Annotated in this window: 114 protein-coding genes, 2 tRNA genes and 1 pseudogene (1 of these 117 running past the window's edge); 79 read left to right on the top strand and 38 right to left on the bottom strand. The window is 72.8% G+C overall.

Annotated elements, in window-relative coordinates:
• The first annotated feature begins 2 nt into the window (after nt 1-2).
• The 3 genes from K329_RS0111740 (at nt 3) to K329_RS30880 (ending at nt 3,061) form a co-directional block, all read left to right on the top strand.
• The gene (locus tag K329_RS0111740) at nt 3-980 is read left to right on the top strand and encodes an NAD-dependent epimerase/dehydratase family protein (protein ID WP_028473193.1); all 978 of its coding nucleotides are present in this window, start codon (nt 3-5) and stop codon (nt 978-980) included.
• Nucleotides 981-1,064: 84 nt separating this feature from the next.
• Complete coding sequence (locus K329_RS0111735; RefSeq protein ID WP_028473192.1) at nt 1,065-2,594, top strand: hypothetical protein; 1,530 nt, start codon at nt 1,065-1,067, stop codon at nt 2,592-2,594.
• 104 nt (nt 2,595-2,698) lie between these two features.
• Complete coding sequence (locus K329_RS30880; RefSeq protein WP_028473191.1) at nt 2,699-3,061, top strand: hypothetical protein; 363 nt, start codon at nt 2,699-2,701, stop codon at nt 3,059-3,061.
• Nucleotides 3,062-3,081: 20 nt separating this feature from the next.
• Here the strand turns inward: K329_RS30880 and K329_RS26350 are convergent, their stop codons facing one another.
• Nucleotides 3,082-3,699: a DUF6891 domain-containing protein gene (locus K329_RS26350; protein ID WP_052336777.1), complete on the bottom strand. Its 618-nt coding sequence runs from the start codon at nt 3,697-3,699 to the stop codon at nt 3,082-3,084.
• A gap of 83 nt (nt 3,700-3,782) precedes the next feature.
• Here K329_RS26350 and K329_RS26345 point away from each other — a divergent pair, with 83 nt between their 5' ends.
• Genes K329_RS26345 through K329_RS0111710 form a run of 3 tightly spaced genes read left to right on the top strand, consistent with a single transcriptional unit; the run spans nt 3,783 to nt 5,592 of the window.
• Nucleotides 3,783-4,388: an RNA polymerase sigma factor gene (locus K329_RS26345; RefSeq protein WP_052336776.1), complete on the top strand. Its 606-nt coding sequence runs from the start codon at nt 3,783-3,785 to the stop codon at nt 4,386-4,388.
• Nucleotides 4,385-5,056, top strand: coding sequence for a hypothetical protein (locus K329_RS29555; RefSeq protein WP_052336775.1), 672 nt, complete (start codon nt 4,385-4,387; stop codon nt 5,054-5,056). The genes K329_RS26345 and K329_RS29555 overlap by 4 nt, the downstream gene beginning before the upstream one ends.
• Nucleotides 5,057-5,112: 56 nt before the next feature.
• Complete coding sequence (locus K329_RS0111710; protein ID WP_028473190.1) at nt 5,113-5,592, top strand: hypothetical protein; 480 nt, start codon at nt 5,113-5,115, stop codon at nt 5,590-5,592.
• Nucleotides 5,593-5,706: 114 nt separating this feature from the next.
• Here K329_RS0111710 and K329_RS0111700 read toward each other — a convergent pair whose 3' ends face one another.
• Complete coding sequence (locus K329_RS0111700; protein WP_157571690.1) at nt 5,707-6,183, bottom strand: hypothetical protein; 477 nt, start codon at nt 6,181-6,183, stop codon at nt 5,707-5,709.
• Nucleotides 6,184-6,452: 269 nt separating this feature from the next.
• Here K329_RS0111700 and K329_RS0111695 point away from each other — a divergent pair, with 269 nt between their 5' ends.
• Both K329_RS0111695 and K329_RS0111690 read left to right on the top strand, forming a co-directional pair.
• Complete coding sequence (locus tag K329_RS0111695) at nt 6,453-6,773, top strand: hypothetical protein (RefSeq protein ID WP_028473188.1); 321 nt, start codon at nt 6,453-6,455, stop codon at nt 6,771-6,773.
• Nucleotides 6,774-6,823: 50 nt separating this feature from the next.
• Complete coding sequence (locus K329_RS0111690) at nt 6,824-7,246, top strand: hypothetical protein (protein ID WP_028473187.1); 423 nt, start codon at nt 6,824-6,826, stop codon at nt 7,244-7,246.
• A 10-nt stretch (nt 7,247-7,256) separates the two neighbouring features.
• Here the strand turns inward: K329_RS0111690 and K329_RS0111685 are convergent, their stop codons facing one another.
• Nucleotides 7,257-7,631 carry a sensor histidine kinase gene (locus K329_RS0111685; protein WP_028473186.1) on the bottom strand — a complete coding sequence of 125 codons (375 nt, stop codon included), beginning with the start codon at nt 7,629-7,631 and terminating at the stop codon, nt 7,257-7,259.
• 61 nt (nt 7,632-7,692) lie between these two features.
• Between K329_RS0111685 and K329_RS31265 the strand changes: the two genes are divergently transcribed.
• Nucleotides 7,693-8,073 carry a M15 family metallopeptidase domain-containing protein gene (locus tag K329_RS31265; protein WP_084541227.1) on the top strand — a complete coding sequence of 127 codons (381 nt, stop codon included), beginning with the start codon at nt 7,693-7,695 and terminating at the stop codon, nt 8,071-8,073.
• A gap of 34 nt (nt 8,074-8,107) precedes the next feature.
• Here K329_RS31265 and K329_RS26330 read toward each other — a convergent pair whose 3' ends face one another.
• Nucleotides 8,108-8,935: an endonuclease/exonuclease/phosphatase family protein gene (locus K329_RS26330; RefSeq protein WP_157571687.1), complete on the bottom strand. Its 828-nt coding sequence runs from the start codon at nt 8,933-8,935 to the stop codon at nt 8,108-8,110.
• A 24-nt stretch (nt 8,936-8,959) separates the two neighbouring features.
• Complete coding sequence (locus tag K329_RS0111670) at nt 8,960-9,640, bottom strand: hypothetical protein (protein WP_028473185.1); 681 nt, start codon at nt 9,638-9,640, stop codon at nt 8,960-8,962.
• A gap of 459 nt (nt 9,641-10,099) precedes the next feature.
• Between K329_RS0111670 and K329_RS0111665 the strand changes: the two genes are divergently transcribed.
• Entirely contained in the window at nt 10,100-11,536 is a 1,437-nt protein-coding gene (locus K329_RS0111665) for an HNH endonuclease signature motif containing protein (protein ID WP_028473184.1), read from the top strand.
• 146 nt (nt 11,537-11,682) lie between these two features.
• Here K329_RS0111665 and K329_RS26325 read toward each other — a convergent pair whose 3' ends face one another.
• Together K329_RS26325 and K329_RS26320 are read right to left on the bottom strand one after the other, a co-directional pair.
• The gene (locus K329_RS26325) at nt 11,683-12,285 is read right to left on the bottom strand and encodes a hypothetical protein (RefSeq protein WP_043643061.1); all 603 of its coding nucleotides are present in this window, start codon (nt 12,283-12,285) and stop codon (nt 11,683-11,685) included.
• Complete coding sequence (locus tag K329_RS26320; protein ID WP_043643059.1) at nt 12,282-12,845, bottom strand: RNA polymerase sigma factor; 564 nt, start codon at nt 12,843-12,845, stop codon at nt 12,282-12,284. The genes K329_RS26325 and K329_RS26320 overlap by 4 nt, the downstream gene beginning before the upstream one ends.
• A 77-nt stretch (nt 12,846-12,922) precedes the next feature.
• Here K329_RS26320 and K329_RS0111650 point away from each other — a divergent pair, with 77 nt between their 5' ends.
• Complete coding sequence (locus K329_RS0111650; protein ID WP_028473183.1) at nt 12,923-13,786, top strand: serine hydrolase domain-containing protein; 864 nt, start codon at nt 12,923-12,925, stop codon at nt 13,784-13,786.
• Nucleotides 13,787-13,802: 16 nt separating this feature from the next.
• Here the strand turns inward: K329_RS0111650 and K329_RS0111645 are convergent, their stop codons facing one another.
• Entirely contained in the window at nt 13,803-14,996 is a 1,194-nt protein-coding gene (locus tag K329_RS0111645; RefSeq protein WP_028473182.1) for an NAD(P)/FAD-dependent oxidoreductase, read from the bottom strand.
• 125 nt (nt 14,997-15,121) lie between these two features.
• Between K329_RS0111645 and K329_RS0111640 the strand changes: the two genes are divergently transcribed.
• The gene (locus tag K329_RS0111640) at nt 15,122-16,762 is read left to right on the top strand and encodes an ABC-F family ATP-binding cassette domain-containing protein (RefSeq protein WP_028473181.1); all 1,641 of its coding nucleotides are present in this window, start codon (nt 15,122-15,124) and stop codon (nt 16,760-16,762) included.
• 82 nt (nt 16,763-16,844) lie between these two features.
• Complete coding sequence (locus K329_RS29550; protein WP_028473180.1) at nt 16,845-17,645, top strand: helix-turn-helix transcriptional regulator; 801 nt, start codon at nt 16,845-16,847, stop codon at nt 17,643-17,645.
• Between the two features lie 24 nt (nt 17,646-17,669).
• Here K329_RS29550 and K329_RS0111630 read toward each other — a convergent pair whose 3' ends face one another.
• Entirely contained in the window at nt 17,670-18,326 is a 657-nt protein-coding gene (locus K329_RS0111630) for a hypothetical protein (protein WP_028473179.1), read from the bottom strand.
• Nucleotides 18,327-18,561: 235 nt separating this feature from the next.
• Here K329_RS0111630 and K329_RS0111625 point away from each other — a divergent pair, with 235 nt between their 5' ends.
• From K329_RS0111625 to K329_RS0111600, 6 genes are all read left to right on the top strand, one after another.
• Nucleotides 18,562-19,137, top strand: coding sequence for a DUF6928 family protein (locus K329_RS0111625; RefSeq protein WP_028473178.1), 576 nt, complete (start codon nt 18,562-18,564; stop codon nt 19,135-19,137).
• Nucleotides 19,138-19,226: 89 nt separating this feature from the next.
• Entirely contained in the window at nt 19,227-19,490 is a 264-nt protein-coding gene (locus K329_RS0111620; RefSeq protein ID WP_028473177.1) for a hypothetical protein, read from the top strand.
• Between the two features lie 227 nt (nt 19,491-19,717).
• Nucleotides 19,718-20,665 carry a TerC family protein gene (locus tag K329_RS26310; protein ID WP_043643057.1) on the top strand — a complete coding sequence of 316 codons (948 nt, stop codon included), beginning with the start codon at nt 19,718-19,720 and terminating at the stop codon, nt 20,663-20,665.
• 51 nt (nt 20,666-20,716) lie between these two features.
• Nucleotides 20,717-21,373, top strand: a complete 657-nt coding sequence (locus K329_RS0111610; RefSeq protein ID WP_028473176.1) for an ankyrin repeat domain-containing protein — start codon at nt 20,717-20,719, stop codon at nt 21,371-21,373.
• Nucleotides 21,370-22,671 (top strand): DUF6357 family protein, encoded by a 1,302-nt coding sequence (locus K329_RS0111605; RefSeq protein WP_084541226.1) that lies wholly within the window; start codon nt 21,370-21,372, stop codon nt 22,669-22,671. Before K329_RS0111610 ends, K329_RS0111605 begins: the two co-directional genes overlap by 4 nt.
• The gene (locus K329_RS0111600) at nt 22,671-23,324 is read left to right on the top strand and encodes a Pr6Pr family membrane protein (protein WP_084541225.1); all 654 of its coding nucleotides are present in this window, start codon (nt 22,671-22,673) and stop codon (nt 23,322-23,324) included. The genes K329_RS0111605 and K329_RS0111600 overlap by 1 nt, the downstream gene beginning before the upstream one ends.
• Before the next feature lie 51 nt (nt 23,325-23,375).
• Here K329_RS0111600 and K329_RS0111595 read toward each other — a convergent pair whose 3' ends face one another.
• Complete coding sequence (locus K329_RS0111595; protein WP_028473173.1) at nt 23,376-24,095, bottom strand: SDR family oxidoreductase; 720 nt, start codon at nt 24,093-24,095, stop codon at nt 23,376-23,378.
• Nucleotides 24,096-24,178: 83 nt separating this feature from the next.
• Here K329_RS0111595 and K329_RS0111590 point away from each other — a divergent pair, with 83 nt between their 5' ends.
• A complete protein-coding gene (locus K329_RS0111590; RefSeq protein WP_028473172.1) occupies nt 24,179-24,766 on the top strand; it encodes a TetR/AcrR family transcriptional regulator in 588 nt (195 codons plus the stop codon).
• Between the two features lie 487 nt (nt 24,767-25,253).
• On the opposite strand, the gene K329_RS0111585 is transcribed toward K329_RS0111590, so the two are convergent.
• A complete protein-coding gene (locus K329_RS0111585) occupies nt 25,254-25,694 on the bottom strand; it encodes a hypothetical protein (protein ID WP_157571686.1) in 441 nt (146 codons plus the stop codon).
• A 142-nt stretch (nt 25,695-25,836) separates the two neighbouring features.
• A complete protein-coding gene (locus K329_RS30875; protein WP_157571685.1) occupies nt 25,837-26,304 on the bottom strand; it encodes a hypothetical protein in 468 nt (155 codons plus the stop codon).
• A gap of 333 nt (nt 26,305-26,637) precedes the next feature.
• Between K329_RS30875 and K329_RS30870 the strand changes: the two genes are divergently transcribed.
• The gene (locus K329_RS30870) at nt 26,638-26,850 is read left to right on the top strand and encodes a hypothetical protein (protein ID WP_028473170.1); all 213 of its coding nucleotides are present in this window, start codon (nt 26,638-26,640) and stop codon (nt 26,848-26,850) included.
• A gap of 510 nt (nt 26,851-27,360) precedes the next feature.
• Here K329_RS30870 and K329_RS26300 read toward each other — a convergent pair.
• Nucleotides 27,361-27,699: a MerR family transcriptional regulator gene (locus K329_RS26300; RefSeq protein WP_245596526.1), complete on the bottom strand. Its 339-nt coding sequence runs from the start codon at nt 27,697-27,699 to the stop codon at nt 27,361-27,363.
• Nucleotides 27,700-27,797: 98 nt separating this feature from the next.
• Between K329_RS26300 and K329_RS0111570 the strand changes: the two genes are divergently transcribed.
• Together K329_RS0111570 and K329_RS30865 are read left to right on the top strand one after the other, a co-directional pair.
• Nucleotides 27,798-28,244 carry an Hsp20/alpha crystallin family protein gene (locus tag K329_RS0111570; RefSeq protein WP_028473169.1) on the top strand — a complete coding sequence of 149 codons (447 nt, stop codon included), beginning with the start codon at nt 27,798-27,800 and terminating at the stop codon, nt 28,242-28,244.
• A 191-nt stretch (nt 28,245-28,435) separates the two neighbouring features.
• Nucleotides 28,436-29,152, top strand: a complete 717-nt coding sequence (locus K329_RS30865) for a MerR family transcriptional regulator (RefSeq protein ID WP_157571684.1) — start codon at nt 28,436-28,438, stop codon at nt 29,150-29,152.
• Between the two features lie 47 nt (nt 29,153-29,199).
• Here K329_RS30865 and K329_RS0111560 read toward each other — a convergent pair whose 3' ends face one another.
• Together K329_RS0111560 and K329_RS0111555 are read right to left on the bottom strand one after the other, a co-directional pair.
• Entirely contained in the window at nt 29,200-29,568 is a 369-nt protein-coding gene (locus tag K329_RS0111560) for a hypothetical protein (RefSeq protein ID WP_028473167.1), read from the bottom strand.
• 426 nt (nt 29,569-29,994) lie between these two features.
• Entirely contained in the window at nt 29,995-30,648 is a 654-nt protein-coding gene (locus K329_RS0111555; protein ID WP_157571683.1) for a hypothetical protein, read from the bottom strand.
• Between the two features lie 348 nt (nt 30,649-30,996).
• Here K329_RS0111555 and K329_RS31915 point away from each other — a divergent pair, with 348 nt between their 5' ends.
• A complete protein-coding gene (locus K329_RS31915; RefSeq protein ID WP_281169807.1) occupies nt 30,997-31,128 on the top strand; it encodes a hypothetical protein in 132 nt (43 codons plus the stop codon).
• Between the two features lie 214 nt (nt 31,129-31,342).
• On the opposite strand, the gene K329_RS0111545 is transcribed toward K329_RS31915, so the two are convergent.
• From K329_RS0111545 to K329_RS0111535, 3 genes are all read right to left on the bottom strand, one after another.
• Entirely contained in the window at nt 31,343-32,206 is an 864-nt protein-coding gene (locus tag K329_RS0111545) for an RCC1 domain-containing protein (RefSeq protein WP_028473165.1), read from the bottom strand.
• Nucleotides 32,207-32,388: 182 nt separating this feature from the next.
• Nucleotides 32,389-33,531, bottom strand: coding sequence for a type 2 periplasmic-binding domain-containing protein (locus K329_RS0111540; RefSeq protein ID WP_211225831.1), 1,143 nt, complete (start codon nt 33,529-33,531; stop codon nt 32,389-32,391).
• Nucleotides 33,532-33,786: 255 nt separating this feature from the next.
• Complete coding sequence (locus K329_RS0111535) at nt 33,787-34,386, bottom strand: dTDP-4-dehydrorhamnose 3,5-epimerase family protein (protein WP_028473163.1); 600 nt, start codon at nt 34,384-34,386, stop codon at nt 33,787-33,789.
• Between the two features lie 88 nt (nt 34,387-34,474).
• Between K329_RS0111535 and K329_RS0111530 the strand changes: the two genes are divergently transcribed.
• On the top strand, nt 34,475-37,819 hold the full coding sequence (locus tag K329_RS0111530) for an error-prone DNA polymerase (protein ID WP_028473162.1): 3,345 nt from the start codon (nt 34,475-34,477) through the stop codon (nt 37,817-37,819).
• A 45-nt stretch (nt 37,820-37,864) separates the two neighbouring features.
• On the opposite strand, the gene K329_RS0111525 is transcribed toward K329_RS0111530, so the two are convergent.
• Nucleotides 37,865-38,488: an LOG family protein gene (locus K329_RS0111525; protein WP_028473161.1), complete on the bottom strand. Its 624-nt coding sequence runs from the start codon at nt 38,486-38,488 to the stop codon at nt 37,865-37,867.
• A 28-nt stretch (nt 38,489-38,516) separates the two neighbouring features.
• A complete protein-coding gene (locus K329_RS0111520; RefSeq protein ID WP_028473160.1) occupies nt 38,517-38,807 on the bottom strand; it encodes a DUF4287 domain-containing protein in 291 nt (96 codons plus the stop codon).
• A 166-nt stretch (nt 38,808-38,973) separates the two neighbouring features.
• On the opposite strand from K329_RS0111520, the gene K329_RS0111515 reads away from it, so the two are divergent.
• Nucleotides 38,974-39,047 (top strand) — tRNA-Pro (locus K329_RS0111515).
• 65 nt (nt 39,048-39,112) lie between these two features.
• On the opposite strand, the gene K329_RS26295 is transcribed toward K329_RS0111515, so the two are convergent.
• Nucleotides 39,113-41,494, bottom strand: a complete 2,382-nt coding sequence (locus K329_RS26295; protein WP_043643051.1) for an FdhF/YdeP family oxidoreductase — start codon at nt 41,492-41,494, stop codon at nt 39,113-39,115.
• Between the two features lie 160 nt (nt 41,495-41,654).
• Between K329_RS26295 and K329_RS0111505 the strand changes: the two genes are divergently transcribed.
• The gene (locus tag K329_RS0111505) at nt 41,655-42,041 is read left to right on the top strand and encodes a hypothetical protein (RefSeq protein ID WP_028473159.1); all 387 of its coding nucleotides are present in this window, start codon (nt 41,655-41,657) and stop codon (nt 42,039-42,041) included.
• A gap of 15 nt (nt 42,042-42,056) precedes the next feature.
• Here the strand turns inward: K329_RS0111505 and K329_RS0111500 are convergent, their stop codons facing one another.
• Complete coding sequence (locus tag K329_RS0111500) at nt 42,057-43,001, bottom strand: SDR family oxidoreductase (RefSeq protein WP_028473158.1); 945 nt, start codon at nt 42,999-43,001, stop codon at nt 42,057-42,059.
• Between the two features lie 177 nt (nt 43,002-43,178).
• Between K329_RS0111500 and K329_RS0111495 the strand changes: the two genes are divergently transcribed.
• From K329_RS0111495 to K329_RS26290, 4 genes are all read left to right on the top strand, one after another.
• On the top strand, nt 43,179-44,024 hold the full coding sequence (locus tag K329_RS0111495) for a helix-turn-helix transcriptional regulator (RefSeq protein WP_028473157.1): 846 nt from the start codon (nt 43,179-43,181) through the stop codon (nt 44,022-44,024).
• A 29-nt stretch (nt 44,025-44,053) separates the two neighbouring features.
• Complete coding sequence (locus K329_RS0111490) at nt 44,054-44,995, top strand: hypothetical protein (protein WP_028473156.1); 942 nt, start codon at nt 44,054-44,056, stop codon at nt 44,993-44,995.
• A 214-nt stretch (nt 44,996-45,209) separates the two neighbouring features.
• Nucleotides 45,210-46,211, top strand: a complete 1,002-nt coding sequence (locus K329_RS0111485) for a bile acid:sodium symporter family protein (protein WP_028473155.1) — start codon at nt 45,210-45,212, stop codon at nt 46,209-46,211.
• 58 nt (nt 46,212-46,269) lie between these two features.
• Nucleotides 46,270-47,745 (top strand): VWA domain-containing protein, encoded by a 1,476-nt coding sequence (locus tag K329_RS26290; RefSeq protein WP_052336771.1) that lies wholly within the window; start codon nt 46,270-46,272, stop codon nt 47,743-47,745.
• A gap of 34 nt (nt 47,746-47,779) precedes the next feature.
• Here K329_RS26290 and crcB read toward each other — a convergent pair whose 3' ends face one another.
• The 3 genes from crcB to ilvD are packed head-to-tail and all read right to left on the bottom strand — an operon-like array spanning nt 47,780 to nt 50,494.
• Nucleotides 47,780-48,154: a fluoride efflux transporter CrcB gene (gene crcB, locus K329_RS0111475; RefSeq protein ID WP_028473154.1), complete on the bottom strand. Its 375-nt coding sequence runs from the start codon at nt 48,152-48,154 to the stop codon at nt 47,780-47,782.
• Complete coding sequence (locus K329_RS0111470) at nt 48,151-48,615, bottom strand: fluoride efflux transporter FluC (RefSeq protein ID WP_084541223.1); 465 nt, start codon at nt 48,613-48,615, stop codon at nt 48,151-48,153. Before K329_RS0111470 ends, crcB begins: the two co-directional genes overlap by 4 nt.
• Before the next feature lie 13 nt (nt 48,616-48,628).
• On the bottom strand, nt 48,629-50,494 hold the full coding sequence (gene ilvD, locus K329_RS0111465; protein WP_028473152.1) for a dihydroxy-acid dehydratase: 1,866 nt from the start codon (nt 50,492-50,494) through the stop codon (nt 48,629-48,631).
• A 77-nt stretch (nt 50,495-50,571) separates the two neighbouring features.
• Between ilvD and K329_RS0111460 the strand changes: the two genes are divergently transcribed.
• Nucleotides 50,572-51,408, top strand: a complete 837-nt coding sequence (locus K329_RS0111460; RefSeq protein ID WP_028473151.1) for a helix-turn-helix transcriptional regulator — start codon at nt 50,572-50,574, stop codon at nt 51,406-51,408.
• Nucleotides 51,409-51,451: 43 nt separating this feature from the next.
• Nucleotides 51,452-52,105, top strand: coding sequence for an alpha/beta hydrolase (locus K329_RS26285; RefSeq protein ID WP_052336770.1), 654 nt, complete (start codon nt 51,452-51,454; stop codon nt 52,103-52,105).
• On the opposite strand, the gene K329_RS29545 is transcribed toward K329_RS26285, so the two are convergent.
• Entirely contained in the window at nt 52,099-52,944 is an 846-nt protein-coding gene (locus K329_RS29545) for a hypothetical protein (protein ID WP_169721589.1), read from the bottom strand. The genes K329_RS26285 and K329_RS29545 overlap by 7 nt on opposite strands.
• 156 nt (nt 52,945-53,100) lie before the next feature.
• Here K329_RS29545 and K329_RS31260 point away from each other — a divergent pair, with 156 nt between their 5' ends.
• Complete coding sequence (locus tag K329_RS31260) at nt 53,101-53,751, top strand: TetR/AcrR family transcriptional regulator (protein ID WP_028473150.1); 651 nt, start codon at nt 53,101-53,103, stop codon at nt 53,749-53,751.
• Nucleotides 53,752-53,787: 36 nt separating this feature from the next.
• On the opposite strand, the gene def is transcribed toward K329_RS31260, so the two are convergent.
• Nucleotides 53,788-54,399, bottom strand: coding sequence for a peptide deformylase (gene def / locus K329_RS0111440; protein ID WP_028473149.1), 612 nt, complete (start codon nt 54,397-54,399; stop codon nt 53,788-53,790).
• 108 nt (nt 54,400-54,507) lie between these two features.
• Between def and K329_RS0111435 the strand changes: the two genes are divergently transcribed.
• A complete protein-coding gene (locus K329_RS0111435) occupies nt 54,508-55,872 on the top strand; it encodes an acyl-CoA dehydrogenase family protein (protein WP_028473148.1) in 1,365 nt (454 codons plus the stop codon).
• 46 nt (nt 55,873-55,918) lie between these two features.
• Nucleotides 55,919-57,130 (top strand): acyl-CoA dehydrogenase family protein, encoded by a 1,212-nt coding sequence (locus K329_RS0111430; RefSeq protein WP_028473147.1) that lies wholly within the window; start codon nt 55,919-55,921, stop codon nt 57,128-57,130.
• A 134-nt stretch (nt 57,131-57,264) separates the two neighbouring features.
• Here the strand turns inward: K329_RS0111430 and K329_RS0111425 are convergent, their stop codons facing one another.
• Nucleotides 57,265-57,567, bottom strand: a complete 303-nt coding sequence (locus K329_RS0111425) for a YiaA/YiaB family inner membrane protein (protein WP_028473146.1) — start codon at nt 57,565-57,567, stop codon at nt 57,265-57,267.
• On the opposite strand from K329_RS0111425, the gene K329_RS0111420 reads away from it, so the two are divergent.
• The 19 genes from K329_RS0111420 (at nt 57,566) to K329_RS0111330 (ending at nt 76,021) form a co-directional block, all read left to right on the top strand.
• Nucleotides 57,566-58,489 (top strand): putative protein N(5)-glutamine methyltransferase, encoded by a 924-nt coding sequence (locus K329_RS0111420; RefSeq protein WP_084541219.1) that lies wholly within the window; start codon nt 57,566-57,568, stop codon nt 58,487-58,489. The genes K329_RS0111425 and K329_RS0111420 overlap by 2 nt on opposite strands.
• A 52-nt stretch (nt 58,490-58,541) precedes the next feature.
• Nucleotides 58,542-59,420, top strand: a complete 879-nt coding sequence (locus K329_RS0111415; protein WP_052336768.1) for an MIP/aquaporin family protein — start codon at nt 58,542-58,544, stop codon at nt 59,418-59,420.
• Nucleotides 59,420-60,949, top strand: coding sequence for a glycerol kinase GlpK (gene glpK / locus K329_RS0111410; RefSeq protein WP_028473143.1), 1,530 nt, complete (start codon nt 59,420-59,422; stop codon nt 60,947-60,949). Before K329_RS0111415 ends, glpK begins: the two co-directional genes overlap by 1 nt.
• A gap of 52 nt (nt 60,950-61,001) precedes the next feature.
• Nucleotides 61,002-61,397 (top strand): ankyrin repeat domain-containing protein, encoded by a 396-nt coding sequence (locus K329_RS0111405; RefSeq protein ID WP_028473142.1) that lies wholly within the window; start codon nt 61,002-61,004, stop codon nt 61,395-61,397.
• Nucleotides 61,398-61,443: 46 nt separating this feature from the next.
• Nucleotides 61,444-62,880, top strand: coding sequence for a GuaB1 family IMP dehydrogenase-related protein (locus K329_RS0111400; RefSeq protein WP_028473141.1), 1,437 nt, complete (start codon nt 61,444-61,446; stop codon nt 62,878-62,880).
• A gap of 4 nt (nt 62,881-62,884) precedes the next feature.
• Nucleotides 62,885-63,448 (top strand): nucleosidase, encoded by a 564-nt coding sequence (locus tag K329_RS0111395; RefSeq protein WP_028473140.1) that lies wholly within the window; start codon nt 62,885-62,887, stop codon nt 63,446-63,448.
• A 543-nt stretch (nt 63,449-63,991) separates the two neighbouring features.
• Nucleotides 63,992-64,981, top strand: a complete 990-nt coding sequence (locus tag K329_RS0111390; RefSeq protein ID WP_028473139.1) for a sugar ABC transporter substrate-binding protein — start codon at nt 63,992-63,994, stop codon at nt 64,979-64,981.
• Nucleotides 64,982-65,018: 37 nt separating this feature from the next.
• Nucleotides 65,019-66,548, top strand: coding sequence for a sugar ABC transporter ATP-binding protein (locus K329_RS0111385; protein WP_028473138.1), 1,530 nt, complete (start codon nt 65,019-65,021; stop codon nt 66,546-66,548).
• On the top strand, nt 66,541-67,818 hold the full coding sequence (locus K329_RS26270; RefSeq protein ID WP_084541218.1) for an ABC transporter permease: 1,278 nt from the start codon (nt 66,541-66,543) through the stop codon (nt 67,816-67,818). The genes K329_RS0111385 and K329_RS26270 overlap by 8 nt, the downstream gene beginning before the upstream one ends.
• A complete protein-coding gene (locus tag K329_RS26265; protein ID WP_052336766.1) occupies nt 67,815-68,204 on the top strand; it encodes an L-rhamnose mutarotase in 390 nt (129 codons plus the stop codon). Before K329_RS26270 ends, K329_RS26265 begins: the two co-directional genes overlap by 4 nt.
• Nucleotides 68,201-69,058 carry an amidohydrolase family protein gene (locus K329_RS0111370; protein WP_028473137.1) on the top strand — a complete coding sequence of 286 codons (858 nt, stop codon included), beginning with the start codon at nt 68,201-68,203 and terminating at the stop codon, nt 69,056-69,058. The genes K329_RS26265 and K329_RS0111370 overlap by 4 nt, the downstream gene beginning before the upstream one ends.
• Nucleotides 69,055-70,152 carry a Gfo/Idh/MocA family protein gene (locus K329_RS26260; RefSeq protein ID WP_052336765.1) on the top strand — a complete coding sequence of 366 codons (1,098 nt, stop codon included), beginning with the start codon at nt 69,055-69,057 and terminating at the stop codon, nt 70,150-70,152. Before K329_RS0111370 ends, K329_RS26260 begins: the two co-directional genes overlap by 4 nt.
• Nucleotides 70,149-70,955, top strand: a complete 807-nt coding sequence (locus K329_RS0111360) for an SDR family NAD(P)-dependent oxidoreductase (protein WP_028473136.1) — start codon at nt 70,149-70,151, stop codon at nt 70,953-70,955. Before K329_RS26260 ends, K329_RS0111360 begins: the two co-directional genes overlap by 4 nt.
• A complete protein-coding gene (locus K329_RS26255) occupies nt 70,955-72,337 on the top strand; it encodes a lyase family protein (RefSeq protein WP_211225830.1) in 1,383 nt (460 codons plus the stop codon). Before K329_RS0111360 ends, K329_RS26255 begins: the two co-directional genes overlap by 1 nt.
• Nucleotides 72,334-73,272, top strand: a complete 939-nt coding sequence (locus tag K329_RS0111350) for a thiamine pyrophosphate-dependent dehydrogenase E1 component subunit alpha (RefSeq protein ID WP_043643048.1) — start codon at nt 72,334-72,336, stop codon at nt 73,270-73,272. Before K329_RS26255 ends, K329_RS0111350 begins: the two co-directional genes overlap by 4 nt.
• On the top strand, nt 73,265-74,257 hold the full coding sequence (locus K329_RS0111345; RefSeq protein WP_028473134.1) for an alpha-ketoacid dehydrogenase subunit beta: 993 nt from the start codon (nt 73,265-73,267) through the stop codon (nt 74,255-74,257). The genes K329_RS0111350 and K329_RS0111345 overlap by 8 nt, the downstream gene beginning before the upstream one ends.
• A gap of 5 nt (nt 74,258-74,262) precedes the next feature.
• Nucleotides 74,263-74,724, top strand: coding sequence for a VOC family protein (locus tag K329_RS26250; RefSeq protein ID WP_169721588.1), 462 nt, complete (start codon nt 74,263-74,265; stop codon nt 74,722-74,724).
• Nucleotides 74,725-74,741: 17 nt separating this feature from the next.
• Complete coding sequence (locus K329_RS31255) at nt 74,742-75,728, top strand: LacI family DNA-binding transcriptional regulator (protein ID WP_043643044.1); 987 nt, start codon at nt 74,742-74,744, stop codon at nt 75,726-75,728.
• Nucleotides 75,725-76,021 (top strand): muconolactone Delta-isomerase family protein, encoded by a 297-nt coding sequence (locus K329_RS0111330; RefSeq protein ID WP_028473132.1) that lies wholly within the window; start codon nt 75,725-75,727, stop codon nt 76,019-76,021. Before K329_RS31255 ends, K329_RS0111330 begins: the two co-directional genes overlap by 4 nt.
• Nucleotides 76,022-76,051: 30 nt before the next feature.
• Here K329_RS0111330 and K329_RS26245 read toward each other — a convergent pair whose 3' ends face one another.
• Both K329_RS26245 and K329_RS0111320 read right to left on the bottom strand, forming a co-directional pair.
• On the bottom strand, nt 76,052-77,884 hold the full coding sequence (locus tag K329_RS26245; RefSeq protein ID WP_245596525.1) for a BCCT family transporter: 1,833 nt from the start codon (nt 77,882-77,884) through the stop codon (nt 76,052-76,054).
• A gap of 146 nt (nt 77,885-78,030) precedes the next feature.
• A complete protein-coding gene (locus K329_RS0111320; protein ID WP_043643041.1) occupies nt 78,031-78,627 on the bottom strand; it encodes a LysR substrate-binding domain-containing protein in 597 nt (198 codons plus the stop codon).
• Between the two features lie 92 nt (nt 78,628-78,719).
• Between K329_RS0111320 and K329_RS0111315 the strand changes: the two genes are divergently transcribed.
• From K329_RS0111315 to K329_RS0111305, 3 genes are all read left to right on the top strand, one after another.
• The gene (locus K329_RS0111315) at nt 78,720-79,367 is read left to right on the top strand and encodes a SatD family protein (protein WP_043643039.1); all 648 of its coding nucleotides are present in this window, start codon (nt 78,720-78,722) and stop codon (nt 79,365-79,367) included.
• On the top strand, nt 79,364-80,110 hold the full coding sequence (locus K329_RS26240; protein WP_043643036.1) for a hypothetical protein: 747 nt from the start codon (nt 79,364-79,366) through the stop codon (nt 80,108-80,110). The genes K329_RS0111315 and K329_RS26240 overlap by 4 nt, the downstream gene beginning before the upstream one ends.
• Before the next feature lie 114 nt (nt 80,111-80,224).
• Nucleotides 80,225-80,310, top strand: a tRNA-Leu gene (locus K329_RS0111305).
• 97 nt (nt 80,311-80,407) lie between these two features.
• On the opposite strand, the pseudogene K329_RS32095 reads toward K329_RS0111305, so the two are convergent.
• Nucleotides 80,408-81,553: pseudogene (locus K329_RS32095) on the bottom strand (MFS transporter); the annotation flags it as partial.
• Nucleotides 81,554-81,577: 24 nt separating this feature from the next.
• Between K329_RS32095 and K329_RS0111290 the strand changes: the two are divergent.
• Entirely contained in the window at nt 81,578-82,195 is a 618-nt protein-coding gene (locus K329_RS0111290; RefSeq protein ID WP_028473127.1) for a TetR/AcrR family transcriptional regulator, read from the top strand.
• Between the two features lie 7 nt (nt 82,196-82,202).
• Here K329_RS0111290 and K329_RS0111285 read toward each other — a convergent pair whose 3' ends face one another.
• A complete protein-coding gene (locus K329_RS0111285; protein ID WP_028473126.1) occupies nt 82,203-82,433 on the bottom strand; it encodes a type II toxin-antitoxin system antitoxin in 231 nt (76 codons plus the stop codon).
• A gap of 34 nt (nt 82,434-82,467) precedes the next feature.
• The gene (locus K329_RS0111280) at nt 82,468-83,445 is read right to left on the bottom strand and encodes an SPFH domain-containing protein (RefSeq protein ID WP_028473125.1); all 978 of its coding nucleotides are present in this window, start codon (nt 83,443-83,445) and stop codon (nt 82,468-82,470) included.
• A 103-nt stretch (nt 83,446-83,548) separates the two neighbouring features.
• Here K329_RS0111280 and K329_RS0111275 point away from each other — a divergent pair, with 103 nt between their 5' ends.
• A complete protein-coding gene (locus K329_RS0111275; protein ID WP_028473124.1) occupies nt 83,549-84,880 on the top strand; it encodes a M20/M25/M40 family metallo-hydrolase in 1,332 nt (443 codons plus the stop codon).
• A 69-nt stretch (nt 84,881-84,949) separates the two neighbouring features.
• Here the strand turns inward: K329_RS0111275 and K329_RS0111270 are convergent, their stop codons facing one another.
• Both K329_RS0111270 and K329_RS0111265 read right to left on the bottom strand, forming a co-directional pair.
• Nucleotides 84,950-85,174 (bottom strand): DUF5703 family protein, encoded by a 225-nt coding sequence (locus K329_RS0111270; protein WP_043643034.1) that lies wholly within the window; start codon nt 85,172-85,174, stop codon nt 84,950-84,952.
• 110 nt (nt 85,175-85,284) lie between these two features.
• Nucleotides 85,285-86,244 carry an aldo/keto reductase gene (locus K329_RS0111265; protein WP_028473122.1) on the bottom strand — a complete coding sequence of 320 codons (960 nt, stop codon included), beginning with the start codon at nt 86,242-86,244 and terminating at the stop codon, nt 85,285-85,287.
• A 128-nt stretch (nt 86,245-86,372) separates the two neighbouring features.
• Between K329_RS0111265 and K329_RS0111260 the strand changes: the two genes are divergently transcribed.
• Nucleotides 86,373-87,197, top strand: a complete 825-nt coding sequence (locus tag K329_RS0111260; RefSeq protein ID WP_028473121.1) for an undecaprenyl-diphosphate phosphatase — start codon at nt 86,373-86,375, stop codon at nt 87,195-87,197.
• Nucleotides 87,198-87,256: 59 nt separating this feature from the next.
• Here K329_RS0111260 and K329_RS0111255 read toward each other — a convergent pair whose 3' ends face one another.
• Nucleotides 87,257-88,234 (bottom strand): magnesium and cobalt transport protein CorA, encoded by a 978-nt coding sequence (locus K329_RS0111255; protein ID WP_028473120.1) that lies wholly within the window; start codon nt 88,232-88,234, stop codon nt 87,257-87,259.
• Between the two features lie 73 nt (nt 88,235-88,307).
• Here K329_RS0111255 and K329_RS0111250 point away from each other — a divergent pair, with 73 nt between their 5' ends.
• From K329_RS0111250 to mshC, 4 genes are read left to right on the top strand one after another with little or no spacing between them, the layout of a single operon-like run.
• Complete coding sequence (locus tag K329_RS0111250; RefSeq protein ID WP_028473119.1) at nt 88,308-89,066, top strand: MSMEG_4193 family putative phosphomutase; 759 nt, start codon at nt 88,308-88,310, stop codon at nt 89,064-89,066.
• 10 nt (nt 89,067-89,076) lie between these two features.
• The gene (locus tag K329_RS0111245) at nt 89,077-89,655 is read left to right on the top strand and encodes a DUF3090 family protein (RefSeq protein ID WP_028473118.1); all 579 of its coding nucleotides are present in this window, start codon (nt 89,077-89,079) and stop codon (nt 89,653-89,655) included.
• Nucleotides 89,652-90,443 carry an SCO1664 family protein gene (locus tag K329_RS0111240; RefSeq protein ID WP_245596524.1) on the top strand — a complete coding sequence of 264 codons (792 nt, stop codon included), beginning with the start codon at nt 89,652-89,654 and terminating at the stop codon, nt 90,441-90,443. Before K329_RS0111245 ends, K329_RS0111240 begins: the two co-directional genes overlap by 4 nt.
• Before the next feature lie 47 nt (nt 90,444-90,490).
• The gene (mshC, locus tag K329_RS0111235; RefSeq protein ID WP_028473116.1) at nt 90,491-91,729 is read left to right on the top strand and encodes a cysteine--1-D-myo-inosityl 2-amino-2-deoxy-alpha-D-glucopyranoside ligase; all 1,239 of its coding nucleotides are present in this window, start codon (nt 90,491-90,493) and stop codon (nt 91,727-91,729) included.
• A 44-nt stretch (nt 91,730-91,773) separates the two neighbouring features.
• On the opposite strand, the gene K329_RS0111230 is transcribed toward mshC, so the two are convergent.
• Nucleotides 91,774-92,625: a PAC2 family protein gene (locus tag K329_RS0111230; RefSeq protein ID WP_028473115.1), complete on the bottom strand. Its 852-nt coding sequence runs from the start codon at nt 92,623-92,625 to the stop codon at nt 91,774-91,776.
• A 209-nt stretch (nt 92,626-92,834) separates the two neighbouring features.
• Between K329_RS0111230 and metH the strand changes: the two genes are divergently transcribed.
• From metH to K329_RS0111190, 7 genes are all read left to right on the top strand, one after another.
• Nucleotides 92,835-96,482, top strand: coding sequence for a methionine synthase (gene metH, locus K329_RS0111220; RefSeq protein ID WP_245596536.1), 3,648 nt, complete (start codon nt 92,835-92,837; stop codon nt 96,480-96,482).
• Between the two features lie 2 nt (nt 96,483-96,484).
• Complete coding sequence (locus K329_RS0111215; RefSeq protein ID WP_028473113.1) at nt 96,485-97,162, top strand: HAD family hydrolase; 678 nt, start codon at nt 96,485-96,487, stop codon at nt 97,160-97,162.
• Nucleotides 97,163-97,293: 131 nt separating this feature from the next.
• Complete coding sequence (locus K329_RS0111210) at nt 97,294-98,934, top strand: ABC transporter substrate-binding protein (RefSeq protein ID WP_052336764.1); 1,641 nt, start codon at nt 97,294-97,296, stop codon at nt 98,932-98,934.
• A gap of 67 nt (nt 98,935-99,001) precedes the next feature.
• Nucleotides 99,002-100,006 (top strand): ABC transporter permease, encoded by a 1,005-nt coding sequence (locus tag K329_RS0111205; RefSeq protein ID WP_028473111.1) that lies wholly within the window; start codon nt 99,002-99,004, stop codon nt 100,004-100,006.
• Nucleotides 100,003-100,965 carry an ABC transporter permease gene (locus K329_RS0111200; protein WP_028473110.1) on the top strand — a complete coding sequence of 321 codons (963 nt, stop codon included), beginning with the start codon at nt 100,003-100,005 and terminating at the stop codon, nt 100,963-100,965. The genes K329_RS0111205 and K329_RS0111200 overlap by 4 nt, the downstream gene beginning before the upstream one ends.
• Nucleotides 100,966-100,970: 5 nt before the next feature.
• Nucleotides 100,971-102,035 carry an ABC transporter ATP-binding protein gene (locus K329_RS0111195; protein WP_245596523.1) on the top strand — a complete coding sequence of 355 codons (1,065 nt, stop codon included), beginning with the start codon at nt 100,971-100,973 and terminating at the stop codon, nt 102,033-102,035.
• Nucleotides 102,035-103,135 (top strand): ABC transporter ATP-binding protein, encoded by a 1,101-nt coding sequence (locus K329_RS0111190; RefSeq protein WP_028473108.1) that lies wholly within the window; start codon nt 102,035-102,037, stop codon nt 103,133-103,135. The genes K329_RS0111195 and K329_RS0111190 overlap by 1 nt, the downstream gene beginning before the upstream one ends.
• Here the strand turns inward: K329_RS0111190 and K329_RS26235 are convergent.
• Nucleotides 103,068-104,060, bottom strand: coding sequence for a RecB family exonuclease (locus K329_RS26235; protein ID WP_084541213.1), 993 nt, complete (start codon nt 104,058-104,060; stop codon nt 103,068-103,070). The genes K329_RS0111190 and K329_RS26235 overlap by 68 nt on opposite strands.
• 66 nt (nt 104,061-104,126) lie before the next feature.
• On the opposite strand from K329_RS26235, the gene K329_RS26230 reads away from it, so the two are divergent.
• The 7 genes from K329_RS26230 to prcA form a co-directional block, all read left to right on the top strand.
• On the top strand, nt 104,127-105,314 hold the full coding sequence (locus tag K329_RS26230; RefSeq protein WP_043643028.1) for a site-2 protease family protein: 1,188 nt from the start codon (nt 104,127-104,129) through the stop codon (nt 105,312-105,314).
• A 67-nt stretch (nt 105,315-105,381) separates the two neighbouring features.
• Nucleotides 105,382-106,380 (top strand): tRNA (adenine-N1)-methyltransferase, encoded by a 999-nt coding sequence (locus K329_RS26225; RefSeq protein ID WP_157571681.1) that lies wholly within the window; start codon nt 105,382-105,384, stop codon nt 106,378-106,380.
• Nucleotides 106,381-106,549: 169 nt separating this feature from the next.
• Nucleotides 106,550-108,301, top strand: coding sequence for a proteasome ATPase (gene arc / locus K329_RS0111170; protein ID WP_028473107.1), 1,752 nt, complete (start codon nt 106,550-106,552; stop codon nt 108,299-108,301).
• A 69-nt stretch (nt 108,302-108,370) separates the two neighbouring features.
• Entirely contained in the window at nt 108,371-109,879 is a 1,509-nt protein-coding gene (gene dop / locus K329_RS0111165; RefSeq protein WP_043643027.1) for a depupylase/deamidase Dop, read from the top strand.
• A gap of 52 nt (nt 109,880-109,931) precedes the next feature.
• Entirely contained in the window at nt 109,932-110,129 is a 198-nt protein-coding gene (locus tag K329_RS0111160; RefSeq protein ID WP_028473105.1) for a ubiquitin-like protein Pup, read from the top strand.
• 3 nt (nt 110,130-110,132) lie between these two features.
• Nucleotides 110,133-110,993, top strand: a complete 861-nt coding sequence (gene prcB, locus K329_RS0111155; RefSeq protein WP_043643026.1) for a proteasome subunit beta — start codon at nt 110,133-110,135, stop codon at nt 110,991-110,993.
• Nucleotides 110,990-111,301: the 5' end (the start) of a proteasome subunit alpha gene (gene prcA / locus K329_RS0111150; RefSeq protein ID WP_028473103.1), read on the top strand. Its footprint extends 582 nt past the window's final position; 312 of the gene's 894 nt are visible here — the first part of the coding sequence; it begins with the start codon at nt 110,990-110,992; its stop codon lies off the right edge, out of view. Before prcB ends, prcA begins: the two co-directional genes overlap by 4 nt.

The following is a 111,301-nucleotide window of genomic DNA, read 5'->3' as shown; positions in this document are numbered from 1 at the left end:
TCATGCGACTCCTCGTGCTCGGTGGGACCGTCTTCCTCTCCCACGCCGTCGCAGCGGCGGCGGTGGCGCGCGGCCACGAGGTGGTGTGCGCCGCGCGGGGCGTCTCGGGGCGGGTGCCCGACGGCGCCCGGCTGGAGGTCGTCGACCGTGGGGTCGCACAGGTGCCCGAGGGGCCGTTCGACGCGGTGCTCGACGTCACCGACGAGCCCGAGCACGTACGGCGGGCGCTCGCCGTCCACGGCCGCGAGGCCTCCGACGCCCACTGGGTCTTCGTGTCGACCGTCAGCACGTACGTCGACCAGGCCACCCCCGGCCAGACCCCCGCGACGGGAGCCGTGCACCCCGGCGCCGATCTCCCGGCGGACGACCCCGCGGCGTACGGACCCCGCAAGGTGCTCTGCGAGCAGCTCGTCACGGCAGGCGCGGTGTCGAGCACGGTCGTGCGCCCGGGCCTCGTGGTGGGTCCGGGCGATCCGTCGGGACGGTTCGCCTACTGGCCTTCACGGCTCGACCGCGCCGCGGACGGCGAGCCCGTGCTGGCTCCCGGCGACCCGGCGGACGTGGTGCAGGTGATCGACGTGCGCGACCTGGCGGAGTGGCTGGTCACCCTCGCGGAGACGCGCCGCACGGGCACGTACGACGGGGTGGGCCCGCTGCTGCCGCTCGGCGAGGCGCTGGACCTCGTGGCGGAGGGCTGCGGTGCGCGCCCGACGTGGCGATGGACGGCGTCGGACGACCTCGAGCGCCTCGACGTGCGGCCGTGGAGCGGGCTGCCGTCGCTCCCGCTGTGGCTGCCGCGCCCGGCGTACGACGGCATGCTCGCCCACGACCCGGCCCCCGCGGCGGCCGCGGGCTTGGCGTGCCGACCGCTCGTCGAGACCGTCCGGGACACGCTCGCCTGGCTGCACACCGCCCCGGACGCGGCCGTCACGGGGTTGACGGCGGCCGAGGAGGCCGCGGTGCTGGCGGAGCTGCCGTAGCCGGGACGGGTTCGGCGTTTTCCTCAGCATGGCCGCAGCGGGGCTGGAAGGATCAGCCCTTCGTGGTGAGTGGGAGGGTGCGGGGTGCTGCTGCTGGTGAGGGCCGACCGGGCGGAGGTCGCGGAGACGCTCGACCGTGCCCGGGTGGAGGCGGGCGTGGGCCCGACGGACGACCGGGGCTGGACCGCGGCGTGGTGCGCGCACGGGAGCCTGGCGCTGTTCGCAGGGCGCACCGACGTCATCGGGTTCTGGGACGCCGTCGAGGAGCAGGACACCGACGACCGTCAGGGACGGTGGTGGTCGCGCTGGCGAGGTACGGCGGAGGCCGAGCGCTTAGGGCAGGGCGATGCTCACGAGACCGGCGTCGCAGCGGTGCGTCCGGAGCCGGAGGTGGGCGAGGGATCCGGTGCGGACGAGGCGGTCCACGGGCTCGTCGCCGAGGTCGCCGGCCCGTCGGGGAGCCTCGTGTTCCGGAGCGACGGCAAGCGCACCGAGGGCGATCTACCGGCGTTCGCGGCCGCTCTCGCCGCGCTGTTCCCGCCGGCGACGCAGGCACCCGTGCGCCCGGTCCCGGTGCCCCTCAGTGCGCGGGAGCAGAAGCAGGCCGCGCGCCGGGAGCGGCGTCATCCCGTCCCGGACCGTCCTGACCACCTCCTCGACCCCGAGCGTGCCGTGGTGGTCGCGTTCGAGCGCAGCCGTGGCTGGGTCGACGAGCTGGTCGAGGGCCTCGAGCACGTGCTGGCGCTCCCACGCGTCGGGTCCGCGCCGACAGAGCGCATCGTCGTGCTGCAGCGGGGTGACGAGTCGCTCGCGCGGATGGCCGCCCGGATCGCAGCGAACACCACCGATCCCGTCCGGATGACCCGCCTCGGTGACGGGTGGCACGCCCTCGAGCCCTCGACACCGACGGAGGTCGACGAGCTCTTCACCGCGCTCGCCGGCGTCGTCGCCGCGGCCGGTCCCCGACGCAACCCGGTGGTGGCGCTGTGGAGAGCGCCCGACGGTGCGTGCGGTGTGGACGTCGCGCGCGGCGACACGTGGTTCGGCCGGTCGACGTGGGGCACGGGGTGGCTCGAGGTCGGCCCCCGCGACACCGAGCTCGCCGACGACCTCGCGGCCTTCCTCGCGTTCCAGGTCGCAGGCAAGGAGCGGGATCACGTCGACATGGTCGCGCTCCGGTCGCTCGTCCGGGCCGACGACCGCACCAGGGACCCGCTCGAGGAGCTGAGCGAGGTGCTCAGGCTCCCGCGCCAGGGGGTGGCCCTCCTGGACGGCATCGACCCGCCCGACCACCTGACCGAGGTGGTGACCCCTGCCGGTTTCTTCCGCACCTGGCGCGAGGCCGTGCGGGACGACGCGGGCTACGAACCGCGCCTGCCTCGGCCGGTGCGGGTGGCGGGGGCGTGGCTCACCGTGGCCGCGGCGGTCGTGCTCCTCCTGCTGGCGGGCGTCATGATCGCCACGGTGGCGACCGACGGTGCCTTCGTCGACGAGCCGAGCGCGACGGGGGAGGACTGGGCGTTCACCGCCCTGGCGGTCGTGCTGTTCCTGCTCGCCGCCGGCGCCGCGAGGGGGCGCTTCCGGCGGTTGCGGTCGTCGAGGCCGCAGCCGTGATCAGGGCGCTGGGTTCCCGGACGGGATCCTCCGTCGTGACGGGCGTCCTGTTCGGTGCCTGGACAGGCGTGTCGACGCATCTGTGGCTGGACTCGAGATCGTCCGTGTGGCAGACGGTCGCCCTCACCGTCGGCGCCGGCGCGTTCTTCGGCGCCGGGTGGTACGCCTTCCACCCACGCCTCGTGGCGGAGGTCGAGGCGAAGCAGCGTGGCGTGCCGTACCTCCACAGCCGGGGGTGGATCCGTCTCCAGCTCGTCGTCTTCACGGTGGGTCTGCTGCTGCAGCTGTCGGTCCTGGTCCCCGCCGTGGTCGACGGAGACTCGAGGGCGACGATCCGGTACGGCGCGTTCGCGGCGATGTTCGCGCTCCTCCTGGCGCTCCCGGTCCGCCAGTGGCGCGCCCGTCGTCGCCACGACGCCGGGGCGACGTCGTCCGGGCCGCCCTCGCCGGGTGCTCAGACCTCCTGACCGCTCGCGGCACCGCCCGGTCACCCCGTGGCGAACGGCCACTCCCACCGCAGCGGCACGACGAGGCGCGCCCGCGGGTTGCCGTCCCAGTCCACGGTGAGGCCGGCTGCCGTCAGCACCTCGACCACGGTACCGGCGACCGCGACCGCCTCCTCCTCGAGCCGGCCCGACATGCCGCTGAAGCCGATCGCGAGCTGGTCGGTGAGGACGAGCCGGTCGAGGTCCTGCGTGTGGCTGTAGACGTAGCCGATCGCCCCGTCGAGCCGGAGCGCCTCCTCGTAGCCGAGCTGCGCGCCCTCACCCGCGTCGAAGGCTGCCCCGAAGGAGACGGCCACTCCGCGCGTCGGCAGGGTCGCGAGGGCCTCCACGAGGGCCAGCGCCGCGGGCGACGGGTCCGTCACGACCGCGTCGTGCGCGGCGACGACCCGGTCGAGCAGGGCGACCGCCTCGTCGTACGCGAGCTCCGGCTCGTCGGGGTACAAGCGCGGGAACTCGCCCGTGGCGACGAGGTCGTGCAGCTGGTCGCGGAGGTCCTCGAGGTCGTCGAGGCCGCGGGCGACCTGGAGCATCAGGCTGCCCGCGAACGTGCTGTCGGAGGGCGGGTAGGGCGTCGAGAACGCGGCGTGCCGAGACGTCATGCTCGGCACCGTGTCCCTCGCGGCGCGGGACGAAACGGGGCGGCGACCTGTAACGCTGGGCCTCCGACGCACCAAGGAGGGGCATGACATCGCAGAGACCGGCTGACGTGGCCCTGATCGGTCGCGACCCGGACGCGTTCGAGGTCTTCTACCGCGAGCACGTCGCTGCCGTCGGACGGTTCGTGGCGCGCCGGGTCGACGACCCCCACCTGGCGGCCGACCTCACCGCCGACATCTTCCTCGCTGCGATCGACGCCGCGCACTCCTACCGTCCCGACCGGGGGAGCCCCCTCGGCTGGCTCTACGGGATAGCCCGCAACGTGCTCGCCGACCGGGTGCGGAGGCGGGCGCGCGAGCACCGGGCGGTCCAGCGCGCCGGAGGGCGGCGGCCTCTCGAGGCTGACGCCATCGCTCGGCTCGAGGAACGCATCGACGCCGAGCGCGCGGTCCGCGAGGTCCTCCACGTCCTCGACGCCCTCCCGGACCGCGACCGGCGGCTCTTCGAGCTCGTCGCCCTCGACGGCCTGACCATCGTCGACGCCGCGGCCGTGCTCGGGGTGAGACCGGGGACCGCGCGGGTGCGGCTCCACCGCACCCGCGCCCGCGTCGACCGGATGCTCGCCGGGCCTGCGGCACCACCGGTCACCCCGCCCCCCGCCGCCCCTCACCTCCAGGAGGTCACCCCGTGACCAGCGCTACACACTCCCTCGACAGCTTCGAGCAGGACCTGCTCGCGGAGATGCGGTCGGTCGTCTCCGCTCGCGCCGGCGACGCCGCGGCCCACCGGGAGCCCCCGGCGCGACGTGCACGACCGGCACTGGTCGTAGCGGCCGCCGGTGCCCTCGTGGCGGGGGTCTCCGCCGCCCTGCTGACGGGCGGCAGCCCGGCCTTCGCGGTGGCGACCACGGACGACGGCTCGATCGTGGTCAGCATCAGCGAGCTCACCGACAGCGACGGGCTGGAGGCGGCGCTCGCCGAGCACGGCGTGTCGGCCGAGGTCGTGTACGCCGGGGACGGGTCAGCTGTGGGCATCGACCCGGGCGGCTGGGTCGACGTCGGCACCACCTCGGCCGGCCCCGACATCGCTCCGACGGACCCCACGCGGATGGACCTCACGTGGGCCGGTGGCGACGGCGCGGCCGCCGCGGATCCCGCAGCGTCGTGCGGTGGCAGCGACGGGGCCGCCCCGATCACGCTGGAGCGCGACGGGTCCGGGTACGTCGTCACGCTCGCCGGGCCCACGCTGGGTCAGGACAACGGGCTCCGGCTCTCCACCGTGACGGGCCCGGGAGGCGACTCCCTCTTCGCCTCGTACTCGTACGGAGCGTTCGTCTGCGGCGCCGGCGTGTCGGGCTGAGGACCGGTCGCGGCTCCCGCGACCGCGTGTGCCAGAACCGGCCGTACCCTCGGACGATGGACACCATCGAGTTCGTCGTCGGCCGTTCGCGCGGCGGCATGGCCGTCATCGACCCGGTGGTCAACGGCACCAGCATCGTCGACCGGGTGGTGGCCGCCCACCGCTCGCTCTCCACGTCGTTCGTGCCCATCGAGGCCGGGTACGTCGACGCCCGCCACTTCCTCGACCGGCCGACGGTGGTGATCGAGGAGGTCGGCGCGGACACGGCGCCCGCCGACGACGGCCCGATCGAGGTCGGCGCCCACACGGGGGAGCAGCACGACGGCGTCGCCGTCGCGGGGTGCAGCTGCGGCGGTGGGCCCGGGTGCAGCGGGCTGTTCGTCGACCTCGTGCTCTGGCCCTGGGCGGTGCACTGGGAGCGGGTGACGCTCGGCGACGGCAGCCCGGTGGAGGGCGTCGGGCCGTTCCAGTTCAACCGCGGGCGGTACGACGACGCGATCGAGCGCCTGGAGTCCGACCTCACCCACTGGTCCTAGGCAGGGTGCCCGCCGAGTGCCGGCATGGTCGTCGCGCCCGACGAGATGCCGGCTGTCTCGATCGAGGGCGGCTACGCCGCGCTGGAGGTGCCGGGACGGCGCTGACGGACCCCCTTATCCGGCCGGCTCTGTCGACGTACGGTCGCCGGCGACGAGGGCGACGGCGACCGTCGTGAGCACCACGGCATAGCAGGTGAGCACCGCAGCTCCGGCCGGCAGGCTGAAGAGGACCAGGCCGTCGACCGACACCGGACTACCGGAGCCCAGCAGGCTGGAGGTCGTCGGCTTCACGGTCAACCATCCCTGCGCCATCGCGACCACGCCTGTCACCACCAGGAGCGCTCCTCGCGCCCGCGTCCTCGCCAGGAGCACCTGCAGCGGGACCGCGACGGCGCCGACCGCCAGCACGACGCCTGCGTAGAGCAGCCAGGCGAACAGACTGGGGGTGCCGCCGGTCCGGGGTTCGATCCCGTAGATCTGAGCGGCACGGCCGACCTCCAGCGCTCCGCCGAGCAGGAACGCGGCGACGTGCACCACCAGGACCGTCAGGGCCACGGCGGCGGTCGGCGGAAGACGGGAGAGGGACGCCACCGGGTCAGCCTGGACCCGGGTACGGCGTGCCGGTCTGAGCCCCCGGGCTCAACTCTCGGACGAACTGGTCCAGAGAAAATGCTGAACGTGTTCAAAAGTGCGCCTAGGATCGCCGTACCGTTCGAGCATCGGCGCTCGGAGGTCGATCAGACGCAGGAGACCACGTGCGAACGAGCGAGTCGGATCTGCTGGCACCACCGCACGACACCTCCGTCTGGACTCCGCCGGCCGGGTCGCGGAAGCTCGGCGTCTCCCTCGGTAGCGGAGCGGTGATCGTGCTGATCGGCGCGGCCGCGCTGTCGCTCCACCGGGTCGTCGCCCTGGGCGGCCTCGTCGGTGTGCTGCTCAGCAGCATCCTGATCGCCTCGGCGCTCCCGCGCCCCGTCGCGTGGGGCGTCTCGTGGCTGGCCCTGGCGGGCTTCGTCTGGTCGCTGTTCGGTGGCGCGGGTGGCGTCCTGGCTCCGCTGGTCGCCGGGGTCGTCGTCAGCCTGTTCCTCCTGCTGTGGGCGACGGCCGCCGGCGTCGTGCTCCACCTGATCGGCGATCAGGCCCCCGAGCCGGTCGTCTCCGAGGCCGTCCGGCGGCAGTGACGGGTCGGACCACCGTTTCACCTGGCATACCGAAGGGGATCGTTCGCTCTATGTCCTGGCCTCCCGAGTCCGACTCCGCGGCCACGCCGCCACGACCCGTCGGTCCCGGCGCGGCGTACGGCGTGGAGGCCTACCCCGCCCAGCGCAACGAGGTCATGGACAACGGTGCCGGGTCGGGTGACCTGGCCGGTACGACGGTGGGGCTGGTGCTCGTCGCGATCGCGGACACGATCGGAACGGCCATCGCCGCCGCCCTCGGCCTGGGGTGGCCCGGTGACGGCGGCGACTCGTCCGGTCCAGCCCTCGCTGCGACCCTGACGCTCGTGGCTCCCTGGGTGCTGCTGGCCGCCGCGGTGGCCGGATCGATCGTCCTGCGCCTGCGGCAACGGCCGGCGTTCTGGGCCCCGATCGTCGCGGGCCTCGTCTCGTTGCTCGCGTGGGGCATCGGGATCGCCCTCCTCACCGGCGGCTGACGGGAACCGGTCAGCCTCTCTGCTGGTGCGCGACGGGGAACCGGACCTGCACGACAAGGCCACCGTCCTCCCGGGCGTCCAGGGTCAGCACGGCCCCGTGTGCCCGGGCGATCGAGGCGACGATGGCCAGTCCCAGTCCGCTGCTCGACGGGGCGTGCGCCGACCTCGTGCGGCCGCGGCCCCGGACGAAGGGCTCGGTGAGGGAGTCCAGCACGGCCGGGTCGACGACGTCCCCCGTGTTCTCGATGGTGAGCGACGCGGCGCCGTCGTCGGCGATCGTGGTCACCCAGATGGTGCCGCCCGGCCCCGGCTGGTGCTCGGCGGCGTTGCGCACCAGGTTGCTGACGAGGCGCTCGTCGAGGGTCCGCGAGGGACTTGCCCGCACTGCGCAGACCGTGTCGGGGAGCGACCCCGGGGCCGAGGGCGAGTTCGACGGCTCCGTGCCGGTGGACGCCGACATCCCGGCACTCACCGGTCTGGAACCCGACCCGTACGACGCCCTCCGCGCCGCCGAGGTCGATACGGCCGCCGACGGGGTGGAGATCGGGTCACCAGCGGGTGGCGCAGTCGCGCCTACCAGCAACGCCTCCTCGACCGGGCTGTGGAGAGGTACGGCAGCCGGGAGGAGGTCGAGCGCTGGGTGGCCACCCCCGAGGGACTCCGCCCACGTCACCGGGGACGCCGTCGACATCGGGCCGACCGACGCGGCGTACTGGATGTCGCGGTACGGGGCCGCTCACGGCCTCTGCCAGACCTTCGCCCACGAGATATGGCACTACGAGCTGCGGGGGACGTCCGACGGCACATGTCCGCCGGCATCGTCCTAGGGGCGGGGCAGGGGAGACGTACGCCGCCGCAGCGTCAGACCGGGTCGCCGCGGAGCACCACGCGTACGGCGAGGTGGTCGCTCTCGGCGATGCGCCGGGTCCCGGCGGCGGTGACCGCGAGGGCGTGGTCAGGATCGTCGAGCAGCACGTGGTCGAGCTGCACCCGCGGGCGGGAGGCAGGGTGGGTCGTCGTACGCAGTGCCGACGCCATCCCGGTCGAGCCCGCCGCGATGCGGTGCGGCAGGTTGAGGTCGCCGAGCAGCACCAGGGGCCGGGGCAGGTCGCGGCACCACCGGACCACCTCGCGCAGCTGGGCGCGGGCGCGCAGCGGGCTGAACGACAGGTGGGTCGTCACCACGCAGACGTTCCCCGCCGGGGTCGTGATCACGGCGGCGAGCGCCACCCGGGGCTCGTCCGGCACCCACAGCAGGCGGCTCCCCGCGCCGGGCGGAAGGGGAACGGGCAGCCGCAGCCGCGACGGCTCCATGCGCAGCTCGCGCCATCCGCGCACGGGATGGCGTGAGAGCAGGGCGATGCCGTACGACGGCGCTCCGGGTCGGTCGAGCGGATCGGGGTCGGCCGGTCGGAACGTCGTCGGCGATCCGGGAGTGCCGTGCACGGCCGCCGCGAACCGCGTGTGCCACGACGGACCGTCGCTCCGGAGGCGGTCGGCGAGGACCGTGGTCTGGTCGATGGAGCCGCTGCGGGGGAGCCGGTGGTCGACCTCCTGGACGGCCAGCACGTCGACCTCCAGCGCCGCGGCCGCGTCGGCCCACCGGCTCCATCCCGCGGGGTCGAGCACCCCTCGGTGGTCGCGCCCGCTGGCCGCGTTGGCCGTCGCGACGGCGATCGACGGTGGCATGTCGACCACGGTAGGACCGGGTGGCTAGCCGACCGGGGGCCAGGCGTCGTGGCTCATGACGTCGACCTCGAACGCGAGGCTGCTGCGGTCCTCGAACCCCGGGGTGCTGGGTCGCGCCGAGACGACGATGCCGGTCGCGCGGTCGAGGGCCACGTCGTACGACGACGGGTAGGTGTTGCCGGGCTTGTGGAAGCCAGCCTCGTCGGCCGCCACGCGTGACCACAGCAGGGCGCAGCAGCCGCAGGTCGCCTGGTAGTCGGCGAGCGGTGCGAGACGGGCGGTCCACGTCTCCCGGCCGGACCGGACCTCCGAGCCGACACGGTCGACCGCCACGCCCGACGAGAGCTCCACGGGGTCGAGGAGCGCGACCCAGCTGTAGTTGCGCCAGACCGGGTCGCCGTACGCGATCGACAGATCCTGGGGACGGGCGCTGACGAGCCCGTCCGTACGGCGAACGGGCTCGACCTCGTTCGGCCGTTTCACCGTGAGCTCGGAGGCGGTGCCGCTGAAGGACACGTACGCAACCGAGGGTCGATCCTCCTCGAGGACCTGCTCCTCGCCGGTGGCCGGACGCACCCTCGTCCGCCCGGGACGCTCGACCCAGGCCTCGGCCTCGCCCAGACCACCGCGGTAGCGCAGGTGCGCCGATCGCCACAGCCACGGCGAGCTGCGGGCGAGCGCCTGGAAGTCGTCGGCGGTGGGCATGTCGGGACGATAGCGGCCAGTGGCCGCCGATGGGCTGATGCTGGATGAGGGGCGCTGGGCTCGGGTCGGCGGTGGTTGGTGGACGTGGGGGGCTCGCGTCTGCGGTGGTTGAGGAGGGCCGCTTGGCCCGTCTCGAAACCACGCCCACGGTGGTTGAGGAGGGCCGGGATGCTCGCGCCTGCGGTGGTTGAGGAGGGGCGGGATGCTCGCGCCTGCGGTGGTTGAGGAGGGGCGGGATGCTCGCGCCTGCGGTGGTTGAGGAGGGCGGGGTGCTCTCGCCCGCGGTGGTTGAGGAGGGCCGGGATGCTCTCGCCTGCGGTGGTTGAGGAGGGCCGCTAGGCCCGTCTCGAAACCACGCCCCCTCTCGGCGACTGAAAGCCGCTTGACCTGGTCAAACAGTTATCCCCAGATCGCCTCCAGTGCCTGGCGATCGAACGCCTGATCGAATAGAGTTAAGACATGAGCCAGCCAAGCGCCACCTCCGAGCGCATCGCCTTCCCGGCGGTGCTGCTCGACGGTGCGCGGGCAGCGCTGGCCCGCCAGCGGACAGCTGAGGTCGAGGTCCTCGTCGCGGTCGCGGACTGGGCCGACGCGCACACCGAGGACGGCGTGGTGGCCGACCAGTACGGCCCGTTCGGGCTGCTCCGCCACGATGCCCATCTGCTGCCGGGAGCCGATGTGTTCGGTGAGCTGGGTGGCCCGGGCGCTCCGTTGGTGTCGGAGTTCTGCGTCGTGGAGATCGCGGCCGCACTCGGCCTGTCGACCGACTCCGGTCGCCGGCTGGTCGGTGAGGCGGTCGAGCTGCGCCACCGCCTTCCGCGGCTCTGGAACCGGGTGATCGACGGGGCTCTGCCGGTGTGGAGGGCTCGGAAGATCGCGCAAGAGACCACCCAGCTCACGTTCGAGAGCGCGGACTTCGTCGACCGCCACCTCGCACCCGTGGCGCACAAGACCGGGATGGTCACCGCGCAAAAGCTCGTGGCCGAGGCGGTCGCCCGGTTCGACCCCGAGAAGGCGGAGCTCGACCGCGCCGACTCCGACGCCACCCGGCGCTTCGACATCGACCTCCAAGGGCAGGTCGACCCCGCCCGAGGGGTCGTGGCAGTGTCCGGGACCCTCGACCTCGCCGACGCCCTCGACCTGGAGAACGCCGTGTCGCGCGTGGCCGCTGACCTCGCAGCGGCGGGGTCGCTGGACTCCCTCGATGTACGGCGTGCGTCCGCAGTGGGAGAGATCGCGCGGCGCCAGACGACGCTCGACCTCAGCGGCTGCGCCGATCAGACCGACAACGATGTGGCCGCGTCGGCCGCGTCGGCTGCGACGCGGTCGAAGGCCCGTCAGGTCGTGATCCACGTCCACCTCGCCGAAGCAGCGCTGACCGACCTGGACCCGAACGCCTGCGGCGGCGTCGACCTGGCCCGGGTCGAGAAGACCCGCAGCTTCGTGCACGCCGAGCAGGTCCGCGAGTGGTGCCGCGCCACCTCCACCCAGGTCGTCGTGAAACCGGTCATCGACCTCCGGGACCAGGTCACGGTCGACGCCTACGAGGTGCCCGACCGGATCGCCGAACGCGTCCGCCTCACGAGGCCCACCTGCGTCTTCCCCCACTGCACGAGGCCGGCGCGGGGCTGCGACCTCGACCACGTCGACGAATACGTCACGCCCGACCCGAACCACCCAGGCAACGGCGGACCACCGGGCCAGACCTCCACGACCAACCTCGCCCCGCTGTGTCGCCGACATCACCGCGTGAAGACCCACCCCTCGCTGAGCGGCATCGGCCGAGAACGAAGGTGGCGCTACCGGCGCCTGCCCGACGGATCGTTCGTCTGGACCAGCCCCCACGATCAGCAGTACCTGGTCGATCCGCACGGCACGATCCCGCTGCCCGCCTGACCGCGCCCACCACGTCATACCACCCGATCGCGCACCTCAGCGACGCCACCGTCGCTGGGGTGTGCCGTCATGCCCGGACTGCGTAGACCACCCGGTGCCACCCGGACCGCTGATGCGTCGGGTGCGGAGCCAGACCGAGGGCGGCGTCAGTCGACGACGCGGCACGGCGCGACCGCGCCCTGGACGATCCGAGCGTCGACCCAGCTGCGAGTGCCGCTGGAGGTGCTGAGGCCGTCCTCGTCGGCGGGCTCGTCCGGGAGGTGCTCGACCGAGACGTCGACGACGAGCGTCTCGTCGTCGCGGACGGTGCCGGGCGCGAGGGAGATGACGAAGCGGTCGCTCCCCAGCTCCAGGCTGATCCCGCGGTCCGCCCGGGCGACGCCGTCGAGTCCGTCGCGCTCGCACTGCCCACCGCCCGGTACGTACGTGATCTCCGCCGTGACCCCGACGTCGGCCAGGGCGGCTTCGAGGCCCTCGGCGTCCTCGATGCGGTTGACCTCGACCTCGATCTCGCCGGAGTTGCCCTCCTGCACGGAGTACGCCGGCTCTGCTCCGATGCCGGGGACCACGACGACGACGACGGCGGTCGCCACCGAGGCGACGGCGAGAGCGGTCCAGGCGAGACGGCCCCTGGTACGGCGCGGGCCGAGTCGCTCACCCGTCCTGCCGGTCACAGGGCTCGTCTTCTCGACGTCCTCGCGCAGCTTCGTCAGGAGGCGCGACTCGAAGGTGTCCAGGTGATCGTTCATGGCGTGACCTCACGGCAGGTCGAGATGGGTTCGGTGAGACCGAGGGACGTGCGCGCCCGGTGGTAGCGCACGCGGGCGGCACCCGGCCTGATGCCGAGCGCAGCGGCGGCCTCGACCAGGCTGAGACCGTCGACGGCGACCAGCTCGACGACGTCGCGCTGCGAGGCGGGCAGCCCGGCGATCCGACGCAGGAGGGCTCGCGCCTCCCGCTCGCTGTCGATGCGCTGGGTCAGGCGGAGGATCGCATCGTCGTCGAGGAGTGCATGGCCCTGCAGCCGGGACACCACGCGGGCCGCCTGGGCCCGGGAGCGACGGTGCCCGGCCACGACCCTCCGGGCGATGCCGTAGATCCACGCTCGCGGGTGCGCGGCCTCGCCGCGGTAGCGACGGCTCGCGTCGATGGCAGCGACGAACACGTCCGCCGTGAGGTCGGCCGCGTCCTGCGGGGTGGTGACCCGGCGGGCGACGTACTGCTGCACGGCGTCGACGTGGGCGCGGTAGAAGGCCTCCAGTGCGTCGGGATCCCGACCGATCGCAGCGATGCCCTCGTCGTCTGTCATGCCCGTATGTGGTCCCACGTCCTCTCAGCGTTACACCTCCGCTGCCCGCGCTGAGCGCGTTGCAGCAGACTGACGCCGTGAGCCGCGCGCAGACCGTCCTCGACCGCATCGTCCGCGCAGCGGAGGAGGACGGGTTCGGCGCCCACGCCGCCCACGTCCGCGTCGACGGGCGGACGGCGGTCCGCCACTGGAGCGAGGACGTCCCGCGCGACATCCACTCCGCCGCCAAGGGCGTGTGCGTGCTCGCGGCCGGCATCGCCGCTGACGAGGGCCTCGTCGACGTCGACGCACCCGTGTCGACGTACCTGCCCGACGTCCCTCTCGGGAACGGCGTCGAGGCGGTCAGCATGAGGCACCTGCTCGGCATGACGAGCGGCATCGACCTGCCGTGGTCACCCACCCTGATGACGGACTGGCCTGACCTCGCGCGCGAGTTCCTCGGCCGTCCGACCAGCGGCCGGGCCTTCCAGTACTCGAACGCCAGCACCTACACCGCGATGCGCGCGCTCGGCGCCGTGGTGGGCGACGTCGCCGGGTGGCTCGGTCCGCGGCTGTTCGAGCCGCTCGGGCTCGGGGCGCCGTACTGGGAGCACTGCCCGAACGGCTGGATCGTGGCGGGCGAGGGCCTGCACCTGCGCGCCGAGGAGCTCGCGCGCATCGGCCGGCTGATCGGCGACGGAGGCGTGTGGGAGGGCCGGCGCCTCGTGTCGTCGCGGTGGACCGACGCCCTGCACTCCGACTGGCACGAGCGCGAGGCCGGACCCGGCTACACGCGCTACGCCCTCGCCGGGTGGGGCGGTCCGGGCGACGCGTGGCGCCTGCACGGTGCGTACGGCCAGATGCTGATCTTCCTCGACGACGCGGTCGTGACGATCACGGCCGACGACCACCTCGGGGCCGACCAGATGGCTCGCCGCGTGGTCGAGGCCCTGCGGTCGTGAGGCCGCCTGCTGCCGGTCAGACCTTGCCGCGCAGGATGCGCCGGAAGTAGGTCTGGGGGAGTCCGTAGCGGTCGGCCAACCAGGTCGTCCGACGGGGTCGCGTGAGGTCGACGAAGGGCACCGACGGCGACGGTCGACCGTCGCGGTCGATCTCCACGAGCATCAGCCGGCGACGGTCGAGCGTGATCGGCATGACGGTGTAGCCGTCGTACCGGGGCAGCCGGGCCTCGGGAGTGCCCGGCGCCGCCGTGAGGTGGGCCGCGAGCACCGAGACCTGGTCGCGCAGCGCCCCTCCGGAGGGCCGCGTGCGGAGATCGGCGCAGTCGCCGAGTGCCCAGACGGCCGGGTGGCGACGGTGGCGCATCGTGTGGAGGTCGACGTCGGCCAGCCCGGCTGCCGTCGTGCCCGCCAGACCGGCGTCCTCGATCCAGCGGGGTGCCCGGTAGTGCGGCACGACGTGGGCGAACGCGAGGTCGTCGACCACCTCGGTGCCGGTCGGCGTCGTGACGGTGACGGCACGGTCGCCCAGCTCCGTCACGCTGGCCTCGCGGAGCACGCGCACGCCGTACGACGTGAGCGCCTCCTCGACCCGGCGGTCCGGGACGGGGACGGCCAGGGCCGTGGCGTACGGCAGCACGAGGACCACGTCGAGCCGGTCGAGGACGCCCCGGCGGCGCCAGTGGTCGCACGCCATCAGCAGCGGCTTGAGCGCGGTGGGACCGCAGGGGGCGGGCTCGGGCGGCACGGTGAAGAGCACCCGGCCGGCGGTGAGGTCGCGCAGCGCGGGCCAGACCCGGGACGCGGACTCGCCGACGAAGGTCGAGGCGGCCCACCCCTCGTCGTACGCCCGGGCGAGCCCCGGGGTGGCGTCCCAGTCCTCGTCGAGACCGGGGCAGAGCACCAGGGTGGAGGTGCTCAGGGTCCGCCCGCCGGCGGTCGTGACGGTGGGTCCGTCGGAGGCGCCCGGATCGACCGAGACGACGTGGTCCGGCACGAGCGTGCAGCCGTCGGGCACGAGGCTGCGGGTGGGGCGCTCGACCGCTGACATCGGGGCCAGTCCGGCGCCGACGTAGTTCAGCAGCGGCCGGTAGTGGTGGGTGGTGCGCGGCTCGACGAGCGCGACGTCGTCGACACCCTCGCGCAGCAGCCGGGCCGCGAGGGAGATGCCGGCGTTGCCGCCCCCGACGATGGTCACGGCGTGGTGGTCCATGGTTCCCTCCAGGTGCGGTCGACCGGTCGGGCCTCGGACGGGGTCCGTCGGCGCAAGTGTCCCGTGCGTGTCCAACCACCGCCTCCGCCGTCGGCCGCGCGCCGGCTGGCCCTACGCTTCGGGGCGTGACTGCGACCCTCGTCGCGAAGGAGCTGGCCGGCGGCCACGGCCATCGCGTGCTCTTCGACTCCCTCGACCTCACCGTCGCGCCCGGCGACGTCGTCGGCGTCGTCGGTGCCAACGGGGCCGGCAAGTCGACGCTCCTGCGGCTCCTGGCCGGCGTCGACGAGCCCATGGACGGCCAGGTCCACCTCGCTCCCTCCGACGGCTTCGTCGGCTGGCTGCCCCAGGAGCACGACCGGGTGCCGGGGGAGACCGTCGCCGCGTACGTCGGGCGCCGTACCGGCGCCACGGCCGCGACGGAGGCGATGGAGGCCACCGCCGCCGACCTCGGGTCCGACGTGCCGGGGGCCGACGACGCCTATGCCGCCGCGTTCGACCGCTGGATGGCCAGCGGCGCCGCGGACCTCGAGGACCGCCTGCCGGCCGTCCTCGCCGAGCTCGGCCTCGACGTCGGGGCCGACGCGCTGATGACGTCCCTCTCCGGCGGCCAGGCCGCACGGGCCGCTCTGGCTGCGCTGCTGCTCAGCCGCTTCGACCTGGTGCTGCTCGACGAGCCGACCAACGACCTGGACCTCGACGGGCTGGAGCGTCTCGAGACCTTCGTGCGCGGGCTGCGCAGCGGCGTCGTCCTCGTCTCGCACGACCGCGAGTTCCTCGCCCGCTGCGTCACCCGGATCGTCGAGCTCGACCTGGCCCAGCACCAGGTGGCCGTCTACGACGGCGGCTACGAGGCCTACCTCGAGGCCCGCGCCGTCGCACGGCGCCACGCGCGGGAGGCCTACGAGGAGTACGCCGACAAGCGCGGCGACCTCGTCGCCCGCGCCCGCACGATGCGCGAGTGGAGCTCCCAGGGCGTGCGCAACGCGATGAAGAAGAGCCCCGACAACGACAAGATCCGGCGCCGGGCGCAGACGGAGTCGTCCGAGAAGCAGGGCCAGAAGGTCCGGCAGATGGAGTCCCGCATCGCGCGGATGACCGAGGTGGAGGAGCCCCGCAAGGAGTGGGAGCTGAAGTTCGACATCGCTGCCGCGCCGCGCTCCTCCACGATCGTCGCCACCCTCGACGAGGCGGTCGTCGCGCTCGGCGGGTTCACCCTCGGCCCGGTGTCGTTGCAGGTCGAGGCCGGGGACCGCATCGGCATCACCGGGCCCAACGGTGCGGGCAAGTCGACCCTCCTGCAGCTGCTGCTCGGCCGGCTGGCCCCCGACGCGGGGCGTGCCTCCCAGGGCGTCTCCGTGGCGGTGGGCGAGATCGACCAGGCCCGCACGGGGCTCGCCGACGACCAGCCCCTCGGGACGGCGCTCGAGCTCGCGCTGCCCGACTGGACCCCCGCGGACGTGCGCACCCTGCTCGCCAAGTTCGGTCTCAAGGCCGACCAGGTGGGCTCGCTCGTCGGCCGGCTCTCGCCGGGGGAGCGCACCCGCGCGGCCATGGCGCTGCTGCAGGCGCGCGGCGTCAACCTGCTCGTGCTCGACGAGCCGACCAACCACCTCGACCTGCCGGCGATCGAGCAGCTCGAGCAGGCACTGGCGTCGTACGACGGCGCCCTGCTGCTCGTCTCGCACGACCGCCGGCTGCTCGAGAACGTCGCGCTCGACCAGCGCTGGCACGTCGTCGACGGTCAGGTCCAGCGCCGGTCCTAGGGTCGGCACGCGTCGTGCCCAGCCGACTGGTAGGACTTGGCCAGTCGGATCGGGCCGACGGATCTCGTGGAGAGGCACCTCGTTGTCGCAGCAGCGTCGCAACCCGCCAGGCTCCGCGGGCCTGGGCAACGCCACCGCTCGGGCGCTCCTCCGGCCCGGCGAGCCGCTCGGTCTCGGCCTGACCGACTACGCGGAGTCCCTCGCGTCGCGGTTGACCCTGCAGGCGTACGGCGAGGTGAGCGACACCGACTGGCTGCAGAAGCGGTACGCCGAGATCGTCCCCCTGGTGCTGGTCGACGCGCTGGACGCCGTCGAGCGGGGCGAGCCGATGCCGGAGACCACCCTGGCTGCGGTACGTCGTCACGCGGCGGCGTGCTCCGAGCCGGTGTCGCCGGGCACGGTGTTCCGCGGTGCGCTCCCGGCCCTGCGGGTGTTCGGCGAGGTCCTGCACCTGACGATCCGGGCCGACCCCACGAAGGCGTTCGTCGCGATGGCGCGCGCGTCGGCCGTGGCCGGCGAGCTGGGCTCGTCCTGGGCGGAGGGCTGGGACGAGGTGCGGCACCCCGAGGACGTCGGCACCGCAGGGGCGGCCTCGGTGGGCGACCCGGGGGCGGGCGAGGCGGGCAGCACGATCGTCGCCGTCGACATCGCCGGCCCCGACGCGCAGATGCTGCTGCTCGCGGCGGGCGGCAGCTCCAACGCCGAGATCGCCGAGGAGACGCACTACAGCCGCCAGGCGGTGACCTGGCGGCTGTCGCGCCTCATGAAGCGGTGGAACGCCCGGAACCGGGCAGCGCTCGTCGCGAACGGGTTCTCCCGCGGTGTGCTCGAGGTGCACGAGGAGCCACCCACCCCGGGTGCTGACCCCAGGGCCCCGCGCTAGACGGTGCCGGTCGGGCGCCGTACGTCACGGTGTGGCGCCCGGCGGGAGGTAGACCTCCCAGCCCTCGCCCACCCGGAAGTCGGAGCCGCACGACACGTGGTCCTGTCCCGTGGCGTCCTCCGCACCCTCGACGGGCACCCGGCGGGTGACGTCGGTGATGTAGTGGTACTCGACGGTCGGGAGGTAGCCGTCGCCGCCCTGGTGCTCGTAGGTCCGGACGGGCACCTCGATCTCGCCGTACTGGTCGACGTGGCGCACGCCCTTCGTCGCGTGGTTCTTGTAGCCCGGGTTCGCCACGATCGTGTCGGCGACGGTCACGGTCTCGGTGCGGGACCGGGAGTACTCCGACCCGGCCTCGATCGACACCTTGTCCTTGATGTTGATGCTGATCCGGCCGCCGACCGACCAGGTCTCGGTCACGGACTCGGACATGTCGCGTCGCTGCGTGAGGTCGCCGCGGGCGTCGGGGGCGCAGTTGCTGACCTCCCCGCCGTACGCCCGCCAGATGTTGTACTCCGCGCCCTGCGACTGCGGCTTGAAGGTGCAGTCACCGGCGATCGCGAAGTTGTTCACCGTCTCGCCCGCGCACAGCCGCTCCAGCTCGTCCTGGCTGAAGGTCAGCACGTTGTCGGCCTGCGCCGGGGCGACGGGCATGAACGCCGTCGCCGCTGCGACGGCCACTCCGGCGCCTGCCAGGCGCCGCAGAAGAGTTCCTCGTGACATGGTCGTTCCCTCCCGATCGGGTACGTCGTCGTCGTTGTCTCGCTGCCACCGAACCGCCGGTGACCTGGGACGATCCTGCTCCTGACGGGACGGGGTGGGGGCGGGTCGCGCCGGTCGTTAGACGGACGCCCAACGTTTGCGAGCCGCCGTGGCGGACCGCCGAGGTGGCGGAGGACCGCCCTACGATGCCCGCATGGGACTCAGCTTCTCGTTCCTCGCCTGCTCCGGCGACGGCACCGTCGATCTCGCACGACCGGCGGGGGAGGCCGAGGCCGAGGCGGTGGTACGACGCCTGTTCCCGCGCACGCCGTACGAGCGGGTCGGGTCCCGGCCGCTCCTCGAGACCGCTCTGCCGCCCCGCGGCACGCTCGCGGTGGGGGCGTTCGAGGACGGCGTGCTCATCGCGACCCGCGACGCCCACCTCTACGACCCCGACATCCTGCACGCGAGATACCTCAAGCTCACGGAGTGGCCGGACGTCCGGCTGCTCACCGCGCTGTCGTCGAACGACATGTTCGCGTACGGCCGCTGGGCCTCCGGAACCCCGCAGCGGTGCCTCTCGGTCAACGCCGTGGCCGGCACCTGGCGTGACGACGGCTCCCCGGACGCCTTCGAGGGAGGAGCCGTCACCCCCGACCGGTGGCTCGACCTCTGCAACGGCGCGCTCGCCTCGGTGCTGCGGCTCGAGGGCGACGTCGCGCCGTACGTCGAGCGGGCCGTCGCCTGGGAGGACGTCGCCCTGCACGTTTTCACGCGAGCGCGGAGCTAGCGGCCCGGGCGACCTTCCACCGCCGGGACGGATGCGACACGCTCGACCCGACAACCCCCGACAACCCGTGACGACCCAGAGGAGCCCACGTGTACGCCATCCCCACCCGCCCCATGACCCAGGACGAGCTCGACCTGATCTGCCGTGTCTGGGCCGACGCCGGCAGTGACGACCCGACCGACCGCTGGCTGGAGCTGTGGGACGGCGGCACCGCGGACGACCACGCCGAGGAACGAGACGCCATCGTGGTCGTCGCTGACGCGTGCGGCCTCGAGACCAGGTTGGAGAACGGCGTGCTGAAGCTGCAGAAGACGCAGCAGCTGCACGACGAGATCGGTGCGAGGTGGATCTGACCCCGGGAATCGGACGGCACCCCTGATCCGGTTCGTCACGGCGTCCTCTTGAAAACGGGTCTCGACCCCGGCAAGATCTTCCGCACGAGGGGAGTACCCCAACCTCGGCGCATCGTCATTACGGTCGGCCCAGTCCGATCCGGTGCGTCGGCCGCACGGCTCGGTCCGGCGGCGGGGGAGACCTCCAACGAACGCCCACCTCAGGTGGGCTCGCTGGAGGTAGTCACATGGACGTACCCGTCTGGGCCTGGGCCGCGGTGCTCGGCGTCATCTTCGCGATGCTGGCCGTCGACCTGTTCGCGCACCGCACCGCCCACGTCGTCTCGGTCAAGGAAGCAGCCGTCTGGTCGGCCGTCTGGGTGAGCCTGGGGCTCGCCTTCGGCGGGGTGATCTGGTGGGCGTACGGCGCCCAGGCCGGCGGTGAGTACTACGCCGGCTACCTCATCGAGAAGTCGCTCGCCGTCGACAACGTCTTCGTCTTCGCGCTGATCTTCACCTACTTCGCCGTGCCCCGGGAGTACCAGCACCGGGTGCTGTTCTACGGCGTGCTCGGTGCGCTCGTGTTCCGCGCGATCTTCATCGCCGGTGGCGCCGTGATGATCGAGAACTTCGCCTGGATCCTCTACGTCTTCGGTGCGTTCCTCGTCTACACCGGCTGGAAGATGTTCCGCCAGCGCGACGAGGAGCTCGACCCCGCGGCGAACCCCGTGCTGCGGTGGTTCAAGAGGCGCGTGCCGTCGACGGAGGAGTACCACGGCCAGAAGTTCTGGGTGAAGAAGGCCGGCACGTGGGTCGCGACGCCGCTGTTCTTCGTGCTCGTCATGGTCGAGACGACCGACATCATCTTCGCCGTCGACTCCATCCCCGCGATCTTCGCCGTCACCCAGGAGCCGTTCATCGTCTTCACCAGCAACGCCTTCGCCATCCTGGGCCTGCGCGCCATGTACTTCCTGCTCGCCGACCTGATGCACCGGTTCATCTACCTCAAGGCCGGACTGGCCGCGATCCTCGTGTTCGTCGGCGTCAAGATGCTGCTGCTCGACGTCTACAAGATGCCGATCTGGCTCTCCATGGGTGTCATCGTCACCAGCCTGACGATCGCGGTGGTCGCCAGCCTGCGGGCTACGCGCCGTACGCCGGAAGCGATCACCGACGACGCCCGCGAGGCTCTCTAGGCTAGGTTCCGGCGGACGGCGGGAGCGTCGTACGCAGAGAACGGGGGCAGCATGAAGGTCGTGTTCGAGGAGATCATCGCCGGCGACGTCGACGCGGTCCGGGAGCGGGTGGCGAAGGATGCGCGCGTCGTCGGCGCGGTCGCGGGGGCGGCCCCGAAGAAGTACGCCGCGCAGTCGCCGCTGCAGGTCGCGTACCGCCACGGGGAGTTCGAGATCGCCGCGCTCCTGCTGACGCACGGAGCGGACCCGAACTACATCGAGCACCCCGACCGGGAGCCCTGGGCGATGCCGGTGCTCCACCACGCGATCAAGGCGGCGGTGTCGCGCTCCCGGTGGCTGCGGCCGACGTGGCGCGAGGAGGAACCGTGGCAGCTGCGCAACACCGCCGACCGGGCCGACGCAGCGCACGCCGCGCTCCTGGTGCTCCTCGAGGCCGGGGCCGACGTCCACGCCCTCGACTCCTACGGCAACTCCTCGCTCGGGCGCGCTGCGCTGGACGCGCGGGACGTCCTTCCGCGCTACCGGCACAACGACCCCGACTGGGTCGACCCGAAGCCGCTGAACCCGGAGCTCGTCGAGGACCTCACCCGCGTCTTCCGCGCCCTGAAGGCGCGGGGTGCGGACCCGCATCGCAGCGAGCGGGACCTCGGTGCGTCGCTCCTCGAGTTCTACGGCGCCGAGCCCGTGGCTCGGTTCCTCGACGCATGACCCGACCGACGAACCGATCCGGGCGCGAGACCGTCGTCGTCCGGGCCGGTTGGATCCCTTCGGTGGTGCGGGAGGACGGGGAGCTGCGGGTCGAGCTCGGAGCCGGGGCGGACGCGCTGCACCAGCCGCGGACGTTCTCGTTCCCGATCGCCGAGCGGCACCTGCAGGTGATCCGGGACGACCTGGCGCGGCACCTGCTGCTGTGGTGTGCGGTCCTGCCGCTGTGCGACGCCGCCGGCACCGCCGGGCCGCTCGACGAGGACGCGGCGGTCGCGCTGCTGGACCCGATCCTGCTCGGTCCACCCGCGGAGGTCGACGCGCTGGTGCGTGAGGTCGGCATGCACACCGCCACTCTCGTGGCGCACGGTGCCGACACCCGGCTGCTGGAGCGCGGCCAGGTCCTCGACTCGCTCGGCTCCGCCACGGAGCAGGCCGACTGGGGGCGGGCCCAGGCGTACGAGGCGAACCGTGGACGCGCACGCCGCGGTGTGCACCTCGCCCCGATCGACGAGGCGGTGCTGCGGTACACGGGCCAGTACCTGCACGGGGCGACACGACCGGGCCGCCACCCGGAGGCAGTCGAACCCGAGCTGCTGCCCGTGGTGCTGCGGGTCGTCGCCACCGCCGAGCAGGCGTCCTCCGGGATGCGCATCCGCCGTGACCCGCGGCGCGGCAAGCGTGCCACCGACAAGCGCGACTGGACCCGGATGGGCGCCGCGGTCGGCGACGCCGTACGTCGTGAGCACCCCGCTCTCGTGGACGACGTGGTGCGCTCCGTCGGCTTCCTGGTCTGCTCGGAAGCCGCGGACCGCGCCCAGGACCTGCCCGTCGTGGACGACGCCGAGCCCGAGTCCGACGGTGTCGGGGGTACGGCGACGGCGGCGCTCGTCTTCACCGACGACCGAGGCGCCGAGACGACGTGGCGCCGGGGTGACGCCCGCAGCGCCGGCGCGGAGTTCTGGGAGTTCGTCGCCGACCACGCCGGCTCGGACAACGAGGTCTTCACCATCGAGGACGAGGCGCTGGGCGAGGGGATCCAGCTGCACCTCTACGCCGACTCCATCGCCCGCATCACGACCGTGGCCACGGGCGACGACGGGGCAGATCCGGAGTACCGGGTGGAATACCGCCTGGTCGACGGGATGGACGGATATCGGGTGCTGGTTTCTGCCTTTACCCGCGGTGGCTGCGCTGCGCTCGCGGCCCACGGCCCCTGGACGACGGACCCCGACGAGCTCGAGCGCCTCCGCCGGGAGGCTGCCCGTCGTACGACCTCGCCCCAGGACCGGCAGCCGTGATGCGACCCCACCTCACCTCGAGAAGGGCGACGCTCGGGATCGGGACCGTCCGCATCGTCGTCGCCGCGTTCGTCGTCGGGCTCCTCGTGCAGGGCTACATCGCCCGCATCGCGGTGGGCGACGGCAATCCCTTCGACTACTTCGGGTTCTTCACCAACCAGACCAACCTGCTCATGGGCCTGCTCATGGTCGCGACGGGCGGCTTCATGCTGCTGGACCGACCGATGCCGCGCCGGTGGGCGACCGCGCGCGGCGTCATGACCGCATGTCTGCTCGTCGTCGCCGTGGTCTACAACGGCCTCATCCCCGGGACCGGGACGGCGTCCGCGTGGGTGAGCGCCGTCCTGCACATCCTCTTCCCGCTGTACGTGCTGCTCGACTGGCTGCTCGTCGGCGACCGTCCCCCGTTGCGGTGGAGCAGGCTCTGGATCGTCCTGCCCTATCCGCTCGTGTGGCTGGCCGTCGTCCTCGTCCGCGGGGTGACCGACGGGTGGGTGCCCTACGGATTCCTCCTGCCGGAGCGCGGTGTGGTCTCGCTGCTCGGGTACTGCGCGGCGCTGCTGGTGACCTTCGTCGTCGCCGGTGCGGCGGTCTGGGCCGGCTCGCGAGCACGAGGGGTCCTGCTTCCGAGGGACGCGACGACGAGCGCCTGACGGGTCCGCCGGGTCCGGCGATCCCCGAGCAGGCCCTCGTCGGAACGCCCGTCAGGCGGCGCCGAGCGCGGAGGAGATCTGCGCGTAGCGGTCTGCGGGGTCGAGGGTGAGCCCGGACTTCACGAACTTCGCCCACTCGTCGCCGAGCACCTCCTGGGCCCCCGACTCGATCGCGTCGAGACCCGCACCCGCCAGGTCGGCGGGGCTGATCTTGGGCGCAGGCACCCCCGCGGCCATGTCGGTGTCGACGAGGCCCATGTGCACGCCGACGACGTGGGTGCCCTGGCCGGCGAGCTCGAGCCGGGTGCTGTCGGTCAGCATCCACGCCGCCGCCTTGGACGCGGCATAGGCACCGGCGCCCGGAGCGGTGAACCACGACAAGGCCGAGACGACGTTCAGGATGGCGCCGCCGCCGTTGGCCCGGAGGATCGGGGCGAAGGCGCGCGTCATCAGCAGCGGGCCGTAGAAGTTGGTGTCCATCTCGCGCCGGATGGTCGCCTCGTCACCCGTCACCAGCGCGGTGCCCGTGGAGATGCCGGCGTTGTTGATGAGGACCTGTACGTCGCCCGCGGCCCGGGCCGCTGCCCGGACCTGGGCGGCGTCCGTGACGTCGAGCGCGATCGGCTCCACGCCGTCGGCCTCGACCGAGCCCGCGTCGCGGGCCGCGGCGTAGACCTTGGCGGCCCCGCGCTCCTTGAGCAGCTCGACGAACGCGGCTCCGATGCCGCGGTTGGCTCCCGTGACGAGCACGACCGCACCGTTCAGGTTCATGACGACCTCATTCTGTAGTGATCACTATGGATTGAGGTCGACGGTAGCACATTCCGTAGCGACCACTACGTTATGCTTCCGACATGGCCGGCCGACCGCGGAGCTTCGATCGCGATGCAGCACTCGCCGCTGCTGTCGAGCAGTTCTGGCGAGCGGGGTACGAGGAGACGTCCGTGGCGGCGCTGACGGCAGCCATGGGCGTGTCGCCGCCGAGCCTCTACGCCGCGTTCGGTGACAAGCACCGCCTGTTCGAGGAGGCGTCCGCCACCTACTTCCGGCGCACCTGCGAGGGCATCGACGCCGCCACCTCGCTGCCGACGGCGCACGAGGTCGTCTCGCGCATGTTCGCCGACACCGCCCGCGCCCACACCGATGCGGCCACCCCGCCCGGCTGCCTGATGCTCACCGAGCCGCGACTCACCGCGCAGCGCGAGGAGCTCCACCGACGGCTCCTGGAGCGGCTCGACCGCGGCGTGCGGGACGGCGACCTCCCTCCGGGCACCCGCACCGACGCCCTGGCCTCGTTCCTGGTGGCGGTCCTGCGTGGCATGTCCGGCTGTGCCCGCGACGGCGGGACCAGGGACGACCTCCTGGCGATCGCCGAGACGGCCATGGCCGCTTTCCCTGCGCCATCGGCAGATCAGGGCGTCGCCACCTCCACGGGAGGTTGAGCCGGATCGCGCTCTCGGATCCGGTCGGGGGCGTGGCTGGTCCAGATCGATCCTGGTCGGGGTGGAACGGGATCTGATGTCCATCGCGTTGATCGGGTGACGAGCGTGGTCGGGGGATCGGATGAGGGGGAGCGGTGCGGCGGCAGCACGCCTCGACGACCTCGAGGACTACTCTCGGCCGCTCGCCCTAGGAGGCAGTGGTCGGGCAGGAGATCGTCGACAACCGTCCCAGCCCAGCGGGCAGGCGGCAGTTCACCGGCAACGTCAGCACAGCACGTCGGGAGCGAGGAAGTCGGGTCTCGGGCGGTAGCAGGAACCGGAGACCAGCGACCAGGATGCGCTCGCACTCGACGACACGGGCGCCGAGCACAGATGCGTGAGACGGCTGGCATGCGAACCAGACCGATCGCGCGCCACCGTCACCTGACTGTCTGGCGGCCACCGGGCGGTCTGGTCGACGCACTACCGCGGGCCGTAGCTGGTCAGGCTAGGTGAAGTCGAGACTGAGGAACGGCACCTGCGGGTCCGCCGCTGGAGACAAGGTGCCCAGCAGCACATCAGATGTGGGGGGAACCCTCGTGTAATACCCGAGGAACGGCGTCGTGTGCGACGACCCTGCCGGCACGGTTGCAGTGCAGGTGATGCGGGTCGACGACAGCGAAACAGTCCACGGCCCGAATCCGTAACCGTAGAGCTCGATCGATCCCTGGAACCGGGGGGCCTCGAAGGTGACGTCGACGGGCACCGCTGCGGGGTTGGTGACCGTCAAGTACGTCAATGCTTGGTAGGACCTCACGTAGTCCGCCGTCCACGTCCACGTCAGCTTTTGCGCGCTCGCCGCAAAGGCCGGGGCAGCAACGCTCAGAGCAACGACCGGTGCGCTCCAGGCACCCGCCCGGACCACGCTTCGCCGTGTCACATCTGCCACGGTGAGTGACGGTAGCGAGGCCGAGAACGATGCGCTCGGAAACACTTCTCTCTTTCCCGGATGTGTGGGCGGCGCCAGCCTGATCCCGCAACATCATTGTCCACCGAAGTCAGTTGCCCGGCGAGCGGGTGGTCAGGGCAAGTCAAGTCCGCCGACGAAGTCGGCAATTCTCATGAGTCAGGCTTGTGCATTGATCAGCCAGACTCGATGGGGTCGTCGGGTGCTGCGTTTCATCGCTCCTCCACCACGTCACCGTTCCTGGGTCTGGCAAAGGGAGTGGAGAACCGGAGCTGTAGACCTCCATCGATTCGAGTGAGCCGTCCGACTGGAGAAAGAGGAGCAGACCACCGACGACTTCACCGTCGTGGTCGACGATCGTCCCCTCTACTGGCACGAGGCCGGGAGGGCCCGACTTCACGGTGGCCTCGGTCGCATCGTCGAGGGCGAACGAGATCGTTCCGCATCCGCATCCGCAACCACAGCCCGACCGTGCCCGGACGCTGTCAACCTGCGTGCGTGCTGTGACGGCGCCCTCGAAGTCAAAGCGCAGGAAGCCGTCGAGCAGGTCACGTTCGAGATCACTGAGTGACCTGGCCGGATCGAAACTCATCACCCCAGCCTAGGGACGAGCGACGGATGATTGCTGCCACTGGGCGACTGGCTATCGCGTTGGGTCGCTCGTGGCGCCCGACGCCGGGTGGGAGGTACGGAAGTGATCTCCACCGACGTCGCGAAGACCGCCGGCTTCGGGGATGCAGATCGCTCGCGCAGAGCGGGACAGCCGTTCAGGGCCTAATCTTGCGCTGTGACGGCGGCTGGCTTCCCGTACTTCTACTACCTGGGGGACCGGCTCGATAGACGTCCTATCGGCGCGGTACGAGCCGTCGATCTCCCGACAACCCACGGCCGCTGGGGCAGGCGTCAGAACCGAGACGACTCCTACATGCAGATCGTCGTCGGGGCTCCCTTCGAGACCTCGCTGGTCGAGTTCGAGGAGCAGTATGTGTTCGCTGTCCGCGCCGACGAGCTCGACGGCTTCGAAATCGATCACATCTGGCCCTCCCACGTCGATCGATGGATCGTGCTGCGGGATGCCCCACGCCCCGAACTCCATTCGGCGAGGGCTTGGTTTCAATCATTGCCCCACCCCGACTGAGCGTTCATGATGCCCACGCTCGCCGACCAGCTCGCGGCGCATCGTGCGTCCGTCAACATCTAGGTGATGTCGTCATGACTGCGGGCTGGTGCCACATGTCCGGGAATCGGCTCAGCTCCAGGGACCTCTACCAAACGAGGTCGCCGACACCTCAGGAGAACAACGTGGGAAATCGGCCAGCTCAGTTTCGTGGATGCGTGATGGCGCTTGTCTGTTCAGCGACCATGTTGGTGTCTGCTGCATGCAGCGAATCTGACGACTCTCGCAGAGATCAGCGAGAACCTGTCAGCACCGGTGTCCTGGAGACGACCTTTGACCCTGGCAACGTCCTCAGCGGCTCGGACGGATGCCGATCGAACGGCGTTGCGCCAGAACGCTTGCGCCCGGCGGCAAGGAGTTCCGACAGACGATCCCCTACCGGGACGCTCGCGGCGAGGTAGCGGCGCCACGCAGTACGGGACATCGACCCGTCCGTATGACCCGTTCGGAGCGCGTCCCAGTGGGCGGGGGTTATGCAGTTCGAGATCGCTCGCCTTCAGGCCAGTCGCCAGCAGAGGCCGTCGCAGAGTTCTCACCGGCGGAGCGGTAGGTGGCGAGCTCACGACGCAGCCGCACGTTGTCGTCCTCGAGCGTGAGCACGGTGGCGATGCCGACGAGGTTCAGTCCCTCGGCGAGCAGCTCGACGATGCGCCGCAGCCGAGCGACGTCGTCGGTGCTGTAGACGCGGGTGCCACCGGCGGTCCGCTGCGGCGTGAGCAGGCCGTGGCGCTCGTAGACCCGCAGGTTCTGCACCCGTGTGCCGACCAGATCGGCCGCCACGGAGATTGCGAAGACACCTCGACTCCCCACCCGAACTCCTCCTTGCATGGCTCCACCGACATTGCTATAAAATCTCTATCCGTCAATATAGGCGGTGGTTGGAGAAAGTTCTCACTCGGAGGTGACCCATGTTGATGCGTACCGACCCCTTCCGCGACTTCGACCGGCTCGCCCAGCAGCTCCTCGGCGTCGGCGGGACGACGTCTCGACCGGCGATCATGCCCATGGACGCCTGGCGCGAGGGTGATGCCTTCGTCGTCGAGTTCGACCTCCCCGGCGTGAGGCCCGAGAGCATCGACCTCGATGTCGAGCGCAACGTGCTGACCGTGCGCGCCGAGCGTCCCGCCCGCAACGGCGACTGGGAGCCCATCGCCGCGGAGCGTCCGCGCGGGCTGTTCAGCCGCCAGCTGGTGCTGGGCGACAACCTCGATCTCGACCACGTCGCGGCCGACTACGACGCTGGCGTGCTGCGTCTGCGCATCCCGGTGGCGGAGCGGGCCAAGCCGCGCAAGATCGAGATCCGCAACCTGGCCTCGGGCCCGGCGACCTCCGAGCTGGAGTCGTCGAGCGCGTGAGCGACCGCGCCGGGTAATTGCGCGAACGGGGCGGCTGCGACCACGGGGGAGCAGCCGCCCGTTCGTCTACCGGCCGATGTGGCGCTAGAAGTTCTGCGGGGCGCGTTCGATCGCCGGCCGTGTCGGCCCGCGCTGAACCGGAAGTCCGAGACTGAGCAGATCATGCGGTCGCCGGGGTGAGACTAGGGCGCATGGGCAGCGGAGGAGACGTGGGCGGCACCGGCGGCCGACAGGGCGCCGTGGGCCTGGCCGAGGCGGGCGAGGTGCTCGGGGTGGGCGTGCACGGGGCGCGTCGGCTGGTGCGCACCGGCGACCTGGTCGCCGAGCTCGTCGACGGACGGTGGCTCGTCGACGCCGGCGACCTCGAGCAGCTGCGCGCCGAGCGTGGCCGCTGGGTCACGATCAAGCAGGCCGCCACAGCGCTGGGGTGCACTCGGGGCCGGGTCGAGCGCGCCGTACGCGACGGCACCCTGCAGCGGCGACCAGGTCCGACCCGGGCGGTCCCGTCGATCCCTGCGGCCGACCTCGACAAGCTGCGCGAGCTCGTCGAGGCCGAGCGACAAGCCGAGGCAGAGCGGGTCCGGGTCCGCGAGCTGGCCCGCCAGGCGGCCAGCGAGGCGGCCAGCGAGGCGGGTGACCGGAACCGTCCCCCGGACACCGGGCACGAGTGGTGGACCGTCGCCCACGCCGCGGCGGTGTTCGGGGCGGGCGCAACCGCGTGCGTCAGCTCGTCGAGCAAGGCCGGTTGCCGGCGACCCGTCGACCGGGACGGATCTGGATCCGGCGCGACCACGTTCTCCAGGCCGCCAGCGCGCGGGCGTTCGAGGCCGCCCAGGCCGCAGCAAAGAAGCGCGCCGCCGTGGGATGAAGATGCGCCGCTGGCCGATCAACGATCGGCGCCGCGCTGAGCGGGGAGCCCCGGCCGTGGGTGGCCGGGGCTCCCGTCGCGGCCGGGTCAGCAGCTGTAGTCGACGTACGCCGTCTCGACGTCCGTGATCTTCACCCAGCCCGCCGTGGTCTTGGTGATCGGCCCGATCGAGTTGCCGGGGAAGGTCACCTGGTAGACCGCGCGGCAGCCTGTCTCGACGTAGAAGCCGTCCGCGTCGCGGCTCGTGTCGCTGGTGCGGCCGGCGCTCAGGATCGCCTCGGCGCCCCACGGGTTGCCGAGGTCGTAGGTGATGAACAGGGGCTGCGGTCCGTTGTTCTTGATGGTCCCGCCGTCGAGCGCGTGCGCGGGCGTGGCGATGCCGGACGTGAGTGCGGTGCCCAGCACCGTGCCGAGGCCGGCAGCGGCGAGACCGCGGGCGAGGGATCGTGCGCGCATGGTGGTGCTCCTTCCGAGAGTGGCCGCCTCGCCAGCAGGGCGGGGCGGGGCCCCAGGGGCCACCCCGAGCCAAGACCGTGCGAGCGCCGGGTGCCCCAACCGCAGGTGAACCGCGCGTCAGCGGCCGGTGATCTGACGGGGAGGCTCAGACAGACCCATCGACCCGCTCGACCACGCGCGCCGGGTTGCCGACGCGACGACGCCAGGAGCAGGCCGGTCGCTCAGGTCGCCAGGCGATCGTCGAGCTGTGGTGATCGAAGAGAGGCGTGACGGACCGTCCCGCTTAGCGACGACGCCCCACCGGGACACTCTCCGACCGGGGACTAGCGGTTCGAAATCGGTGGTTTGTGAGCCGGTTTCTGGACAGGCCGGTTCCCGTTGGCGAGATGCCTAGAAACGGTGGGGGTGGGATGGGCGCATCCGCTGTCAGCGGATGTTGTTCGCGCTGTCGTAGAACTGGCGCTGGGACTTCGAGACGGTGCGGGAGTCGACTGTGACCTGACGTGCCAGCACCATGTTGGCTCCCACCGAGAAGGGGGCGGACCACATCTCGTCCGGGAGGCAGGCGCCTGGCAGCGTGATGCCGATGAGGTCGTGGACCCGCGAGTAGGTGACCGACCCGGCCACGTCGCACCGCTCGCTGGTGCCGTCCGCGTGCCGGGTGATGGGGAGTTCCGCGGAGAGAGCGGTCCCGGCCTGATTGGGGCCAGTGCTGACCTCCACTCCCTGGAACGATGCGTAGACACGTTGACCCGCGATGTTGAGGTCGCGGCGATCGCCCGATCGTGCGTACTTTCGTACGTAGACGAAGACGTTCTCGACCTTGACCTCGACCAGGTAGTCGGCACCGACCTGCTTGACGGTGGCCCATTCGACGTCGACGCTGCTCAGCGGTACGGCAGGGGTGAAGCTGGGGCCGTACGCGGCGCCGGCGCCGTAGGCGCCGACAGTGTCGCCGCGCTCGTCGTCGAGGCGGTCGAGGACGACTGCACTGGCCGGAATCGTTGTCACGACGGTGAGGGCGAGCGTGATCGCCGCGCCACCTAAGGTGCCCACGGTCTTTCGGATCCGACCCATCACTTCTCCTTGAGCAGCAGGTGCCCGTCTGGCGCCTTCTCAGCGTCGTCATTGAACCCGAGCTGCGGCCGAGGTGGTAGTCCCAGACTCTCTCGCAGGAGCGCACGGAACCCGGACGAGAAGTTGAGCTCCCTAGCCGACGGGATCTACGAAGCCGCCGCGTGATCGGCCCGGGCCCCGCAGAGGGTCGCCACGCAAGGCAAGCGACCAGTTCGAAATCGTTCGTTTGTGACCCTCTCGCCACCGGACCGTCACCGGCTCAGAAATGCGGGTCAGAACTCGTGGCCAGAATCAACGGCTCACCCGGCGTACCTCTACCGTTTCTGAGCCGCCCGACGCGAAACCGACGTCGTGCTGGACGACGTCATGTACGAGACCGGCACCCGGCTCGGCGGCACAATCGTCGCGCTGTACGACCGAGCGAAGGAGTCCGGCGACGATGCGGGCGCGGGTCACTGGCGCCGCCGGCACCGCGGGATGTAGCGGGAGCGCAACGCGGTGCGGGGCACGGACCGGGAAGCCCAGGTCTCGGCCATCACGGCCTGCCGGGACGAGATGGCCGCGCTGCGCCCCTTCTCCCCAACTCCTGACGAGGGCTCTGGCGCGGGATCCTGCTGACGGTGCGAGGGGGATCGGGTTGCGGCGCAGCGCCGTACTGCTGGACCGGATGGATGGTGTGGTGTGCCTACCCCCGTCGTCACCGGACGCGACCCAGCCGCCAGCCCCCGACGTCGCACTGGCCGTCGTCGTTGTTCCCGACAGCGAGGACCGTCCCGTCCGACCGCAGGCCCAGCGTGTGGGTCGACCCCGCGGCGACGGCTATCACCTCGCGCCACCCTGCGACGTCGCACTGGCCGTGGCTGTCGTCCCCGACCGCCAGCACCCGGCCGTCCTCGAGGGCCGCGACGGTGTGGTGACTGCCGGCCGAGATGGCCGTGACGGAGCGCCACGACGCCATCTCCTCGACACCCGCTCCACGATCCCCGGTCGCGACCACCCGCCCGTCCCGGGTCAGACCGACGGTGTGCAGGTAGCCGGCAGCCACCGCCCGCAGGTCGCGCCAGCCCGCGACGGCGCACTGCCCGCGGCGGTCGTTCCCGGTGGCGACCGCCGTACCGTCCGCTCGGAGACCGACGGTGTGCCAGTCACCCGCCGCGACGGCGACCAGGTCGTTCCAGCCCTCGACGTCGTTGGCTCCCTCGTTCCGTCGGCCGGTCGCCAGGGCGGTCCCGTCGGCACGTACGGCGCAGGTGCGTCGCCAGCCGGCGGCGATGCTCTCGACCTGCGTCCAGCCGTCGACGTCGCACTGCCCGTCGCCGTTCCAGCCGGTCGCCAGCACGGTCCCGTCCGCACGGAGCGCGACGGTGTGGGCGCGGCCGGTGTTCGGGGCCGTGTGCACGCCACCGATAGCGACGGCGACGACGTCGGTCCAGCCCTCCACGCGGCGCTCCTCCGACCGCGGTCGGCCGGCGGTCCGCACGGAGCCGTCCGCCGCGACACCGACGGAGTGCCGGCGTCCCGCCGCGACGAGCGCGCGAGCGGGCTCCCATGCGTGACCCACCTGGTCATGATCGCAGCACGCCGACCGGATCCGAGGTCATCCACCAGCTGCCCGTGCCCTCGGCCGGACCTGCCTCGCAGGGGCCCGGCAGCGGGAGCATCGCGCCGCGGCGCTCCTCAGGTGCTGGCCAGCCGGTCGAGGATGACGGTCGTCGTCGTGGGTCGCTGGTGCAGCAGCTCCCGTCAGGAGGGCCGCTGGGTGCTGAGCACGTCCTGGAGCTCGGCGAAGTAGGCGGTCAGGTCCGGGGTGCCGCGCGAGTACCAGTCGCGGAACCCCGCGTAGTCGACGTCCACGCCTTCGATTCCCAGGTCAGCCACCTCCTGCGACCACGACTCCTCGGCGGCGAGCAGCGACTCGGCGAGATCGCCGTGCTCCCCGCGCACGGTCTCGAGGACGTCGGCGTTGGCGTCGGCGATCGCTGCCTGTGCATCGCCGTCGAGCTCGCTCACGGCACCGTCCGACTCCTCGATGGCGGCCAGTGCGGTCTGGACGTTCTCCCACGTCGCCTCGAAGTTGGCCTGCAGCAGCACGTCGATGCGGTCTTGCAGCAGCTGCTGGGCCGCCAGCGGCAGGGACTCCCAGCGGGACTGTCCGATGGCGATGGAGCCTCCGGGACTTCCCAGGCCCTCCTCCGGGGCGTAGGCGAAGTAGGGGGCCTCGGGGATGAACCCGCCCAGCGACGACGTCGTCAGGCTCGAGGCTGCGCAGTCCACGACGCCGCGCTGGAGGCTCTCGAACATCTCCGAGTACGAGATGGTGGCCGGCGACATGTCCAGTTCTTCCGCCTCGCTGCTCTGGGTGCGGCTCTGTGTCGCGATGGTGCGCCCGGAGAGGTCGGACAGGGCGGTGCCGGGCTCCACGCAGTCCAGGAAGTAGGACCCGCTGCTGAACGCCGGCAGAAGGGCGTGCAGGCCGTTGTCGGCGAACTCCTGCTGCACCTCGTCGCTCTCGACCGCGGTCTGGATCATCGCACCGTGCCACTGGAGGAGGCCCTCCACCGGTTGCTGGGAGCCGATGAACGAGAGGTCTCCCAGTGCGTTGTTGGCCGGGTACTGCTGAGGCTCGAGGGCCACCACCACCGAGCCGATGTCCAGGCGGCCGTCGACCAGGGCGTCATCGACCTCGGCGACCGGTGCGGCGGCGTTCGAGAAGTACAGCTCGAAGGTGATCTTGCCTCCGGACCAGTCCTCGACCGCGGCGGCGTACTCCTCGAACCGGCGTCCGGTCGCCGCGCCCTTGGGAGCCGTGCTCTGCATGGTCAGCGTGATCGGGTCCATGTCGGCCAGCGCATCGACGTACGCCTGCTTGTCGGAACCGGGAGGCACGCTCTGCCCGCCGCCGTTGGACGCGCCTCCGGTCTCTGCGCAGCCACCGGCCAGGAGGGCCGCGGAGGTGAGGAGAGCGACGGCTGCTAGTCGAGTGGTGTCCTGCCGCAAGGCGGTGCCTCCAATGGTCCGGTTATTGATGATAATCATTCATGTGGATATAACCGGGCGTTGTCGTCGCTGTCAAGACACCCGGGTCTGCGGACCGGGGTCGCGGTCGTTCGCGTGCGGGCGGCGGGGTGGGTTGCTGCGTGGCTACGTCCCACTGCGCAGGGCCACCTCGTGGGCGCGCCAGTCGCCGTACGTCGGGAGACGCCCCGCCTTCTTGAGGTCCGCGACCGCCGGCGCCGCGGAGTCGTCGGCCGACAGCGACGGTGCCGGAGCGCCTTCGCCGCTCGGCCACGGGAGGCGCAGGGTCGGGTCGAGGGCGTGGACGCTGCGGTCCTTCTCCGGGCGGTAGGTGCGCGAGCCGAGGTGGGTGAGCACGCTGTCGTCCTCCAGCGCGGTGAAGCCGTGGGCGAGGCCGGGGGTGACCGCGAGGCCGGCCGGTGTGGCGGCGTCGAGCCGTACGGCCTCGTGGCGGCCGAAGGTGGGGGAGCCGGTCCGCAGGTCCGCCACGACCACGAGCACGGCGCCGCGGGAGCAGAACAGGTAGGTCCACTCGGCCGGCGACGGGAGCAGTGAGAAGCGCAGCCCGTGGAGCATGCCGAGCAGCCCCTGGGCGTGGTGCAGGTGGCCGATCTCGAGGTCGCGGCCGAGCGCCGTACGGAAGGAGTCGGGGTCGTAGGGGAGACCCTCGGGGTCGTCCGAGGTGAACTCCCACAGACCGGTGATCGAGAGCTCGCGCGCGTCCATGCAGGTCACGCTACCGATCGCCGCGGGCCTGGGACGGCCTGGGGACGACCACCTGCATGTCGAACAGATGTTCGATAGGATCGGCGGCATGGGCTGGAACAACCCGGACGTGCCGTGGAAGGAGCTGGAGCGCCGACTCTCGGGGCGCCCCGGCGCCGACGACGCGCCCATCTCGCGGCGCAAGCAGCCCGCGGGCGCGAAGGCCGCGGCGGGGGAGCGGGTGGCGAGCGCGACGCCGTACGCAGAGCTGCACTGCCACAGCCACTACAGCTTCCTCGACGGCGCCAGCTCGCCCGACGACCTGGTCGCCGAGGCGCACCGCCTCGGGCTCCACGGGCTGGCGATCACCGACCACGACGGCTTCTACGGCGCGCCCATGGTGGCGGAGGCCGCGCAGCCGCACCCGGGGCTGAAGACGGTGTACGGCGCGGAGCTGTCGCTCGGCCTCTCGGGTCCGCAGAACGGGGTGCCCGACCCCGAGGGCAGCCACCTCCTGCTGCTGGCGCGAGGGGTCGAGGGCTACCACCGGCTCGCTGCGGCGATGACCGCCGCCCACCTGCGGGGCGACGAGAAGGGACGCCCGGTCTACGACCTCGACGAGCTGGCCGAACGCGGCCGCGGCCACTGGGTCGCGCTGACGGGCTGTCGCAAGGGCACGGTGCGTACGGCGCTGCGCGCGGCCGGTCCGGCGGCCGCGGCGAGCGAGGTCGACCGGCTCGTGACGCTGTTCGGCGCCGAGCACGTCGTGGTCGAGCTGACCGACCACGGGCACGCGTCCGACGCGGAGGACAACGGGCTGCTGGCCCGCATCGCGGCCGAGCGCGGGCTGCCCCTGCTCGCCACCAACAACGTCCACCACGCCACGCCCGCCGGGCACCGCCTGGCCGGGGCGATGGCCGCCGTGCGCGCCCGCCGCAGCCTCACCGACATGGACGGCTGGCTGCCGCCGGGCCCCGCGGCGTACCTGCGCAGCGGCGACGAGATGGCCCGCAGGTTCGCGCGCCACCCCGGCGCGGTCGCCCGCAGCGTCGCGCTCGCCGACGAGCTGGCCTTCGACCTGCGCAAGGCGTCGCCGAAGCTGCCCAAGCGCGGCATCCCCGAGGGGCACACGCCGTCGACCTGGCTGCGCGAGCTGACGGAGCAGGGCTTCGCGCAGCGGTACGCCGGCACCCCGCTGGAGGAGCAGGCGCGCTCGCGGGTGGAGTCCGAGCTGGCGGTGATCACGCGCAAGGACTTCGCGGGCTACTTCGTGATCGTGCACGACATCGTCGCGTTCGCCCGGAGAGAAGGGATCCTCTGCCAGGGCCGGGGGTCCGCGGCGAGCTCGGCGGTCTGCTACGCCCTCGGCATCACCGCGATCGACTCCGTCTACTACGACCTCCCGTTCGAGCGGTTCATCTCGTCGCACCGCGACGAGGAGCCCGACATCGACGTCGACTTCGACTCCGACCGGCGCGAGGAGGTGATCCAGTGGGTCTACGACACCTACGGACGCCACAACGCCGCCCAGGTCGCGAACGTCATCTCCTACCGGCCCCGCATGGCGGTGCGCGACGCGGCGAAGGCGCTGGGCCACTCCACCGGGCAGCAGGACGCGTGGAGCAAGCAGATCAACGGCTGGGGGTCGGTGATCGACGGCGAGGGCGCCGACCACGACATCCCCGACCCGGTCGTGGCGCTCGCCGAGCAGCTGCTCGGCGCCCCCCGCCACCTCGGCATCCACTCCGGCGGCATGGTGCTGACGGAGCGGCCCATCGGCGAGGTCGTGCCCATCGAGCGGGCCCGCATGGAGAAGCGCACGGTGCTGCAGTGGGACAAGGACGCCTGCGAGTCGATGGGGCTGGTGAAGTTCGACCTGCTCGGCCTCGGCATGCTCGGCGCGCTCGACCACATGATGCGCATCATCGAGGCCCACCAGGGCGTGCGCTGGCAGCTCGAGACCATCCCGCGCGAGGAGCCGGCGGTCTACGACATGCTCTGCCGCGCCGACTCGATCGGCGTGTTCCAGGTCGAGAGCCGTGCCCAGATCGGCACGCTGCCGCGCCTGCAGCCCCGCAAGTTCTACGACCTCGCCGTCGAGATCGCCCTCATCCGGCCGGGCCCGATCCAGGGCGGGGCGGTGCACCCGTACGTCCGGCGGGCCACCGGCAAGGAGGAGATCGTCTACGACCACCCCGACCTCGAGCCGGTGCTGCGCCGCACGCTCGGCGTGCCGCTGTTCCAGGAGCAGCTGATGGCGATGGCCGTCGCGATCGGCGACTGCTCGGCCGACGACGCCGACCTGCTGCGTCGGGCCATGGGCTCGAAGCGGGGCATCGAGCGCATCGAGAGCGTCAAGGAGAAGCTGTACGCCGGCATGGCCCGCCGCGACATCACCGGCGAGAAGGCCGACTCGATCTACGTCAAGATCCTCTCCTTCGCGAACTTCGGCTTCGCGGAGTCGCACTCCCTGAGCTTCGCGCTGCTCGTCTACGCCTCGTCGTGGTTCAAGCTCCACTACCCGGCGGCGTTCCTGGCCGGACTGCTGCGCAACCAGCCGATGGGCTTCTACTCGCCGCAGTCGCTGGTGGGCGACGCCCGGCGCCACGGTGTGGAGGTACGGCGTCCCGACATCGTCCGGTCGGGTGCCCAGGCCGACCTCGAGCCGCTCGGCACGCCGCCCCTGACCGGCGCCGCCGCCGGTCCGACCGCGGCCCACCGCGACGACGCCGCGTTCGCCGTCCGCATCGGGCTCGACGAGGTCAAGGGCATCGGGCTCGACGTGGCCCGCAGGATCGTCGCGGCGCGCGACGAGGCGCCGTACACCTCGGTCACGGACCTCTCGCGGCGCGCCGACCTCACCACCACCCAGCTCGAGGCGCTGGCGACGGCGGGGGCGTTCGACGGGCTCGGGCTGTCGCGGCGCGAGGCGCTGTGGAGCGCGGGGTACGCCGAGCGCGCCGACCAGCTGCCCGGTACGACGCCCGCCCCGGCCGCGCCGACGCTGCCCGGCATGAGCCAGGTGGAGGAGACGCTCGCCGACCTCTGGGCGACCCGCATCTCGCCCGAGCGCCACCCGATCGAGCACCTGCGCACGATGCTGAGGGAGGCGGGCATCCGCTCGATTGCCGACCTCGACACCACCGAGGCGAACCGGCGGGTGCACGTCGCCGGCCTCATCACCCACCGCCAGCGGCCCGGCACCGCGCAGGGCATCACGTTCCTCAACCTCGAGGACGAGACGGGCATGCTCAACGTCGTCTGCTCGGTGGGTGTCTTCACCGCCCACCGCTACGTGGCGCGCAACAAGGTGGCGGTGGTGATCCGCGGCATCCTCGAGCGCAGCGACGGGGTCATCAACCTCATGGCCGACCGGCTCGAGGCCATCGACGTCGTGGTGCCCGGCGCCGGTGCGGTGCTCCAGGCGCGGCAGAGCTCGCGGGACTTCCGCTGACCGGTACGGCGGCCGCGGCGCCTCCCGCCGAGGTGGGTCAGGAGCTCAGGCCGGCGGCACCTGGACGCGGGGCGCGCCCCACTTGTCGGTCCAGGTCGGCGCGGAGCCGAGGGTGTCGAGCAGGCGGTCGAGGTCGTCGTCGAAGGTGACGATCTCGCCCTGCTCCGCCCGCACGAAGCCGCGCTCGACCATGCGGTCGCGCATCTCGCGCAGGGGCGACCAGAAGCCCTCGACGTCGAGGAAGCCGCTGCGCTTGGCGTGGATCGACAGCTGCGCCCACGTCCACTGCTCGGCGACCTCCTCGAGGGTGCCGGCGCCGCCGGGCAGCGTGAGGAACGCGTCGGCCCGCTCGGCCATGAGCGCCTTGCGCTCGTGCATCGTCTCGACCACCAGCAGCTCGGTGACGCCGGTGTGGCTGAGCTCGCGGGCGTCCAGCGCGCGGGGGATGACCCCGACGACCTGACCGCCGGCCGCGAGGGCGGCGTCCGCCACGGTGCCCATGAGCCCGACGCGGCCCCCGCCGTACACGAGCGTGAGGCCCCGCTCCGCGAGCGTGCGTCCGACGAGCGTCGCGGCCTCGGCGTACGCCGGGGAGTCGCCGAAGCTGGAGCCGCAGAAGACGGCGACGGAGGTGAGCGGGGAGGCGGCGGAGGGGGTCGGGATCGTCACGGGTCAACGCTAGCCACCGCTCGGCGGCTCAGTGCGGCCGGGTGGCCGCCCCGTCGAGCCACAGCTCAGTGCTCTCGTCGCGGTGCGAGCCGGTGCTGCCCACGTGCTTGTCGGAGATGGTCGGGCCCTTGCGGATGACGTGGGCGAGCGCGGTGGCGTGGCCGTGCCCGAGGCCGAGGTCCTCCTTGAGCCACGCGACGATCGGGCCCTGCTTGGTGCCCTCGCCCTCGAAGCCGCGCTCGCGGGCGAGGTCGACGATCTGGCGGGGCGTGAGCCCGGTCTTCGTCTCGGCGGCGTCGAGGTAGGCCTGGAACGACATGGGGTGTCCTCTCGTACGGCGGGTGTCTGCCGGGTCCGACCCCCGAGGGGCTCGGAACTCATCGGCACCGCTCGGCTGGGCCGTCCTTGCGAGCCCGGTTTCGGACCTGCGGAGGCGCTGCGGTAGTGTTCCCTCCGCTTCGTCCGGCGATCCCGGACGAAGCTTTCGGGCTGTGGCGCAGCTTGGTAGCGCACTTGACTGGGGGTCAAGGGGTCGCAGGTTCAAATCCTGTCAGCCCGACCGAAGAACCGGCTCCGATCCGCGGAAACGCGGGTCGGAGCCGGTTCACATTTCGGTGGTGGCGATCAGCTCAGGTGCCGCGGCGCCACGTAGCGCTGACGGTCGTCGCCGTCGTCGGGGGAGTCACCCGTCGCGCTGCCCTCGGGCCGCCCCTGCGCCGGTGCGTCCGGGACCGACGGCACGAGGCGCACCACGATCGACTTGTACGCCGGCTGGTTGCTGCCCTCCGCCTTGGAGTCCAGCGAGACCAGGGCGTTGGTCTCCGGATAGTACGCCGCGGCGCACCCCTTCGGGGTGTCGTAGGAGACGACGCGGAACTGGCGCACCGTGCGGGTCGAGCCGTCCTCCCACTCGCTGTGGATGTCGACGTACTGACCGTCGCGCAGTCCCTGGTCCTCGATGTCGCGCGGGCTCAGCAGCACCACCTGGCGACCGTTCTTGATCCCGCGGTAGCGGTCGTCGAGGCCGTAGATGACGGTGTTGAACTGGTCGTGGGAGCGCATCGTCTGCAGCAGCAGGCGGCCCTCCGGCACCTGGAGCACCTCGGTCGGGCTGACCGTGAAGACGGCACGGTCCACGTCGGTCTCGAAGGTGCGGGTGTCGCGGGGCGGGTGCGGCAGGACGAACCCGCCCGGCTGGTCCACCTTCTCGTCGTAGCCGGCGCACCCGGGCACCATCCGGCCGATCCGACGGCGGATCTGGCCGTAGTCGCTGCGGAAGTCGTCCCACGGGATGCCGTGGCGGTCGCCCAGCGTCGCCATCGCCAGGCTGCAGAGGATGTCGACCTCGGAGCGCAGCTGGTCGGAAGCCGGCTGGAGCGGACCGCGCGAGGCGTGGACCGAGCAGAGGGAGTCCTCGACGGTGACGCGCTGCGGCTGACCGCCGGTCAGGTCCTTCTCGCTGCGGCCCAGCGGCGGCAGGATGAGGGCCTCGCGGCCGTGCACGACGTGCGAGCGGTTCAGCTTGGTCGAGACCTGGACCGTCAGGTCCGCCTTCCGGAGCGCGTCCTCGGTCACCGTCGTGTCCGACATCGCGGCGACGAAGTTGCCGCCCATCCCGAAGAAGACCTTCGCCTCGCCGTCGCGGAACGCCTTCACGGCGGCGACCGCGTCGTACCCGTGCTCGCGGGGCGGCTCGAAGCCGAACTCGTCGCGCAGGGCGTCGAGGAAGTGGGCGGGCGGGCGCTCCCAGATGCCCATCGTGCGGTCGCCCTGCACGTTGGAGTGGCCGCGGACCGGGAACAGCCCGGCGCCGGGCTTGCCGATGTTGCCCTGGAGGAACGCGAGGTTGGAGATCTCCTTGACGTTCGCGACCCCGTTGCGGTGCTGGACGACGCCCATCGCCCAGCAGTAGACCGTCTTGCTCGAGGACGCGATCATCGCCGCCGCCTCCTCGATCTGGTCGCGCGAGAGCCCGGTCGAGGCGAGGACGAGGTCCCAGTCCAGCGCGCGGAGGTGCTCCGCGTACGCCTCGAAGCCGTGGGTGTGCTGCTCGATGAAGTCGTGGTCGAGGGCGTCCTGCTCCAGCAGCAGCGAGGCGATCGCCTGGAAGAGCGCCAGGTCGCCGTTGATGCGCACCGGCAGGTGCAGGTCGGCCATGGCCGTCCCGGCACCGACCATGCCGCGCGGCTTCTGGGGGTTCTTGAACCGCACCAGGCCCGCCTCCTTGAGCGGGTTGATGTCGATGATCCTCGCGCCGTTCTTCTTGGCGATCTCGAGCGCGCTCAGCATCCGGGGGTGGTTGGTGCCCGGGTTCTGCCCGGCGATGACGATCAGCTCGGCCCCGTGCACGTCGTCGAGCGTGACCGAGGCCTTCCCGATGCCGATGACCTCCGCGAGCCCGACGGACGTCGACTCGTGGCACATGTTCGAGCAGTCGGGGAGGTTGTTGGTGCCGAAGGCGCGCACGAAGAGCTGGTAGACGAACGCGGCCTCGTTCGAGACCTTGCCCGAGGTGTAGAAGACGGCCTCGTCCGGCGAGGCGAGGGAGGTGAGGTGCCGCGCGACGAGCGCGAACGCGTCCTCCCACGAGATGGGCTCGTAGTGGGTGCCGCCCTCGCGCAGGACCATCGGCTCGGTGATGCGGCCCTGCTTCCCGAGCCAGTAGTCGGTGCGGTCGTGCAGCTCCTCGATGGGGTGCGCGGCGAAGAACTCGGGACCCGCCAGCTGCAGGACGGCCTCGTCGGTGACGGCCTTGACGCCGTTCTCGCAGAACTCCGCGGTGTGCCGGTGGTCGGGCGACGGGTCGGGCCACGCGCAGCCCTGGCAGTCGAAGCCGTCGGCCTGGTTGAGCTTGAGCAGGGTCTGCGCCGTACGGCGCACGCCCATCCCCTCGACGGCGCGCTTCATGCTGACCGCCACCGCGGTCGGGCCCGCGGCGTGGTCCTCCGGGTGGCTCACCGACAGCTCGGACTCGTCGATGTCGTGGTGCGGTGCCTGACGGCTCATGGAGGTCCCTTTCGTCATCTGCCGGGTACCCGAGGGCGGGGGACCCACCCGCCGTCGCCGTCGGCGCTCGCGACCCCGGCCGGCGGATCTCCGAGCGTACTGCGCCGGACCGGGCGGAAAGGCGTGGCGGCCCGGCGACCCGCGGTGCCATCCTGGCGCCATGACCGACCTGGACGCCGCCACCGTGCTCGAGGTCAGCGGCTGGGACCGCCGGTACGCCGTGGTGCGGGCCATCACGACGCTCGGTGACCACGCGGCGGCCGTGGTCGACGCGAACGGCGACGGAGGCGACATCAACCTCGACCAGTTCCGCCGTGTCGAGGGGGAGTGGCGGCTCCTCTCCAGCAGCGGCGGTGCCGGCGACTGGGGCCGCGGCTGGTGCGACGGGGTGGTCGCGGAGCACGACCGCGACGAGAACGGCTGGTGGCTCACCCTGGCGCCCGGCGAGCCTCCGGACGACGGGCTGCCGCCCTTGCCCAGGTCCGAGGAGTTCGGCTGGACGGTGCAGACCTTCGACGACGCCGATCCGCGCTCGGGCACGACCTGAGCGAGGTCCCGCGCCTCAGTCGGTCGGGAACCGCACCCCGGTCAGCTCCTGCGACACCTCCCACACCCGACGGGCGTCGTCGGTGCTCCGTAGCCGCGAGTAGAGGTCCTGCTCGGCGGGCGCCCCGCCCAGGTGCCCCAGCCCGCGCGGTCCGTAGAGCGCGCCGCCCCGGGCGTCGGGCGAGGTGGCGGCGAGCAGCGCCGGCAGCTGGGCGGTGGCGACCGTGCCCAGCAGGATCCCGCGCGACGACAGGGCTCGGATGAGCCGCCGGCCGGTGGCGTCGCGCTCGCGGTCGAGCTCCGGGCGGGCGGCCAGCAGGTTGGTCGGCGCGACCCCGGGGTGGGCCAGGTTGCTCGTGAGGCCCCAGCCGGCCGCGCGACTGCGGCGGTCGAGCTCGAGACCGAAGAGGCCGAACGCGATCTTCGACTGGCTGTAGGCCTTCATCCCGTCGTACGAGCGCTCCCACTGCAGGTCGTCCCAGTGCACGGCCCCGCGGTTCGCGGCGATGCTGATCTGCGACGTGACGCGGGCCTGCCCGGCGCGCAGCAGCGGCAGCAGGTGGGCGACCAGGGCGACGTGGCCCAGGTGGTTGGTGCCGAGCTGCAGCTCGAACCCGTCGGCCGTCGTGCGTCGCTCGGGCGGTGTCATCACGCCGGCGTTGTTGACGAGCAGGTGGATGGGGTCGCTCTCCGCCACCAGCGCGGCCCCGAGGGCGGCGACGGAGGCCAACGACGAGAGGTCGAGCTCCCGCAGCGAGACGTCGGCGTGGGGCGCCGTCGCGCGGATCGTCGTCAGGGCCGCCTGCCCCTTGCGCTCGTTGCGCACCGGGAGGACGACCTGGGCGCCGGCCGCGGCCAGCCGCGTGGCGAGGCCGAGGCCGATGCCGTCGCTGCCGCCGGTCACCACGGCGCGCCGGCCGGTGAGGTCGGGCACGGTGAGGTCGATGTTCTTGCGTGGCACGTGGTCGCTCCTGGGGGTCGGTGTCTGACCTCCACCGTCGCGCACCCGCGGCGAGCGCGGCAGGGCCGGTGGATCCTCGGACCGCCGATCCCAGGCTGCGCCCCACGGGGGGATCGACGGACCCAGGACACGGGGACGTCGTACCGGTAGACATGGCCGGGGACGAAGGAGGCACCCATGACGACGATCGACCGGACCGGGCTGGCGGAGTTCCTGCGCCGGCGCCGCGCGGCCCTGCAGCCCGAGGACGTCGGCCTCCCGCGCGGCCAGCGTCGCCGTACGAGCGGACTGCGGCGCGAGGAGGTCGCCGCGCTGTGCCACATGTCGGCCGACTACTACTCCCGGCTGGAGCGCGAGCGCGGCCCGCAGCCGTCCGAGCAGATGGTCGCGTCGATCGCCCAGGGGCTGCACCTCACCGTCGACGAGCGCGACCACCTCTTCCGCCTGGCCGGTCATCAGCCGCCCGCTCGCGGCTCAGCCGGTGAGCACGTCAGCCCGGGCCTGCTCCGCATCCTCGACCGCCTGCACGACACCCCGGCCGAGATCGTCAGCGAGCTCGGCGAGACGCTGCGCCAGACCCCGCTTGGGGTCGCGCTCACGGGTGACACGGCCTCCTTCGTCGGCCCGGCGCGCAGCCTCGGCTACCGCTGGTTCACCGACCCGTCCTCCCGGGACCTCTACGCCGCGGAGGACCACGCGTTCCTGAGCCGCATGTTCGCCTCCGGCTTGCGCGGGGTCGCGACCCTGCGGGGGCCGGGGTCGCGGGCGGCGCACCTCGTCGACCTGCTCCTCGGGCAGAGCGAGGAGTTCCGCACCGTGTGGGCGGACCACGAGGTCGGGATCCGCCCCCACGAGGTCAAGAACTTCGTGCACCCGCAGGTCGGGCCGCTCGAGCTGAGCTGCCAGTCGCTGCTGGACCCCGCGGCCTCGCACTGGCTCCTCGTCTACACCGCCGCGCCGGGCAGCGAGAGCCACGACCGGCTCCGGCTGCTCTCCGTGATCGGCACGCAGGCCCTCGCCTGAACGCCCGACCGGGCCGCTACCGTCGACCCATGACGATCGAGCTCGAAGACGGCGGTTCCCTCCAGCCCGGGTACGACGAGGCGTTGCGCGCCGGCCTCGCCGCGGTCGGCGCCGACCACGCCCGGGTCGTGGTCTCCGGGGTGTTCGACACCACCGTCGGACGGCTGATCGGGCACCACACGTACGCCGAGGACCGCGGCGCCGGGGCGGTCACCGCCCGCACCCTCGCCGACCCGGCCGCCACGATCGTCGTCAACCGGCGCGCCGTCGAGACGCAGGAGCTCACGGTCGACGACGTCGAGCGCATCGCCGCCCACGAGGGCGGCCACGTGCTGATGAACGACCGCGAGGAGGGTCTCGGCTGGCACCAGGACCTGGCGACCGACCAGGTGTCGTTCCACCTCCTGACCATCGCCGCCGGCGTCATCGAGGAGCACCGCTGCGAGGCGGCACTGGCCGCGCGGCGCACCTACCCGGCGATGCGGGGCCGCCGAGCGGTCGACCTCGCGGGCAACCTGCACGACGCGAACGTCGCGTTCCTCGGCGCCGTGAGCGACGAGGAGTCCGCCGACCCCGCCGTGCTGCACCACCGGATCGTCGACGGCGTCGTCACGCCGCTCTCCAAGACGCTCGCGGTGACCCTGGCGGGCACCATCGGGGGCGCCGACGAGGTCGCCGGTCTGGTGGGCGACCGCGAGGACTGGCGCGACTACGTCGAGCCGACGTGGGCGCGCCGTACCCAGTTCCTCGCCGGCCTGCCGACCGCCACCGAGCCGATGGCCCGCGACGCCTACCGCGACGCGTTGCAGGAGGGGGCGCGCATCGAGGCGGCGTTCCTGCGCGACGTGGGGTTCGAGTACCTCTCCGACGACCAGGGCTGGGGCTTCGTGCGGGTCGTGGCCGACGAGCGCTGCGCCGAGCGGCTCGACCGCGCGCTGCGCATCGACCGGCTGAGGGCCGCCGGGAAATGAGAAGAACCGCGGTGGAGTCTCGGGTCTCCACCGCGGTTCTGAGTAGAAGTATGCCGCGCGATCCTCGGGGTGTCCTCGACTTTCGCTCAACATCCGCTCAAGTCAATTCGTGTCCACCGCCGACGCCGTGGTCGCACCCGCCCGCGACGAGGTGCCAGGGTGGTCGGCCGGACCGTCCCGCACCGGGACGGGTGACGGCGAGGAGATGCGACGCGTGACCACCATCGGACGGATCAGCCAGGTCGTGGGCACGTGGTTCACCCTCATCGTGCTCGCCGCGGGGGCACTGGCCCTCGCCACCCCGAGCACGTTCGACGGACTGGGGCCGGCGGTGCCGTGGATGCTCGCGGTGATCATGCTGGGGATGGGCCTCACGCTGCGGCCGGTCGACTTCGCGATCATCGGCCGGCGGCCGTGGGCGCTGCTCCTGGGCGTGGCCGCGCAGTACACGATCATGCCGCTGCTCGGCTGGGGCGTCGCGCAGCTGCTCGACCTCTCGCCGGTGCTGACCGCCGGCATGATCCTCGTGGGCGCGGCGCCCGGCGGCACGGCGTCCAACGTCATGGTCTTCCTGGCGCGCGGTGACACCGCCCTGTCGGTCGCGATGACCTCGGTCTCGACGTTCCTCGCGCCGGTGCTCACGCCGCTGCTGATCCTCGCCCTGCTCGGGGAGGACCTGCCCGTCTCGGGCGGCGACCTGTTCGTCTCGATCGTGCAGATCGTCCTGGTGCCGGTCGTGGCCGGCGTCGCCCTGCGGGCGGTGTTCCCCCGCGCGGTCGAGAAGGTCGTCGAGGTGCTTCCCCTCGTCTCGGTGCTCGGCATCACGGGCGTGGTGCTGGCCGTCGTCGCCGGGAGCGCCGACACCCTGCTCTCCGTCGGTGCCGTCGTCGTGCTCGCGGTGGTGCTCCACAACGTCGGCGGCCTGACGCTGGGCTACCTCGTGGGCCGGGTCTGCGGGCTCCCGGTCTCGGGTCGCCGCGCGGTCAGCATCGAGGTGGGCATGCAGAACTCCGGCCTCGCCGCCGCCCTCGCCACGGTCCACTTCGCCCCGGCCGCGGCCCTGCCGGCGGCGATCTTCTCGGTGTGGCACAACGTCTCCGGCTCCCTGCTGGCCGGCTACTGGTCGCGCCGCCCCGGCGGCACCGACAGCCCCGACGACACCGGTGACCGGGCGGGTACGGCGGACGCCGTCGTCCGCCCGGCGCAGGGCGCCTAGCGCGACGCGCCCGTCGGTCGAGGTTTCGCGGGACCGAGGCGGGACCACACTGCACGCCATGACCCACGCGCTCCCGCCCGGCGGCAACGTCGGCCTCGCCCAGCTCGGCCTCCCCGGACCCGACGGCGCCATCGTCGTCACCCTCACCTGGCAGACCACCCCGGGCGTCGACGCCGACCTGTCCGCGTTCCTCTGCGGGGCGGACGGCCGGGTGCGCAGCGATGCCGACTTCGTCTTCTACAACCAGCCCGAGGGCGGTGGGGGCGCCGTACGCCACCTCGGTCGCGCGGTGGAGGGCGGGCGCACGGTCGACCGCATCGCCGTGAGCGTGGGATCCCTGCCGACCGACGTCGAGAAGGTGGTGATCGGCGCCTCGCTCGACCCGGGTGCCGCCGGCGCCACCTTCGGACGCCTCGCCGGGCTCGGCGTCGAGGTCGCGGCCGGGCCCGGTGCTCCTGCCGCCCTCCGGTCCGAGATGGCGGCGGGGGAGCAGACCGCGCTCGTGTTCGCCGAGGTCTACCGCCGCACCGGACCCGCCGGGGTCGAGTGGAAGGTGCGCTCCGTGGGCCAGGGCTTCACCACGGGGCTGGCGGGCCTGGCCGGCGACGTCGGCGTGCAGGTCGACGACGACGGCACCGAGAAGGCCGCCGCTCCGGTCGCCGCCCCGCCCCCGCCCGCGGCTCCGGCCCCGCCCGCGGCTCCGGCCCCGCCCGCGGCTCCGGCCCCGCCCGCGGCTCCGGCCCCGCCCGCGGCTCCGGCCCCGCCCGCGCTGTCGCTCGAGAAGAAGCGGATCGTCGACCTCGAGAAGCGGCTCGCGTCCACCGGCGACACCGGCATGCTGTCGCTGGTCAAGAAGGCCGGCGTCTCGCTCGAGAAGCGCGGCCTCGCCGAGCACACCGCCCGGGTCGCCCTGGTGCTCGACATCTCGGGCTCGATGGCCCGGCTCTACAAGAAGGGCGTGGTGCAGCGGCTCGCCGAGCGGGTGCTGGCGCTCGGGCTCCGCTTCGACGACGACGGCGAGGTCGACGTCTTCCTGTTCGGCAAGCGCGTGCACCGGCCGGACGGCCTGTCGCTCGACGGCTACCAGTCGCGCGTGGGGGAGTACGTCGCGCAGCACAAGCTCGAGTTCGACACGAAGTACGGCGCCGCGATGGCGGCCGTGCGCGAGCACTACTTCGGCAGCGCCCAGGCGCGGACGTCGCCGCTGGCCGCCGAGACCCCGGTCTTCGTCATGTTCCTCACCGACGGCGCGCCGTCGGACCCGAAGGTGGCGACCGAGCAGGTGCGGGCGTCGTCGTACGAGCCGGTCTTCTGGTGCTTCATGGGCATCGGCGAGGCCCGCACGTTCCGGTTCCTCCAGGAGCTCGACGACCTCCAGGGTCGGCACGACGACAACGCCGACTTCTTCGCCGTCTCGGCCGACGACCTGCTCGGCAAGCGCCCGATCGCCGACGAGCAGCTCTTCGAGCACCTCATGAACGAGTACGCCGCGTGGGTGCGGCGCGCGCCGTCGCGGGGCCTGCTGCGGCGCTGACCCCTGACCGCTGGCCGCCGCCGGCTGACCGGTGCTAGGCCCCGAGCGCGTAGCCGGCGGCGGCCGCGACCACCGCGACGACCAGCATGCCGACGCCGTTGAGGAGGGCCGCGGCGTGGCGCCCCTCCCGCGCCAGCAGCACGGTGTCGACGGCGGCGGTGCTGAAGGTCGTGTAGCCGCCGAGCAGCCCGGTGCCGAGCACGAGGCCGAGATCGTCGGGCAGCAGCGTGCTCGCCGCCAGCCCCGTCATCAGCCCGAGCGCGAAGGACCCGGAGAGGTTGACGAGCCAGGTGCCCCAGGGGAACCCGTCGCCGAGACGGGCCCGCACGGCACCGTCCACCACGAACCGCAGCCCAGCACCCCCGCCGCCCGCCAGGGCGACCGCGCAGAACAGCAGCTCGCCCGTCATGCGGTGCCTCCGTGCGTACGGCGCCGGCCCGCGGCCACCGCGACGCCCCCGACCGACGCGACCAGCCCCAGCACCAGCGTGCCCGCGGCGTACCCGAGCCCGACCAGCGGGCGGTCGTCGAGCAGCAGCGCGGTGTCGACGGCCAGGGCGCTGTACGTCGTGAAGCCGCCCAGCACGCCGGTGCCGAGGAGGAGCCGGACGCGCTGGGCGCGATCGTCCTCGGGACCGCGGCGGGCGACGGTCTCGAGGAGCAGCCCGAGCAGGAACGCCCCGGCGACGTTGATCGCCGCGATGGTGAGCGGCACGCCGTCGACCGGCGGGAGGGCGAGATCCAGGCCGTGCCGCAGCCCGGTGCCCAGCGTCCCGCCGAGCACGACGAGCGCGACCAGGCCCGGGCGCAGGTGCGCCGGGCGGGCGCCGGAGGTGACGGAGGAGCGGGCGGAGGAGCGGGCGGCGGTCATGGTGCGCCGAACGCTAGACCAGCGCCGTGCGCCGCTCGATGGCGGCGACGTCGCGCACGGCGCCCCGGTCGGCGGAGGTGACCATCGCGGCGTACGCCCGCAGCGCGGTCGAGACCGGACGCTCGCGGTCCCGAGGGCGGTAGCCGCCGGAGGCCTCCAGGTCCGTGCGCCGGGCCTCCAGCACGGCAGGTGGCACGTCGAGCCGGATCGAGCGCCGGGGGATGTCGATGACGACCGTGTCGCCGTCCTCCACCAGCGCGATGGCGCCGCCGGCCGCCGCCTCGGGGGAGACGTGGCCGATCGACAGGCCCGACGTGCCGCCGGAGAACCGGCCGTCGGTGACGAGCGCGCACCGAGCGCCCAGCCCGCGGCCCTTGAGGAACGACGTCGGGTAGAGCATCTCCTGCATGCCGGGCCCGCCCCGAGGACCCTCGTAGCGCACGACGACCACGTCCCCGGCGCTCACCCGGCCCGAGAGGATCGCCTGGACCGCGTCCTCCTGGGACTCCACGACGACGGCCGGGCCGGTGAAGGTGAGGATCGACTCGTCGACCCCGGCGGTCTTCACGATGCAGCCGTCGGGTGCGAGGTCGCCCCGCAGGATCGCGAGGCCGCCGTCGGTGGAGTAGGCGTGCTCGACGTCGCGGATGCAGCCCGCGGCCGCGTCGAGGTCGAGGTCGTGCCAGCGCTCCGACTGGGAGAAGGCCGTCGCCGACCGCACGCAGCCCGGCGCGGCGTGGAAGAGCTCGACGGCGGCGGGTGTCGCCGTACCCCCGCGCACGTCCCAGTCGCCGAGCCACGACTCCAGCGAGGGGGAGTGGACCGACGAGACGTCCCGGGCGAGCAGCCCGGCGCGCAGCAGCTCGCCCAGGAGGGCCGGGATGCCGCCGGCGCGGTGCACGTCCTCGACCAGGTGGTCACCGTTCGGCGCGACCTTCGCCAGGCAGGGCACGTGGCGCGACAGCGCGTCGATGTCCTCGAGCGTGAAGTCGAGCTCGGCCTCGTGGGCCGCCGCCATCAGGTGGAGCACCGTGTTGGTCGACCCGCCCATCGCGATGTCGAGCGCCATGGCGTTCTCGAACGCCGAGCGCGACGCGATCGCGCGGGGCAGCACGGAGGCGTCGTCGTCGTCGTACCAGCGACGCGCCAGCTCGACGACCGTCGACCCGGCCGCCCGGTAGAGGTCGCGGCGCGCGGTGTGGGTGGCGAGGGTGGTGCCGTTGCCGGGCAGCGCCAGCCCGAGCGCCTCCGTGAGGCAGTTCATCGAGTTGGCGGTGAACATGCCGGAGCAGGAGCCGCAGGTGGGGCAGGCGACCTCCTCCATGCGGGCCAGGTCGTCGTCGCTGACGCTCGCGTCGGCCGCGGCCGACATCACGCTCACCAGGTTCAGCCCCGTGCGCACGGTGCCGTCGACGAGCGTCGCCCGGCCGCCCTCCATCGGGCCGCCCGAGACGAACACGGTGGGGATGTTCAGACGCAGCGCGGCCATCAGCATCCCGGGCGTGATCTTGTCGCAGTTGGAGATGCACACCAGCGCGTCGGCGCAGTGCGCCTCGACCATGTATTCCACCGAGTCGGCGATCAGGTCGCGCGACGGCAGCGAGTAGAGCATGCCGCCGTGGCCCATCGCGATGCCGTCGTCGACCGCGATCGTGTTGAGCTCGCGCGCGATGCCGCCGGCGGCGTGGATCGCCTCGCTGACGATCCGACCGACGGGCTGCAGGTGCGTGTGGCCCGGCACGAACTCCGTGAAGCTGTTCGCGACGGCGACGATGGGCTTGCCGAAGTCGGCGGCGTCGACGCCGGCCGCACGCAGCAGGGCGCGGGCGCCGGTCATGTTGCGGCCGTGGGTGACGGTGCGGGAGCGGAGAGCGGGCATGCCGCCATCCAGCCACGTCCGGCGGACCGCAGGAAGACGGCCCTGCTCCTAGTAGTGGGAGCACTAGGCTCGGCCCCGTGACCCAAGACGACGAGCGGCGCCGCGAGCTCGGCGGCTTCCTGCGCACGCGTCGGGAGTCGCTCGTGCGGGCCGACCACGACCTGCCGCCGGTGGGCCGCAGCCGGCTCACGGGCCTGCGTCGCGAGGAGGTCGCCTACCGCGCCGGGGTGAGCGTCACCTGGTACACCTGGCTCGAGCAGGGCCGCGAGATCAACCCGTCGCGCCAGGTGCTCGACGCGGTCGCCCGCACCATGCGCCTCACGGCCGCCGAGCACGGCTACGTGCTCGCCCTCGCGGGCTACGCGCCGGCTCCGGCCGACCGCCTCGACGCGGGTACGCCGGCCCCCACCCACGTGCGCCGGCTCCTGGACTCCTGGGGCACCGCCCCGGCGTTCGCCGTCTCCCCGGACTGGATGATCGTGGGCTGGAACGCGGCCTACGAGGCGCTCTACCCGAACGTCGCCCGGGTCGCCGACACCGACCGCAACCTGCTGCTGCTCATCTTCACGGACCCCTACGTGCGCCGGATGCTGCCCGACTGGGAGGTGACGAGCCGGCACTTCCTGGCGGAGTACCGCGCCGAGGCGGGTCCGCAGCTCGGGCTCCCGAGCCACGTGCGGCTGGTCGGCCGCCTGCTCGACGCCAGCCCGGACTTCGCCGCGGCCTGGGCGGAGCACCGCATCGAGCGCTTCGCGTCGCGGGAGCGGCGCTTCCACCACGACGACGTCGGTGAGCTGAGCTTCGAGCACCACCGGCTGACGCCGTCGGACCTGCCGGACCTGCACCTCGTCGTCTACCTGCCGACGACCCCGGAGGACGAGGCACGCGTACGGCGCCTCCTCCACCACGATTGAAACTTCAAGTAGTCTGCGGCTCCTCGATCGGAAGGCACATCCCGTGGCGCTCACCCTCACCGACTGGCAGGCCAGCTGGGACACCAGCCGGCCCGCGGACCTCGACCGACCCGTCGTGCTCCTGCTCCACGGCTTCGGCTCCCAGGAGCGGCACGTCGCGGGGATCGCTCCCTACCTGCCGGCCGACGTCGCCTGGGTGGCGCTGCGCGCGCCCATCCGGATGACGCCGGAGCAGTTCGCCTGGTTCCCCATCAGCACGCCCGGCTCGCCCGACCCCGCCGACGTCGCCCCCGCGACCGCCGTGCTCCGCGGCTGGGTGGCGGAGCACGTGCCGGCCCACCTGCCGGTGGTCCCCGTCGGCTTCTCCCAGGGCGGTCTCATGGCCTCCGAGCTGCTCCGCGCCGACCCCGAGCGCTACGCCGCCGTCGGACTGCTCGGCAGCTTCGTGCTGCAGGGCGACCACCCCGGCGACGCCGCGCTGCGCCGTACGCGACCGCCGGTCTTCTCCGGGCGCGGCGACGCCGACACCGTCATCGCGCCGCACGCGGTCACCCGCACCGAGGAGTGGCTGCCCGCGCACGCCACCCCCGCCGTGCGCGCCTACCCCGGGCTCGGCCACACCATCTCGCGTACCGAGGCCCAGGACCTCGGCGCGTTCGTCGCCGAGGTCCTCGGGCTCCCGCCGACCGCTCAGTAGTCGGCGAACAGCAGCACGCCCACGACGACTGCGGCCACGATCACGATCGCGGCCACCACGCCGATGAGCACGGGACGCGCCTCCCAGACCGACACCATCCCGGGGTAGCGCCGCGACAGCTCCTTGCCGTTGACCGGGTCGGGCACGTGGTCGACGTTCTGCTGGCCGAGCGCCTGCGCGACCGCGACCTGGGCGGAGCGGTCGACCTGCTGGCTGTTGAGCACGAGGATCCGCTTGCCGTCGTGGTTGCGCAGGTAGAGCCGGGTCGAGACCCCGGTGCCGGCCCGGTCGTAGGCCTGGAACTGCTCGACGAGCACCGCCCGCCCGATCTCGGCGCCGGGCACGAACTTCTTCAGCCCGCTCAGCCGCTGCACCGTGAGGCCCTGGGGCGCCAGCGTCACCTTGACGGGCAGCAGGGCCAGCACGATCGCCATCACGACGAGCGCGAGCACCACGAGCAGGACCTTGCCGAGGGTGTTCCAGTCCTCCGTGCGGCGGTTGGGCAGGAAGACCAGCACCGCCACCGCGACGGTCGCCAGCCCGAACCGGAGCGCCATGTTGCGGATCTGCGCCTGACCGATCCGGAACTCCTGCACGCCCTGAGGGCCGCCGGTCTGCTGACCGGGCTGCTGGTGCGGCTGCTGGTGCGGCTGGCCGTACGGCGCCGGGGCGGGCGACGCCTGCTGGTACGGCGGGGGCGTGGCGGGCCGCGCCTGCTGGGGGGCCTGGGGAGCCGGAGCGCCGTACGGCGGCGGGGAGCCGGCGGGCGGTCGGATCCGGGTCACGTCGGGGTCGGGCTGCGGGACCGGCCGGGGCTGCTGGGGCTGCTGGGGAGGCATCGGGGGGAGCGGGGGCTGCGACATGGGAGGCGTCGTTCCCCGCCCGGGCACCGCTCAACCGTCGGGCCTGCTCGGTCGCCCTCGCCCGGCTCCGCCGGTGGCCGCTCGACTACAGTGCACGGGTGTTCTGCCGCGTCGACCTCCCCCGATCGCGCCGTGCCTGACGCCTCCCGCGCCCGCCGTCGCTACGAGTCGCCCCTCCGCGAGGCCGCGGCTGCCGCCACCCACCAGCGGATCCTCGAGGCCGCCGCCGACCTCTTCGGCGCCCAGGGCTACCGCCCCACGACGATCGCCGGCATCGCCGAACGGGCCGGCGTCTCGGTGCCCCGGGTCAACCTCGCCGGGGCCAAGGCGCAGCTGCTCGTGGCCGCCTACCGGCAGCGCGTCGGCGGTGACCCCGACATGCAGCACGCGACCGACCAGCCGACGCTGCGCGAGATCATGGCGCTCCCCGCCGAGGAGGCGCTGGCCGGCTACGCGGGCTGGCTCCACCGCACCCACGTCCGGTCGGCCGGGCTCTGGTTCGCGCTGCGCACCGCGGCCGAGAACGACCCGGAGGCCGCGGCCCTGCTGGCCGAGATCCGTGCTCGCAACGACGAGGACTACCTGGTGGCCGTCGCCTGGGCCGACGGTCTCGGTCTGGTCAGCGGCGACGCGGACGCGTCGTACCGCGCCGAGGCCTGGGGGCTGCTCGGGTGTGCCGAGACCTATCACCGCCTCGTCGAGCAGTGCGGTTGGAGCGCGGAGCGCTACGTGGCCTGGGTCGTCGGTGCGGTCCGCACCACCGTGCTCGACCTCGACGCCTGAGGCCTGGCACCAGGACGGCCCAGGCCGCAGGACGGCTCAGGCCGGCCAGGTGAGCGGGTACTCCTCGGCCGCCTTGTCGTGCGCCTTGGCGAGCTTCTTGCGGGCCTTGGTCGGCAGGCGGTCGCCGAAGACGGTGCCGAGGGTGTGGTCGGTCTCGTGCTGGAGGCAGCGGGCGAGCAGGCCGTCGCCGGTGAAGGTGACCTCCTGGCCGTCGAGGCCCTGGCCGACGACGGTGGCGACGTCGGGGCGGGCGCAGGTCACGAACGCGCCGGGGTAGCTGAGGCACCCCTCCTCGTCCTCGTCGAGGTGGCGGCCCGCACCCTCGGGCACGCTCACGTCGGGGTTGCAGACGACCCCGGCGACCCGGCGGCCCTCGGCGTCGGGGCAGTCGAACACGAAGACGGCGCGGTCGACGCCGATCTGGCAGGCGGCGAGACCGACGCCGTCGGCGGCGTACATCGTCGCGACCATGTCGGCCACCAGGGCCCGCAGTTCCTCGTCGTACGACGTCACGGGCTGCTGCGGGGAGTGCATGACCGGGGTGCCCCAGCGCGTCATCGGGCGGACGGTGCCCCCGGTGGGCAACGGCCCGTACGGCGTGAGGTCGGGCGTGCTCGGGTCGGCGGGGGCGGTGGTCGGTTCGGCCATGAGGACGATCGTAGGAGAGGGCGTCCGGTGGGCCTCGGGGAGCGGCTGCGACAACTCGTCGGACAGAAAGTGTGGCGCTGTGTGTAACTGAGAGTTACATTTGCTCGCATGTCCCTCTCGAACAGCCTCAAGCCGGGCGGTCGCAACGGTGTCTCCGCCTCGGAGACCCGCGACCCGATCGGCTTCGCCGTCGCCGCCCTCAACGTGATCGCCCAGAGCGACCTCATCGACCGGCTGGGTCTGCGCAAGAAGACCGAGCAGGCCGTCTTCACCTCGACCCGCGGCGGGTTCGCCGCGCTCGGCAAGGCGAACCGCACGTTCGCCCGCCGCGGGCGCAAGAACGAGCCCGGCGTGCGGGTGCCGGCCGCCGATCCGAAGGGCGTGTTCGACCTGACGCCCACCGACGACGAGCAGATGCTCGTCGACGTCGTGGGTGAGTTCGCGGCCGAGGTCGTGCGTCCCGCCGCGGCCGAGGCCAACGAGACCTGCGCCGCCCCCGAGGCCCTGCTCAAGGCCAGCCTCGAGATCGGGCTGCCGATCCTCGGCGTGCCGGAGGCCCTCGGCGGCATCTCGGAGGAGCGCTCGGCCGTCGCCGGCACCCTCGTCGCCGAGACCCTGGCCCACGGCGACCTCGGTCTGGCCGTGGCGGCCCTGGCCCCCGGCGCGGTCGCCACCGCGCTGTCGCTCTGGGGCACCGACGCCCAGCAGGCGACCTACCTGCCCGCGTTCACGGCCGACGACGTGCCGGCCGCCGCGCTCGCGCTCACCGAGCCGACCGTGCTCTTCGACGTCATGACGCCCGCGACGAAGGCCGTCCGCAAGGGCGACGGCTACGTGCTGACCGGCGTGAAGTCGGGCGTCCCGCGCGGCGACGACGCCGAGCTGTTCGTCGTCGGCGCCGAGCTCGACGGCAAGCCCGTCCTGTTCCTCGTCGAGTCGTCGGCCGCGGGTCTCACCGTCGAGGCCGACCCGTCGATGGGTGTCCGCGCCGCGACCCTCTCCAAGCTGCACCTCGCCGGCGTCACGGTCCCGCTCGACGCCGTGCTGGGCGAGCAGGACGGCACGACGTACGCCGACTGCGTGCGCCTCTCGCGCCTCGCCTGGTGCGCGCTCGCCGTCGGCACCGGCCAGGCCGTGCTCGACTACGTCACGCCGTACGTGAAGGAGCGCCAGGCGTTCGGCGAGCCCGTCGCCCACCGCCAGTCCGTCGCCTTCATGGTCGCCAACATCGCGATCGAGCTGCAGGCCATGCGCCTCGTGACCTACAAGGCCGCCTCGCGTGCCGCCCAGGGCAAGCCGTTCGCCCGCGAGGTCGCCCTCGCCCGCCAGCTCTGCGCGAGCAAGGGCATGCAGATCGGCCTCGACGGCGTGCAGCTGCTCGGTGGGCACGGCTTCGTCAAGGAGCACCCGGTCGAGCGCTGGTACCGCGACCTGCGCGCCATCGGTCTCATGGAGGGAGGGGTCCTGGTCTGAGTCCGGCCCGCCATCCCACCGGACCCCACCACCAGGAGACACGACGATGATCAACCTCGAGACCCCCAAGAAGCACCGGGCGCTGGTCGACCAGGCCCACCAGGTCGCCATGAACATGCTGCGACCCATCTCCCGCAAGTACGACCGCGCCGAGCACGCCTACCCCAAGGAGCTCGACATGCTGGCGGCCATGATCGACGGCCTGTCGGAGTCGGGCGCCTCCGAGGGCGCCGGCGCCACGGGCGTCCGCCGCGACGAGAGCAAGGACAGCGGCACCGTGCGCAACGGCTCCAACCTCGCCTCGGTCATGTCCGTGGCCGAGATGTGCTGGGGCGACACCGGCCTGCTGCTCTCGATGCCGCGTCAGGGCCTGGGCAACTCCGCCATCGCCTCCGTGGCGAACGACGAGCAGCTCGAGCGCTTCAAGGGCCGCTGGGCCGCGATGGCCATCACCGAGCCGGGCGTCGGCTCCGACTCGGCCAACATCACCACCACGGCGGTGCTCGACGGTGACCACTACGTCATCAACGGCGAGAAGATCTACGTGACCTCGGGCGACCGCGCCGACTCGGTGGTCGTCTGGGCCACCCTCGACAAGTCGCTGGGGCGTGCCGCGATCAAGTCGTTCGTGGTCGAGAAGGGCACCCCCGGCATGAAGGTGGAGCGGCTCGAGCACAAGCTCGGCATCCGCGCCTCCGACACCGCGGTGATCATCTTCACCGACTGCCGCGTGCCGGCCGAGAACCTGCTCGGCTCGCCCGAGGTGGACGTCAAGCAGGGCTTCGCCGGGGCCATGGCCACCTTTGACAACACGCGTCCCCTGGTGGCGGCGATGGCGATCGGGTGCGCCCGGGCCTCCCTCGACCTCACCCGCGACCTGCTCGCCGAGGCCGGCGTCGTCGTCGACTACGACCGTCCCGGCCAGCTGCAGTCCGCCGCCGCGGCGAAGTTCCTGCAGCTCGAGGCCGACTGGGAGGGGGCCCAGCTGCTCACCATGCAGGCCGCGTGGATGGCCGACAACCGCAAGCCCAACTCGCTCGAGGCCTCCATGGCGAAGGCGAAGGCCGGCCGGGTCGGCTCCGACATCACCCTCAGCTGCGTCGAGCTCTGCGGCTCGGTCGGCTACAGCGAGGGCGAGCTGCTCGAGAAGTGGGCCCGCGACTCGAAGATCCTCGACATCTTCGAGGGCACCCAGCAGATCCAGCAGCTGATCGTGGCGCGCCGCCTGCTCGGCCTCACGAGCGCGCAGCTCAAGTGACGTCCTGAGACCGGTCGGCCCCCCAGACCACCGGTCCCGGTACGCCGAAGGCCCCCGACGCGATCGCGTCGGGGGCCTTCGTGCTGCTGGAGCGGGTCGGTGGTGGGTGGGGTGGTGGGTCTCGGTCGACGGTCTCAGCCGACGGCGCGGAACGGGTCGTGCTCGGCGAGGATGCGGTCGACGCGGGCCTGGTCGAGGCGGGCCACGACGTACGAGTTCTCCTGCGCGTCCCGCACGCACTTCGCGAGGGTGAACGAGGATGTGACGAGGAACAGCGTGCCGAGCGCCAGGAAGGCGCGGATCCAGGGGTCGACGGGCACGTAGACGACCGCGCAGACCATCGTCAGCAGGGCGACGCCGAAGGCGATGCCCGCCTGGAGGAAGAAGGCGTTGGTGTTCTTGTTCGAGGGGCCGCCGGCCGCAGGAGGAGTGCTCATGGGGAAGACCCTCGCCGACGACGAGGGGTCGTCGGACCCGTCGTCGTACTCAGATCGACCTGGGGTCCCCGCCTCGACCGACCCGGGTCGTGCCGACCCGGGGCCGACCGACTTGGGTGCGCTGGTCGCGCGCCTGCGCGCTGCCGGGTGCGTGTTCGCCGAGGAGGAGGCGGACGCGTTGGCGGCGGCCTCGGCACGCCCCGGCCGCGGCGCCGCCTGGCGGGAGGCCGCCACCGTCCGTCGGGTGGCGGGGGAGCCGCTCGAGCACGTGCTGGGTGAGGTCGCGTTCGCCGGGGCGCGGCTCTCCGTCGGCCCCGGTGTCTTCGTGCCGCGCACGCGCACGGGCCTCCTCGTCGACCGGGCCGTGGCGCTGCTGCCCGACGCCGGGCTGCTGGTCGACCTCTGCTGCGGCGTCGGCGCCGTGGGCGCCGTGACGGCGGCGCGCCGGGTGGACGCCCGCGTGGTCTGCGCCGACGTCGACCCCGCCGCGACCGTCCACGCCGAGCGCAACACCGCGTCGTACGGCGACCGCGCGAGCGTCGTCACCGGCGACCTGTACGACGCGCTGCCCCCGCGGTTGCGGGGCCGGGTCGACGTCGTGGCGGCCAATGCGCCGTACGTGCCGACCGGCGCGATCGGCGACATGCCCCGCGAGGCCCGGGAGCACGAGCCCCGGCACACGCTCGACGGCGGGGACGACGGGGCGGCGCTGCACCGGCGGATCGTGGCCGGTGCGGGGGAGTGGCTGGCCCCTGGCGGACACCTCGTGATCGAGGCCTCGCGGGCGCAGGCGTCGGAGCTGGCGAGCGCGATGGAGCGGGCGGGACTGGTCGCCCGCGTCGTGGTCGACGACGAGATCGGGGGGACGGTCGTCGAGGGTCGACTGCCCTCGGTGCTGTTGCCGTCCGGCGTTAAGGTCTGACCCGAGTGGCCCACGTCACAACGTGGTGGCGGGGCACTTCTCGGGAGGACATGTGGACAAGAAGTCGGGCGGGAAGCCGCCCCGGGCCCCGGGCGAACCGTCCCTCGCGGCCGAGCTCAGCGCGGAGTTCGCGGGGACGATGATCCTCATCCTGTTCGGCGTCGGGGTCGTGGCCTCGGTCGTCGCCGGCGGCAGGGGTGACATCGACTCGATCAGCTGGGCCTGGGGGCTCGGCGTGGTGCTCGGCATCTACACCGCCGCACGCATCAGCGGAGCCCACCTCAACCCCGCCGTGACCGTGGCGCTGGCCGTCTACCGCGGCTTCCCGTGGCGCAAGGTCGCCCCGTTCGCGGCCGCCCAGCTGGCCGGCGCGTTCGTCGCCGCGATCCTGGTGCGCCTCGTCTACCACGACGTGATCACGGCGTTCGACCCCGCGCTCGGCAAGGACTCGGGCGGCATCTTCTACACCTCGCCCGGGGTCACGGCCGACGGGTCGCCCGTCTCGGTGCTCACGGGCTTCGGTGACCAGGTGCTCGGCACCGCGGTCCTGGTGTTCCTGGTGCTCGCCCTCACGACGGCGGCGAACAACCCGCCGCTGGCCAACCTCGGCCCCTGGCTCATCGGCATGGTCGTCGTCGGGCTCGGCATGGCGTGGGGCGCCAACGCCGGCTACGCCATCAACCCCGCCCGCGACCTCGGGCCCCGGCTCGCCGCCTGGGTGACCGGCTACGGCAACGAGGTGTGGGAGTCCGCCTCGAGCGGTGCGCTGTACTTCTGGGTGCCGATCGTGGCGCCCGTCGTCGGTGCGCTCGTCGGTGGCGCGGCCTTCAAGCTCCTCATCGAGATCCACCTGCCCCCGGCCGACGTGCCGGAGCCCACGCCCGAACCCACCGACGAGACCCCCGCCGCCCCGCACAGGAGGAAGCACTGATGTCCGATCCCACCGAGAAGTACGTCGGCTCCATCGACCAGGGCACGACCAGCACGCGCTTCATGATCTTCGACCACGACGGCAACGAGGTGGCCCGCCACCAGCTCGAGCACGAGCAGCTGCTGCCGCAGGCGGGCTGGGTCGAGCACAACCCGGTGGAGATCTGGGAGCGCACCAGCTCGGTCATCCAGACCGCCCTCGGCAAGGCGCGGCTCACCTCCGACGACCTGGTGGCGCTGGGCATCACCAACCAGCGCGAGACGACCGTGGTGTGGAACAAGCGCACCGGGCGGCCCTACTACAACGCGATCGTCTGGCAGGACACGCGTACCGACCGCATCGCGAGCGCCCTGGACCGCGACGGTCGCGGCGACGTGATCCGCCAGAAGGCCGGACTGCCGCCCGCGACCTACTTCGCCGGCGGCAAGATCCAGTGGATCCTCGAGAACGTCGACGGGGTGCGCGAGGCGGCCGAGGCCGGCGACGCGATCTTCGGCACCACCGACAGCTGGCTCGTCTGGAACCTCACCGGCGGACGCGACGGCGGCGTGCACGTCACCGACGTGACGAACGCCAGCCGCACGATGCTGATGGACCTCGAGACCCTCGACTGGGACGACGAGCTGCTCGGCTTCTTCGACATCCCCCGGGCGATGCTGCCGGAGATCCGGTCGTCGTCGGTGCCCGAGGGGTACGGCGTGACCCGGGCGAACGGTCCCTTCTCCGGCGAGGTGCCGATCACCGGCATCCTCGGCGACCAGCAGGCGGCCACCGTCGGCCAGGTCTGCTTCGCGCCGGGCGAGGCGAAGAACACGTACGGCACGGGCAACTTCATGCTGCTGAACACCGGCACGGAGATCGTCCGGTCGAAGGCGGGCCTGCTCACGACGCCGGCGTACAAGTTCGGCGACGAGCCCTGCGTCTACGCGCTCGAGGGGTCGATCGCGGTGACCGGCTCGGCCGTGCAGTGGCTGCGCGACCAGCTGGGCATCATCTCCGGCGCCTCCCAGTCGGAGTCCCTGGCGCGCCAGGTGGAGGACAACGGCGGCGTCTACTTCGTGCCGGCGTTCTCGGGGCTCTTCGCGCCGTACTGGCGCAGCGACGCCCGCGGCGCGATCGTCGGGCTGTCGCGCTTCAACACCAACGCCCACCTGGCGCGGGCCACGCTCGAGGCGATCTGCTACCAGAGCCGCGACGTCGCCGACGCCATGGAGAAGGACTCCGGGGTGAAGCTCGAGGTGCTGAAGGTCGACGGCGGCGTCACGGCCAACGAGCTCTGCATGCAGATCCAGGCGGACGTGCTCGGCGTGCCCGTGAGTCGCCCGGTCGTCGCCGAGACGACGGCGCTGGGTGCGGCGTACGCCGCAGGCCTCGCGGTCGGCTTCTGGAAGGACACCGAGGAGCTGCGCGCGAACTGGAACGAGTCGAAGCGCTGGGAACCCACCTGGGACGAGGAGAGGCGCGACACCGGTCACGGCCAGTGGAAGAAGGCCGTCGAGCGGACGCTCGGCTGGGTGGACGTCGACTGACCCCGGAGCGAGCCGGGCGAGGGTGTCGGCGACGCCTGCCAGACTGACGCACATGAGCGCACCGACACCCGACCCGGCTCCCGGCATCACCGACGAGCACGTCGCTCTCGCGCACGAGCTGATGGACCTGGCCCGTGCTGGTGAGGTCGAGCGGCTGCTCGCCTACGTGGTCGCCGGCGTCCCGGCCGACCTGACCGACGCGAGCGGCAACACGCTGCTGATGCTCGCCGCCTACCACGGCCACGCGCCCCTGACGGCGGCGCTGGCCGACCAGGGGGCCGACGTCGACCGGGCGAACGACAAGGGCCAGACCCCGTTGGCCGGGGCGGTCTTCAAGGGCGAGGACGCGGTCGTCGCCGTGCTGCTGGAGAACGGCGCCGACCCCGATCTCGGGCAGCCCTCGGCGCGGGCGGCGGCGCGCATGTTCGGGCGCTCCTACTTCGCCTGAAACCGGAGTTCCCCGAACGACCCGTCCGACGGTAGATTGGTGACACGTGCGTTTCCTCAACGACCTGGCCCCGGCCCACGACCTGACCTACGACGACGTCTTCATGGTGCCCCGTCACTCGACGGTGGCGAGCCGCTTCGACGTCGACCTCTCCACCGACGACGGCACGGGCGCGACCCTGCCGATCGTGGTGGCCAACATGACGGCCGTCGCCGGTCGTCGCATGGCGGAGACGGTGGGTCGCCGCGGCGGTCTCACGGTGCTCCCGCAGGACATCCCGGTCGACGTGGTGCGCGAGGTCGTCGAGTTCGTGCGCTCCCGCCACCTCGTCTTCGACACCCCCATCGAGCTCAGCGGCGAGCAGACCGTCGGTGAGGCGCTCTCGCTCATCCCGAAGCGCTCCCACCGTGCGGCCGTCGTGGTGGAGGGCGGGCGGCCCGTCGGGGTGGTCACCGTCGACGACTGCCTCGAGGTCGACCGGTTCACCCAGGTGCGCGAGGTCATGTCGACGACGCTGGTCACGGTGCCGGCCGACGCCGACCCCCGTGCCGCCTTCGACGTGCTCGACCGGGCCCGGGTCAAGGTGGCCCCGGCCGTCGACGCCGACGGCCGCCTGCTCGGCGTGCTCACCCGCACCGGCGCGCTGCGCGCCACGCTCTACACGCCCGCGACCGACCCGCAGGGCCGCCTGGTCGTGGCCGCGGCGGTCGGCGTCAACGGTGACGTCGGCGCGAAGGCGGCCGCCCTCCTGGAGGCCGGGGTCGGCGCCCTCGTGGTCGACACCGCGCACGGCGACCAGGACCGGATGGTCGAGGCCCTCAAGGCCGTGCGCGCCCTGAGCCCCAAGGTGCCCGTGGCCGCCGGCAACATCGTCTCGGCCGAGGGCACCCGCGAGCTCATCGCCGCCGGGGCCGACATCGTCAAGGTCGGCGTGGGGCCGGGCGCCATGTGCACCACCCGCATGATGACCGGCGTCGGGCGCCCGCAGTTCTCCGCCGTGCTCGAGTGCGCCGAGGCCGCCCGTGCCGAGGGCGGCCGGGTCTGGGCCGACGGCGGTGTGCGGCACCCGCGCGACGTCGCGCTCGCGCTGGCCGCCGGCGCCTCGTCGGTGATGGTCGGCTCCTGGTTCGCCGGCACCCACGAGTCGCCGGGCGACCTCCAGCTCGACTCCGACGGTCGCGCGTTCAAGGTCTCGTTCGGCATGGCCTCGGCCCGTGCCGTGGCCCACCGCACCTCGTCCGAGTCGGCCTACGACCGGGCCCGCAAGGGCCTCTACGAGGAGGGCATCTCGTCGTCGCGCATGTACGTCGACCCGCAGCGCCCGGGCGTCGAGGACCTCATCGACCAGATCTGCGCCGGTGTCCGCTCGTCCTGCACGTACGCCGGAGCCCGCTCCCTCGCCGAGCTGCACGAGAACGCCGTCGTCGGCGTCCAGTCGGCCGCGGGCTTCCACGAGGGTCGGCCGCTGCCGGCCGGCTGGTGACCCGGTGACCGGCGAGACCGTGCTCGTCGCCGCGGCGACGGAGGCCGAGGCGGCCCGGGTGCCCGACGGCGTGCCGCTGGTCGTCACCGGCATGGGCAAGACCGCCGCGGCGGCCGCCACGGCGAGGGCGCTGGCGGCGTACCCCGACCCGTCGTCGGTGCACGTGGTCAACATCGGTACGGCGGGCGCGCTGCACGACGGCCTCACCGGGCTGTTCCTCCCGGGCCGGGTGCTCAACCACGACCTGGACGCCGTCGCGGTCCGGGCGCTGGGGGACGACCCGCAGGAGTGGCTGGAGCTCGGCACGGGCGATACGGCGTTCGCCCTCGCCAGCGGCGACGTCTTCGTGACGGATCCCGTCGTCCGGGCCCGCCTGGCCGCGCAGGCCCAGCTCGTCGACATGGAGGGCTACGCCGTCGCGTACGCCGCCCGAGCCGTCGGCGCCCGGGTCACCCTCGTCAAGCACGTCTCTGACGCCGCCGACGAGTCCGCCTGGGACTGGCCCGCGCTGGTCGCCGCGAGCGCCGTCGTCCTGGGGGACTGGCTCGCCGACCACGTGGGTGGCTGAGCGCGCGCCTGATCCGCCCGCCTCGCAGGCGCGGCCCGCCCGCGCCGCACGCACGAGAGCCCCCCGGCCACCGGCCGTGGGGCTCTCGGCGTACGGGGCGCGTCGGATCCTTCACGCCGTGCCGCCCGTGTCGTGGGGCGTGGGTGGGCTGTGGGGCTCTCGGCGTACGGGGTGCGTCGGATCCTTCACGCCGTGCCGCCCGTGTCGTGGGGCGCGGGTGGGCCGTGCGGCTCTCGGCGTACGGGGCACGTCGGATCCTTCACGCCCTGCCGCCCGTGTCCTGGGTCGCGGTGGTGCTGGGGCTTCCGTCGTGCAGGGTGCGTCAGATCGTTCACGCTCGCCGGTGCGGCTGCTCGACGTCCTCGGAATCCGTCGCACCGAAAACGCCGAAGGTGCTTGCGCGCTGAGACGGGGGTCACGTAACCTTCAGTCGTTCAAACGTTTGAACGATCTGCCGGAGCCGCCCTAGCGGCAAGCCGCCATCCTCGGGGGGCCGGCCGGCGAGATCGACGCATCGTCGCGTCCATCCAAGGGAGAACCACCATGAACCGACGTCCCCTGCTCGCCGGACTTGCGTGCGCGATGGCCTTCAGCCTCGCGGCCTGCGGCGAGGTCGACAGCACTGACGACGCTGCCGCCGCCGACCCGTCCGACCTCACCATCGGGGTCTCGAACCTCGGCCTGAGCTTCCCGTTCCCGTCCGCCATCGGCGAGGGCATCAAGGCCCGCGCCGACGAGCTCGGCGTCACGATCGTCGAGCTCGACGGCCAGGGCGAGACGGAGAAGCAGTCCAACGACGTGCAGGACCTCATCGGTCAGGACCCCGACGGCGTGCTCCTGCTGCCGGTCGACTCGGGCGTGGCGGTCGGCCTGGTCGACCAGCTCACCGAGGCGGGCATCCCCACGGTCGCGGTCGCCTCGCAGGTCGGCGACCCGAGCGAGCGCGACCTCGAGGACGTGTACGACGAGCTCGTCGCCCTGGTGACCCAGGACGAGCTGGCCGCTGGTCGCACCGCCGGTGAGCTGGCGCTCGAGGCGCTGCCCGAGGGCGGCAAGCTCGCCGTCGTCGAGGGCGCGGCCGGCTTCGCCGAGGTCGAGCTGCGCTTCGACGAGTTCCTCGACCCGGCCGAGGAGGCCGGCGTCGAGTTCGAGGTCGTGGCCCGCCAGCCCGGTGACTGGACCGCCGAGGGCGCCCAGAGCGCGTGCCAGAACATGATCTCCGCCAACCCGGACCTCGACATCGTCTACGCCCAGAGCGACGACATGGCGGTCGGCTGCGCCCAGGCCGTGCAGGCCGCCGGCGCCGACGCCGTGGTCGTGGGCATCGGTGGCTCGCAGCTCGGCATCGACGGCGTGCGCTCCGGCGACATCCTCGGCACGGTCTGCTTCAAGCCCCGTGACCTGGGCGAGCTCGCCATGCAGACCATCTACGACCACCTGACCGGTGCCGAGGAGCGCGAGGCGGAGTTCGTCTCCTACGAGACCCCCGCCATCACGGCCGACAACGTGGACGACTGCGACCCGCAGTGGTGACGTCCGGACCGGTCGCCCACGGCACGGAGGAGACGCGATGACCACGGGTGCGGCAGGGGAGGTCCTGCTCGAGCTGCGGGCGGTGACGAAGTCGTTCCCCAACGGCACGACGGCCCTGAGGGGTGTGGACCTCGTCGTACGACGCGGTTCCGTCCACGGGCTCGTCGGCGCGAACGGCGCCGGCAAGTCGACGCTCATCAAGTGCGTCAGCGGCGTGCAGCCCGTCAGCACGGGCTCGATCCACTGGGCGGGGGAGGAGTGCTCGTGGAGCAGCCCGGGCGACGCCCAGGCCGCCGGTCTCGCGACGATCCACCAGCACGTGCCGCTGGTGCCGACGCTCTCGGCGCTGGAGAACGTCTTCCTCTGGCGGCGGGGCCCCTGGCGCAGCACGCCCCAGATGCGGGTGGAGTTCGACCGGTTGGTCGAGCGTCTCGGCTACGAGATCGACCCGGACGTGCAGGTGGCGAGCCTGCCGATCGGCACGCGCCAGATGATCGCGATCCTCCAGGCCCTCGCGCTGGGCGCCGAGCTCGTGATCATGGACGAGCCGACGGCGTCGCTCTCGGAGGCCGAGCGCCGGATCGTGCTCGACGCGGTGCGCCGCCTGGCCGCCGACGGCACGACCTTCGTGTTCATCTCGCACTTCCTCGACGAGATCCTCGAGATCACCGACCACGTGACGGTGCTCCGCGACGGCCGGGCGCTGCTCGACGAGCCGACCGCGACCCTCGACGAGGGCCGCCTGGTCCAGGCCATCGCGGGGCGCGAGCTGCTCGCGGTCGAGCGGGCCGGCGGCGCGGGCTCCCGCACGGGCGACGTGCTCCTGGACGTCACGGGCATCGGCACCCGCACCGGGGTGCGCGACGTGTCGCTCCACGTGCGGGCCGGCGAGATCGTCGGCCTCGCGGGCCTGCTCGGGTCGGGGCGCTCCGAGATCCTCGACGCGATCTTCGGGGCCGACCGCTCGGCCACCGGGGAGGTCACCGTCGCGGGCCGACCGGTCGGGCGGTCGCCGCGGGCTGCCGTGAAGGCCGGGTTCGCCTACGTGCCCGAAGACAGGGTGCAGCAGGGCCTCCACCCGGCCGAGCCGCTGTGGAAGAACATCAGCCTGCCCGACCTGGGACGGCTGTCCCTGCGACGCCTGCTCCCGCAGGAGCAGGAGGAGCGCGCCCTGGCGGCGCGGGCGATCGACGAGCTCGGCATCGTCGCCTCGGGGCCCGACGCGCTCCCGAGCGAGCTGTCGGGCGGCAACGCGCAGAAGGTCGTCTTCGCGAAGTGGCTCTACGCCGACAAGCCGGTGTGGCTGCTCGACGAGCCGACCGCCGGCGTCGACGTCGGCGCCAAGGCCGAGATCCTGCAGCTCGTGCGCCGTCTCGCCTCCGAGGGCAAGGCGATCGTCCTGGCCTGCAGCGACTTCGACGAGCTGCTGTCCGTCGCGACACGCGTGCTCGTCGTCCGGGGCGGACGTATCGCCCACGACCTCGATGCCCAGCAGGTCACCGAGGAAGAACTCATCATGCTCGCCCACGGGCTGGGCGCCGGAACCGGAGAGGTCGTCCATGTCTGAGAAGGTCGTCACCCCCACCGCGGGCAGCGGCTCGCGGCTGCCCACGTGGCTGCACCCGAGCAACGCCGGTGTGGTCTACGCCTTCGCGGCCCTCGTGGTCGTGCTGAGCATCGCCACCGCGAGCACGGGTCGCCCGTCGTACGTCTCGCCCACGAACGTCTCCAACATCCTCGACCAGACGGCCCTGCTGGGCATCCTGGTGGTCACCACGACGATCGTGCTGATCTCGGGCAACTTCGACCTCTCGGTCGGCTCCGTCGCCGCCTTCGGCGCGGCCACCTGCCTCGGGCTGATGCCCTCGCTGGGCTTCTACGGCGCCTTCGCCGTGGCCCTGCTGGCGGGCGCCGGCATCGGCCTCTTCAACGGGGTCGTGGTCCAGTACGTCGGGATCAACGCCTTCATCGTCACCCTCGGCACGCTGACGGCCGTCCGCGGCCTCGTGCTGATCATCACCGACGGCCGCACCGTCACCGTGCCCGAGGGCGCCGACCGCGACGCCCTGCGCGCCCTCGACGGCAGCCGCTGGGTCACCCCCAACCTCTACCTCCTCGCGGGCATCGGGCTCCTGGCCCTCGCCGCCTGGCGGGTCTGGCGCGCCCAGCGGGCCGGCACGTCGTGGCGCCTGCCCCGCGTGCTCGTCCCCGCCGTCCTCGGCGTCGCCCTCCTCGCCGCGTCGCCGGCGATGGTCTTCACCGTGCGCCTGAGCCAGCGCGCCGTCTACATGCTCGTGCTCGTGGTGCTCGCCGCGTGGGTGCTCCGCTACACCACCGTGGGCCGCCGTCTCTACGCCACCGGCGGCAACGCGGAGGCCGCCCGGCTCTCGGGCGTGGCCGTCGACCGCTACCGCGTGATGGCGTTCGTGCTCAACGGCACCGCCGCCGCGTTCGTGGGCGTGCTCTACGCGAGCCGGCTGGGCTCCATCAACCCCACCGGGCTCAACGGGTTCGAGCTCACGGCCCTGGCTGCGGCGATCCTCGGTGGCACCTCGCTCTTCGGTGGCCTGGGCAGCGTCGCCAAGTCGCTCGTCGGCGCGCTCATCCTCGTCACCCTGGCCAACGGCTTCAACGTGCTCAACCTCGGCGCCAACTACCAGGGCCTCATCGAGGGCGTCGTGCTCATCGTCGCCGCGGGCATGTACACGATCGCGCTCCGCCGCAAGCAGCGCGTCAGCCTGCGCACGGTCGACCCGACCACGAAGCCCGTCACCACCGGCCACCCGACGGACGCGCCCGAGCTCACCCCCGCCGGTGCCGGGGCGGAGCGCTCGTGAGCCTGCGCGCCGCCGTGCTCCTCAGCACTCTCCGGGCGGGTCACGAGCAGGCGTACGACGCCGACCACGCCGTCGTACCGGACCCGCTGCTCGACCTGCTGGTCGCCCACGGGGTGCGCGACTGGGTGATCTGGCGCGACGGGCGCTCCCTGCTCCACCTGGTCGACGTCGACGACTACGAGGTGCTGGGGGCGGCCATCGCCGACGACGCCGTCAACGTCGCGTGGCAGGCCGACATGGCGGCGCACGTCGAGGCGTTCGAGACGATCGAGGCGGTCCCCGCGCTCGAGCAGCCCCGGCTCGTCTGGTCGCTGCGCCGCCAGGCCGCCGCCGCCCCCGTTCCTGAGCCCTTTCCCGAGCCCGTTCCCGAGACGAGGAGCCGATGATCCACGGACACCGCGTGCTCGACACGCACCAGCACGTCTGGAGCCTGGCCGAGGGCGACTACACCTGGCTGACGCCGGAGGCCGGTCCGCTGCACGCCAGCTTCGGCGTCGACGACGTCGAGCCGCTCGCCGCGGCCAGCGGCGTGGACGACGTCGTTCTCGTGCAGGCCGACCCCACGCTCCGCGACACCGACGCCATGCGTGCCGCGGCCGCGGGCTGGTCGCGCGTCGTCGGCATCGTCGGCTGGGCGCCGCTCGACCAGCCCGCCCCGCTGCGTGCCACGCTGGAGCAGTTCGCCGCCGACGACCTCGTCGTGGGCGTCCGGCACCAGATCCACGACGAGCCCGACGCCGACTGGGTCGTGCGCGAGCCCGTCCTCGACGGCCTCGGCGAGGTCGCGCGGGCCGGCCTGGCGTACGACGTCGTCGCTGTCCTGCCGCGCCACCTCGAGCACGTGCCGACCCTCGCCGCCCGCCACCCCGAGCTGCGGCTCGTCATCGACCACCTGGCGAAACCCCCGGTCGCCGACGGCGGCTGGCAGCCCTGGGCCGACCTGCTGGCGCGGGCGGCGTCGTACCCCCACGTGACCGCCAAGATCTCGGGCCTCGACACGGCGGCTGGTCCGGACTACGGGCCCGACGACCTGCGGCGGTACGTCGACCACGCGCTCGAGTGCTTCGGCCCCGAGCGGCTGATGTTCGGCAGCGACTGGCCCGTCAGCACCCTCGCCGGCGGCTATGCCCGCTGGTGGGAGGTCGTCACCGAGCTGCTGGCCTCCCTCACGGTGGCCGAGCAGGCCGCCGTCCTCGGCGGCACGGGTCGCCGCGTCTACGGCCTCGAGGAGGCGGCGTGAGCGGCGTGGGGGGTCTCGACCTCTGGCGGCCGGTCGCGGAGGCCGTCGACCTCGCCGTCCCGGTCGAGCACCGTCGCCCGATCGCGATCGTCGGAGCCGGCGCGATCGTCGACGTGGCCCACCTGCCGGCGTACCGCAGCGCGGGCCTCGAGGTCGTCGGCATCTTCGACATCGACCAGGAGCGCGCTCACGAGGTGGCGGGCCGGCACGACGTGCCGCGCGTCTACGCGAGCCTCGACGAGGTGCTCGCCGACGACCGCGTCGAGGTGATCGACGTGGCCGTCGTGGCGACCGCGCAGCCCGCGATCGTGCGCGCCGCCGTGGCCGCGGGGAAGCACCTGCTCTGCCAGAAGCCCTTCGCCCCCGACATCGCGACGGCGGAGGAGCTGCGCGACCTCGCCGAGGCGGCGGGCGTCCGTGTCGCGGTCAACCAGCAGCTGCGGTACGACGAGGGCGTCGCCGTCGCGCGCGCCGTCGCCGGCCTCGGGTGGATCGGGGAGCCGACCGCGCTCACCGTGCACGTCGACATCGCGACCGACTTCGGCGCGTGGCCCTGGTTGCTGGTCTCCGACCGGCTCGAGATCGCCTACCACTCGATCCACTACCTGGACGCGATCCGGTCGATCCTCGGCGACCCGACCACGGCGTACTGCGTCGCGGGCCGTCGCCCGGGCCAGGCCCCGGCCGCGGAGACGCGGACGATGTCGACGCTGCGCTTCGCCTCTGGCGCCAGCGCCGGCCTGCACGTCAACCACGAGAACCTCGGCGGCGACCTGCGCGCCGAGTTCCGGCTCGACGGGTCGGAGGGCTCGGTGCGCGGCACCTTCGGGATGCTCTACGACTACCCGCACGGGCGGCCCGACACGGTCGAGCTGTTCAGCCGGGTGGTCCCGACCGACGGCTGGGTGCCCTACCCGGTGACCGGCCGCTGGATCCCCGACGCGTTCGCCGGCCCGATGGGCTCGCTGCTCCGGTGGATCGCCACGGGCGAGCCCGCCCCCACCGCGGCGGCCGACAACGTCGCCACCCTCCGCCTGGTCGAGGCGCTCTACGCGTCGGTCGCCGGCGGCGTCGCCGTGGAGGTGGGTCGATGAACGGCCCCGTGGACGCGCACGACCCGCTCGGGCTCGCCGGCCGGCGCGTGCTGGTGACCGGCGGCGCCGGGGGACTGGGTCGCGCCAGCGCCGAGACCCTGCTCGCGCACGGCGCCTCCGTCGTCGTGTGCGACGTGCCGGGCGAGCGGCTCGAGTCCGCGGCCGCCGAGCTCGCGTCGTACGGCGACCGCGCCCACGCCGTGGCGCTCGACCTCTCGGTGCGGGAGAACTGCACCGCGCTGCCGGCCCTGGCCTGCGAGGCGGCGGGGCTCGACGGTCTCGACGTGCTGGTCAACGCCGTCGGCATCATGCGCACGACCCCCATGCTCGAGCTCGCGCCCGAGCAGTGGGACCGCACGCTCGCGATCAACCTCTCGGGCGTGTTCGCGACGACGCAGGCGGCGGCCGCCCTCATGGGCGACGGCGCCAGCATCGTGAACGTGGCCTCGGTGGCCGCCCGCTCGGGGCGGCCGAACGCCGTGGACTACGCGGCCACGAAGGCCGCGCTGCTCTCGCTGACGAAGTCCGCGGCGCTCGCCCTGGCCCCGCGGGTGCGGGTCAACGCGGTGTGCCCCGGGATCTTCCTGACCGACATGTGGGCGGGCATCATGCGCGACCGCGACGAGCAGTTCGGTCCGGGCGCCGGAGAGCGCTACCTGCAGGAGCAGTCCGCACGGAGCGCCCTGGGGCGGGTGGGCCGACCGCCCGAGCTCGCCGCGGTGGTCGCGTTCCTGGCGGGACCCCTGTCCTCGTTCGTGACGGGACAGGCGATCAATGTCGACGGTGGACTGGAGATGGACTGATGAGCCGAAGAGCAGCACCGTTCGACCTCCTCTGGGAGCTCTACGGCGACGACGAGATGGCGGAGGTGTTCTCGGCCGAGCAGACGGTCGAGGCGTGGGTGCGCGTCGAGGGGGCGCTCGCCGGCGCCCAGGCCGAGCTGGGGGTCGTGCCGAGCGACCGGGCGGGGGCGATCGAGCGCGTGTGCGCCGACCCGGCCACCGTCGACCTCGACGCGCTCTGGGGGAGCGCCCGCAACGTCGGCTACCCGATCCTCGGGCTGGTGCGGCAGCTCGACGCCGCCCTGCCCGTGGAGCTGCGCGGCAGCGTCCACTTCGGCGCCACGACGCAGGACATCATGGACAGCGGGCTCGCCCTGCAGCTCGACCGGGCGATGAGCCTGCTCGAGCAGCGGCTGCGGGGCCTGGGCGACGCGCTCGGAGCCCTCGTCACGGAGCACGCCGCCACCGTGATGCCCGCGCGCACCCACGGGCAGCAGGCCGTCCCGACCACGCTGGGCGCGAAGCTCGGCGTCTACCTCGACGAGGTCGGCCGGCACCGCCGCCGGCTGCTGGCCGCCCGCGACGACGTACGACGCGTGTCGCTCTTCGGCGCCGGAGGCACGTCCGCGGCCCTCGGTCCGCAGGCGGCGCACGTGCGCACGCTGGTCGCCGACCGGCTGGGTCTCGTCGACGCCGTGGTGCCCTGGCACGTCGCGCGCGACTCGATCGTGCACCTGGCGGGCATCGTGGTCGGCGCCTCGACCACGGCGGCCCGGCTCGCCCGGGAGGTCACCGACCTCTCGCGCACCGAGATCGGCGAGATCGGCGAGTCGGTGGGCCACCACCGCGGCGCCTCCTCGACGATGCCGCAGAAGGCGAACCCGATCACCAGCGAGTCCATCATCGGCTTCGCCGTCGCGGCGCGCACGGCGCTGCCCGGTCTCTCGCGGGCGGCGGAGGCGGGCCACGAGCGTGCGGCCGGCGAGTGGCAGGCCGAGTGGGTGCTGCTGCCGGCGGTCTTCGCGAACGCCAGCTCGGCCCTGCTGCTGGCGGCCGACCTGGCCTCCTCGCTCGCGGTCTACCCCGACCGGATGCGGGAGAACCTGGACGCCGACGGCGGCCTCGTCATGGGGGAGCACGCCATGATCAGCCTCGCCCCGGTGCTCGGCCGCGAGCACGCCCACGACGTCGTCTACGAGATGGCGCTCGAGTCCCGCCGCCGTCGCGAGCCGTTCGCGTCGGTGCTCGGTGCCTGGCTCGCCGACCAGCCCGCCCTGCCCGCCATCGACGTCACCCCCGGCGACCGCTCCGTCGGCGACGCGCTGCTCGTCAGCCGGGCCGCCGTCGACGGCTGGACCGACACCCTCACCACCGATCCCCGTCCCTGGAAGGACCTCGCATGAAGCTCGACGACCTCCTCTCGATGTGGCGCATCCGCGCCCTCGAGGAGAAGATCCGCGACCTCCGGCTCGAGGGGCCGATCGTCGGCTCCGTCCACCTCGCCAACGGCCAGGAGAGCGTGGCCGTCGGCGCCTGCAGCCAGCTGCGGCCCCAGGACGCGCTCTACGCGACGTACCGCGGCCACGGCTGGGCGGTGGCGCGGGGTGTCCCGCCGCGCGAGATCTTCGCCGAGCTGATGGGCCGGGTCACCGGCGTCAACGGCGGCCGCGGCGGGTCCGCGCACTTCTCGGCCCCGCAGCACGGCTTCCACGGCGAGAACTCGATCGTCGGTGCCGGTGCCCCCATCGCCGTCGGGGCGGCCCTCGCCGGCAAGTACGACGGGTCGCGCCGCGCCGCGATGACGGTCTTCGGCGACGGCGCCATCAACCAGGGCGCGGTCGCGGAGGCCATGAACTTCGCCGCCGCGCTCGGCCTCGGGGTCGTCTTCGTGTGCGAGAACAACCGCTACTCCGAGCTCACGCCCATCGACGACATGGTCGCCGAGCCCGACCTCTCGCGCCGGGCCTCCGCCCTGGGCATCCCCGCCGTGCGCATCGACGGCAACGACCTGGCCCAGGTGCGCACCGCCACCCGCCTCGCCGTCGAGGCCGCGGCGGCCGGGCGCGGCCCGTCGTTCATCGAGGCCCACACCCAGCGCATCGTCGGCCACTACATCGGCGATTCCGAGCAGTACCGACCCGCGGGCGAGCTCGAGCGCGACCTCGTCGTGGAGCCGATCGCCCGCCTGACCCGTGAGCTGCTCGCCGACGGCGTGCCGACCGAGTCCGTCGAGCGCTGCGAGCGCCGCGCCCGCGAGGAGATGGAGACCGCGGCCGCTGCCGCCCTCCGCGACCCCCTCGCCGACCCCGCCACCGCCAAGGAGCACCTCTATGCCTGAGATCGTGAAGCTGAACGTCGGCGGCGCCGTGAACGCGGCGCTCGCCCGCGCGCTCGACGAGATGCCCGAGACCCTCCTGTACGGCGAGGACGTCGCCCTGCCCGGTGGCGTCTTCGGCGTGACCCGCGGCCTGCAGAAGCGGTTCGGCGACCGCGTCTTCGACACCCCGATCAGCGAGACGGCCATGCTCGGCGCGGCCGTCGGCGCGGCGTCGTTCGGACGGCGCCCGATCGTCGAGATCATGTGGATCGATTTCTCGCTCGTGGCGTTCGACCAGATCGTGAACCAGGCCGCGAACGTCCGCTACGTCTCGGAGGGTCGCACCACCGCGCCGCTGACGATCCGGACGCAGCAGGGCAACGCGCCGGGCGCCTGCGCCCAGCACTCGCAGAACCTGGAGGCGCTCCTGCTCCACGTGCCGGGCATCCGGGTCGCGATGCCGCGCACGCCGCAGGACTCCTACGACGTCCTGCTCGCCGCGATCGCCTCCGACGACCCGACGGTCGTCATCGAGAACCGCACGCTGTACGCCGGGTCCAAGGAGGCCGTCGAGATCGGCGGGCCGGTGCAGCCGATCGGCGGGCACCGGCGTCGTCGTACCGGCTCGGACGCGACCGTCGTCTGCTGGGGCGCCATCACCGCGAAGGTGCTCGACGCCGTCGACCGGCTGGAGGGCGAGGGCGTGAGCGTCGACGTCATCGAGGCCGTCTGGCTCAACCCGTTCGACACCGAGGTCGTGCTCGAGAGCGCGGCGCGCACGGGTCGCCTCCTGGTGGTGCACGAGGCCGCCCGCACGGGCGGGTTCGGTGCCGAGGTCCTGGCCCGGGTGGCGGAGTCGGGCGTCCCGCTGCGCACGGCTCCGCGTCGGCTCGGCCTGGCCGACTCGCGGATCCCGTCCGCGCCCCAGCTGGCGGCCGCGCTGCTGCCCCAGACCAACGATGTCGAGACCGCCCTGCGCGAGCTCGTCGCCGGGGGTGCCGCGTGATCGGCGTGTGGCACTTCAGCTTCACGGTGGCCGACCTCGACACGTCGGTGGCGTTCTACTCCGACGTGCTCGGCCTCGAGCTCGTGCACCGCCAGGAGCAGGACAACGCCTACACCCGCGAGCTCGTCGGCTTCCCCGACGCGAGCCTGCGGATCGCGCAGCTCGCCGTGCCGGGGCAGCCGCGCGGGGTGTCGACCCACGACCTCGAGCTGGTCGAGTACGTCGCGCCCCGCGCCGCGCCGACGGACCCGATGCGCAACCGCCCCGGCGCCGCCCACCTCGCGTTCGCGGTGGACGACGCGGTCGGCACCTACGAGCGCCTGCGCGACCTCGGCGTCGAGTTCGTCTCGCCTCCCCAGGCGATCACGGAGGGCATCAACCGGGGCGGGTTCACCTGCTACTTTCTGGACCCCGACCAGATCACCCTCGAGCTGGTCCAGACGCCCGCGCGTCCGGTCAGCGGCTGACGTGGGGACCTGAGGAGGTGGGTGCCACGAGCCGCGTGACGCTCGCCGACGTGGCCCGGGCCGCCGGGGTCGACGTGTCGTTGGTGTCCCGCGTGCTGCGCGGCCACGACGTCAAGGTGCTCGACGAGACGCGTCAGCGCATCGTCGACCAGGCCCGCGAGCTGGGCTACCGGCCCAACGCGATCGCCCGCAGCCTGCGCTCGTCGAAGGCGGGCGCGTTCGGCCTCGTGATCCCCAACTTCAGCAACCCGGTCTACGCCCAGATCATCGCCGGCGCGGAGAGCGCCGCGGCACGCAACGGCTCGGTCATGATGACGACGAGCGGCGAGGGCTGGGACCGCGCCGAGTGGTACGCCGCGCTCGACAGCGGCCGGGTCGACGGGCTGCTGGTCGCCGGCGGGTCGCCGGTCGAGCTGCGCAATCTGAGGGTGCCCTACCTGCTCGTGAACCGCAGCGAGCCGGGCATCGACCGGTTCGTCGTGCTCGACGACGAGAAGGCGGCGGGGGAGGCGGTGCGCCACCTGCTGGAGCTCGGTCACCGTGACCTGGCCTTCGTCGGGGGGCCGGAGGACGCGGACACGGCCCGGCGGCGCTGGGCCGGGTTCGAGGCGGCCGTGGCCGCGCAGCCGGGTGCGACCGCCGTGCAGCTGCCGGGCGACTACACCGCCGCGGGCGGGCGGGCCGCGGTGGCCGACGCCGTACGACGGGGTCTGCGCGTCACCGGGGTCGTGGCGGGCAACCTGCCGTCGGGCATCGGTGTGCTCGAGGGCCTGCGCGACGTCGGGGTGCCGGTGCCGCACGAGGCCTCGGTCGTCGCGATCCACGACGCCGAGATCGCCGAGTACGTGCTGCCGCGCCTGACGACCGTGCGGATGCCCCTGCGGGAGCTGGGGGCCCGGGGCATCGAGCTCCTCACGACGCTGGCCCCGGACGAGCCGGTGGCCGAGGTGGTCGCCGACCCCATCGGTCTCGTGCTGCGCGACTCGACGGGACCGGTGGCGTGAGCGCTCCCGCGACGGCGGAGTTCCTCGTGGAGATCGAGGTCGTGGGCGAGGTCCCGGCCGACCGCCTCGACGACCTGCGCCGTGCGGAGGGCGCCCGGGCGGCGGAGCTGGCGGACGCGGGCGTGCTCGTGCGGCTCTGGCGGCCAGCGGGCGAGGGGTGGCGCAACGTCGGCCTCTGGCGTGCGGCCGACCGTGCGGCGCTCGACGCTGCGATCGCGTCGCTGCCGCTGGCGCCGTACCTCAGCGCACGGGTGCGACCGCTGTCGGAGCACCCGAACGACCCCGGCCGGTAGCGAACCCGGCCGGGGTCGAGAGGTCGACGGTCAGCTCGGGTCGTCCGCGCCCTTGCGGGGCGTGGGCCCGGGCGTGCGCCCGTCGGTCGCGGTCGTGCCCGGCGGCGCCGCGACGGTCGTCGCGTCGGCTCCGACGGCGGTGTTGGCGCTGCCGTAGTCGCCGGCACCCTCGCCCGGCTCGGACGCCTCGATCGAGAGCACGAAGTCGTTGCCGTGCTCCGTCACACCGGCGACGACGGCCTGCTCGACGGCCTGCACGGCGTACTCGCGACGGACGACGAGGGGGTCGGTGCGCAGGTCCTTCACGAGGGCCACGCAGAGCGCGATCATGACGAGCACGAACGGCACCGACGCGGCGATCGTGATGTTCTGCAGGCCCTGCAGGGCGTTCGAACCACCGGCGAGCAGCATGACCGCGGCGACGGCGCCCGTCGCGGCACCCCAGAAGACGACGGTGAGGCGGCGCGGCTCGCTGGCCCCCCGCTCCGAGAGCGTGCCCATGACGATCGAGGCGGCATCGGCGCCGGAGACGAAGAAGATCGCCACGAGCAGCATCACGATGATGCTGGTGAAGGTCGCCCAGGGGTAGGCGTCGAGCGTGGTGAAGAGCTTCGACTCCAGCTCACCGCCGGCGATGTCGGTGCCCATCTCCTGCAGGCGGATGGCGGCACCGCCGAAGATGCAGAACCAGACGAGGCTCACCATCGTCGGGACGAGCAGCACGCCGGCCACGAACTGGCGGATCGTGCGGCCGCGGGAGATGCGGGCGATGAACAGGCCCACGAACGGCGTCCACGAGAGCCACCAGGCCCAGTAGAAGACGGTCCAGTCGGCGAGCCAGCCCTCGGCCTCGGCCCCGTCGGAGGGGGCCCGGGCCGACATGTTCGCCATGTCCTGCACGTAGGTGCCGAGCGTGTTGGGGATGAGGTCGAGGATGAAGACGGTCGGGCCGACGACGAAGACGAACGCCGCGAGCGAGATCGCCAGCACCATGTTGATGTTCGCGAGCCACTGGATGCCGCGGGCGATGCCGGACACCGCCGACGCGATGAAGGCCGCGGTGAGCACGGCGATGATGACGATCAGCGCCGCGTTGCCGACGTCACCGAGCCCGGCGACGATCTGCAGGCCGCTGCGGATCTGGAGGGCGCCGAGCCCGAGCGACGCGGCGGAGCCGAACAGGGTCGCGAAGATCGCGAGGATGTCGATGACGCGCCCGAGGGGGCCGTGCGCGCGGCGGCCGAGGATCGACTCGAATGCGGCGCTGACGAGCTGGAGGCGGCCCTTGCGGTAGACGCCGTACGCGACGGCGAGGCCGAGCACCGCGTAGATCGCCCACGGGTGGAGGCCCCAGTGGAACATCGTCGTGGCGAGCGCGGTCTTCTGGTCGCCGGCCTCACCCGTGCCGGGCGGCGCGGTCGTGAAGTGGGAGACGGGCTCGCTCACGCCGTAGAACATGAGTCCGATGCCCATCCCGGCGCTGAACATCATGGCGATCCACGACACCGTCGTGAACTCGGGCTTCTCGTCGTCGCGGCCGAGCGGGATGGAGCCGTAGCGGCTCAACGCCAGCCAGATGACGAAGACCACGAAGCCCGAGGTGGCCAGCACGAAGAGCCAGCCGAGGTTGGCGACGATCCAGGTGAGGGCGTTCTCCGACGCCGTGGAGAGCGAGTCGGTGCTGACGAAGCCCCAGACGACGAACCCGACCGCGAACGCGGCCGTGACACCGAAGACGACCGGGTCGATGCGCGACGTCGGTGGCCGCTGCTCGACGGCCGGCGGGATGTCGAGGGCCGGGTGGCCGCCCGTGTCCTCGGGCAGGTCGTGGGCGCGGTTCGGTGCTGGCTTCGTGTCGGTCACGTGGTCCTTTCGACGACTGTTCCACTGCATGGGAGGTGCGACCCACGGGAGGGCCGGACCTGTCGACAGTGCCGCAGGCGGATGTATTTGGCAACTATCGTTCCGTCGCTCACATCCGCCCGCGGGTCGGGCCACGCTCCCTGGAGTCAGCCGCGGCTGCTGCGCGACGTGCGTCCGCGCGTGATGCCCACCATCTCCTGCGTGCGCTCGCCGTCGTTCTCCACGAGCCACGCGAGCGCCACCGTGGTCTCGGGCAGGTCGGTGACGGGTCGGTGCACGGCGTCCTTGCGGTGGTGCAGGCGCGCGACGGAGAGGGGGACGACCGCGATGCCCGCGCCGCTGGCGGCCACCTCGATGGCCTCCTCGTCGCTCATCGCGGGCCAGGCCAGGCGCTCGGTGCGGGCGACGTCGGTCCAGCCCGGGACGCGCCGGGGGTCGACCACGAGCTGCTCGTCGGCCAGGTCGGCGAGCTCGACCTCGTCGACGGCGCTCACGACGTGGTCGGTCGACACGACGACGACGGGCTGCTCGTCGTACAGGCGCACCACGTGGAGACCGTCGGTCGTGACGGGGAGCCGGACGAGGCACATGTCGACCTCGCCGGCGCGCAGCGCGCGCTCCTGGTCGGCCTGCTGGACGGGGACGAGCTCGAGGCGCTCCCGGGGGTGGCGCTCGCGCCAGCGGGCGGCCCACTTGTCGGGGGTGGCGCCGGTGACGAATCCGAGGCGGAAGACGGTCTGCACGGGGTCAGCAGACCACACGGCCGTCGGCGCTGCGCAATCACTGATTAAGCCTCACGCTTCATTTCTGCCTACTTCAGGCATATGCTGAAGTCATGGTCTACACGCTGATCGGCGACCTCGTGGGCTCACGGTCGGCCGCCTCGCGCCGCGACGCCCAGGACGCCGTCACCGTCGCCCTCGCCCGGGCGGACGACCTGGTGCCGTCGCTGGACGGTCTCGAGGCCACGGTGGGCGACGAGTTCCAGGGCGTCTACGCCGACCTCGCGACCGCGACGACCGCGACGCTCGTCGTCCGGCTCGTGCTGCTCGGCCTCGGCGGGGACGCGCGCTTCGGGCTCGGGGCGGGGTCGCGCGAGGTGTACGACGACACCCGTGCGCCGCGCCTCCAGGACGGCCCCGCGTGGTGGTCCGCGCGGGCGGCGATCGACGAGCTCGGTCGGCCGTCCGCACGCGCGCGTCGCGGCTGGTACGACGTACGCCACGCCGCCGACGAGCCGTCCGCGCCGTCGGCCCCCCTCGTCAACGCCTTCCTGCTCTGCCGCGACCAGCTCGTCGACCGGTTGAGCCCACGCGCGCAGCAGATGCTCCTCGCGGCGCTGGAGGGCGCCACCCAACGGGAGATCGCGGCCGCGCTGGGGGTCACCGAGTCGGCGGTCTCCCAGCAGTTCGCCCGCGGTGTCGGTGCCGTGCGTGATGCTCAGGCCATGCTCACGCGACTCTCGGACGAGGCGGCCCCGTGACCGGCCTCGGGTGCTGGCTGCTCGTCATCGGCCTCTGCGACCTCTTCCGTGCGGCCCGCGACCTGACGTCCCTGCGGCGGCGCTTCACCCTCGTCGGTGCGGGCCTCGGGCTCGTCGCGGTCGCGTCGGTGGCCTCGCAGCCCGAGGGGGTCGGCGCGGTGGCGTGGGGCCTGGGCGCGGTGGGCTTCGTCGGCTGGGTCGTCGCCTCCAGCTCGGCGCTCGGGCCGGGTACGACGCGCGGCGGCGTGGTGGCCGCGGCCTACGGGTCGCTGCTGCTCGGCGTGCTCGGCTTCGTCCTCGTCGACGAGCGGGCGGGATCGCCCGCCGGCGTCGAGGGGCTGGTGGAGCGCAGCGCGCTGGGCGACGTCACCCTCGACGCCCTGGTGCTCGTCGCCGGCGTGCTGCTGGTGCAGCTGTCGACGGCCAACGTGGCCATCCGGCTGCTCCTCGACCTGGTCGGGGTGCCGGCGGCCGACAACGAGAAGCAGCTCAAGGGCGGCCGGGTGCTCGGGCCGATGGAGCGACTGGTGATCGTGGGGTTCGGGCTCGCGGGCTCCCTGACCGGCGCCGCGCTGGTCGTCGCAGCGAAGGCCCTGCTCCGGTTTCCCGAGCTGCGCTCCTCGGGCGGTGGCAGCTCCCCGGTCCGCGGCGCGAGCGACGTGACGGAGTACTTCCTGGTCGGCAGCTTCGCCAGCTGGCTGGTGGCGCTGGGCGGGGTCGCGCTCGCTTCAGGGCTCTCCTGAAGTCGCGCGTACTTCAGCGGGGGAGTGAAGTACGCGGCGCGCGTCCGGCGCGACAGGCCGATGTCACGGATCGGCGACCGTGCTGCTAACGTTCTCCACGCGATCGACGCACCTGTCCGGGTGGCGGAATTGGCAGACGCGCTAGCTTGAGGTGCTAGTGCCCGTATTAGGGCGTGGGGGTTCAAGTCCCCCCTCGGACACAGATGGAAGGCCCCGCTCCGGCGGGGCCTTTCGCGTTTCCCGACCGTCCGTCGACCGTCCACCGGCGAGGTCCGGCACGCACGGCAGGACCGCCGCCAGCACGGCGACGGCCGCGGCGAGCACGAAGGCGCTCGTCAGGCCCCACCGGTCGGCGACGACGCCGGCCGCGGACGAGCCGACGGCCTGGCCGAGCACGAGTGCGACGAAGAGGACCGAGGTGCCGCCCGCGGCCCGCGCCGCGTCGATCTCGGTGGCCCAGGCGATGAGGGCCGACGTGGCCGCCGTGAAGCCCCACCCGAAGACCGCACAGGCGGCCAGAGCGACGACGAGGTGGTCGGGCGCGGCTCGGAGCAGCAGGATGCCCCCGGCCACCGCTCCGACGGTCACCGACCACGCGCGGGCGGCCGGCAGGGCGCTGAGCGGACACACCGTCGCGATCGCTGCGGCTCCGCCCGCGCCGAGGGCGATCCACGCCACGACGGACCCGACCTGGCTGGCGCCGGCGGCGACGAGGTGGCTGCGGCCGTACGTCCAGACCACGGCCGACGCGGTGCCCAGCAGGACCGCGAGCACGAAGGGCGCCGTGTGGGCCCGGAGCCACGGCCCGGCCGCCACGGCTGTGCCGTCCGCGCCGTCGGCGCCGTCGGCGCCGTCGGGCTCGGGGCTCGCGCCCCCCGACGGACGGTCGAGGAGCAGCACGCCGGTGGCCGCTGCGGCCGTGACGACCGCTGCCAGTGCCCAGACGAGCCGCCAGTCGGGCAGGAGGACGAGCGCGAGGGCGCCGGCCGCCACGAGGCCGACGCCCGTCCCCGTGTTGACCACCGCCTGGGCGCGATCGCGCCGTACGACGGGCACGTTGCGCGCCACGACGGCGACGAGACCGGGGGAGGCGAGGCCCGCGCCGACCGAGCTCAGCACCGCGAGCGGCGCGAAGGTGGCGACGTCCGGGGCGAGCGCCATCCCGGCGGCCCCGCCGCAGGCCGTCGCGGCCGCACCGACCACCACCAGGCGGGGGTGCCGGGCGGCACCCAGGCCGAGGGCGGCGCCGACGCAGTAGGCCAGCGAGGCACCCGAGGAGATGTAGCCGGCGGTGCGGTCGTCGAGCCCGAGCGACGCCTGCATGTCGGGCAGCAGCAGCCCGAACGCCAGGCGCACCAGCCCGTAGGTACCGGCGACGAGGCCGGTGCCGAGACCGACGAGCAGGGCGTCCGTCGGAAGAGGTAACGAAAACGGTCGTTTCACTTTGGTGAGTCTAGGGTGTGGGTCATGGCTGTGCGCGCGAGCACCGAGGAGAAGCTGCTCGACGCGGCGGAGGCGCTGCTGTTCACCCGCGGCATCGCCGCGACGCCCGTGGACGAGATCCTCGCGCGGGCCGGCGTCTCGACCGCCACGCTCTACCGGGCGTACCCCAGCAAGGAGGCGCTCGTCGCCGCCGCGCTGGGGCGTCGGCACCGAGGGTGGCTCGCGACCTGGGAGGCGGCGGTCGAGCGGGCCCCGCACGACCGCGGCCGGCTGCTGGCCGTGTTCGACGCCCTCGACGACTTCCGCGGTCGCCCCGAGGGCGCGCGGTGGTGCGCCTTCCTCGCCACGGCCGCCGAGTACGTCGACCCGCCCGACGAGGTCGCGGCCGCGGTCCGGCTCGACACGGACACGCTGCGCTCCCGGCTCCGGGAGCTCGCCTCGCTCGTCGTGGGGGGCGAGGGTCGCGCACGCGACCGCGCCGCGGGCGACCTCGCCGAGCGGCTGCTGCTCGTCGTCTCGGGCGACCTCGCCATGCGGCTGCGCGCCCCGGTCCCGTCGCCGGTGGCCGACACCCGCGTGGCGCGATCCGTCGCCGAGGCGCTGGTCGACCAGGCGGTCGCCGGGTCGACCGGACGCGGCTGAGGCGTCCTCAGGGCGTCGTGTCGGGCAGGTCGGGGTCCTCGGGCTGCGTCGGTTCGCCGCTCCCGCCCCGGGGCAGGCGCCCCGCCCGGGCCAGCGACTCGCGCAGCAGCATCTCGATCTGGGCGTTCACCGAGCGCATCTCGTCGTCGGCCCACCGTCGTACGGCGTCGGCGACGGCCGGGTTGAGCCGGAGCGGGATCTGCTTCCGCTCCGGCCGTCCGGGCACTCCGCGTGGCATCGACGTCCCTCCGGTCCTCGGGGTCCGACCCGGCTCAGCTGTAGAGCGAGCCGACGTTGACGACCGGCTGGGCGCTGCCGCCGACGAGCACCGTCATGAGGTTCGACGTCATGGCCGCGCGACGCTCCGGGTCGAGCTCGAGGGTGCCCTGCTCGCCCAGCTGGTCCAGCGCGTCGGTCACGAGCCCGACCGCGCCGAGGATCATGACCTCGCGGGCGTCGAGCACGGCCTGGGCCTGCTGGCGCTGCAGCATCGCGCTGGCGATCTCGGGCGCGTAGGAGAGGTTCGAGAGCCGCACCTCGACGACTTCGAGCCCGGCGATCACGACGCGCTCGCCCACCTCGGACGCCAGCTCGACCGACACCTTGCCGCCGTCCTCCCGCAGCGTGACCTGGGTCGTGTCCTCGCCCTCGGAGCGGGCCGTCTGCTGGTCGTACGGGTGGGACGCCACGACGTGCCGCAGGGCCGACTCGGCCTGGGTGCGGATGAACTCGTCGTAGTCGTCGACCGCGAACACGGCCTTCGCGGTGTCGGCCACCTGCCACACCACGATCGCGGAGACGACGACGGGCGAGCCGGTGCGCTCGTTGACCTTGAGGCGCTCGGTCTCGAAGTTGAGCACCCGCACGGGCACCTGGCGCCGGGCCGAGAGGGGCACGGTCCACGACAGCCCGGTGCGGCGGATGGTGCCCATGTAGGTGCCGAAGAACGTGACGACGCGGGTCTCGCCCGGACGGATGATCGCGAAGCCGGTGAGGAGGACCGCGCCGGTCAGCACGAGCGCGACCCCGGCGGCGACGAGCGTGCCGGCGAGAGCGCCGCTGCCTCCCGCGCTGTCGCCCTCCACCGCGCCCACGACGATCCCTGCGGCCCCGCCGAGCAGCAGCAGCACGGTCAGCAGCAGGATCGCCCAGCCTCCCGTGGCGAAGGCGTCGCGCTCCGAGATGTCCACCCGCGTCGGCGTGCCCGCCAGGGTGGGGCCGAAGCCCTCGTTCGGGCTGTCGTCGGTCATGTGCTGCTCCCTCCGTCGCGGGCGCCCTCCGCCCAGGTCCGAAGAACATATCAGAGTGATATCACTCCCGGGTGGCACGACCTCGTCTGTCAGGATGACCGGCATGAGCGACGAGACCAGCACCTCGGGAGCCGGAACGCCGTCCTACGACCCCGCCGCGGAGGTCGTGGAGCTGTGTCGTGAGCTCATCCGCATCGACACCTCGAACTACGGGGACGACTCCGGACCCGGCGAGCGCAAGGCCGCGGAGTACGTCGCGACGCTGCTCGACGAGGTCGGCATCGAGTCGCGGCTCTACGAGTCCACGCCGGGTCGTACGTCGCTCGTGGCGCGCTGGGGCGGCTCGGAGGGCGACCCGCTGCTCGTGCACGGCCACCTCGACGTCGTGCCCGCCGCCGCCGAGGACTGGCAGGTGGACCCGTTCTCCGGCGAGATCCAGGACGGCTACGTCTGGGGTCGCGGCGCGGTCGACATGAAGGACTTCGACGCGATGCTGCTCTCGGTCGTCCGCGCCCGGGCGCGCGCCGGCCACGTGCCCGACCGTCCGATCGTCATGGCCTTCACGGCCGACGAGGAGGCCGGCGGCCACAAGGGCGCGCAGGTGCTCGTCGAGGAGCACCCCGACGAGATCGCCGACTGCACCGAGGCGATCGGCGAGGTGGGCGGGTTCAGCGCCACCGTCCGGGGCCAGCGGGTCTACCTCATCGAGGCGGCCGAGAAGGGCATGGCCTGGATGCGGCTCACGGCCCGCGGCCGGGCCGGTCACGGCTCGATGGTGAACCCCGAGAACGCCGTCACCGACCTCGCCGCCGCGGTCGCCCGCATCGGCGCCTACGAGTGGCCGGTGCGGCTGACGCCGACCATGGAGGTGCTGCTCGCCACCGTCGGCGAGATCGCCGGCGTCCCGGCCACCCCCGAGAACGCCCCCGAGCTCGTCGAGGAGTTCGGCGGGGCCGCGCGCATGCTCGGCAACGTCATCCGCAACTCGACGAACCCGACGATGCTGAGCGCCGGCTACAAGGTCAACGTGGTGCCGACCGAGGCGACCGCGCACGTCGACGGCCGCTTCCTGCCGGGCTACGAGGACGAGTTCTTCGCGACGCTGGCCGAGCTGACGGGCGAGAACGTGGAGATCGACTTCGTCAGCCACCAGCAGCCGTGGGAGACGCCGTACGACGGGCGCCTCGTCGACGTGATGACGCGCTCGCTCCTCGCGGAGGACCCGGGCGCAGTCGTGGCGCCGTACCTGATGAGCGGCGGCACCGACGCCAAGCACTTCCGCCAGCTCGACATGCGCTCCTACGGGTTCGCGCCGCTGCGGCTGCCCGCCGACCTCGACTTCACGGCGCTGTTCCACGGCGTCGACGAGCGGGTGCCGGTCGACGCGCTCGAGTTCGGCGCGCGGGTGTTCGACCGTTTCCTCGGCGAGGCCTGAGCCCCCGGACCGGCAGCCCGGACGGTCTGCCTGGCCCGGCGGCCAGGCAGACCAGGCCGGTCGGGAGGGTCAGCTCGCCCAGAGGGTCGCGCGCTGCCGGATGATCTTGCGGCGTACGACGATGCGCCGCACGCCGTCGGTCGCGATGCGCACGCGGTCGAGCTCCCAGCCGCCGTGCTCGGCCATCTCGACGAGCAGCTGGCGCACCGCGTTGCGCGAGAGGTCGCGGTGCAGCGTGACGTGGTGGAACTCCCACTCCACGCCGCGGGAGAGAGCTGTGCGGGAACGGTCCATGCCACGTACCTCCGTCGCGTGTCCGGGTGGTGCTCAGCGGGTGGTGCTCAGCGGGTGGTGCTCAGCGGTGCGGGTCGATTGTGCGTCGCCGGGCCAAGGCGGTGGGTCGGCTAGTCGAGGGCCGAGACGTCGTCGAGGGCGTCGACGAGCTCGTGGGGGAGCGCCTTGTCCTCCACGCCGAGCAGCCCGCGCAGCTGGGCGGCCGTCCGGGCCCCGACGATCGGGGCGGTGACGCCCGGCCGGTCGCGCACCCACACCAGCGCCACCTCGGCGGGCGTCCAGCCGAGGCCGTCCGCGGCCTTGGCGACGGCCTCCACGATGCCGCGGCCGCGGTCGTCGAGGTAGGCCTCGACGAACGACGAGAAGTGCGACGAGGCCGCCCGCGAGTCCGAGGGCGTGCCCGAGCGGTACTTGCCGGTGAGCACCCCGCGCCCCAGCGGCGACCAGGGGAGCACACCCAGACCGAGTGCGTCGGCGGCCGGCGCCACCTCCGCCTCGATCCCTCGGTTGACCAGCGAGTACTCCACCTGGGTGGAGGCGAGCGGGGCCCGGCCCGGCACGGCGCGCTGCCAGGTGGCGGCCTGGGCGGTCTGCCACCCGGTGTAGTTCGAGACGCCGACGTACGCCGCGCGCCCCGAGGTGACGGCCTGGTCGAGGGCCGAGAGCGTCTCCTCGAGCGGCGCCCGGTCGGACCACACGTGCACCTGCCAGAGGTCGACGTGGTCGGTGCCGAGGCGCTTCAGGGAGGCGTCGAGGGTGCGGAGCAGCGCCCCGCGGGAGGTGTCGCGGTTGTCGCCGCGGCCGGCGCCGCGGCGCTGGCCCAGTCCGGCCTTGGTCGCGAGCACCACGTCGTCGCGGGCGACGACGTCGCCGAGCAGGGAGCCGATGAGCTCCTCCGAGAGGCCGTTCCCGTACGCCGCGGCCGTGTCGACGAGCGTGCCGCCGGCCCCGGTGAACGCGACCAGCTGGTCGCGGGCCTCGTGCTCGTCGGTGTCGCGGCCCCAGGTCATGGTGCCCAGGCCCAGGCGCGAGACCCGGAGGCCCGTCGTGCCGACCGATCGCTGCTGCATGCGGGCCAACCTACCGACGCCCGAGGCTCCCGGGCGGCGGCGACCCGCCGGGGCCGGTGACGTGACGCACACCGCCCCCGCGCGCCCACGGGCCGTGACGGGGCGCCGGGGCCGTAGGCTCCTGCGACGTGTGGGACTACCTCGAGGCCGTCGTCCTCGGCATCATCCAGGGCCTGACCGAGTTCCTCCCGATCTCGAGCAGCGCCCACCTGCGCATCTTCCCGGAGCTCTTCGGCTGGGGCGACCCGGGCGCCGCGTTCACCGCGGTGACGCAGATCGGCACCGAGATCGCGGTGCTCCTCTACTTCCGCAAGGACATCTGGCGCATCGGCAGCTCGTGGACCCGGTCGCTGTTCCAGCCCGAGCTGCGCGGCCACCTCGACTCGCGGATGGGCTGGTTCATCATCATCGGCTCGCTGCCGATCGTGCTGCTCGGCCTGGCCTTCGAGGACGCGATCGACTCCGCGCTCCGCAGCCTCTGGATCGTCGCGACGATGCTGATCGTCATGGGCATCGTGCTCGGCCTCGCCGACCACTACGGCGGCAAGGAGCGCACGCTGAAGGACCTCACCGTGCGCGACGCCGTGCTCATGGGCGTGGCCCAGGCGGCGGCCCTCGTGCCGGGCGTCTCGCGCTCGGGCGCCACGATCTCGATGGGCCGGGCGCTGGGCTACGAGCGGGAGGTGACGGCGCGCTACGCGTTCCTGCTGGCCATCCCGGCCGTCGTCGGTGCCGGCGTCTACAAGCTGAAGGACGTGCCGGGCAGCGACAACCCGTACGGCTGGGGCCCCACCATCGTCGCGACCGTCGTCGCGTTCTTCGTGGGCTACGCCGCCATCGCCTGGCTCCTGCGCTACATCTCGACGCGCTCGTTCCTGCCGTTCGTCGGCTACCGGATCGTGCTCGGCGCCGGCGTGATGGCGCTGCTGGCCGCCGGCGTGCTCAGCGCCTGATCGCCGCCCTCGGCACGCCCGCCCGCCTGCCCGGCCGGCCGGTCGGTCGGGCCGATGGCCTACAGCCAGCCGGAGCGCTTGAACGAGCGGTAGAGCCCGAACGACAGCACCGCCATCAGCAGCAGCGCGAGCGGGTAGCCGAACGTCCAGTGCAGCTCCGGCATGTGGTCGAAGTTCATGCCGTACACGCCCGCGATGAGGGTGGGTCCGGCCACCAGGGCGACCCCGGCGGAGATCTTGCGCATGTCCTCGTTCTGCTGCACCTGGATGCGGGCGAGGTGGGCCTCGAACGCGGCGGCCAGCAGCGACTCCAGGCCGTCCACCACCTCCGCGACCCGCTCGAGGTGGTCGCAGACGTCGCGGAAGTACGGCGCGGTGTCGCCCGAGACGCCGTACACCTCGCCCGCGGCCATCCGGCGCACCGGCTCCCGCAGCGGCAGCACGGCCCGCCGTACCTCGGCCAGCTCGCGCTTCAGCGTGTAGATCCGCTCGCTGTCGTTGGTGCGCTCGGGCGAGAACACCGAGCCCTCGACCTCGTCGACGTCGACCTGCAGCTCGTCGCCGACGCGGCCGTAGGCGTCGACCACGCTGTCGCAGAGCACGTAGAGCACGGCGGAGGGGCCGTGGCTGAGCACCGACGCCCGGGCCTCGAGGGCGAGCCGCACGGTGCGAACGTCGTGGCCCTGCCCGTGGCGCACGCAGACGACGAAGTCGGCGCCGACGAAGACGTCGATCTCGCCCGTCTCCACCGCGTCGTCCTCGTCGACGTACCAGAGCGTCTTCAGCACGACGAAGAGCTGGTCGTCGTAGCGGTCGAGCTTGGGTCGCTGGTGGGCGGTGACCGCGTCCTCCACGGCGAGGGGGTGCAGGGAGAACTGGTCCGCGACCGCGCGCATCTCCTCGGCCGAGGGCTCGTGCAGGCCGAGCCACACGAAGTCGCCGGGCTCGCGGCGGGCGAGCAGGCCCGCGACGTCGTGGGCCGGGAGGTCGGTCGCGACCCGCGAGCCGTCGCGGTAGAGGGCGTTGTCGACGATCACGTCGGGCACGCTAGGCCCTCGGGCGCGCGGGCGGAACACGCCCCGCTGGGGAGCCACGCCCTAGGCTCGCGACATGCCCACCGTCATCCTCCTGCGGCACGGCCGCACCACCGCCAACGCCTCCGGCGTGCTGGCCGGCCGGTTGCCCGGCACCAGGCTCGACGCCACCGGCGAGCAGCAGGCGGAGACCGCCGCCGCCCGGCTCGCGGTGCTGCCGCTCGCCGCCCTCGTCTCGAGCCCGCAGGAGCGCTGCCAGCAGACGGCCGGGTACGTCGTGCGCGCGATCGGTGCCTCGCGGGAGGAGCCCGCGCTCCTCACCGACGACGGCCTCGCCGAGTGCGACTACGGCGAGTGGCAGGGCCGGGCGCTGAAGGACCTCGCCGGCGAGGACCTGTGGAAGGTCGTGCAGCGCCAGCCGTCGGCCGCCGAGTTCCCCGGGGGCGAGTCGCTGCGCGCGATGCAGCAGCGCGCCGTCGACGCCGTACGGCGCCGCGACCAGCAGATCGCCGCCGACCACGGGCCCGGGGCGGTCTGGCTCGCCGTCACCCACGGCGACATCGTCAAGGCGGTGCTGGCCGACGCCCTCGGCATGCACCTCGACCTCTTCCAGCGCCTCCACGCCGACCCCGCGTCGCTGACGATCGTGCGGTACGGCGACGCGCGCCCGACGGTGCTGCAGTCCAACTCCCACGCCGGCGACCTGACGTGGCTCATCCCGCCGCCGCCGGCGGCGGACGCCGCGGCGTCCGCCGGCGCCGAGGACGACGCGGCCGTGGGTGGGGGAGCCGGGCCCGGCGTGCCCGTCCCGGCCGCGGTTCCGCCCTCCCCCTAGGCTGTTCCGCATGCCTCCCTTGGTGCACCGCTTCGACCCGCCGGACCGCTTCGTCGTGGGCACCGTCGGCGAGCCGGGCGCCCGCACGTTCTTCCTCCAGGCGCGCGAGGGCGTCCGCATCGTCACCGTGGCCGTCGAGAAGCAGCAGGTGGTCGCGCTCTCCGAGCGGGTCGACGAGCTGCTCGACGAGGTGATGGAGAGCGACCAGCACACCGAGATCGTCCCGGCCCTGGCGCCCCTCGACCTCGAGGACGTCGCGCCGCTCGAGCAGCCCATCGAGGAGGAGTTCCGCGCCGGCACCATGACGCTGTCGTGGGACCCCGCCGACGACCGCGTCGTCATCGAGGTCTTCCCGTTCACCGAGGCCTCGGTCGTGCAGCCCGGGCAGCCGGAGGAGGAGATCGACGAGCCGGAGCCCGAGGAGGTCTTCGTCGTCCGTCTCACGGCGGGCAGCGCCCGGGCGTTCGTGAAGCGTGCGCTCAGCGTCGTCGAGGCGGGCCGGCCCACCTGCCCGTTCTGCGCCCAGCCGATCGACCCCGACGGGCACCTCTGCGTCCGCGCCAACGGCTTCCGCCGCCGCGACCCGTGAGCGAGGACTCCCGCCCGCCCCTGCCGCCGCCGGCCGCCCTGGTCGAGGGCGACCTGACGCTGCACGGCCGCGTGATGCCGGCGTCCAACGCCACCTTCGTCGGCGAGATCGGCGACCTGCGGGTCGTCTACAAGCCCGTGCGCGGCGAGAAGCCGCTCTGGGACTTCCCCGACCACAGCCTCGCGGGCCGCGAGGTGGCGGCGTACGAGCTGTCGGCCGCCCTGGGGTGGGACGTCGTGCCGACCACGGTGCTGCGCGAGGGGCCGCACGGTCCCGGCATGGTGCAGGCGTGGTGCGAGGTCGACGCCGAGCAGGCTGCGGTCGACATCGTGCCCGGTGACGAGGTGCCGGACGGCTGGCGCCACGTGTTCGACGGCCTCGACGCCGAGGACCGGCCCGTCGCGCTCATCCACGAGGACACACCGGTGCTGCGGAGGATGGCCGTCTTCGACCTCGTCGCCAACAACGCCGACCGCAAGGGCGGCCACGTGCTCGAGATGCCGGGCGGCCACCGCCACGGGATCGACCACGGGCTGACGTTCCACCACGAGCCGAAGCTGCGCACCGTGCTGTGGGGCTGGGCCGGGGAGCCGCTCGCCGAGGACGAGATCGGAGGGCTCGCCGACCTGGTCGAGGCGCTGCAGGGCGACCTGGGGGAGTCCTTGAGCCACCTCGTGCGCGTCGACGAGGTCGCGGCGACCCTGCGTCGCTGCCGGCGGCTGCTCGAGGAGCCCGTCTTCCCGACGCCGTCGGGGGAGTGGCCCGCCATCCCCTGGCCGCCCTTCTGACGCTGCCGCTGCAAAGTCGTGCGCGTCGGTCGATTAGGCTCCCCACCATGCGTGCGTGGTCAGTCCCGAGTGTCCCCTCCCTCCCGGTCCGGGGTCCCGAGGTGGCCGTGCACGACACCGCCTCCGGGCGCCTCGTGACCACGAGCCCCGACGGTCCGGCGCGGCTCTACGTCTGCGGGATCACGCCGTACGACGCGACCCACATGGGGCACGCGGCGACGTACGTCGGGTTCGACCTGCTGGTGCGGGCCTGGCGCAACGCCGGCCACGACGTCACGTACGTGCAGAACGTCACCGACGTCGACGACCCGCTGCTCGAGCGCGCCACCAAGGTCGGCATCGACTGGGTGGCCCTCGCCGAGCGCGAGACCCAGCTCTTCCGTGACGACATGGAGGCCCTGCGCGTCCTGCCGCCCGCGGCGTACGTCGGCGCCGTCGAGTCGATCCCGCTCGTCGTGGCGCTCATCCAGCGCCTCGAGGCCGCCGGTGCGGTCTACCGCGTCGACGACGACCTCTACTTCTCGGTGACGGCCGACCCCGCGTTCGGTGGCGTCTCCGGCTGGGACCGCGACCAGATGCTCGAGATCTTCGGCCAGCGCGGCGGCGACCCCGAGCGCCCCGGCAAGCGCGACCCGCTCGATTGCCTGCTCTGGCGGGCCGAGCGACCGGGCGAGCCGGCGTGGGAGAGCCCGTTCGGTCCGGGTCGCCCAGGCTGGCACATCGAGTGCTCCGCGATCGCGCTGGAGCACCTCGGCAGCGCCTTCGACGTGCAGGGCGGCGGCAGCGACCTGGTGTTCCCCCACCACGAGATGAGCGCCTCCGAGGTGCAGGTCGCCGACCCGAGCCACCCCTTCGCCCGTGCCTACACCCACGCCGGGATGGTGGCCTACGACGGCGAGAAGATGTCGAAGTCGCGGGGCAACCTCGTCTTCGTCTCCCAGCTGCGTCGCAGCGACATCGACCCGATGGCCATCCGGTTCGTGCTGCTCGGCCACCACTACCGCAGCGACTGGGAGTGGACCGACGACCTGCTGTGGCAGGCGGCCGAGACGCTCGAGCAGTGGCGCAAGGCGCTGTGGCTCGGCGCCGGTGCACCCGCCGACGCGGTCGTCGCGCAGGTGCTGGCCGCGGTCGCGGACGACCTCGACGCCCCGACGGCGCTCGCGTCGGTCCAGGCCTGGGTCGACGCCACCCTCGGCACCGACGGGCTCGCCGACACCTCGGACCCCACCGCCGGACAGGCCGTGCGCGACGTCATCGACGCCGCCCTCGGCCTCTCGATCTGACGCTGACCGGGCCCGGACCGGGCCCGACGGCCCGATGCGCGGCGTCAGCCGTCGGTCGAGCCGCGTCGCTTGAGGTAGCGCTCGAACTCGCGTGCGATGGCCTCGCCGCTCGCCTCCGGCAGGTCGGCGGTGTCGCGGCTCTCCTCGAGGGCGCGCACGTACTCCGCGATGTCCTCGTCCTCCTCGGCGAGCTCGTCGACGCCCCGCTCCCAGGCGCGGGCGTCCTCCGGCAGCTCGCCGAGCGGGATGCTCACGCCCAGCAGGTCCTCCAGCTGGCCGATCAGCGCCAGCGTCGCCTTCGGGCACGGCGGCTGGGCCACGTAGTGCGGCACCGCGGCCCAGTAGGACACCGACGGGATGTCGAGCTGGGCGCACGCGTCGCCGAACACGCCGACGATGCCGGTCGGCCCCTCGTAGGTCGACTCCTCCAGCTTGAGCCGGTCGACGAGCTCGGGCTCGGTGGCCGTGCCCGTGACCGGGATCGGCCGGGTGTGGGGCGAGTCGGCCAGCAGCGCGCCCAGGGTGACGACCATCGAGGCGCCGAGGTCGTCGCAGGCGGCGAGCAGCTCGCCGCAGAACTGGCGCCAGCGCATGTTGGGCTCGATGCCGCGGACCAGCACCACGTCGCGGTTCATGCCCGGGGGAGAGGCGATCGCGATGCGCGTCGTCGGCCAGGTGAGACGGCGGTGGCCGCTCTCGTCGGTGCCCACGACCGGGCGGTGCATCTGGAAGTCGTAGAAGTCCTCGGGGTCGATGGCCCCCACCACCCGGGCGCTCCAGGCCTCCATGAGGTGGTCCACCACCCCGGAGGCGGCGTCGCCCGCGTCGTTCCACCCCTCGAAGGCGGCGATGACCACGGGGTCGACCAGGCCGGTGACGTCGTCGAGCTCGATCATCCGGCCAGCGTAGTGCGGCCCACCGACGACCACGGCAGCAGCGAGGATTTCTCGGCGTTCGCCCCGCAGTGTCACGATCTGGAACAGCGGTCCATCCCCTGGGACCGCGACGGAAGGTAGACCTCGTGACCGATCCGCACCACCGCCCCGACTGCACCGCCGACCTGACCCGCGCCCTGGCGGAGCGGATCATAGTGATCGACGGCGCGATGGGCACGGCCATCCAGCGGGACCGCCCCGACGAGGCGGGCTACCGCGGCGAGCGCTTCGCCGACTGGACGGGTGAGGACCTGCAGGGCAACAACGACCTGCTGACCATCACCCAGCCCCAGATCATCGAGGCGATCCACCGCGAGTACCTCGACGCCGGCGCGGACATCATCGAGACCAACACCTTCAACGCGAACGCGGTCTCGCTCGCCGACTACGACCTCGTCGACCTCGCCTACGAGCTGAACTACGAGTCCGCACGCCTCGCCCGCGCCGCGTGCGACGCCGCGTCGACGCCCGAGAAGCCGCGCTACGTCGCCGGCGCGCTCGGCCCGACGACCCGCACCGCCTCCATCAGCCCCGACGTCAACGACCCCGGCGCCCGCAACGTCGAGTGGGACGCGCTCGTGTCGGCGTACACGACGGCCGCCCGCGGCCTGCTCGACGGCGGCGCCGACCTCCTGATCGTCGAGACGATCTTCGACACCCTCAACGCGAAGGCCGCGATCTTCGCCGTCGACGCGCTGTTCGAGGAGCTGGGCCGCCGCTGGCCGATCATCATCTCCGGCACCATCACCGACGCCTCCGGCCGCACGCTGTCGGGCCAGACCACCGAGGCGTTCTGGTACTCGGTGCGCCACGCCCGCCCGCTGCTCGTCGGCCTCAACTGCGCGCTCGGCGCGGCGGAGATGCGACCGTTCCTGGCCGACCTCGCCCGGGTCGCCGACACGTTCGTCTCCGCCTACCCGAACGCCGGCCTGCCGAACGCCTTCGGCGAGTACGACGAGGTGGCCGAGGCCACCGCGGCGGTCGTGGGCGAGTTCGCCGAGGCCGGGCTGGTCAACCTCGTCGGTGGCTGCTGCGGCACCACCCCCGCCCACATCGCGGCCATCGCCGGCGCGGTCGAGGGGAAGACGCCGCGCACCTGGGAGCCCGCGCGTCCCGCCCTGCGGCTCGCGGGCCTCGAGCCCGTGACCGTCGACGAGCACAGCCTCTTCGTCAACGTCGGCGAGCGCACCAACGTCACCGGCTCGGCGCGCTTCAAGAAGCTCATCAAGGACGGCGACTACGACACCGCCCTCTCGGTCGCCGGCCAGCAGGTCGAGAGCGGTGCGCAGATCATCGACGTCAACATGGACGAGGGCATGCTCGACGGCATCGCCGCCATGGACCGCTTCCTCAAGCTGGTCGCCTCGGAGCCCGACATCAGCCGGGTGCCCGTGATGGTCGACTCCTCGAAGTGGGACGTCATCGAGGCCGGCCTGAAGTGCGTCCAGGGCAAGCCGGTCGTCAACTCGATCTCCATGAAGGAGGGCGAGGACGCCTTCCGCCACCAGGCCACGCTCGTGCGCCGGTACGGCGCCGCCGCCGTCGTCATGGCCTTCGACGAGGACGGCCAGGCCGACTCGGTGGAGCGGCGCAAGGAGATCTGCGCCCGCGCCTACCGGATCCTCGTCGACGAGGTCGGGTTCGACCCGGACGACATCATCTTCGACCCGAACGTCTTCGCCGTCGCGACGGGCATCGAGGAGCACGCCACCTACGGCACCGACTTCATCGAGGCCGCGGCCTGGATCAAGGCGAACCTGCCGGGCGCGCGCGTCTCCGGCGGCATCTCCAACGTCTCGTTCTCGTTCCGGGGCAACAACCCGGTGCGCGAGGCGATCCACGCGGTCTTCCTCTTCCACGCCGTGCGGGCGGGGCTCGACATGGGCATCGTGAACGCCGGCGCCCTGGTCGTGTACGACGAGGTCGACCCCGAGCTGCGCGACCGCATCGAGGACGTCATCCTCAACCGTCGACCCGACGCGACCGAGCGGCTCCTCGAGATCGCGGAGCAGCACCGCGGCACGGGCGAGGTGGCCGAGAAGGTCGCCGACGAGTGGCGCTCGCTGCCCGTGGGCGAGCGCATCACCCACGCCCTCGTGAAGGGCATCGACGCCCACGTCGAGGCCGACACCGAGGAGCTGCGGCAGGAGATCTCCGAGCGGGGCGGTCGGCCCATCGAGGTCATCGAGGGCCCGCTGATGGACGGCATGAACGTCGTCGGCGACCTGTTCGGCGCGGGCAAGATGTTCCTGCCCCAGGTCGTGAAGTCGGCCCGCGTCATGAAGAAGGCGGTGGCCTACCTCATCCCGTTCATCGAGGAGGAGAAGGCCAACGACCCCGCGCTCGCGGCGACGAAGGACACCAACGGCACGATCATCATGGCCACGGTCAAGGGCGACGTGCACGACATCGGCAAGAACATCGTCGGCGTCGTGCTCGCCTGCAACAACTACGAGGTCATCGACCTCGGCGTCATGGTGCCGGCGCAGAAGATCCTCGACGCGGCGAAGGAGCACTCGGCCGACATCATCGGGCTCTCCGGCCTCATCACGCCGTCGCTCGACGAGATGGTCGGGTTCGCGAACGAGATGCAGCGCCAGGGCCTCGAGATCCCGCTGCTCATCGGCGGCGCCACGACGTCGCGCGCCCACACGGCTGTCAAGGTCGACCCGCGCTACGACGGCCCGGTCGTCTGGGTGAAGGACGCGTCGCGCTCTGTGCCGACGGCCGCAGCGCTGCTCTCCCCGGTGCAGCGCACGAAGCTGCTCGCCGACGTGAAGGTCGACTACGACGCCCTGCGCGCCCGCCACTCGGGCAAGCAGGAGCGCCGGCTGCTCTCGCTGGAGACCTCGCGCGAGCGCCGTACGCCCGTGGAGTGGGAGGGCTACGTGCCGCCCGCGCCGAACCAGCCCGGCGTGCACGTGCTCGAGGACTACGACATCGGCGAGCTGCGCGACTACATCGACTGGCAGCCGTTCTTCAACGCGTGGGAGATGAAGGGCCGCTTCCCCGACATCCTCAACAACCCGGCGACCGGCGACGTGGCCCGCAAGCTGTACGACGACGCGCAGGCCATGCTCGACCGCATCGTCGAGGAGAAGTGGCTCACCGCCCGGGGCGTGTTCGGCTTCTTCCCGGCCAACGGCACGGGCGACGACACCGAGGTCTACACCGACGACTCGCGCTCCGAGGTCCGGGCGACGCTCCACCACCTGCGCCAGCAGGGCGACCACCGCGAGGGCGTGCCCAACCGGTCGCTCGCGGACTACGTCGCGCCCACCGACTCCGGCCTCGCCGACTGGGTGGGCGGCTTCGCCGTGACGACGGGCATCGGGCTGGAGGCGCGCGTGAAGGCCTACCAGGCCGACCTCGACGACTACAACGCGATCCTGATCGAGGCCCTGGCCGACCGTCTGGCCGAGGCCTTCGCCGAGCGCCTGCACCAGCGCGTGCGCACCGAGTTCTGGGGCCACGTCGACGACGAGCAGCTGAGCAACGCCGACCTGATCGCGGAGAAGTACTCGGGCATCCGGCCCGCGCCCGGCTACCCGGCGTGCCCCGAGCACACCGAGAAGCTGACGCTGTGGGAGTTGCTCGACGTCGAGGCCACCACGGGCATCACGCTCACCGAGTCGATGGCCATGTGGCCCGGCGCGGCGGTGTCGGGCTGGTACTTCTCGCACCCGCAGTCGCAGTACTTCGTGGTGGGCCGCGTGGGGCGCGACCAGGTCGAGTCCTACGCGGAGCGCAAGGGCTGGAGCATCACCGAGGCCGAGCGCTGGCTGTCGGCGAACCTCGGCTACGACCCGGAGGACTGATCGTGGGGGAGCACCGGCCCGGCCCGGCCGACCTGCCCGCGGCAGCGCTCTGGGACATGGACGGGACGCTGGTCGACACCGAGCCGTACTGGATCGAGACCGAGTTCGCGCTCGCGGCGACGTACGGCGCCACGTGGAGCACGGAGCACGCGCTCGCCCTCGTCGGCAACGACCTGCTGGTCTCGGGTCGCTACATCCGCGAGCACATGGGCCTCGACCTGAGCGCCGAGGAGATCGTCGAGCTGCTGCTCGACGGGGTGGTCGAGCGCGTACGGCGCGAGGTGCCCTGGCGTCCCGGGGCCCGCGAGCTGCTCGCCGACCTCGTCGCGAGCGACGTGCCGTGCGCGCTGGTGACGATGTCGTACCGCCGCTTCGTCGAGCCGATCCTCGCGACGCTGCCGCCCGGCACGTTCGCCGCGGTCGTCACGGGCGACGAGGTGGCGCACGGCAAGCCGCACCCCGAGCCCTACCTCACCGCGGCGGCCGCGCTCGGCGTACCGCCGCAGGCGTGCGTGGCGCTGGAGGACTCGCCCACGGGGGCGGCGTCCGCGGAGGCCGCCGGCTGCCGCGTGCTCGCCGTGCCGCACCACGTCCCGGTGCCGGAGGGGCCCGGACGGGTGCTCCACGACTCGCTGTCGGGGCTCGACGCACGGAGCCTCTGGACCCTCGTCGACCGCTGAGCGTCACGATCGTTGCCAGATCGCGACCTCCCGGAGGGCCCTCGGGGCATGACGGGACGGCTCGGAGGCGCTAACTTGCCGGGACGTCTTGTCGCGCTCGGGCGGCAAGCGATGCGTTCATGAGGTGAGAAGTGGCCACAGCAGGAGTTCGTTCGTTCCGCGCCTGCGTCGCGGGCATCGCTGCGGGATCACTGGTGCTGGTCGGCTGCGCCGACAGCGAGCGGGGTGAGGGCGACGACCGCAACACGTTCGTCTTCGCCGGCTCCGAGGCGCCGAAGACCCTCGACCCGTTCTACGCCTCCGACGGCGAGACGTTCCGCGTGACGCGGCAGCTCTACGAGGGCCTCGTCGGCACGAACCCGGGGGAGGTCACGCCCGCCCCGCTGCTCGCCGAGTCGTGGGAGCAGTCGGAGGACGGTCTCTCCTACGAGTTCGAGCTCAAGTCGGGCGTCACGTTCCACGACGGCACGCCGTTCGACGCCGAGGCGGTCTGCGCCAACTTCGACCGGTGGTACAACACCCCGGAGAACCAGCAGACCGACGACAAGGCCTACTACTACGGCAAGCTCTTCCGCGGCTTCGCGACCGGCCCGACCGCCGACGCGGCCATCTACGGCGGCTGCACCGCCGACGCCGAGACGACCGCCACGGTGACCCTGACGTCGCCGTTCGCCGGCTTCATCGCCGCGCTGTCGCTGCCGGCCTTCTCGATGCAGAGCCCGACCGCGCTCGAGGAGTACCAGGACGACGCGGCCGACAACGTGCTGACGACCGACTACAGCACCCAGCACCCGACCGGCACCGGTCCCTTCCAGTTCGGTGCCTGGGACCAGGGCAGCGGCGAGGTGCGGCTCGAGCGGTACGACGACTACTGGGGCGACGTGGCCCAGGTCGACGAGGCGATCATCGTGCAGATCGAGTCGCCGCGCGGTCGGGCGGACGCGCTGCGCAACGGCGAGATCGACGGCTTCGACCTCGTGGGACCGGCCGACGTGGCGCCGCTGCAGGACGACGGCTACCAGATCGAGAACCGCGACCCGTTCAACATCCTCTACCTCGGCTTCAACCAGGCGCAGGAGCCGTTCGGCGACATCCGGGTGCGCCAGGCGATCGCGCACGCCATCGACAAGGAGGCGGTCATCGCCGCCTCGATGCCCGAGGGCACCCTGCCGGCCGACCAGTTCGTGCCGGAGCTCGTCATGGGCTACGCCAACGACGTGACCCAGTACGAGTACGACCCGGAGCTCGCGGAGCAGCTGCTCGCAGAGGCCGGCGCCACGGGCGCGACCATCACGTTCAACTACCCGACGAACATCAGCCGGCCGTACATGCCCCAGCCGGAGGACACGTTCAACGCGATCCGCAGCCAGCTGGAGGCCGTCGGCCTCGTCGTCGAGCCGGTCTCGAACGAGTGGAACGACTACATCCCGCAGGTGCAGGCCACGGAGGACCACGGCATCCACCTGCTGGGCTGGACGGGCGACTACGACGACACCGACAACTTCCTCGGCGTCTTCTTCGGCCAGCAGAGCCAGGAGTTCGGCTTCGACGACCCGGCGCTCTTCGAGGAGATCGCGGCCCCGCGGTCGCTGCCCTCGCCCGAGGAGCAGGAGCCGCTCTACCAGCAGGTGAACCGCGACGTCATGGACCTGCTGCCCGGTGTCCCGATCGCCAGCCCGGTGCCCTCGCTCGCGTTCGCGCCCGAGGTCGACGGCTACCAGACGAGTCCCGTGCAGGACGAGGTCTGGAACAACGTCACCGTCGGGGAGTGACCGGCCCCGGCGCACCCGGCGGGGCGGGTGCTGATCTCCCGACCCGTCGACGAAGGGGCTGAGGCGCGTGCTCAGGTTCGTGGTCCGCAGGCTGCTCCTGCTGGTCCCCGTGCTGATCGGGCTCTCCGTCCTGCTCTTCGCGTGGGTGCGCGCGCTCCCCGGGGACCCGGCCCGGTCCCTCCTCGGGGAGCGCGCCACCGACGCGGGGGTGGAGCGGATCAACGAGGTCTACGGGTTCGACCGGCCGCTGGTCGAGCAGTACGTCAGCTACGTCGGCGCGCTCCTGCGCGGTGACTTCGGCACGTCCATCCAGACGGGGCGGCCGGTGACGGAGTCGTTCATCGACTACTTCCCGGCCACCATCGAGCTGGCGGTGACGGCATTGCTGTTCGCGGTCGTGATCGGGGTGCCGCTCGGCTACCTCGCCGCGCGCCACCAGGGCCGCTGGCTCGACACCACGGTGGTCACCGGGTCGCTGCTCGGCGTCGTGACGCCCGTCTTCTTCCTCGCCATCCTGCTCAAGCTCGTGTTCGCCAACTGGCTGGGGTGGCTGCCGACGGGCCTGCGGCAGGACCCCCGCATCGACGCCACGCACGTGACGAACTTCTACGTGCTCGACGGCTTCCTCACGCAGGAGTGGGACGCGGCCTTCAACGCCATGGCCCACCTCGTGCTGCCGGCGATCGCGCTCGGCACGATCCCGCTCGCGATCATCGTGCGGATCACGCGGGCGGCCGTGGCCGACGTGCTCAACGAGGACTACGTGCGCACCGCCCACGCCAAGGGCCTCGCGGCGGCGACGATCTCGCGACGCCACGTGCTGCGCAACGCCCTGCTGCCGGTCGTCACGACCATCGGTCTGCAGGCGGGCCTGCTGCTCTCGGGCGCGGTGCTGACCGAGACCGTCTTCTCCTTCAACGGCATCGGCTCCTACCTCTTCACCGCGATCACCCGGCGCGACTACCCCGTCCTGCAGGGGTTCATCCTGTTCATCGCGCTCCTCTACTGCCTCATCAACCTGCTGGTCGACGTGGTCTACGGCCTCATCGACCCCCGAGTGAGGGCCGCATGAGCATCCCCATCCCCCCGGCCGGCCCGAGCACCACGCCCGGTGCCTCCGTCGCGCTCGACGACAAGGACCTCGAGGGCGGGCTCAGCCTGTGGCAGGGGGCGTTCCGGCGGCTCCGCCGCAGTCCCACCGCCTGGTGCGGCGCCGTCATCGTCGCGCTGTTCGTCGTGGTGGCGGCCGCCGCGCCGCTGCTGACGTCGTACCAGCCCGGCTCGACGCAGTGGGCCGGCGACGTCACCACCACCGAGATCCCCGGCCCCTCGGCCGACCACTGGCTGGGGCTCGACCGCTACGGCTCCGACCTCTGGACCCAGCTGGTCTACGGCGCGCGCCAGTCGCTCCTGTACGGCGTCATCTCCACCGTGCTCGGCCTGGCGGTGGGCGCGACGCTGGGGGCGCTCGCCGGCGGCTTCGGTGCGGTCGGCGGCCGGTTCGGCACCGTCGTCGACGCCACGATCATGCGGCTCGTCGACATCATGCTGGCCGTGCCGAGCCTCCTGCTCGCCGTGAGCATCGCGGCGATGCTGGGCCAGAGCGGCACCGCGGTCGTCATCGCCATCGGTGCCGCCCAGGTGCCGGTGTTCGCCCGGCTGCTGCGCGGCTCGATGCTGGCGCAGGGCAAGGCCGACTACGTGCTGGCCGCCAACGCGCTCGGGCTGCGCCGCTCGCGCATCGTGATGAGCCACATGCTGCCCAACTCGATGGGCCCGACGATCGTCCAGGCGACGCTCAACCTCGCCACCGCGATCATCGAGGTCGCCGCCCTGTCCTACCTCGGCCTCGGGGCGCCCGACCCGGCCATCGCCGAGTGGGGCCGCATGCTCGTCGCCGCGCAGGACCGCTTCGACGACGCGGCCCGGCTCGCGATCCTGCCCGGGGTGGCCATCGCCATCACCGCGCTCGGCTTCACGCTGTTCGGCGAGGCCCTGCGCGAGTCCCTCGACCCCCGAACGCGGAGGTGAGCCCCGTGGCCGTCCCGACCACGACGTCCCCCACGCCCGAGCCCGTCCCGGGCGGTGGTGCGGGGCCCGCGACGCCCGGTGCCCCGTTGCTGGAGGTCCGCGACCTGCGGGTCCGCTTCACCGGCCGCGACCGGGCGGTCACCGCCGTCGACGAGGTGTCGTTCACCGTCTCGCCGGGCCAGAACGTCGGCCTGGTGGGGGAGTCCGGCAGCGGCAAGTCCGTGACCTCGATGGCCGTCATGGGTCTGCTCCCGCGGCGCGGCGTCGAGGTGAGCGGGCAGATCCTCTTCGACGGGGAGGACCTGCTGCTCGCCGACCGCAAGCGCCTCGACCGGCTGCGGGGCCGCGAGGTCGCGATGGTCTTCCAGGACCCGATGACCTCCCTCAACCCCGTCGTGCCCGTCGGCACCCAGATCGGCGAGGTGCTGCAGCGGCACTTCGGGATGCGGCGCAAGGAGCGGCGGGAGCGCGCCGCCGAGCTGCTCGCGAAGGTCGGCATCCCCGACCCCCGGCGCCGCCTCGACGACCACCCCCACCAGCTGTCGGGGGGCATGCGCCAGCGCGTCCTCATCGCCATCGCCCTGGCCTGCGAGCCGCGCCTGCTCATCGCCGACGAGCCGACGACGGCGCTCGACGTGACCATCCAGGCCCAGGTGCTCGACGTGCTCGCCGAGCTCGTCGACGAGGCCGGGGCGGCGCTGCTCCTCATCACCCACGACCTCGGCGTCGTCGCCGGCGTCTGCGACGAGGTCAACGTGATGTACGCCGGCCGCATCGTCGAGCAGGCGCCGCGCCGCCCGCTCTTCCGCAGTCCGGCGCACCCCTACACCGGGGGGCTGCTGGCGAGCATCCCGCGCCTCGACACCCCTCGCGGACGCCCGCTGACCCCGATCCCCGGGTCGCCGACCCAGACGGTGCCGTGGACGGACGCGTGCGCGTTCTCGCCCCGCTGCGCCCACGCCGACGACACCTGCCGCACGACGTCGCCCCGTCTCGAGCACGCCGACGGCCGAGGGCTGCGGTGCTTCCACCCGCTCACCACCCCGGCCGCCCTCACGAAGGAGCTGTGATGACGGCACCGACCGCACCGGAGACGGGCGACGCGCTGCTGCGCGTCCGCGGGCTCAAGGTCCACTACCCGCTGAGGGGCCGCGGCGGGCGCGGCCGGGCGGTGAAGGCGGTCGACGGCGTCGACCTCGACGTGCCGGCCGGCTCCACCCTCGGCATCGTCGGCGAGTCCGGCTGCGGCAAGTCGACGCTCGGCCGCGCCATCCTGCGCCTGGCGCCGGTGACCGAGGGCACCGTGGAGTTCGACGGCACCGACCTCGCGAGCCTGCGGGGCGAGGAGCTGCGCCGCCACCGTCGCGACCTCCAGATGGTGTTCCAGGACCCGCTGGCCAGCCTCAACCCCCGCCAGTCGGTCGAGACGATCCTGTCCGAGCCGTTGCGGGCCCACGGCCTGCCGGCGAGCACCGAGCGCGTCGCGGCGCTGCTCGAGCAGGTCGGGCTGCCCCGGTCGGCGGCCCGCAAGTACCCCCACGAGTTCTCCGGTGGCCAGCGCCAGCGCATCGGCATCGCCCGCGCGGTGGCGCTCGAGCCGCGCCTGGTGATCGCCGACGAGCCCGTCTCCGCGCTCGACGTCTCCATCCAGGCGCAGGTGCTCAACCTGCTGGAGGACCTCCAGGAGGCGCTCGGCCTCGCCTACCTCGTCATCGCCCACGACCTCGCCGTGGTGCGGCACGTCTCGGACGAGGTGGCCGTCATGTACCTCGGCGGCGTGGTCGAGCAGGCGGCGTCCGACGACCTCTACGACCTGCCGCTCCACCCCTACACGCGGGGGCTGATGTCGGCGGTGCCGGTGCCCGACCCCGACGTGGAGGACGGCCGGCGGCGTCTGCTGCTTCAGGGGGACCTGCCGTCACCGGCGGACCCGCCGTCGGGGTGCCGCTTCCACACCCGCTGCCCGTTCCGCCAGGAGACCCGCTGCGACACCGACCGGCCCGAGCTGCGCCTGGTCGACGTGACCGGAGCGGGCGCCGGCCACCGGGTGGCGTGCCACTTCGCGGAGGACATCGAGGCCGGACGGATCACCCCGCACGAGGTCACGCCGGAGGAGGCGGCGGGGGAGCCGACCGACCCGGCTCCGGACCCGGTGGGCGCGGCAGGCTGACCGGGTCGGGCAGGTCGACGGGCCCGGGCCCGTCGACGGACCCCGGCGCGACGTCGGCGGCGGGCAGCGGCGGGGGAGTGCCGCCGTACTCCGGGCACAGCGACCGGTGGCTGCACCAGGAACACAGCGGACCCTTGCGCGGCAGCCAGGTGCCGCTCGTGCGCGCCTCCGAGATCGCCTCCCAGACCGCCTCCACCTTGCGCTCGCACGCCAGCAGGTCGGCCTCGTCGGGCTCGTAGCGCACGACGACGCCGTCGCCGAGGTACACGAGCTGGAGCACCGACGGCACGACGCCGCGCGTGCGCCACAGCACGAGGGCGTAGAACTTCATCTGGAAGAGCGCCTTGGCCTCGAACCCGGGGCGGGGCGACCTGCCGGTCTTGTAGTCGACCACGCGGAGCATGCCGTTCGGCGCCTCGTCGAGCCGGTCGACGAACCCGCGCAGCAGCAGGCGGGAGCCGGTGACCGTCTCGACGTAGAGCTCCCGCTCGGCCGGCTCGAGGCGCCGGGGGTCCTCCAGCCCGAAGTAGCGCGCCAGGACCGTGCGGCAGGTCGCCAGCCACGCCTCGTGGTCGAGCCCGTCGGCCTCGAACTGCGCCGCGATCTCGGGGCGCTCGGCGACGACCTGCTCCCACGCCGGCTCGAGCATGGCCTCGCTGCGCTCCGCCGTGCGGTCGGCGGCGTCGAGGTCGAAGAGCAGCTCGAGCACCTTGTGCACGACCGTGCCCCGCACCGCGTCGGGCGAGACCACCTCGGGGAGCCGGTCGACGTGGCGGAAGCGGTAGAGCAGCGGGCAGGTGAGGAAGTCGGAGGCCCGGCTGGGCGAGAGCGAGCCGACGACGTCGGCCGAGGGCGGGAGCGCGGACGCCTGGTCGGCCGGCGACCCCTCCGGCCCGGACGCGGTCGTCGGGCCGGGCGCGGTCATGGCCCTCACCCTAGGACGGCCCGCTGACAGCGGCCCGGCTGCGGGTCGTCGGCTAGCCTCGGGCAGGTGGACGCGCCCCCTCCTCCGACGCCGCACGAGCCGACGTCGCCGGAGCGACCCCGGCGCCCGCAGCCCCCGCGACCGGCCGGCACGATCCGCATCGGCTCCATCGCGGGCAGCGACGTGCTGGTGTCGGCCTCCTGGTTCCTGGTCGCCGGGCTCATCGCCGTCGTGATGGCCCCGCGCGTCGAGGCCGTGCAGCCCGGCCTGGGCGCCGGCAAGTACCTCGCCGGCGTCGCCTTCGCGGTGATCCTCTACCTCTCGATCCTGCTGCACGAGGCGTCCCACGCGATCGCCGCCCGCCACTACGGCTACCGGGTCTCGTCGATCACCCTCCACTTCCTCGGCGGCATGACGGCCGTCGAGTCCGAGGCCCGCAGGCCCCGCGAGGAGTTCGTGATCGCCGTGGTCGGTCCGCTCACCTCGATCGTGGTCGGGCTCGCCGGCGTCGGGTTGTGGTTCGTCACCCCCGACGGTCTGCTGCTCCTGGCCGTCGAGGGCCTCGCGGGCGCCAACCTGCTCGTCGGCGTGCTCAACCTCGTGCCCGGCCTGCCGCTCGACGGCGGCCGGGTGCTCAAGGCGGGGGTCTGGCAGCTGACGGGCAGCCGCGACCGCGGCACCCTGGCGGCCGGCTGGGGCGGCCGGGTCGTGGCGGTGGTGCTGCTGTTCGGCTGGCCCCTCGTGCTGCGCGAGGTGATCGGGGTGCAGCCCACGCTGCTCGACTTCGTGCTGGCGGGCGTGGTGGCGGCCTTCCTCTGGATGGGCGCCACCTCCGTGATCCGCACGACCAGGATCCGCCAGCGCATCCCGTCGCTCGTGGCCCGTGAGCTCGCGCGCCGACCGGTGCTCGTGCCCGCCGACGTGTCGGTGGCCGAGGCCGTCCGTCGGGCCCAGGCCACGGAGGCCGGCGGCATCGTCACGGCCGGGCCCGACGGTCGCCCCGTCGGCATCGTCAACGAGGCCGCCCTGCTGAAGATGCCCGAGGAACGGCGCCCCTGGGCCGCCGTCTCCACCGTGAGCCGCACCCTCACCGACGGCATGCGGCTGCCCGCCGACCTGCACGGCGACGCCCTGGTCGACGCGCTGCGCGAGCAGCCGGCGAGCGAGTACCTGCTCGTCGAGGCCGACGGGTCGACGTACGGCGTGCTCACCGTGCGCGACCTCGACCGCTCCATCCGCGGCGTCCCCGTCTGAGCCCTGCTCGCCCCGTGCGCCGTCGTCGGTGCGGCCCCGGGGCCGCGCGGCCACTACCCTTCCCCGCATGCCTGACGACGTGCCCGAGAACGTGACCGCCCCCGAGCCCCACCCGGACGACGTCCCGCCGGAGGCCTGGTCGGGCGTGCACCGCGGCCCGCTGCGCGAGGGCGAGTGGGTGCGGCTGACCGACCAGAAGGGCCGGCGCCACAACATCTGCCTGGTGGCGGGCAAGCAGTTCTTCACCAACCGCGGCAGCCTCGACCACGACGACCTCATCGGTCGCGAGGAGGGCTTCACCCTCACCTCGACCGCCGGCGGCGAGTACCTGGTGTTCCGCCCCCTGCTCTCGGAGTTCGTCGTCTCGATGCCCCGGGGCGCGGCCGTCGTCTACCCGAAGGACGCGGCGCAGATCGTCGCGCTCGCCGACATCTACCCGGGCGCCCGGGTGGTCGAGGCCGGGGTCGGCTCCGGCGCGCTCACCTGCTCCCTGCTCCGGGCCGTCGGCCCCTTCGGCGCGGTCACCTCCTACGAGCGCCGCGAGGAGTTCGCAGAGGTCGCGCGACGCAACGTGACCCAGTTCTTCGGCGCCCCCGAGGGCCAGACGCACCCGGCGTGGGACCTGCGGCTCGGCGACCTCGCCGAGGAGCTGCCGGCGCGCGGCGAGCGGGCCGACCGGATCATCCTCGACATGCTCGCGCCGTGGGAGTGCGTCGACGCGGTCGGCGACGCCCTCACGCCGGGCGGCATCGTCTGCGCGTACGTCGCGACCACCACCCAGCTGAGCCGCGTCGTCGAGACGCTCCGCGCCCACGGCGGGTTCACCGAGCCGCAGGCGTGGGAGTCCCTCGTGCGCGACTGGCACGTGGAGGGCCTCGCCGTACGCCCCGGCCACAAGATGATCGGCCACACCGCGTTCCTCGTGACGGCCCGCCGGATGGCCCCGGGCGAGCGTCCCCCGGTCAAGCGTCGTCGGCCGGCCCCCGGTGCGTACGGCGTCGACTACTCCGGTCCGCGCCCCGCCGACCTGCCTGCGCAGGTGGCCGAGGAGACCGTGGAGGACTGAGCCACCTCTCCGTCCGGGCAGTTGTGCCGGGCCGCACGGAGCCCTCCGGATCCGTGCGGCCACGGGTCGGCGTCGACAGCGACCGAATCGTGACGAACTTCCGTGGACGATCCCTTCCGTGGGAGGTCTGCGCGAGTAGGGTCGAAGACACCCTCAGGAGGTGACGACCATGTCGACGTCCGACAGTGCAGGGGCCGGCCAGGAGCAGGCTGCAGAGCTTGTCCGCCAGGTGCGTGCCCTCGAGTCCGAGATCGCCGAGCTGCGCCGCCGGGTCACCGACGTGCCCGGCAGCAACCGTGGGTGGGAGCTGCGCCTCAGCGACACCCAGCGCTCCCTCGCCGCCGTCACCAGCCAGAACGAGCGGCTGGCGAGCACGCTGCGGGAGGCCCGCGACCAGATCACCAAGCTCAAGGAGGAGGTCGACCGCCTCGCGCAGCCGCCCAGCGGCTTCGGCGTCTTCCTCGAGCGCAACGAGGACGACACGGTCGACATCTTCACCGGCGGCCGCAAGCTGCGCGTGTCGGTGAGCCCGAACGTCGAGCTCGACGACCTCCGCAAGGGCCAGGAGGTCCTGCTCAACGAGGCCCTCAACGTCGTCGCGGCCTTCGACTTCGAGCAGGTCGGCGAGGTCGTCATGCTCAAGGAGGTGCTCGCCGACCGTCAGCGCGTGCTGGTGATCGCGAACGCCGACGAGGAGCGCGTCGTGCGCCTCGCCGACCCGCTGCTCGACGAGAAGCTCCGGGCGGGCGACTCGTTGCTCCTCGACTCCCGCGCGGGCTACGTCTACGAGAAGGTGCCGAAGTCCGAGGTCGAGGAGCTCGTGCTGGAGGAGGTGCCCGACATCGCGTACGAGTCGATCGGCGGGCTCCGCGGCCAGATCGAGCAGATCCAGGACGCGGTCGAGCTGCCCTACCTCCACCCCGACCTGTTCGTCGAGCACGAGCTCAAGGCGCCGAAGGGCATCCTGCTCTACGGCCCACCCGGCTGCGGCAAGACGCTGATCGCGAAGGCCGTGGCCAACTCGCTGGCCAAGAAGGTCGCCGCGAAGACGGGGCAGGAGGGCAAGTCCTTCTTCCTCAACATCAAGGGCCCCGAGCTGCTCAACAAGTACGTCGGCGAGACCGAGCGCCACATCCGGCTCGTCTTCCAGCGCGCCCGGGAGAAGGCCTCGCAGGGCACGCCCGTCATCGTCTTCTTCGACGAGATGGACTCGCTCTTCCGCACCCGTGGCTCCGGTGTCTCCTCCGACGTGGAGAACACGATCGTGCCGCAGCTGCTGAGCGAGATCGACGGCGTGGAGACGCTGGAGAACGTGCTCGTCATCGGTGCGTCCAACCGCGAGGACATGATCGACCCCGCGATCCTGCGGCCCGGCCGCCTCGACGTGAAGATCAAGATCGAGCGCCCCGACGCGGAGTCGGCACGCGACATCTTCAGCAAGTACCTGACGACGAGCCTGCCGCTGCACCTCGACGACCTCGCCGAGTTCGGCGGCGACCGCCAGGGCTGCGTCGACGGCATGATCCGCGCCACCGTGGAGCGCATGTACACCGAGAGCGAGGAGAACCGTTTCCTCGAGGTGACCTACGCCAACGGCGACAAGGAGGTCATGTACTTCAAGGACTTCAACTCCGGCGCCATGATCCAGAACATCGTCGACCGGGCGAAGAAGATGGCGATCAAGGACTTCCTCGACCTCGACCAGAAGGGGCTGCGCGTGCAGCACCTCCTGCAGGCGTGCGTCGACGAGTTCAAGGAGAACGAGGACCTGCCGAACACCACCAACCCGGACGACTGGGCGCGCATCTCCGGCAAGAAGGGCGAGCGGATCGTCTTCATCCGCACGCTCATCACCGGCAAGCAGGGCACGGAGCCCGGTCGCTCGATCGACACGGTGAGCAACACCGGTCAGTACCTCTGACCTGCACGACTGCAGCACGACGGGCCCGGCGGCCGGGAGGGCGCCGGGCCCGCGGCGTACGCTCGCAGCATGAGCGTCCGTCGCGTGATGGGGTCCGAGGTCGAGTACGGGATCAGCGTGGTCGGGGAGCCGACGGCCAACCCGATGACGGCCTCGTCGCTGGTGGTGAACGCCTACGCCAGCTCGACCCTGCGGGCTCGACGGGCGCGGTGGGACTTCGAGGAGGAGTCGCCGCTGCGGGACGCCCGCGGGTTCGACATGAGCCGCGCCCAGGCCGACCTGAGCCAGCTCACCGACGAGGACCTCGGCCTTGCCAACGTCATCCTCACGAACGGCGCGCGGCTGTACGTCGACCACGCCCACCCCGAGTTCTCCACCCCCGAGGTCGTCACCCCGCTCGACGTCGTGCGCTGGGAGAAGGCGGGGGAGCAGATCATGTACGACGCCACCCTCCGCGCCGCGTCGCTGCCCAAGGGCCAGCAGATCGTGCTCTACAAGAACAACACCGACAACAAGGGCGCCTCCTACGGCACCCACGAGAACTACCTGATGCGGCGCTCGACCGCGTTCGCCGACATCGTGCGTCACCTGACGCCCTTCTTCGTCTCGCGCCAGGTGGTCTGCGGCGCCGGCCGCGTCGGCATCGGGCAGGACGGCCGCGACCACGGCTTCCAGATCAGCCAGCGCGCCGACTACTTCGAGGTCGAGGTGGGCCTCGAGACCACGCTGAAGCGCCCGATCATCAACACCCGCGACGAGCCGCACGCCGACCCGGACAAGTACCGCCGCCTCCACGTGATCATCGGTGACGCGAACCTCTCCGAGGTCTCGACGTACCTCAAGATCGGCACGACCGCCCTCGTGCTCTCGATGATCGAGGACGGGTTCATCACCGCCGACCTGACGCTCGAGACCCCGGTGTCGGCGCTGCGCGCGGTCTCGCACGACCCGTCGCTGAAGCAGCTCGTCGCCCTGCGGGACGGGCGCAAGCTGACCGCCGTCCAGCTGCAGCGGGTCTACCTGGAGCTGGCGCACGCGTACGTCGACGAGCGCCTCGGCGGCGACGCCGACGAGCAGACCAAGGACGTCCTGGTGCGCTGGGGCTCGGTGCTCGACCGCCTCGAGCAGGACCCGTTCCTGCTCGCCGGCGAGCTCGACTGGGTCGCGAAGCTCCAGCTGCTGCGCTCCTACCGCCAGCGCGACGGGCTGGGCTGGGACGACGCGAAGCTGCAGCTCGTCGACCTGCAGTACTCCGACATCCGTCCGGAGAAGGGGCTCTACCACCGGCTGGTGCGCGCGGGCCGCATGGAGCGGCTGCTCTCCGACGAAGAGATCACGAGCGCGATGCACGACCCGCCCGCGGAGACCCGCGCCTACTTCCGGGGACGGTGCCTGGAGAAGTTCCCGCAGAACGTGGCCGCCGCCTCGTGGGACTCGGTGATCCTCGACCTGCCGGGCCGCGAGTCGCTGCAGCGCATCCCGACGATCGATCCGCTGCGCGGCACCCGCGCCCACGTGGGCGAGCTGCTCGACCGGAGCGAGACCGCGGAGCAGATGTTCACCGCGCTCACCGGGTAGCGGGCTAGGGTCGAAACAACAGCCGCAGGGCGAGCCGGAGGAGGGTCAGGTCATGGCACAGGAGCACAAGCAGCCCCGCAGGTCGACCGACGACGAGACGTCGACGACCGAGGAGGTCCAGACCGACGTGGCCGAGCGCAAGGAAGCGCTCGACGGCGACGTCGACGACATCCTCGACGAGATCGACGAGGTCCTGGAGTCCAACGCCGAGGACTTCGTGAAGTCGTTCATCCAGAAGGGCGGGGAGTGACCGTTGAGCGTTGAGCCGTCGACCGGTGGACGCCTGCCCGCGTCCTACCTGACCCCCGGCACCTCGTCCTTCGCCGACTTCGTGGGCCGCGAGGCGCCCGACCTGCTGCCGGGGCGCCGCGCGCTCCCCGCGCAGCAGGCGGCCTCCGACCTCGCGCCGCACGGCACGACCATCGTCACCCTGACGTTCCCCGGCGGCGTGCTGATGGCGGGCGACCGGCGCGCGACCATGGGCAACATCATCTCGTCGCGCGACATCGAGAAGGTGTTCCCCGCCGACGAGTTCAGCTGCGTCGGCATCGCCGGCACCGCCGGGCTCGCCGTCGAGATGGTGCGCCTGTTCCAGCTCGAGCTCGAGCACTACGAGAAGATCGAGGGCACGACGCTCTCGATGCAGGGCAAGTCCAACCGGCTCGCCGCCCTCATCCGCGGCAACCTGGGGCTCGCCATGCAGGGTCTCGCGGTGGTGCCGCTGTTCGCGGGCTACGACCACGACACCGAGACGGGTCGGATCTTCAGCTACGACGTCGTCGGCGGCCGCAGCGAGGAGACCGGCTTCCACGCCGTGGGCTCCGGCTCGCTGTTCGCGCGCGGCTCGCTGAAGAAGCTCTACCGCACCGACCTCGACGCCCGCACCGCCGCGCTCGTGGCGCTGCAGGCGCTGTACGACGCGGCCGACGACGACTCGGCCACCGGCGGACCCGACCTGGCGCGACGCATCTTCCCGATCGTCCACGTCATCACGGCCGACGGCGGCAACCGGCTGCCGGAGGACGAGGTCAGCGCGCTGGCCGACGACGTGGTAGCCGGACGGTTCCTGCGGCCGGACGGGCCGGCCGCCCGGGTGGAGGGTGACGCACGATGAGCATGCCGTTCTACGTCTCTCCCGAGCAGCAGATGAAGGACCGCGCCGACTTCGCGCGCAAGGGCATCGCCCGCGGTCGCTCGGTCGTCGCCGTGCAGTACGCCGGCGGGGTGCTGTTCGCCTCGGAGAACCCGTCGCAGGCGCTGCACAAGGTCTCGGAGATCTACGACCGGATCGCGTTCGCCGCGGTCGGTCGCTACAACGAGTTCGAGTCGATGCGCATCGCGGGTGTCCGGCTCGCCGACATGCGCGGCTACTCCTACGACCGTCGTGACGTGACGGGGCGCAGCCTCGCCAACGCGTACGCC

Origin of the sequence: Nocardioides alkalitolerans DSM 16699 (genome assembly GCF_000426525.1) — a bacterium.
In the GTDB taxonomy this organism is placed as follows: domain Bacteria; phylum Actinomycetota; class Actinomycetes; order Propionibacteriales; family Nocardioidaceae; genus Nocardioides; species Nocardioides alkalitolerans.
This window is presented reverse-complemented; position numbering and strand designations above follow the sequence as displayed.

Excerpts from the sequence above, each read along its gene's own strand:
- K329_RS0111160 (WP_028473105.1), top strand. The coding sequence starts at position 109,932 with ATGGCACAGGAGCACAAGCAGCCCCGCAGGTCGACCGACGACGAGACG.
- K329_RS0111285 (WP_028473126.1), bottom strand. The coding sequence starts at position 82,433 with ATGCCACGCGGAGTGCCCGGACGGCCGGAGCGGAAGCAGATCCCGCTC.
- K329_RS0111275 (WP_028473124.1), top strand. The coding sequence starts at position 83,549 with ATGAGCGACGAGACCAGCACCTCGGGAGCCGGAACGCCGTCCTACGAC.
- K329_RS0111610 (WP_028473176.1), top strand. The coding sequence starts at position 20,717 with ATGAAGGTCGTGTTCGAGGAGATCATCGCCGGCGACGTCGACGCGGTC.
- mshC (WP_028473116.1), top strand. The coding sequence starts at position 90,491 with ATGCGTGCGTGGTCAGTCCCGAGTGTCCCCTCCCTCCCGGTCCGGGGT.
- K329_RS0111600 (WP_084541225.1), top strand. The coding sequence starts at position 22,671 with ATGCGACCCCACCTCACCTCGAGAAGGGCGACGCTCGGGATCGGGACC.
- K329_RS0111250 (WP_028473119.1), top strand. The coding sequence starts at position 88,308 with ATGCCCACCGTCATCCTCCTGCGGCACGGCCGCACCACCGCCAACGCC.
- ilvD (WP_028473152.1), bottom strand. The coding sequence starts at position 50,494 with ATGCCCGCTCTCCGCTCCCGCACCGTCACCCACGGCCGCAACATGACC.
- K329_RS0111430 (WP_028473147.1), top strand. The coding sequence starts at position 55,919 with ATGATCAACCTCGAGACCCCCAAGAAGCACCGGGCGCTGGTCGACCAG.
- K329_RS26325 (WP_043643061.1), bottom strand. The coding sequence starts at position 12,285 with ATGAACGATCACCTGGACACCTTCGAGTCGCGCCTCCTGACGAAGCTG.
- K329_RS29545 (WP_169721589.1), bottom strand. The coding sequence starts at position 52,944 with ATGCCTCCCCAGCAGCCCCAGCAGCCCCGGCCGGTCCCGCAGCCCGAC.
- def (WP_028473149.1), bottom strand. The coding sequence starts at position 54,399 with ATGGCCGAACCGACCACCGCCCCCGCCGACCCGAGCACGCCCGACCTC.
- K329_RS0111505 (WP_028473159.1), top strand. The coding sequence starts at position 41,655 with ATGACCGACCTGGACGCCGCCACCGTGCTCGAGGTCAGCGGCTGGGAC.
- K329_RS0111420 (WP_084541219.1), top strand. The coding sequence starts at position 57,566 with ATGGGGAAGACCCTCGCCGACGACGAGGGGTCGTCGGACCCGTCGTCG.
- metH (WP_245596536.1), top strand. The coding sequence starts at position 92,835 with ATGGGCACGGCCATCCAGCGGGACCGCCCCGACGAGGCGGGCTACCGC.
- K329_RS0111535 (WP_028473163.1), bottom strand. The coding sequence starts at position 34,386 with ATGGACGCGCGCGAGCTCTCGATCACCGGTCTGTGGGAGTTCACCTCG.
- K329_RS0111670 (WP_028473185.1), bottom strand. The coding sequence starts at position 9,640 with ATGCCCACCGCCGACGACTTCCAGGCGCTCGCCCGCAGCTCGCCGTGG.
- K329_RS0111290 (WP_028473127.1), top strand. The coding sequence starts at position 81,578 with ATGGCTGTGCGCGCGAGCACCGAGGAGAAGCTGCTCGACGCGGCGGAG.
- K329_RS0111530 (WP_028473162.1), top strand. The coding sequence starts at position 34,475 with ATGGGCTGGAACAACCCGGACGTGCCGTGGAAGGAGCTGGAGCGCCGA.
- K329_RS0111605 (WP_084541226.1), top strand. The coding sequence starts at position 21,370 with ATGACCCGACCGACGAACCGATCCGGGCGCGAGACCGTCGTCGTCCGG.
- K329_RS0111190 (WP_028473108.1), top strand. The coding sequence starts at position 102,035 with ATGACGGCACCGACCGCACCGGAGACGGGCGACGCGCTGCTGCGCGTC.
- K329_RS26345 (WP_052336776.1), top strand. The coding sequence starts at position 3,783 with ATGACATCGCAGAGACCGGCTGACGTGGCCCTGATCGGTCGCGACCCG.
- K329_RS0111495 (WP_028473157.1), top strand. The coding sequence starts at position 43,179 with ATGACGACGATCGACCGGACCGGGCTGGCGGAGTTCCTGCGCCGGCGC.
- K329_RS0111350 (WP_043643048.1), top strand. The coding sequence starts at position 72,334 with ATGAAGCTCGACGACCTCCTCTCGATGTGGCGCATCCGCGCCCTCGAG.
- K329_RS0111625 (WP_028473178.1), top strand. The coding sequence starts at position 18,562 with ATGGGACTCAGCTTCTCGTTCCTCGCCTGCTCCGGCGACGGCACCGTC.
- crcB (WP_028473154.1), bottom strand. The coding sequence starts at position 48,154 with ATGACGGGCGAGCTGCTGTTCTGCGCGGTCGCCCTGGCGGGCGGCGGG.
- K329_RS26270 (WP_084541218.1), top strand. The coding sequence starts at position 66,541 with ATGTCTGAGAAGGTCGTCACCCCCACCGCGGGCAGCGGCTCGCGGCTG.
- K329_RS0111345 (WP_028473134.1), top strand. The coding sequence starts at position 73,265 with ATGCCTGAGATCGTGAAGCTGAACGTCGGCGGCGCCGTGAACGCGGCG.
- K329_RS0111230 (WP_028473115.1), bottom strand. The coding sequence starts at position 92,625 with ATGATCGAGCTCGACGACGTCACCGGCCTGGTCGACCCCGTGGTCATC.
- K329_RS0111435 (WP_028473148.1), top strand. The coding sequence starts at position 54,508 with ATGTCCCTCTCGAACAGCCTCAAGCCGGGCGGTCGCAACGGTGTCTCC.
- K329_RS0111270 (WP_043643034.1), bottom strand. The coding sequence starts at position 85,174 with ATGGACCGTTCCCGCACAGCTCTCTCCCGCGGCGTGGAGTGGGAGTTC.
- K329_RS30875 (WP_157571685.1), bottom strand. The coding sequence starts at position 26,304 with ATGAGTTTCGATCCGGCCAGGTCACTCAGTGATCTCGAACGTGACCTG.
- K329_RS0111360 (WP_028473136.1), top strand. The coding sequence starts at position 70,149 with ATGAACGGCCCCGTGGACGCGCACGACCCGCTCGGGCTCGCCGGCCGG.
- arc (WP_028473107.1), top strand. The coding sequence starts at position 106,550 with ATGTCGACGTCCGACAGTGCAGGGGCCGGCCAGGAGCAGGCTGCAGAG.
- K329_RS0111385 (WP_028473138.1), top strand. The coding sequence starts at position 65,019 with ATGACCACGGGTGCGGCAGGGGAGGTCCTGCTCGAGCTGCGGGCGGTG.
- K329_RS0111595 (WP_028473173.1), bottom strand. The coding sequence starts at position 24,095 with ATGAACCTGAACGGTGCGGTCGTGCTCGTCACGGGAGCCAACCGCGGC.
- K329_RS26320 (WP_043643059.1), bottom strand. The coding sequence starts at position 12,845 with ATGACAGACGACGAGGGCATCGCTGCGATCGGTCGGGATCCCGACGCA.
- K329_RS26235 (WP_084541213.1), bottom strand. The coding sequence starts at position 104,060 with ATGACCGCGCCCGGCCCGACGACCGCGTCCGGGCCGGAGGGGTCGCCG.
- K329_RS26290 (WP_052336771.1), top strand. The coding sequence starts at position 46,270 with ATGACCCACGCGCTCCCGCCCGGCGGCAACGTCGGCCTCGCCCAGCTC.
- dop (WP_043643027.1), top strand. The coding sequence starts at position 108,371 with ATGAGCGTCCGTCGCGTGATGGGGTCCGAGGTCGAGTACGGGATCAGC.
- K329_RS0111665 (WP_028473184.1), top strand. The coding sequence starts at position 10,100 with ATGAGCCAGCCAAGCGCCACCTCCGAGCGCATCGCCTTCCCGGCGGTG.
- K329_RS0111265 (WP_028473122.1), bottom strand. The coding sequence starts at position 86,244 with ATGCAGCAGCGATCGGTCGGCACGACGGGCCTCCGGGTCTCGCGCCTG.
- K329_RS0111570 (WP_028473169.1), top strand. The coding sequence starts at position 27,798 with ATGTTGATGCGTACCGACCCCTTCCGCGACTTCGACCGGCTCGCCCAG.
- K329_RS0111520 (WP_028473160.1), bottom strand. The coding sequence starts at position 38,807 with ATGTCGTTCCAGGCCTACCTCGACGCCGCCGAGACGAAGACCGGGCTC.
- K329_RS26255 (WP_211225830.1), top strand. The coding sequence starts at position 70,955 with ATGAGCCGAAGAGCAGCACCGTTCGACCTCCTCTGGGAGCTCTACGGC.
- K329_RS26225 (WP_157571681.1), top strand. The coding sequence starts at position 105,382 with ATGCCTGACGACGTGCCCGAGAACGTGACCGCCCCCGAGCCCCACCCG.
- K329_RS0111405 (WP_028473142.1), top strand. The coding sequence starts at position 61,002 with ATGAGCGCACCGACACCCGACCCGGCTCCCGGCATCACCGACGAGCAC.
- K329_RS26350 (WP_052336777.1), bottom strand. The coding sequence starts at position 3,699 with ATGACGTCTCGGCACGCCGCGTTCTCGACGCCCTACCCGCCCTCCGAC.
- K329_RS0111490 (WP_028473156.1), top strand. The coding sequence starts at position 44,054 with ATGACGATCGAGCTCGAAGACGGCGGTTCCCTCCAGCCCGGGTACGAC.
- K329_RS0111315 (WP_043643039.1), top strand. The coding sequence starts at position 78,720 with ATGGTCTACACGCTGATCGGCGACCTCGTGGGCTCACGGTCGGCCGCC.
- K329_RS0111280 (WP_028473125.1), bottom strand. The coding sequence starts at position 83,445 with ATGACCGACGACAGCCCGAACGAGGGCTTCGGCCCCACCCTGGCGGGC.
- K329_RS0111200 (WP_028473110.1), top strand. The coding sequence starts at position 100,003 with ATGAGCATCCCCATCCCCCCGGCCGGCCCGAGCACCACGCCCGGTGCC.
- K329_RS0111710 (WP_028473190.1), top strand. The coding sequence starts at position 5,113 with ATGGACACCATCGAGTTCGTCGTCGGCCGTTCGCGCGGCGGCATGGCC.
- K329_RS0111425 (WP_028473146.1), bottom strand. The coding sequence starts at position 57,567 with ATGAGCACTCCTCCTGCGGCCGGCGGCCCCTCGAACAAGAACACCAAC.
- K329_RS0111390 (WP_028473139.1), top strand. The coding sequence starts at position 63,992 with ATGAACCGACGTCCCCTGCTCGCCGGACTTGCGTGCGCGATGGCCTTC.
- K329_RS0111645 (WP_028473182.1), bottom strand. The coding sequence starts at position 14,996 with ATGGACCACCACGCCGTGACCATCGTCGGGGGCGGCAACGCCGGCATC.
- K329_RS0111690 (WP_028473187.1), top strand. The coding sequence starts at position 6,824 with ATGTCCTGGCCTCCCGAGTCCGACTCCGCGGCCACGCCGCCACGACCC.
- K329_RS26330 (WP_157571687.1), bottom strand. The coding sequence starts at position 8,935 with ATGCCACCGTCGATCGCCGTCGCGACGGCCAACGCGGCCAGCGGGCGC.
- K329_RS30870 (WP_028473170.1), top strand. The coding sequence starts at position 26,638 with ATGCAGATCGTCGTCGGGGCTCCCTTCGAGACCTCGCTGGTCGAGTTC.
- K329_RS30865 (WP_157571684.1), top strand. The coding sequence starts at position 28,436 with ATGGGCAGCGGAGGAGACGTGGGCGGCACCGGCGGCCGACAGGGCGCC.
- glpK (WP_028473143.1), top strand. The coding sequence starts at position 59,420 with ATGTCCGATCCCACCGAGAAGTACGTCGGCTCCATCGACCAGGGCACG.
- K329_RS0111245 (WP_028473118.1), top strand. The coding sequence starts at position 89,077 with ATGCCTCCCTTGGTGCACCGCTTCGACCCGCCGGACCGCTTCGTCGTG.
- K329_RS0111370 (WP_028473137.1), top strand. The coding sequence starts at position 68,201 with ATGATCCACGGACACCGCGTGCTCGACACGCACCAGCACGTCTGGAGC.
- K329_RS26310 (WP_043643057.1), top strand. The coding sequence starts at position 19,718 with ATGGACGTACCCGTCTGGGCCTGGGCCGCGGTGCTCGGCGTCATCTTC.
- K329_RS0111590 (WP_028473172.1), top strand. The coding sequence starts at position 24,179 with ATGGCCGGCCGACCGCGGAGCTTCGATCGCGATGCAGCACTCGCCGCT.
- K329_RS26295 (WP_043643051.1), bottom strand. The coding sequence starts at position 41,494 with ATGAGCCGTCAGGCACCGCACCACGACATCGACGAGTCCGAGCTGTCG.
- K329_RS0111560 (WP_028473167.1), bottom strand. The coding sequence starts at position 29,568 with ATGCGCGCACGATCCCTCGCCCGCGGTCTCGCCGCTGCCGGCCTCGGC.
- K329_RS0111740 (WP_028473193.1), top strand. The coding sequence starts at position 3 with ATGCGACTCCTCGTGCTCGGTGGGACCGTCTTCCTCTCCCACGCCGTC.
- K329_RS0111470 (WP_084541223.1), bottom strand. The coding sequence starts at position 48,615 with ATGACCGCCGCCCGCTCCTCCGCCCGCTCCTCCGTCACCTCCGGCGCC.